The sequence below is a fragment of the Microbacterium sp. SY138 genome, from assembly GCF_039729145.1.
Taxonomy (GTDB): Bacteria; Actinomycetota; Actinomycetes; order Actinomycetales; family Microbacteriaceae; genus Microbacterium; species Microbacterium maritypicum_A.
Genome location: NZ_CP155793.1, coordinates 737,709 through 848,248, shown reverse-complemented (window position 1 = coordinate 848,248; position 110,540 = coordinate 737,709). Strand labels below are relative to the sequence as shown.

112 protein-coding genes (1 of these 112 only partly in view) are annotated in these 110,540 nt (G+C 68.7%); 49 read left to right on the top strand and 63 right to left on the bottom strand.

Features of this window, described 5'->3' with window-relative positions; genetic code table 11:
* From ABDC25_RS03940 to ABDC25_RS03930, 3 genes are all read left to right on the top strand, one after another.
* A protein-coding gene (locus tag ABDC25_RS03940; protein WP_347124942.1) for an MMPL family transporter crosses the window boundary here: on the top strand, positions 1–1,401 show its end. The gene continues 1,401 nt to the left of window position 1, outside the view; only the last 1,401 of its 2,802 coding nucleotides appear in the window; its start codon lies off the left edge, out of view; the stop codon is at positions 1,399–1,401.
* Complete coding sequence (locus ABDC25_RS03935) at positions 1,398–3,371, top strand: YhgE/Pip family protein (protein ID WP_136025345.1); 1,974 nt, start codon at positions 1,398–1,400, stop codon at positions 3,369–3,371. Before ABDC25_RS03940 ends, ABDC25_RS03935 begins: the two co-directional genes overlap by 4 nt.
* A 131-nt stretch (positions 3,372–3,502) precedes the next feature.
* On the top strand, positions 3,503–4,093 hold the full coding sequence (locus tag ABDC25_RS03930; RefSeq protein ID WP_021198981.1) for a 2'-5' RNA ligase family protein: 591 nt from the start codon (positions 3,503–3,505) through the stop codon (positions 4,091–4,093).
* A gap of 120 nt (positions 4,094–4,213) precedes the next feature.
* Here the strand turns inward: ABDC25_RS03930 and ccsB are convergent, their stop codons facing one another.
* From ccsB to ABDC25_RS03905, 5 genes are all read right to left on the bottom strand, one after another.
* Complete coding sequence (gene ccsB, locus ABDC25_RS03925; RefSeq protein ID WP_021198980.1) at positions 4,214–5,188, bottom strand: c-type cytochrome biogenesis protein CcsB; 975 nt, start codon at positions 5,186–5,188, stop codon at positions 4,214–4,216.
* Positions 5,189–5,192: 4 nt separating this feature from the next.
* A complete protein-coding gene (locus tag ABDC25_RS03920; protein WP_347124939.1) occupies positions 5,193–6,977 on the bottom strand; it encodes a cytochrome c biogenesis protein ResB in 1,785 nt (594 codons plus the stop codon).
* A 52-nt stretch (positions 6,978–7,029) separates the two neighbouring features.
* Entirely contained in the window at positions 7,030–7,815 is a 786-nt protein-coding gene (locus ABDC25_RS03915) for a cytochrome c biogenesis protein CcdA (protein WP_347124937.1), read from the bottom strand.
* A gap of 16 nt (positions 7,816–7,831) precedes the next feature.
* The gene (locus ABDC25_RS03910) at positions 7,832–8,482 is read right to left on the bottom strand and encodes a TlpA disulfide reductase family protein (RefSeq protein WP_347124935.1); all 651 of its coding nucleotides are present in this window, start codon (positions 8,480–8,482) and stop codon (positions 7,832–7,834) included.
* 63 nt (positions 8,483–8,545) lie between these two features.
* Positions 8,546–8,950 (bottom strand): MerR family transcriptional regulator, encoded by a 405-nt coding sequence (locus tag ABDC25_RS03905; protein WP_031206901.1) that lies wholly within the window; start codon positions 8,948–8,950, stop codon positions 8,546–8,548.
* A gap of 57 nt (positions 8,951–9,007) precedes the next feature.
* Here ABDC25_RS03905 and ABDC25_RS03900 point away from each other — a divergent pair, with 57 nt between their 5' ends.
* On the top strand, positions 9,008–9,913 hold the full coding sequence (locus tag ABDC25_RS03900) for an NAD(P)/FAD-dependent oxidoreductase (RefSeq protein ID WP_347124933.1): 906 nt from the start codon (positions 9,008–9,010) through the stop codon (positions 9,911–9,913).
* Between the two features lie 24 nt (positions 9,914–9,937).
* Here ABDC25_RS03900 and ABDC25_RS03895 read toward each other — a convergent pair whose 3' ends face one another.
* Positions 9,938–10,567 (bottom strand): histidine phosphatase family protein, encoded by a 630-nt coding sequence (locus ABDC25_RS03895; RefSeq protein WP_347124931.1) that lies wholly within the window; start codon positions 10,565–10,567, stop codon positions 9,938–9,940.
* Position 10,568: 1 nt separating this feature from the next.
* Complete coding sequence (locus tag ABDC25_RS03890) at positions 10,569–10,949, bottom strand: DUF5684 domain-containing protein (protein ID WP_021198042.1); 381 nt, start codon at positions 10,947–10,949, stop codon at positions 10,569–10,571.
* A gap of 136 nt (positions 10,950–11,085) precedes the next feature.
* Here ABDC25_RS03890 and aspS point away from each other — a divergent pair, with 136 nt between their 5' ends.
* A complete protein-coding gene (gene aspS / locus ABDC25_RS03885) occupies positions 11,086–12,867 on the top strand; it encodes an aspartate--tRNA ligase (RefSeq protein WP_297556876.1) in 1,782 nt (593 codons plus the stop codon).
* Positions 12,868–12,987: 120 nt separating this feature from the next.
* On the opposite strand, the gene ABDC25_RS03880 is transcribed toward aspS, so the two are convergent.
* Positions 12,988–13,818 carry a TSUP family transporter gene (locus ABDC25_RS03880; RefSeq protein ID WP_021198044.1) on the bottom strand — a complete coding sequence of 277 codons (831 nt, stop codon included), beginning with the start codon at positions 13,816–13,818 and terminating at the stop codon, positions 12,988–12,990.
* Positions 13,819–13,896: 78 nt separating this feature from the next.
* Here ABDC25_RS03880 and ABDC25_RS03875 point away from each other — a divergent pair, with 78 nt between their 5' ends.
* From ABDC25_RS03875 to ABDC25_RS03850, 6 genes are all read left to right on the top strand, one after another.
* Entirely contained in the window at positions 13,897–14,412 is a 516-nt protein-coding gene (locus tag ABDC25_RS03875; protein WP_167253094.1) for a GNAT family N-acetyltransferase, read from the top strand.
* Positions 14,413–14,546: 134 nt separating this feature from the next.
* On the top strand, positions 14,547–15,686 hold the full coding sequence (locus ABDC25_RS03870) for an ABC transporter substrate-binding protein (protein WP_021198046.1): 1,140 nt from the start codon (positions 14,547–14,549) through the stop codon (positions 15,684–15,686).
* Positions 15,683–16,621, top strand: a complete 939-nt coding sequence (locus ABDC25_RS03865; protein ID WP_231479855.1) for an ABC transporter permease — start codon at positions 15,683–15,685, stop codon at positions 16,619–16,621. Before ABDC25_RS03870 ends, ABDC25_RS03865 begins: the two co-directional genes overlap by 4 nt.
* Positions 16,618–17,412 carry an ABC transporter permease subunit gene (locus ABDC25_RS03860; RefSeq protein ID WP_136025370.1) on the top strand — a complete coding sequence of 265 codons (795 nt, stop codon included), beginning with the start codon at positions 16,618–16,620 and terminating at the stop codon, positions 17,410–17,412. Before ABDC25_RS03865 ends, ABDC25_RS03860 begins: the two co-directional genes overlap by 4 nt.
* Positions 17,409–18,500: an ABC transporter ATP-binding protein gene (locus ABDC25_RS03855; protein WP_347124927.1), complete on the top strand. Its 1,092-nt coding sequence runs from the start codon at positions 17,409–17,411 to the stop codon at positions 18,498–18,500. The genes ABDC25_RS03860 and ABDC25_RS03855 overlap by 4 nt, the downstream gene beginning before the upstream one ends.
* Before the next feature lie 90 nt (positions 18,501–18,590).
* Positions 18,591–18,770, top strand: a complete 180-nt coding sequence (locus ABDC25_RS03850) for a YegP family protein (protein WP_021198051.1) — start codon at positions 18,591–18,593, stop codon at positions 18,768–18,770.
* A 99-nt stretch (positions 18,771–18,869) separates the two neighbouring features.
* On the opposite strand, the gene ABDC25_RS03845 is transcribed toward ABDC25_RS03850, so the two are convergent.
* The 9 genes from ABDC25_RS03845 to ABDC25_RS03805 all read right to left on the bottom strand — a co-directional run bounded on the left by ABDC25_RS03845 (position 18,870) and on the right by ABDC25_RS03805 (position 23,906).
* Positions 18,870–19,625: an amino acid ABC transporter ATP-binding protein gene (locus tag ABDC25_RS03845; protein ID WP_021198052.1), complete on the bottom strand. Its 756-nt coding sequence runs from the start codon at positions 19,623–19,625 to the stop codon at positions 18,870–18,872.
* Positions 19,622–20,419, bottom strand: coding sequence for an amino acid ABC transporter permease (locus tag ABDC25_RS03840; RefSeq protein ID WP_136025337.1), 798 nt, complete (start codon positions 20,417–20,419; stop codon positions 19,622–19,624). The genes ABDC25_RS03845 and ABDC25_RS03840 overlap by 4 nt, the downstream gene beginning before the upstream one ends.
* Positions 20,420–20,453: 34 nt before the next feature.
* On the bottom strand, positions 20,454–21,272 hold the full coding sequence (locus ABDC25_RS03835; protein ID WP_021198054.1) for a basic amino acid ABC transporter substrate-binding protein: 819 nt from the start codon (positions 21,270–21,272) through the stop codon (positions 20,454–20,456).
* A 172-nt stretch (positions 21,273–21,444) separates the two neighbouring features.
* Complete coding sequence (locus tag ABDC25_RS03830; RefSeq protein ID WP_029259769.1) at positions 21,445–21,747, bottom strand: Dabb family protein; 303 nt, start codon at positions 21,745–21,747, stop codon at positions 21,445–21,447.
* A complete protein-coding gene (locus ABDC25_RS03825; RefSeq protein ID WP_021198056.1) occupies positions 21,744–22,040 on the bottom strand; it encodes a glutaredoxin family protein in 297 nt (98 codons plus the stop codon). The genes ABDC25_RS03830 and ABDC25_RS03825 overlap by 4 nt, the downstream gene beginning before the upstream one ends.
* Positions 22,037–22,339, bottom strand: coding sequence for a rhodanese-like domain-containing protein (locus ABDC25_RS03820; protein ID WP_029259767.1), 303 nt, complete (start codon positions 22,337–22,339; stop codon positions 22,037–22,039). Before ABDC25_RS03820 ends, ABDC25_RS03825 begins: the two co-directional genes overlap by 4 nt.
* Positions 22,340–22,417: 78 nt before the next feature.
* Positions 22,418–22,516, bottom strand: a complete 99-nt coding sequence (locus ABDC25_RS03815) for an AURKAIP1/COX24 domain-containing protein (RefSeq protein WP_003792170.1) — start codon at positions 22,514–22,516, stop codon at positions 22,418–22,420.
* A gap of 156 nt (positions 22,517–22,672) precedes the next feature.
* The gene (locus ABDC25_RS03810; RefSeq protein ID WP_017204627.1) at positions 22,673–22,864 is read right to left on the bottom strand and encodes a helix-turn-helix domain-containing protein; all 192 of its coding nucleotides are present in this window, start codon (positions 22,862–22,864) and stop codon (positions 22,673–22,675) included.
* Between the two features lie 109 nt (positions 22,865–22,973).
* Entirely contained in the window at positions 22,974–23,906 is a 933-nt protein-coding gene (locus tag ABDC25_RS03805; protein ID WP_347124922.1) for a TetR/AcrR family transcriptional regulator, read from the bottom strand.
* Between the two features lie 102 nt (positions 23,907–24,008).
* On the opposite strand from ABDC25_RS03805, the gene ABDC25_RS03800 reads away from it, so the two are divergent.
* Positions 24,009–24,902, top strand: coding sequence for a daunorubicin resistance protein DrrA family ABC transporter ATP-binding protein (locus tag ABDC25_RS03800; RefSeq protein ID WP_021198059.1), 894 nt, complete (start codon positions 24,009–24,011; stop codon positions 24,900–24,902).
* Positions 24,899–25,726 carry an ABC transporter permease gene (locus tag ABDC25_RS03795; protein ID WP_021198060.1) on the top strand — a complete coding sequence of 276 codons (828 nt, stop codon included), beginning with the start codon at positions 24,899–24,901 and terminating at the stop codon, positions 25,724–25,726. The genes ABDC25_RS03800 and ABDC25_RS03795 overlap by 4 nt, the downstream gene beginning before the upstream one ends.
* 195 nt (positions 25,727–25,921) lie before the next feature.
* Here ABDC25_RS03795 and ABDC25_RS03790 read toward each other — a convergent pair whose 3' ends face one another.
* A complete protein-coding gene (locus ABDC25_RS03790; protein WP_084487205.1) occupies positions 25,922–26,632 on the bottom strand; it encodes a DUF2071 domain-containing protein in 711 nt (236 codons plus the stop codon).
* 70 nt (positions 26,633–26,702) lie between these two features.
* Positions 26,703–27,113, bottom strand: a complete 411-nt coding sequence (locus ABDC25_RS03785; protein WP_029259762.1) for a metalloregulator ArsR/SmtB family transcription factor — start codon at positions 27,111–27,113, stop codon at positions 26,703–26,705.
* A gap of 106 nt (positions 27,114–27,219) precedes the next feature.
* Here ABDC25_RS03785 and ABDC25_RS03780 point away from each other — a divergent pair, with 106 nt between their 5' ends.
* From ABDC25_RS03780 to ABDC25_RS03765, 4 genes are all read left to right on the top strand, one after another.
* Positions 27,220–28,650 (top strand): potassium transporter TrkG, encoded by a 1,431-nt coding sequence (locus ABDC25_RS03780; protein ID WP_347124919.1) that lies wholly within the window; start codon positions 27,220–27,222, stop codon positions 28,648–28,650.
* A complete protein-coding gene (locus tag ABDC25_RS03775; protein ID WP_021198064.1) occupies positions 28,643–29,314 on the top strand; it encodes a TrkA family potassium uptake protein in 672 nt (223 codons plus the stop codon). Before ABDC25_RS03780 ends, ABDC25_RS03775 begins: the two co-directional genes overlap by 8 nt.
* Positions 29,315–29,390: 76 nt before the next feature.
* A complete protein-coding gene (locus ABDC25_RS03770) occupies positions 29,391–30,167 on the top strand; it encodes an ABC transporter ATP-binding protein (protein WP_029259761.1) in 777 nt (258 codons plus the stop codon).
* The gene (locus ABDC25_RS03765) at positions 30,149–31,741 is read left to right on the top strand and encodes a hypothetical protein (RefSeq protein WP_347124916.1); all 1,593 of its coding nucleotides are present in this window, start codon (positions 30,149–30,151) and stop codon (positions 31,739–31,741) included. The genes ABDC25_RS03770 and ABDC25_RS03765 overlap by 19 nt, the downstream gene beginning before the upstream one ends.
* A gap of 16 nt (positions 31,742–31,757) precedes the next feature.
* On the opposite strand, the gene ABDC25_RS03760 is transcribed toward ABDC25_RS03765, so the two are convergent.
* Together ABDC25_RS03760 and proC are read right to left on the bottom strand one after the other, a co-directional pair.
* Complete coding sequence (locus tag ABDC25_RS03760; protein ID WP_347124914.1) at positions 31,758–32,045, bottom strand: DUF1905 domain-containing protein; 288 nt, start codon at positions 32,043–32,045, stop codon at positions 31,758–31,760.
* A gap of 3 nt (positions 32,046–32,048) precedes the next feature.
* On the bottom strand, positions 32,049–32,888 hold the full coding sequence (proC, locus tag ABDC25_RS03755; RefSeq protein ID WP_021198068.1) for a pyrroline-5-carboxylate reductase: 840 nt from the start codon (positions 32,886–32,888) through the stop codon (positions 32,049–32,051).
* A 59-nt stretch (positions 32,889–32,947) separates the two neighbouring features.
* Here proC and ABDC25_RS03750 point away from each other — a divergent pair, with 59 nt between their 5' ends.
* Complete coding sequence (locus ABDC25_RS03750; RefSeq protein WP_021198069.1) at positions 32,948–33,919, top strand: cation diffusion facilitator family transporter; 972 nt, start codon at positions 32,948–32,950, stop codon at positions 33,917–33,919.
* A gap of 12 nt (positions 33,920–33,931) precedes the next feature.
* On the opposite strand, the gene tadA is transcribed toward ABDC25_RS03750, so the two are convergent.
* A complete protein-coding gene (gene tadA / locus ABDC25_RS03745) occupies positions 33,932–34,387 on the bottom strand; it encodes a tRNA adenosine(34) deaminase TadA (protein ID WP_021198070.1) in 456 nt (151 codons plus the stop codon).
* An 80-nt stretch (positions 34,388–34,467) separates the two neighbouring features.
* Here tadA and upp point away from each other — a divergent pair, with 80 nt between their 5' ends.
* Complete coding sequence (upp, locus tag ABDC25_RS03740) at positions 34,468–35,100, top strand: uracil phosphoribosyltransferase (protein ID WP_021198071.1); 633 nt, start codon at positions 34,468–34,470, stop codon at positions 35,098–35,100.
* A gap of 21 nt (positions 35,101–35,121) precedes the next feature.
* Here upp and ABDC25_RS03735 read toward each other — a convergent pair whose 3' ends face one another.
* From ABDC25_RS03735 to nadE, 3 genes are all read right to left on the bottom strand, one after another.
* A complete protein-coding gene (locus tag ABDC25_RS03735) occupies positions 35,122–35,916 on the bottom strand; it encodes a hypothetical protein (RefSeq protein ID WP_167253109.1) in 795 nt (264 codons plus the stop codon).
* Positions 35,913–39,383 carry a TM0106 family RecB-like putative nuclease gene (locus ABDC25_RS03730; protein WP_347124911.1) on the bottom strand — a complete coding sequence of 1,157 codons (3,471 nt, stop codon included), beginning with the start codon at positions 39,381–39,383 and terminating at the stop codon, positions 35,913–35,915. Before ABDC25_RS03730 ends, ABDC25_RS03735 begins: the two co-directional genes overlap by 4 nt.
* Positions 39,384–39,465: 82 nt before the next feature.
* The gene (gene nadE, locus ABDC25_RS03725; protein ID WP_029259755.1) at positions 39,466–40,284 is read right to left on the bottom strand and encodes an ammonia-dependent NAD(+) synthetase; all 819 of its coding nucleotides are present in this window, start codon (positions 40,282–40,284) and stop codon (positions 39,466–39,468) included.
* A 108-nt stretch (positions 40,285–40,392) separates the two neighbouring features.
* On the opposite strand from nadE, the gene ABDC25_RS03720 reads away from it, so the two are divergent.
* Positions 40,393–40,950 (top strand): hypothetical protein, encoded by a 558-nt coding sequence (locus tag ABDC25_RS03720; RefSeq protein ID WP_021198075.1) that lies wholly within the window; start codon positions 40,393–40,395, stop codon positions 40,948–40,950.
* Positions 40,951–41,006: 56 nt separating this feature from the next.
* On the opposite strand, the gene ABDC25_RS03715 is transcribed toward ABDC25_RS03720, so the two are convergent.
* The 4 genes from ABDC25_RS03715 to ABDC25_RS03700 form a co-directional block, all read right to left on the bottom strand.
* Complete coding sequence (locus tag ABDC25_RS03715; RefSeq protein ID WP_347124908.1) at positions 41,007–43,991, bottom strand: SMC family ATPase; 2,985 nt, start codon at positions 43,989–43,991, stop codon at positions 41,007–41,009.
* Positions 43,992–45,161: an exonuclease SbcCD subunit D gene (locus ABDC25_RS03710; protein ID WP_029259753.1), complete on the bottom strand. Its 1,170-nt coding sequence runs from the start codon at positions 45,159–45,161 to the stop codon at positions 43,992–43,994. It abuts the gene before it with no gap.
* A gap of 256 nt (positions 45,162–45,417) precedes the next feature.
* Positions 45,418–45,900 (bottom strand): DIP1984 family protein, encoded by a 483-nt coding sequence (locus tag ABDC25_RS03705; protein WP_021198078.1) that lies wholly within the window; start codon positions 45,898–45,900, stop codon positions 45,418–45,420.
* Positions 45,901–45,952: 52 nt separating this feature from the next.
* Positions 45,953–46,261, bottom strand: a complete 309-nt coding sequence (locus ABDC25_RS03700) for a GNAT family N-acetyltransferase (RefSeq protein ID WP_021198079.1) — start codon at positions 46,259–46,261, stop codon at positions 45,953–45,955.
* 332 nt (positions 46,262–46,593) lie between these two features.
* Between ABDC25_RS03700 and ABDC25_RS03695 the strand changes: the two genes are divergently transcribed.
* From ABDC25_RS03695 to ABDC25_RS03685, 3 genes are read left to right on the top strand one after another with little or no spacing between them, the layout of a single operon-like run.
* On the top strand, positions 46,594–47,301 hold the full coding sequence (locus ABDC25_RS03695; RefSeq protein WP_347124906.1) for a winged helix-turn-helix domain-containing protein: 708 nt from the start codon (positions 46,594–46,596) through the stop codon (positions 47,299–47,301).
* A gap of 43 nt (positions 47,302–47,344) precedes the next feature.
* Positions 47,345–48,304 (top strand): DNA-3-methyladenine glycosylase 2 family protein, encoded by a 960-nt coding sequence (locus tag ABDC25_RS03690; protein ID WP_347124904.1) that lies wholly within the window; start codon positions 47,345–47,347, stop codon positions 48,302–48,304.
* A 22-nt stretch (positions 48,305–48,326) separates the two neighbouring features.
* Complete coding sequence (locus ABDC25_RS03685) at positions 48,327–48,524, top strand: hypothetical protein (RefSeq protein WP_021198082.1); 198 nt, start codon at positions 48,327–48,329, stop codon at positions 48,522–48,524.
* 14 nt (positions 48,525–48,538) lie between these two features.
* On the opposite strand, the gene ABDC25_RS03680 is transcribed toward ABDC25_RS03685, so the two are convergent.
* From ABDC25_RS03680 to ABDC25_RS03665, 4 genes are read right to left on the bottom strand one after another with little or no spacing between them, the layout of a single operon-like run.
* On the bottom strand, positions 48,539–49,294 hold the full coding sequence (locus ABDC25_RS03680; protein ID WP_021198083.1) for an ATP-binding cassette domain-containing protein: 756 nt from the start codon (positions 49,292–49,294) through the stop codon (positions 48,539–48,541).
* On the bottom strand, positions 49,291–50,334 hold the full coding sequence (locus tag ABDC25_RS03675; protein ID WP_347124901.1) for an iron chelate uptake ABC transporter family permease subunit: 1,044 nt from the start codon (positions 50,332–50,334) through the stop codon (positions 49,291–49,293). The genes ABDC25_RS03680 and ABDC25_RS03675 overlap by 4 nt, the downstream gene beginning before the upstream one ends.
* Positions 50,327–51,313 (bottom strand): iron chelate uptake ABC transporter family permease subunit, encoded by a 987-nt coding sequence (locus ABDC25_RS03670; protein ID WP_029265990.1) that lies wholly within the window; start codon positions 51,311–51,313, stop codon positions 50,327–50,329. The genes ABDC25_RS03675 and ABDC25_RS03670 overlap by 8 nt, the downstream gene beginning before the upstream one ends.
* Before the next feature lie 48 nt (positions 51,314–51,361).
* Complete coding sequence (locus ABDC25_RS03665; RefSeq protein WP_347124898.1) at positions 51,362–52,357, bottom strand: ABC transporter substrate-binding protein; 996 nt, start codon at positions 52,355–52,357, stop codon at positions 51,362–51,364.
* Positions 52,358–52,458: 101 nt separating this feature from the next.
* On the opposite strand from ABDC25_RS03665, the gene ABDC25_RS03660 reads away from it, so the two are divergent.
* From ABDC25_RS03660 to ABDC25_RS03640, 5 genes are all read left to right on the top strand, one after another.
* A complete protein-coding gene (locus tag ABDC25_RS03660; protein ID WP_347124896.1) occupies positions 52,459–53,226 on the top strand; it encodes a siderophore-interacting protein in 768 nt (255 codons plus the stop codon).
* Between the two features lie 33 nt (positions 53,227–53,259).
* Complete coding sequence (locus ABDC25_RS03655) at positions 53,260–53,664, top strand: VOC family protein (RefSeq protein WP_347124894.1); 405 nt, start codon at positions 53,260–53,262, stop codon at positions 53,662–53,664.
* Between the two features lie 275 nt (positions 53,665–53,939).
* Positions 53,940–55,109: an RtcB family protein gene (locus tag ABDC25_RS03650; RefSeq protein WP_347124892.1), complete on the top strand. Its 1,170-nt coding sequence runs from the start codon at positions 53,940–53,942 to the stop codon at positions 55,107–55,109.
* A 206-nt stretch (positions 55,110–55,315) separates the two neighbouring features.
* Positions 55,316–55,609, top strand: coding sequence for a hypothetical protein (locus tag ABDC25_RS03645; protein ID WP_208323443.1), 294 nt, complete (start codon positions 55,316–55,318; stop codon positions 55,607–55,609).
* Positions 55,606–56,433 (top strand): acyl-CoA thioester hydrolase/BAAT C-terminal domain-containing protein, encoded by an 828-nt coding sequence (locus ABDC25_RS03640; protein ID WP_347124889.1) that lies wholly within the window; start codon positions 55,606–55,608, stop codon positions 56,431–56,433. Before ABDC25_RS03645 ends, ABDC25_RS03640 begins: the two co-directional genes overlap by 4 nt.
* Positions 56,434–56,436: 3 nt before the next feature.
* Here the strand turns inward: ABDC25_RS03640 and ABDC25_RS03635 are convergent, their stop codons facing one another.
* Together ABDC25_RS03635 and ABDC25_RS03630 are read right to left on the bottom strand one after the other, a co-directional pair.
* Complete coding sequence (locus ABDC25_RS03635; protein ID WP_167253121.1) at positions 56,437–57,897, bottom strand: MFS transporter; 1,461 nt, start codon at positions 57,895–57,897, stop codon at positions 56,437–56,439.
* Between the two features lie 55 nt (positions 57,898–57,952).
* Entirely contained in the window at positions 57,953–59,302 is a 1,350-nt protein-coding gene (locus ABDC25_RS03630) for a M20/M25/M40 family metallo-hydrolase (RefSeq protein ID WP_167253123.1), read from the bottom strand.
* A 106-nt stretch (positions 59,303–59,408) separates the two neighbouring features.
* On the opposite strand from ABDC25_RS03630, the gene ABDC25_RS03625 reads away from it, so the two are divergent.
* From ABDC25_RS03625 to ABDC25_RS03610, 4 genes are all read left to right on the top strand, one after another.
* Complete coding sequence (locus tag ABDC25_RS03625; protein ID WP_347124886.1) at positions 59,409–60,149, top strand: SDR family oxidoreductase; 741 nt, start codon at positions 59,409–59,411, stop codon at positions 60,147–60,149.
* 124 nt (positions 60,150–60,273) lie between these two features.
* A complete protein-coding gene (locus ABDC25_RS03620) occupies positions 60,274–60,582 on the top strand; it encodes a hypothetical protein (protein ID WP_031206640.1) in 309 nt (102 codons plus the stop codon).
* A gap of 129 nt (positions 60,583–60,711) precedes the next feature.
* A complete protein-coding gene (locus ABDC25_RS03615) occupies positions 60,712–60,978 on the top strand; it encodes a thioredoxin family protein (RefSeq protein WP_021198097.1) in 267 nt (88 codons plus the stop codon).
* Between the two features lie 105 nt (positions 60,979–61,083).
* On the top strand, positions 61,084–61,497 hold the full coding sequence (locus ABDC25_RS03610; RefSeq protein WP_347124884.1) for a VOC family protein: 414 nt from the start codon (positions 61,084–61,086) through the stop codon (positions 61,495–61,497).
* 12 nt (positions 61,498–61,509) lie between these two features.
* Here ABDC25_RS03610 and ABDC25_RS03605 read toward each other — a convergent pair whose 3' ends face one another.
* The 8 genes from ABDC25_RS03605 to ABDC25_RS03570 form a co-directional block, all read right to left on the bottom strand.
* Positions 61,510–63,024, bottom strand: coding sequence for a helix-turn-helix domain-containing protein (locus tag ABDC25_RS03605; protein WP_347124883.1), 1,515 nt, complete (start codon positions 63,022–63,024; stop codon positions 61,510–61,512).
* The gene (locus tag ABDC25_RS03600) at positions 63,021–64,049 is read right to left on the bottom strand and encodes a DUF917 family protein (RefSeq protein ID WP_021198100.1); all 1,029 of its coding nucleotides are present in this window, start codon (positions 64,047–64,049) and stop codon (positions 63,021–63,023) included. Before ABDC25_RS03600 ends, ABDC25_RS03605 begins: the two co-directional genes overlap by 4 nt.
* A 10-nt stretch (positions 64,050–64,059) precedes the next feature.
* Positions 64,060–65,178: a DUF917 domain-containing protein gene (locus tag ABDC25_RS03595; protein WP_029259728.1), complete on the bottom strand. Its 1,119-nt coding sequence runs from the start codon at positions 65,176–65,178 to the stop codon at positions 64,060–64,062.
* Positions 65,175–66,281: a DUF917 domain-containing protein gene (locus tag ABDC25_RS03590; RefSeq protein ID WP_347124880.1), complete on the bottom strand. Its 1,107-nt coding sequence runs from the start codon at positions 66,279–66,281 to the stop codon at positions 65,175–65,177. Before ABDC25_RS03590 ends, ABDC25_RS03595 begins: the two co-directional genes overlap by 4 nt.
* Position 66,282: 1 nt before the next feature.
* Positions 66,283–67,830, bottom strand: coding sequence for a hydantoinase/oxoprolinase family protein (locus ABDC25_RS03585; protein ID WP_021198103.1), 1,548 nt, complete (start codon positions 67,828–67,830; stop codon positions 66,283–66,285).
* A 40-nt stretch (positions 67,831–67,870) separates the two neighbouring features.
* The gene (locus tag ABDC25_RS03580) at positions 67,871–69,208 is read right to left on the bottom strand and encodes a cytosine permease (protein ID WP_021198104.1); all 1,338 of its coding nucleotides are present in this window, start codon (positions 69,206–69,208) and stop codon (positions 67,871–67,873) included.
* A gap of 238 nt (positions 69,209–69,446) precedes the next feature.
* Positions 69,447–70,850: a threonine synthase gene (gene thrC, locus ABDC25_RS03575; protein WP_347124877.1), complete on the bottom strand. Its 1,404-nt coding sequence runs from the start codon at positions 70,848–70,850 to the stop codon at positions 69,447–69,449.
* A 119-nt stretch (positions 70,851–70,969) separates the two neighbouring features.
* Positions 70,970–71,476 carry a methylated-DNA--[protein]-cysteine S-methyltransferase gene (locus ABDC25_RS03570; protein ID WP_347124875.1) on the bottom strand — a complete coding sequence of 169 codons (507 nt, stop codon included), beginning with the start codon at positions 71,474–71,476 and terminating at the stop codon, positions 70,970–70,972.
* A 150-nt stretch (positions 71,477–71,626) separates the two neighbouring features.
* Here ABDC25_RS03570 and ABDC25_RS03565 point away from each other — a divergent pair, with 150 nt between their 5' ends.
* Entirely contained in the window at positions 71,627–72,439 is an 813-nt protein-coding gene (locus ABDC25_RS03565) for an alpha/beta hydrolase (protein ID WP_347124873.1), read from the top strand.
* Between the two features lie 57 nt (positions 72,440–72,496).
* Here ABDC25_RS03565 and erm read toward each other — a convergent pair whose 3' ends face one another.
* The 3 genes from erm to ABDC25_RS03550 form a co-directional block, all read right to left on the bottom strand.
* Positions 72,497–73,261, bottom strand: coding sequence for a 23S ribosomal RNA methyltransferase Erm (erm, locus tag ABDC25_RS03560; protein ID WP_347124871.1), 765 nt, complete (start codon positions 73,259–73,261; stop codon positions 72,497–72,499).
* Positions 73,262–73,485: 224 nt separating this feature from the next.
* On the bottom strand, positions 73,486–74,088 hold the full coding sequence (locus tag ABDC25_RS03555) for a response regulator transcription factor (protein WP_029266019.1): 603 nt from the start codon (positions 74,086–74,088) through the stop codon (positions 73,486–73,488).
* Positions 74,085–75,287, bottom strand: coding sequence for a histidine kinase (locus ABDC25_RS03550; protein WP_021198110.1), 1,203 nt, complete (start codon positions 75,285–75,287; stop codon positions 74,085–74,087). Before ABDC25_RS03550 ends, ABDC25_RS03555 begins: the two co-directional genes overlap by 4 nt.
* Positions 75,288–75,442: 155 nt before the next feature.
* Here ABDC25_RS03550 and ABDC25_RS03545 point away from each other — a divergent pair, with 155 nt between their 5' ends.
* From ABDC25_RS03545 to ABDC25_RS03525, 5 genes are all read left to right on the top strand, one after another.
* Entirely contained in the window at positions 75,443–75,991 is a 549-nt protein-coding gene (locus tag ABDC25_RS03545) for a hypothetical protein (RefSeq protein WP_021198111.1), read from the top strand.
* Positions 75,992–76,055: 64 nt separating this feature from the next.
* Entirely contained in the window at positions 76,056–76,391 is a 336-nt protein-coding gene (locus tag ABDC25_RS03540) for a metalloregulator ArsR/SmtB family transcription factor (RefSeq protein WP_029259720.1), read from the top strand.
* Complete coding sequence (locus tag ABDC25_RS03535; RefSeq protein ID WP_347124868.1) at positions 76,391–77,068, top strand: cation transporter; 678 nt, start codon at positions 76,391–76,393, stop codon at positions 77,066–77,068. The genes ABDC25_RS03540 and ABDC25_RS03535 overlap by 1 nt, the downstream gene beginning before the upstream one ends.
* 32 nt (positions 77,069–77,100) lie before the next feature.
* Positions 77,101–78,021, top strand: coding sequence for an SDR family NAD(P)-dependent oxidoreductase (locus ABDC25_RS03530; RefSeq protein WP_347124866.1), 921 nt, complete (start codon positions 77,101–77,103; stop codon positions 78,019–78,021).
* A 40-nt stretch (positions 78,022–78,061) separates the two neighbouring features.
* Entirely contained in the window at positions 78,062–78,967 is a 906-nt protein-coding gene (locus ABDC25_RS03525; protein ID WP_347124864.1) for an arginase family protein, read from the top strand.
* A gap of 106 nt (positions 78,968–79,073) precedes the next feature.
* Here ABDC25_RS03525 and ABDC25_RS03520 read toward each other — a convergent pair whose 3' ends face one another.
* Positions 79,074–80,354 (bottom strand): hemolysin family protein, encoded by a 1,281-nt coding sequence (locus tag ABDC25_RS03520; RefSeq protein ID WP_021198116.1) that lies wholly within the window; start codon positions 80,352–80,354, stop codon positions 79,074–79,076.
* Between the two features lie 94 nt (positions 80,355–80,448).
* Complete coding sequence (locus ABDC25_RS03515) at positions 80,449–81,471, bottom strand: TerC family protein (protein WP_021198117.1); 1,023 nt, start codon at positions 81,469–81,471, stop codon at positions 80,449–80,451.
* 317 nt (positions 81,472–81,788) lie between these two features.
* Between ABDC25_RS03515 and ABDC25_RS03510 the strand changes: the two genes are divergently transcribed.
* Positions 81,789–83,345 carry an amino acid permease gene (locus tag ABDC25_RS03510; protein WP_347124859.1) on the top strand — a complete coding sequence of 519 codons (1,557 nt, stop codon included), beginning with the start codon at positions 81,789–81,791 and terminating at the stop codon, positions 83,343–83,345.
* A gap of 54 nt (positions 83,346–83,399) precedes the next feature.
* Here the strand turns inward: ABDC25_RS03510 and ABDC25_RS03505 are convergent, their stop codons facing one another.
* A complete protein-coding gene (locus tag ABDC25_RS03505; RefSeq protein ID WP_021198119.1) occupies positions 83,400–84,053 on the bottom strand; it encodes a GntR family transcriptional regulator in 654 nt (217 codons plus the stop codon).
* 145 nt (positions 84,054–84,198) lie between these two features.
* Here ABDC25_RS03505 and ABDC25_RS03500 point away from each other — a divergent pair, with 145 nt between their 5' ends.
* Together ABDC25_RS03500 and ABDC25_RS03495 are read left to right on the top strand one after the other, a co-directional pair.
* Positions 84,199–85,167 carry an arsenic resistance protein gene (locus ABDC25_RS03500; protein WP_347124856.1) on the top strand — a complete coding sequence of 323 codons (969 nt, stop codon included), beginning with the start codon at positions 84,199–84,201 and terminating at the stop codon, positions 85,165–85,167.
* A 255-nt stretch (positions 85,168–85,422) separates the two neighbouring features.
* Entirely contained in the window at positions 85,423–86,529 is a 1,107-nt protein-coding gene (locus ABDC25_RS03495; RefSeq protein ID WP_347124854.1) for an acyl-CoA desaturase, read from the top strand.
* 11 nt (positions 86,530–86,540) lie between these two features.
* On the opposite strand, the gene ABDC25_RS03490 is transcribed toward ABDC25_RS03495, so the two are convergent.
* Complete coding sequence (locus ABDC25_RS03490; protein ID WP_347124852.1) at positions 86,541–87,530, bottom strand: SDR family oxidoreductase; 990 nt, start codon at positions 87,528–87,530, stop codon at positions 86,541–86,543.
* Between the two features lie 139 nt (positions 87,531–87,669).
* On the opposite strand from ABDC25_RS03490, the gene ABDC25_RS03485 reads away from it, so the two are divergent.
* Both ABDC25_RS03485 and ABDC25_RS03480 read left to right on the top strand, forming a co-directional pair.
* Positions 87,670–88,191, top strand: a complete 522-nt coding sequence (locus ABDC25_RS03485; protein WP_021198123.1) for a hypothetical protein — start codon at positions 87,670–87,672, stop codon at positions 88,189–88,191.
* Positions 88,188–88,790, top strand: coding sequence for a hypothetical protein (locus ABDC25_RS03480; RefSeq protein ID WP_167253145.1), 603 nt, complete (start codon positions 88,188–88,190; stop codon positions 88,788–88,790). The genes ABDC25_RS03485 and ABDC25_RS03480 overlap by 4 nt, the downstream gene beginning before the upstream one ends.
* On the opposite strand, the gene ABDC25_RS03475 is transcribed toward ABDC25_RS03480, so the two are convergent.
* Together ABDC25_RS03475 and ABDC25_RS03470 are read right to left on the bottom strand one after the other, a co-directional pair.
* Entirely contained in the window at positions 88,787–89,311 is a 525-nt protein-coding gene (locus ABDC25_RS03475) for a VOC family protein (protein ID WP_347124849.1), read from the bottom strand. The genes ABDC25_RS03480 and ABDC25_RS03475 overlap by 4 nt on opposite strands.
* Positions 89,312–89,389: 78 nt before the next feature.
* Positions 89,390–89,935, bottom strand: coding sequence for a DUF6611 family protein (locus tag ABDC25_RS03470; protein ID WP_347124847.1), 546 nt, complete (start codon positions 89,933–89,935; stop codon positions 89,390–89,392).
* Between the two features lie 167 nt (positions 89,936–90,102).
* Between ABDC25_RS03470 and ABDC25_RS03465 the strand changes: the two genes are divergently transcribed.
* From ABDC25_RS03465 to hrpB, 4 genes are all read left to right on the top strand, one after another.
* On the top strand, positions 90,103–91,362 hold the full coding sequence (locus ABDC25_RS03465) for a DUF418 domain-containing protein (protein WP_347124845.1): 1,260 nt from the start codon (positions 90,103–90,105) through the stop codon (positions 91,360–91,362).
* Positions 91,363–91,545: 183 nt separating this feature from the next.
* Entirely contained in the window at positions 91,546–91,974 is a 429-nt protein-coding gene (locus ABDC25_RS03460; RefSeq protein ID WP_021198144.1) for a MarR family transcriptional regulator, read from the top strand.
* Between the two features lie 261 nt (positions 91,975–92,235).
* Positions 92,236–93,852: a flotillin family protein gene (locus ABDC25_RS03455; RefSeq protein ID WP_136025306.1), complete on the top strand. Its 1,617-nt coding sequence runs from the start codon at positions 92,236–92,238 to the stop codon at positions 93,850–93,852.
* A 207-nt stretch (positions 93,853–94,059) separates the two neighbouring features.
* Positions 94,060–96,615, top strand: a complete 2,556-nt coding sequence (hrpB, locus tag ABDC25_RS03450) for an ATP-dependent helicase HrpB (protein ID WP_347124842.1) — start codon at positions 94,060–94,062, stop codon at positions 96,613–96,615.
* Positions 96,616–96,634: 19 nt separating this feature from the next.
* Here the strand turns inward: hrpB and ABDC25_RS03445 are convergent, their stop codons facing one another.
* The 5 genes from ABDC25_RS03445 to ABDC25_RS03425 all read right to left on the bottom strand — a co-directional run bounded on the left by ABDC25_RS03445 (position 96,635) and on the right by ABDC25_RS03425 (position 101,179).
* Positions 96,635–97,369, bottom strand: coding sequence for an ABC transporter permease (locus ABDC25_RS03445; protein ID WP_347124840.1), 735 nt, complete (start codon positions 97,367–97,369; stop codon positions 96,635–96,637).
* Positions 97,366–98,151, bottom strand: a complete 786-nt coding sequence (locus tag ABDC25_RS03440) for an ABC transporter ATP-binding protein (protein WP_347124838.1) — start codon at positions 98,149–98,151, stop codon at positions 97,366–97,368. Before ABDC25_RS03440 ends, ABDC25_RS03445 begins: the two co-directional genes overlap by 4 nt.
* Before the next feature lie 71 nt (positions 98,152–98,222).
* Positions 98,223–98,819 (bottom strand): TetR family transcriptional regulator, encoded by a 597-nt coding sequence (locus tag ABDC25_RS03435; RefSeq protein ID WP_136025302.1) that lies wholly within the window; start codon positions 98,817–98,819, stop codon positions 98,223–98,225.
* Positions 98,820–98,861: 42 nt separating this feature from the next.
* Positions 98,862–99,614: an AAA family ATPase gene (locus ABDC25_RS03430; protein WP_021198150.1), complete on the bottom strand. Its 753-nt coding sequence runs from the start codon at positions 99,612–99,614 to the stop codon at positions 98,862–98,864.
* 68 nt (positions 99,615–99,682) lie between these two features.
* Positions 99,683–101,179, bottom strand: a complete 1,497-nt coding sequence (locus ABDC25_RS03425; protein WP_021198151.1) for an L-serine ammonia-lyase, iron-sulfur-dependent, subunit alpha — start codon at positions 101,177–101,179, stop codon at positions 99,683–99,685.
* 126 nt (positions 101,180–101,305) lie between these two features.
* Between ABDC25_RS03425 and ABDC25_RS03420 the strand changes: the two genes are divergently transcribed.
* Entirely contained in the window at positions 101,306–101,614 is a 309-nt protein-coding gene (locus ABDC25_RS03420) for a hypothetical protein (protein WP_347124835.1), read from the top strand.
* Positions 101,615–101,628: 14 nt separating this feature from the next.
* On the opposite strand, the gene ABDC25_RS03415 is transcribed toward ABDC25_RS03420, so the two are convergent.
* Positions 101,629–102,423, bottom strand: coding sequence for an APH(3'') family aminoglycoside O-phosphotransferase (locus ABDC25_RS03415; RefSeq protein WP_031206646.1), 795 nt, complete (start codon positions 102,421–102,423; stop codon positions 101,629–101,631).
* Positions 102,424–102,525: 102 nt separating this feature from the next.
* Entirely contained in the window at positions 102,526–104,256 is a 1,731-nt protein-coding gene (locus ABDC25_RS03410) for an FAD-binding protein (protein ID WP_347124833.1), read from the bottom strand.
* A 71-nt stretch (positions 104,257–104,327) separates the two neighbouring features.
* Here ABDC25_RS03410 and ABDC25_RS03405 point away from each other — a divergent pair, with 71 nt between their 5' ends.
* Positions 104,328–105,263, top strand: coding sequence for a LysR family transcriptional regulator (locus ABDC25_RS03405; RefSeq protein WP_021198155.1), 936 nt, complete (start codon positions 104,328–104,330; stop codon positions 105,261–105,263).
* 96 nt (positions 105,264–105,359) lie between these two features.
* On the opposite strand, the gene ABDC25_RS03400 is transcribed toward ABDC25_RS03405, so the two are convergent.
* Genes ABDC25_RS03400 through ABDC25_RS03385 form a run of 4 tightly spaced genes read right to left on the bottom strand, consistent with a single transcriptional unit; the run spans position 105,360 to position 110,504 of the window.
* Positions 105,360–107,147 (bottom strand): IucA/IucC family protein, encoded by a 1,788-nt coding sequence (locus ABDC25_RS03400; protein ID WP_347124831.1) that lies wholly within the window; start codon positions 107,145–107,147, stop codon positions 105,360–105,362.
* The gene (locus tag ABDC25_RS03395) at positions 107,144–107,725 is read right to left on the bottom strand and encodes a GNAT family N-acetyltransferase (protein WP_084487211.1); all 582 of its coding nucleotides are present in this window, start codon (positions 107,723–107,725) and stop codon (positions 107,144–107,146) included. The genes ABDC25_RS03400 and ABDC25_RS03395 overlap by 4 nt, the downstream gene beginning before the upstream one ends.
* Positions 107,722–109,047, bottom strand: coding sequence for a lysine N(6)-hydroxylase/L-ornithine N(5)-oxygenase family protein (locus ABDC25_RS03390; RefSeq protein ID WP_347124828.1), 1,326 nt, complete (start codon positions 109,045–109,047; stop codon positions 107,722–107,724). Before ABDC25_RS03390 ends, ABDC25_RS03395 begins: the two co-directional genes overlap by 4 nt.
* Positions 109,044–110,504, bottom strand: coding sequence for a pyridoxal-dependent decarboxylase (locus tag ABDC25_RS03385; RefSeq protein WP_021198157.1), 1,461 nt, complete (start codon positions 110,502–110,504; stop codon positions 109,044–109,046). The genes ABDC25_RS03390 and ABDC25_RS03385 overlap by 4 nt, the downstream gene beginning before the upstream one ends.
* Positions 110,505–110,540 lie beyond the last annotated feature (36 nt).

The following is a 110,540-nucleotide window of genomic DNA, read 5'->3' as shown; positions in this document are numbered from 1 at the left end:
GTCAAGGAGGTCGCCCTCGCGACGCCGAACGAGACGGCCGACACCGGTATCGTGCAGATCATCCCGGAGACCGCCCCCGACGACCCGGCGACCGCCGATCTCGTGCGCGAGCTGCGCAGCCATCACGACGAATGGCTCGACGAGTTCGGCATCGACCTCAAGGTCACCGGGTTCACGGCCGTCGGCATCGACATCTCCGACCAGCTCGGGAACGCGCTCCTGCCGTTCGGCATCTTCGTGATCGGCCTCTCGCTGATCCTGCTGACCATCGTGTTCCGCTCGCTCTGGGTGCCGATCACTGCCGCCGTCGGCTACCTGCTGTCGATCGTCGCCGCCTTCGGCGTGGTGGGCGCGGTGTTCGAGTGGGGCTGGTTCGCCGATCTGCTGCACGTCGCCAAGGTCGGGCCGATCATCAGCTTCATGCCGATCATCCTGATGGGCGTGCTGTTCGGTCTCGCGATGGACTACCAGGTGTTCCTGGTCTCCCGCATGCGCGAGGACTTCGTGCATGACAAGGACGCGACGAGCCCGAACCGTGCCACCCGGCGGGCCGCCGCGCTCCGGGCCGTGCGCAGCGGCTTCACCGGCTCGGCGAAGGTCGTCACCGCGGCCGGGCTCATCATGTTCGCGGTCTTCGTCGCGTTCGTCCCCGAGGGCGACTCGTCGCTCAAACCGATCGCACTCGGCCTCGCCGCCGGTATCGCATTCGACGCCTTCCTGGTGCGCATGACGCTGATCCCCGCCCTCATGGCGATCCTGGGCGAGCGTGCCTGGGAGCTCCCGCGCTGGCTGGAGAAGATCCTCCCCCGCGTCGACGTCGAAGGCGAGGCGGTCGAACGCGAACGCCACCTGGCCGCCTGGCCCGGCGACGGATCGGTCGTCGCGGCCGACGACCTCGAGATCAGCGCAGATGCGCCGCTCGTCGAGGGCCTGTCGATGCGCATCGCCGAGGGCGGTGCGGTCATCGCGACGGGCGGCGATCTGCGGACTCGTCGGGCCCTGGCCCTCACCGTCGCCGGACGCCTCGTGCCGACGGACGGGAAGCTCCGCGTCGCAGGACACCTGCTCCCCGGTCGTGCGGCCTGGGTGCGCGCGCACGTCGGCTGCGTGCTGGTCGACGACGCGGATGCCGCACTCGGCGTCCTCTCCGAAGCGCTCCGTGGGAAGTCGCAGGTCGTCGTGATCGACGGACTCGACCGCCTGAGAGGTGGCCAGCGTGACCAGGCGACGGCCATGCTGCGCGATGCCGCGGCCTCCCGCACGCTCGCGGTGTTCGCCACCGCCTCCGATGCCGACTCGGCACGGGCCGTCCTCGCCGAGGCCGGATGGCCCGACCCCCAGACTCTCGACACGCGTGCTCCTCGCCGGAGTACCGCAGACTCCACCGAGGTGACCGCATGACCCTCCCCATCGAGCGCGCGCGCTCCCGCAAGCCCATCACCTGGCTGACCATCCTCGGCGTGCTGCTGCTGCCGGCTGCGGTAGGCGGCATCCTCGTCGCGGCGCTGCAGAACCCGACCGAACGCCTGGACTCGATGACCGCGGCCATCGTCAACCTCGACGAGCCGGTGACCATCGACGGTCAGATGACTCCCCTCGGACGCCAGCTGGCTTCGGGTCTCGTGGAGGGGTCGGACGACCTCGATTCGAACCTCACGTGGGTGATCTCGAACAAGGACGACGCCGCCGACGGTCTCGCCGACGGCTCCTACCAGGCCGTCATCACCATCCCCGAGGACTTCTCGTCCGCCGCCACCTCCGCCGGCACCGCGATCTCCGACGGCGGAGGAAAGGCCGAGCAGGCCACCATCACCGTCACGACCCCGGAGGACGGACTCGTCGCCGACGACCTCATCACCGGGCAGATCGCGGACGTCGCCGCCTCGACCATGGGCACGATGCTCTCCGAGGCGACGACCGAGAACATCCTCGTCGGCTTCACCACGATCGGCGACCAGATCGGCGAGGCGGCAGACGGCGCCGTGAAGCTCGCGAACGGCGCGCGCGATGCCGCCACCGGAGCGGCAGCGATCCCCGAAGGCGCCACGAAGCTGGCCTCCGGTGCGGGTGAGCTCGGGACGGGGGCATCGTCGCTCGCCTCCGGGCTCGACACGATCGCGGGCAAGACGCGCGAGGCTGCGGCCGGCGCGGGTGCGATCGGGGCCGGACTGACGGATGGCGGCGCGCAACTGCAAGGAAGCGTCGCCGGGGTTCAGCAGCTCGTCGGCGGGATCCAGAGCGCCTCGGCATCCGCACGCTCCGCCGCAGACGACTCGGTCGCTCTCGCCCAGCAGCTGGGCGGAATGGCCCAGGCCGCCTGCACACCCCCCGTCGCAGACCAGGCCGAGTGCGCGCTCTACACCTCACTCGCAACGCAGGCCGGTTCCGTCGCGACGGATGCCGGCACGGCATCCGGCATCCTCAACGCGCCCGAGGTCGCGAATGGCGTCGCCGCCCTCCCCGGTACGTTCACGACGCTGGCCTCCAGCATGTCGCAGGCCGGAGCAGGCGCCACCCAGCTCGCAGGCGGCCTCACCCAGCTCGCCGACCAGGGCATCGGAGCGTCGGCCACCGGCGCCCGCGGCCTCGCCTCCGGCGCGACCCAGCTCTCCGGCGGAGCGACCGCCCTCGCCGACGGAGCCACCGAACTGACCACCGGGCTCGACACCCTGGCGACCGGCACAGGTGACCTCGCAGGCGGGCTGCGCACGGCATCCGATTCCCTGCCCTCGTTCAGCGACACCGAGTCGAAGTCGCTCGCCTCGGTGATCGCCGACCCGGTGTCATCGAACTCGTCGATGAACACCATCTTCGGCCCGACGGCGATCCCGCTGCTCGCGGCGGTCGTGCTCTGGTTCGGCGGTCTCGCGTCGTTCGTGGTGATGCGCGCACACACCGCTCGCACCCTCACCTCGCGCCGGTCATCCGCTACTCTCGCGCTGCGGGCCTTCGCCCCGGCCGCGCTGGTCGGTGCGGCTCAGGGCCTCCTGGTGTCGCTGATCGTGCAGATCGTGGCGAGCTATGACGCCGGCACCTGGTGGGCGTTCGCGGGCACGGCCGTGCTCGCCGGTGTGGTGTTCGCCGCCGTGAACCAGGCCCTCGTCGCCCTGTTCGGGGGCGTCGGACGCTGGATCTCCGCCCTCGTCGGAGTGCTCGCGGTCGCGACCGGCCTGATCTCGACCGTGCCGGACTGGCTGGCTGGCATCGGGGCCGCCCTCCCGACGGCTCCGGCCTTCGCGGGTCTGATCACGCCGAGCGGTTCCGCGGTCGCGGCACTCGTGGTCTGGGGCGTGCTGTCGCTCGTGGCCACGACGCTCGCGGTGACGTTGCGACGCACGACCTCGGCCAAGGCGGTCCTCGCCACGGCCTGACGTCGTCCGCACCTCCCTGCCAAAACGGAGACCACCAGTGCCCGGCCCGGCGCGTCGACGCATGACGCGCCGGGCCGCGCCTGTGACCGTCTCCGTTTCGGCATGCGTCGCCCGCGACCTAGGATCCTGACATGCGTCGACCGTTCATGGACACCCCCGACCAACTCGCGAGCCTCGAGGGGCAGCAGTACCTCGTGCTCCGGCCCACCGGTGCGGTCGCCGAGGTCTATCGGGAGATCCAGGAGACCGCGCTCGATCGCCTCGTCATCCCGGCGCGGCGTCCGCACACCGGACACGTCACGCTCCGGGGGTTCTTTGAGCCCGAGCGGCGCGAGGAACTCACCGCGCTGATCCGCACCTGGGCGGCACGGCAGGAACCGATCGAGGTGAGCGCCGAGGCCGTCGACGAGTTCCCCCTGCCCTGGCAGATCCTGATCGTGCGCCTCGCCCGGAGTGCCTCGCTCGTCTCGGCGTACTCGACCCTGACTGCCGCGCTGGACGCCACGGACTACCGCCGCCTCGGCGAACTCCCGCTGGCCGACTGGACGTTCCACCTGTCGGTGCTCTACGGCAAGACTCTCGACGCGGCCGACTGGTCGCGATTCGCGAAAGCCGAGGTCCGCCCGCTCTCATCCGCGCCCACCGAGGTCATCGCCGAAGCAGAGCTGGTCTGGTACGAAGACGGCATCGAGCACGCCGAGGTCCTCCCTCTCGGCGGCTGATCCTCGGCCCAGCTCGCCCCTCGGCCAAAACAGAGACCTCCCGCACCCCGCCCCGCGTGTCTTGTTCAGACGCGCCGGGACGGAGCCGGGAGGTCTCCGTTTTCGCAGCCGGAGGCAGGCTCAGCTCAGGCCGGAGTAGGCGTGCAGGCCCTTGAAGAAGACGTTCACGATCGTGAAGTTGAAGATCACAGCGGAGAACCCGACGATCGCCAGCCAGGCCGAGGGGTTGCCGCGCCAGCCGCGCGTCGCACGGGCGTGGATGTATCCGGCGTAGATGACCCAGATCACGAAGGTCCAGGTCTCCTTGACGTCGAAGCCCCAGAAGCGGCTCCAGGCGTAGTAGGCCCAGATGGACCCCGCGATGAGCGTGAAGGTCCAGAGGATGAAGCCGATGATGGTGAACATGTACGCCAGGCTCTCCAGGCGCACGGCGTTCGGGAAGGTACGGAGGAAGCCGGGCCCGGTCTTCTTCGCGCCTTCGCCGAGAAGTCGCTCACGTCGCGACTGCATCAGCTGGATCACCGACAGGGCGAATGCGAGGGCGAAGAACGCCGTCGCGACCGAGGCCACGAACACGTGGATGACGAGCCACACACTCTTCAGCGGGTCCATCAGCGGCGAGACATCGACGTAGAAGTTCGTCGCACCGAGGCCGAGCAGCACCACGACGAGGCCGGTGATGAAGGTACCGAGGAAGCGCAGGTCGATGCGAGTGAGCACGACGAGGTACACCGCGATGATGAGCAGCGTGCCCATCATCGCGAACTCGTACAGGTTGGCCCACGGCACCCGGCCTGCCGCGATGCCACGGGTGACCGCGGCGGCGAGGTGGAAGAGGAAACCGAGCACGGTCAGGGAGGTGCCGATCCGGGCCATCACGTATCGCTGCGGAGCGGCGTCTGCCACGGGAGCGCCGGTGGATGCGGTGATGCTGCCGCCACCGGCCCCGACGAGCACCGACTCGCGCACGTTCTGCGCATCGGCCGTCGCCTGCGAGCGCCGCGCGAGATCGAAGGCGTACGCCACGAAGGCCGCCGCGTAGATCGCGATCGCCGTCCAGAGCAGGACCGGCGAGATCACGTTGAGCTCGAGCATGGTGTCAGTCTACTTTCCGGGTGTCGGTTGCCGGGGCTTCCGGCTCGGCGGACTCGTCCGCGGGATCATCGATCGGTGGGCGCGCCGTGGTGCCCCCGGCCGCATCGAGCAGTCGGGCGTGACCGGCGACGAGGTCTTCCACGGCTGCCGCGAGCGTCGGGTCTTCCCCTCGCGCGAGGGCCGCGTACTCGAGGGCGATCTCGCCATCGTGCGCCGTGGCCTTGACCCACACGCGTCGGCGCGGAACGAACAGCGCGATCATGAGGCCGCCGAGGGCGAGCAGCGCGAAGCCGAGCACCCACACTCCGGACTCGTCGCGGTGGATCTGCAGCGAGGCGAAACGCTTCACCGACTCAGAGGCATCCGTCGCGCCGGCCGGCGACTCGTCCTCGAAGGTCACCGAGCCGAGGCCGTTGGGCAGCTGCGCGGTCTGTCCGGGGGCGAGCTCGATCGACTTCACGTCGGTGGTGCGGCCGGTGAGCTTTGTCATCCCGGTGGTGTCGAGCACGTAGACCGAGCGCGGCACGCCCTCGTTGATGCCGAGGTCGCCCGTGTACACGTCGAGCGTGAGCGTCGGGTTCGTGAGGTCGCCGTACGCGGAGAAGAACGCGCCGCTCTCGAGCACACCCGTCGTCGGGTAGAAGAACCCGACCAGGCCGACCTGCTCGGCCAGCCCGTCCGGCACCTTGAGCACGCCCAGCGAGGTCATGTTGTTGTCCTGAGGGAGGAACGGGGTGCTGTTCGTGAACACCACATTGCCTTCGGGGTCGCGCACGGTCACGGTCGGCGCGTAGCCGTTGCCGAGCAGGAAGACGTCGTCATCGGCCACCCCGAGCGGCTCGTTGACCTTGACGGACCCCGTGCGCTCCTCCCCGTTCTCCTGCACCGTGACGTTGGCGGAGAAGTCGCCGGCCTGTCCGGAGCCGGGCTCGCCGAACGGCTGATACGTCACATCAAACGAGTCGAGGCGCATCGAGTACGGGGCGAACGCATCGTCACCCACGAAGCGACCGCGGTTCATCGAGTCGTAGTCGAGGAGCGTGTTGGCGAACGTCTCCCCCTCCACCAGCACGCGCTGACCGGTGTACGAGAAGCCGCCGCCGATGCCGACCGTGACGAGCACGCCCACGAGCGCGAGGTGGAAGATCAGGTTGCCGGTCTCGCGCCAGTAGCCGCGCTCGGCGGAGACTGAGAACGTGCGTCCGCGGTCGTAGCGCTCCACCCGGTAACCGAGGGCCTTCAGCTGTTTCGTCGCGACGTCGATGGACGCGACCGCCTCCGCTTCGGCGTCACCGGTCCTGGTGCCCGAGTCCGCGGACGGATCGCGCGTGATCGCACGGTAGTCCTCGAGTCGCTGCAGTCGAGCGGGAGTGCGCGGCGGACGCGCGCGCAGTGCCTTGGCGTGGTGCTTGATGCGCGGGATCACACACCCGACGAGCGAGGCGAACAGCAGCAGGTAGATCGCCGAGAACCACGGCGACAGGTACACATCGAACAGCTTCAGCCCGTCGAGCACCGGGAAGAGGTCGGGGTTGTCGCGCTCCCACTGCGTGACGCCGTTCGGGTCGGCCATCCGCTGCGGGAAGATCGAGCCGGGGATCGCGGCGATCGCGAGCACGAGCAGCAGGACGAGCGCCGTGCGCATCGAGGTCAGCTGACGCCAACCCCAGCGCAGCCAGCCGACGAACCCCAGCCGCGGCTGGGTGATCGAGTCGTCGCCGTCGACGTGGTCGGACGGGCGGAGCGGATCGCTGGAGTCGCTGTTCGCGGCACCCTTGTTCTTGGTCATGGCCTTCTCAGTGCGGGGGTTCTTGTCGGAGCTGGTGGACGTCGTGGAGCGATCAGAGCGGGAGGATGACACTTCCGATCACCGCCGTCAGGCGCGACATGATGTCGGTCCAGAGGCCGGTCACCATCAGGATGCCCAGCAGGATCAGCATCACGCCGCCGACGATGTTGACGACCCGGACGTGGCGGCGGAGGAAGCCGACCGCTTTCGTCGCCCAGCCGAAGCCGAGGGCGACGAGCAGGAACGGGATCCCGAGGCCCAGCGAATAGGCCAGGCCGAGGAAACCTGCGCGCACCGGATCGCCGGCGTTGAAGGAGAGGGCGAGGATGGCCGCGAGCGTCGGCCCCATGCACGGTGCCCAGCCGATCCCGAGCGCCACCCCGAGGAGCGGCGCACCGACGATCCCCGCCTTGGAGTCGACGTGGAAGCGGAACTCCTTCTGCGCGAAGCCGAAGAGGCCGAGGAACACGAGGCCCATCCCGATGATGACCACGCCCAGGATGCGGGTGATGAGGTCGCCCCACTGCAGCAGGAAGACCCCGGCCGTTCCGCCGAGCACGGTGTAGAGGATGAAGACGATCGTGAACCCGAGGATGAACAGCAGCACGCCCCCGACGAGTCGCCCCCGCGTCGCGGTTTCGGTGGTCTGCGTCGTCGTCCCGCCTTCCGCGCCGGCAGCAGCGGTCGACCGAGGAGCGACGGCACCGCCGAGGAAGCCGAGGTAACCGGGGACGAGAGGCAGCACGCACGGGGAGAGGAACGAGACGAGTCCCGCGAGCATCGCCACCGGGATCGCGATCCAGAGGGCCCCGGATCCGATGATCGCCTCGGGATTCACGACGTTCCCCGGGTGGTCACGACGTCTCCGCGAGGGCGTCCTTGACGAGCGTGGAGAGGATCGACTTGCCGTCGATCGGGCCGATAATGCGCGCGGCGACCCGGCCCTGCTTGTCGAGCACGAGGGTTGTCGGCGTCGCGGCGATCGGCGTCTCCTTCGCGAAGGCGAGCTTGGCCTGGGCGGTGTCGACGTCGATAAGGCTCGGGTACGTGACGCCGTACTCGTCGGCGAACGCGACCGCCGTGTCCGCCTGGTCACGGGTGTTGATGCCGATGAACGCGACGTCCTGATCGCGGAAGTCCTGCCAGACACCTTCCAGATCGGCCGCTTCGAGGCGGCACGGCGCGCAGCCGGCGTACCAGAAGTTGACGACAGCGACCTGTCCGGCGATGTCGGCACTGTCGAACTCCTCGCCCTTCTCGGTCACTCCGCTGAAGACGACGGGTTCACCGCGCTCGGAGACCGGGATCTCGACGATCGCCCCGTCGGCGGCGACATAACCGGTGTTCTCGCCGTTCAGGAACGATTCACTGACCGGATCGGGAGCGCAGGCGCTCAGACCGATGGCGAGCACCGCAGCGAGCGCGGCACCGACCGCACGGCGCGAGCGCCGTGTGCGGGAGGAGCGGCCGCTGCGGATCGGACGGACCGTCGATTCGCTTGGCACGACTCCGAGTTTACGCAGAGCTTCCTATGCGCGAGCCGGAAACGAGCACCCTTCGGAGGCCCATCAGAAGCGCGCCAGGACGTCGTCCACACCCGCGCGGAAACGCGGGCAGGTGGCGATGTCGTGCGCGCGGCAGCCCATCGCGTGCTCGGTCATCTCGCGCGATCGACGCATCTCCTCCATACGGCGATCGATGTCGTCCAGGTGCTGCTGCAACACCTGGTGCCGCCCGGCGCTCCCGTCGTCGAGCAGCACCGCGATCTGTTCGAGGCTCATCCCCGCTGCCTTGCTGCGCTGGATCACGGCGATGCGCACGACCTCGTCCTCGCCGTAGCGCCGCCGCCCTGAGGAGTCGCGCGGAGGAGTGAGCAGCCCCACCGACTCCCAGTGCCGCAGCACGTTCGTCGGCAGCTCGAAGCGCTCGGCCACATCGCCGACAGACCAGGGGTGCGCATCGCTTGACTTCATGTTGACATGAAGTCACAGACTGACGGGGAAAGCAACCCCGCCACCGGAAGGACCCCCATGTACGACGCCATCGTGATCGGCGCAGGACCGGCAGGACTCCAGGCCGCCCTGACCCTCGGACGGATGCACCGCTCGACTCTGCTCCTGGATTCGGGCGAGTACCGCAACGGCACCGTCCTGCACATGCACAACATGATCGGCGCGGACGGGATGCCACCGTCGGAGCTGCGCGCGACCGCCCGCGCCGAGCTCGCGGAGTACGACGACGTGGAGATCCGCGACGCGGCGGCGACGAGCGTCTCGGGCGTCGAGGGCGCGTTCGTCGTGGGCGTGTCCGACGGCACCGTCGCGGAGGGCCGTCGGGTCGTCCTCGCCACGGGCGTCGCCGACGATCTTCCCGATGTCCCGGGGCTGCACGACCTGTGGGGCACATTCGCCTTCAGCTGCCCGTTCTGCGACGGACACGAGCATGCCGGCAGGGACATCGCCATCATCGGCGCCGCACCTCGGGCCGAGCACCTCATCGGCCTGTTGGGTCGGATCGCCGGGAACATCACCGTCGCACCCGTCGGGGAGGAGTTCGCGGACGACGAGATCCGAACTCTCGAGGCGAAAGGCGCGCAGGTGCGCCGCACGCCGGTCGCCTCCGTCGAGAAGGTCGACGGAGGTGTCCGCGTTCACACGGACACCGACGAGAGCGTCGTCGACGGCGTCTTCATCTCCGCCGGGGGGATGCGCCAGCGGTCGCCGTTCGCCGCCCAGCTCGGACTGGGAATGCTCGACTCCGGGTGCATCGAGATCGACGAGTTCGGACGCACCTCGCGCCCCGGCGTCTTCGCTGCAGGCGACCTCGCGCACCGCGCGACCCTTCCCGGGCCCGTGGCCTCAGTGCTGCTGGCCGCGGCTGCCGGTCAGCTCGCAGCGGTCGGCATCATCCAGTCGCTGCTGGCCGCTGAGCACTGACCGCGCGCGATTCGAGGACGGGGATCAGACGGCCCCGACGTCGACGGCGCCGCCGGTCGCCGCAGGCTCGGCATACGCGACCTCACGCCAGACATCGCCGACGCGCTCGAACGAGGTGACGCTCGAGAGGGCGCAGCGACGGGTGCGCGGGTCGTGCCGCAACGGCAGGCCGGCGACGCGGAGGTGGGTGATCCAGATCGGCGCCTGGTGCGACAGCATCACGACGTCGCCGTCGGGCGCCGCGTCCCAGGCTTCGTCCATGACACCGAGCATCCGCTCCGCGATGGACGAGTAGGGCTCGCCCCAACTGGGCAGCGAAGGCTGCCGCAGGTGCCACCAGTTCATGGGATTCATCAGCGAGCGACGCATCTGCGTCCCCTCGAACACGTTCGTCGGCTCGATCAGACGGATGTCGATCTCCGGCACGAGGTCGAAGCGCTCGGCGAACGGCTCTGCCGACTCCTGCGCGCGTTCGAGCGGCGACACGTAGAGCGCGGAGACGGGACGGTCGAGCGCCGCCACATGGTCGGCGGCCGCTGCGGCCATCCCCCGGCCCGCGTCGCTCAGGTGGTAGTCGGGAAGACGACCGTAGAGCACGCGGGCCGGATTGTGCACCTCGCCGTGTCGGACGAGGTGCAACCGGGACGCCGTCATCTCACGCCTTGCTGTAGCGCGAATCCCCGAAGCCGAGGATCAGGTACCCGATGTACGGGAAGAGGAACAGCAGGAAGAACGAGAAGACCCCGCCCTTGTTGAAGCGCTCGCCGAGCTTGAACGCGACGATGATCGCAAGGATCAGGTTCGCGATCGGGATGAGGTACAGCAGTGCGAACCAGCCGGACAGGCCGGCGATCTTCACCAGGAAGACGAGGTTCACGATCGGGATGATCGCGAGGATACCGGGGTATCCGGCCTTCGTGAAGACCTTCCACAGCCCGATGGCGACGAGGATGTAGAAGACGAGCGCGATCAGGCCCGTGGTACCGGAGAAGATCGATGCGTAGAGATCGGAGATGCCGTTGTTGTCCACGTGCACCCTTTCTGTGTAAGAGCTGTGTCGTGGCGATCCTACTGATATGCCGGCCCGGGGGCGGGCGACCGGGCCGAAGACCTCCCGACCGCCCCCGTAGAATGGGCGGGTTCCCCATTTCCCAGATCAGAAGGAATACTCCGTGCTTCGCACCCACTCGGCAGGCTCTCTGCGAGCCGAGCACATCGGTCAGACCGTCACCCTCTCGGGTTGGGTCGATCGCCGTCGTGACCACGGAGGAGTCGCTTTCATCGATCTGCGGGACGCCTCCGGCATCGCCCAGGTCGTCATCCGCGACGAGGAGATCGCCCACCCGCTGCGCAACGAGTTCGTGCTGAAGGTGACCGGCGAGGTCTCTCTGCGCCCCGAGGGCAACGCGAACCCGAACCTGCCCACGGGCGAGGTCGAACTCATCGCGACCGACGTCGAGGTGCTGAACGAGTCCGCGCCTCTGCCCTTCCAGGTCTCCACGGCCCTCGCCGAGACCGAGACCGTGGGCGAGGAAGCCCGCCTCAAGTACCGCTACCTCGACCTGCGCCGCCCGGCCCCGGCCGCTGCCCTGCGTCTGCGCTCGAACGTGTACAAGGCGATCCGCGACGTGCTGCACGCCGACGACTTCACCGAGGTCGAGACCCCGACCCTCACCCGCTCGACGCCTGAGGGCGCCCGTGACTTCCTGGTGCCCGCTCGTCTGAGCCCCGGCAGCTGGTACGCCCTGCCGCAGTCCCCCCAGCTGTTCAAGCAGCTGTTGATGGTCGGCGGCGTCGAGAAGTACTTCCAGATCGCGCGCTGCTACCGCGACGAAGACTTCCGCGCCGACCGGCAGCCGGAGTTCACGCAGCTCGACATCGAGATGAGCTTCGTCGACCAAGAAGACGTGATCACCCTCATGGAGTCGCTCATCGTGGCGATGTGGGCGACGATCGGCGTCGAGGTGGCCACGCCCCTGCCGCGCATGACCTACGCCGACGCCATGGCCAAGTACGGCTCCGACAAGCCCGACCTGCGCTTCGGCCTCGAGCTCGTCGACGCGACCGAGTACTTCCAGAACACCCCGTTCCGCGTCTTCCAGGCCGAGTACGTCGGTGCGGTGCGTATGCCCGGCGGCGCCTCGCAGCCGCGCAAGCAGCTCGACGCCTGGCAGGACTGGGCCAAGCAGCGCGGCGCACGCGGCCTCGCCTACGTCCTGTTCAACGAGGACGGCACGCTCGGTGGCCCCGCCGCGAAGAACCTGTCCGAGGCCGAGCAGGCCGGGCTCGCCGCGCTCGTCGGTGCCGAAGCCGGAGACTGCGTCTTCTTCGCCGCCGGTTCGACCAAGGAGAGCCGTGCGCTGCTCGGCGCCGCGCGCGTCGAGATCGGCCGTCGGCTCGGCTACCTGAACCCCGACGAGTTCGCGTTCACCTGGGTCGTCGACGCTCCGATGTTCGAGCCGGCAGCCGACGCCGTGGCCTCCGGCGATGTCGCCGTCGGCGCGGGGGCCTGGACGGCCGTGCACCACGCGTTCACCGGCCCGAAGCCCGAGTTCCAGGACACCTTCGACACCGACCCCGGCTCCGCTCTCGCCTACGCGTATGACATCGTCTGCAACGGCTCGGAGCTCGGTGGCGGCTCGATCCGCATCCACCGCGAAGACGTGCAGAAGCGTGTGTTCGAGGTCATGGGCATCAGCGACGAGCAGGCCGACGAGCAGTTCGGCTTCCTGCTCGACGCGTTCAAGTTCGGCGCACCGCCCCACGGCGGGATCGCACTCGGCATGGACCGCGTGCTGCAGCACCTGACCAAGACCGAGTCGATCCGCGAGGTCATCGCGTTCCCGAAGTCGGGCAACGGCTTCGACCCGCTGACCTCCGCTCCGGCACCGATCACCGACGCGCAGCGCGCCGAGGCCGGTGTCGACTACGAGCCCGAGGACGACGAGGCCTGACGCCCACTGCCTCGCGCGAGCTCAGGCACACACGCCGGATCAGGCGGTTCTGCGAAGAACCTGCCTGATCCGGCGTTTCTGCCTGATCCCCCAGGCCGCGCGCCGCAGAGCATCTCGAGCCTAGGACGAGAGCGCCGCGAACGCGGGAACGATGTTCTCGTTCCACACGTCGACGCCGAGCTTCGCGATCAGCGCGATGACGACGACGAGGAAGACCACGCGGATGAAGGTGGTCCCGCGCGAGATCGCCATCCGCGAGCCGAGGTAGCTGCCGGCGACGTTCGCGACTGCGAGGATGCCACCGAGCAGCCACAGCACGGCGCCGTGCGGGATGAACAGCATGAGCGCACCCGCGTTCGTCGCGAGGTTGACGATCTTGGCCTTGGCGCTCGCCTGCAGGAAGTCGTAGCCGAGCAGCGCGACCAGGGTGATCACGAGGAAGGTCCCGGTCCCCGGTCCGATCATGCCGTCGTAGAAGCCGATGCCGAGCCCCGCGGCACCCGCCATGATGTGGTGCTTGTGGCCGTGGAACCGCAACTGGGTCGCGGCGCCCATCTGCGGACGGAACGCGGTGAACAGTGCCACCGCGAGCAGCGCGATCACGATGATCGGCTTGAACGCGGCCGGCGGCAGCACCGTCGCGACGGCTGCTCCGCCGAAGGACCCGATCAACGCGATGATCGCCATCGGCACGGCAGTGCGCAGGTCGGGTCTGGCTCGTCGGTAGTAGGTCACACTGCTGGTCGCGGTGCCGAACACCGAGGCGAGTTTGTTGGTGGCGAGCGCCTGCACCGGGGAGATGCCGGGGATCAGCAGCAGGGCCGGCAGCTGCAGCAGCCCTCCCCCGCCGACGACCGCGTCGATCCAGCCGGCGCAGAACGCGGCGATCACCACGAGCAGCAGCACCCCCCACGTGAGCTGCTCGAGTCCGAGCACGGCGCCGATATCCACCTCGCCATGATTCCAGAGAGTCGGCACGACCCCCGCATCCGCGCTCGCACCGGACGCGGGCGCTGGCAGACTGGAGGCATGCTCGACGCCCTCCCGCTGCCCCAGCCGCTCGAATCGCGTATCGGAACCGCGCTCCTGCGCCGTGCGACGGTCGACGACACGGATGCCGTGATCACACTGCTCGCCGACGACCCGATCAGCGCGGCCCGCGGCGATGTGGCGTCCGACGAGGATCGTCCCGCGTACGCACGCGGGCTCGTCGAGATCCTGGCAGAGCCGTCGAACGATCTGCTCGTGGTCGAGCTCGACGGCACGATCGTCGGCACGCTGCAGCTCACCTCGATCCCCGGGATGGCGCGCCGCGGCGCGCGGCGGCTGCTCGTCGAGGCCGTGCGCGTGCAGAGCAGTCTGCGCTCGTCGGGCATCGGCTCCGCCGTGATGCGCTGGGTGGGCGAATCCGCGGCTCCCGCGGTCGGCGCGACGATGGTGCAGCTCACCTCCGATGCCGCCCGCACCGACGCGCACCGCTTCTACGAGCGGCTCGGCTACGTCGGCTCGCACCGCGGCTTCAAGTACAGCGTGCCGCAGGGCTGAGCTCCGCGGCCCTGTTCGGCCACCGGCTCGCCACCGTCCGTTCACCAGACCCGCGACGGGCGGCAACCTGCGCCTCATAGTGTCCTCTCGCAACCCGAAACCGGCTCACAGCGCCGGACACCGAGAGGACACTCATGGCTCGCTTCACCCGCCGCGCGCGCATCGGCGCCGGCATCGCCCTGGCCACCACGGCCGCACTCGCACTCACGGCCTGCTCCGGCGCAGCTGACGCGACCGGCGGAGGCAGCTCCGACGTCGACGCCTCCGCCGCGACCTCTGTCACCGACTTCGGCACCTTCGCCGACCTCGAGGCTGCAGCCAAGGCCGAAGGCTCGCTCAACGTCATCGCGCTCCCCCGCGACTGGGCGAACTACGGCGAGATCCTCGACCTGTTCGCCGAGAAGTACCCCGAGATCACCATCAACGAGGCCTCCCCCGACGTCTCGAGCGCCGAGGAGATCCAGGCCGCGAAGACGAACGAGGGACTCGACACCGCGCCCGACGTGTTCGACATCGGCCTCACGGTCGCCCTGCAGAACACCGACGTCTTCGCGCCGTACAAGGTGCAGACGTGGGATGACATCCCCGAGGAGCTGAAGGAGCCCACCGGCCTCTTCGTCGGCGACTACGGCGGGTACATGTCGATCGGCTACGACTCGTCGAAGTTCGACGCTCCGGCCGAACTCTCCGACCTGCTCTCGGCCGACTACAAGGGCGCCGTCGCGATCAACGGCGACCCGACCCAGGCCGGTGCGGCCTTCGCCGCCGTCGGCCTCGCCACCGTGCAGTCCGACGGCACGCTCGACGACTTCCAGCCGGGCATCGACTTCTTCTCCGAGCTGCAGAAGGCCGGAAACCTGCTCAAGGTCGACGTGACCACCGCGACGATCGCGAGCGGCGAGACCCCCGTCGTGTTCGACTGGGACTACCTGAACGCCTCGCACACGGCCGACAACAAGGACTGGAAGGTCGTCGTGTTCGACGGCACCGGTTACGCCGGGTACTACAACCAGGCCATCAACGCCGACGCCCCGCACCCGGCTGCTGCCCGCCTGTGGCAGGAGTTCCTCTACAGCGACGAGGTGCAGAACCTCTGGCTGAAGGGCGGCGCCCGTCCGGTGCGCATGGAGGCCATGACCGACGCCGGCACGATCGACGCCGACCTCGCTGCGGCACTCCCCGAGGCACCGGAGGAGACGGTCGTCCCGACCGAGGAGCAGTCGACGAACGCCGGCACGCTGCTCGGCGAGAAGTGGGCCTCGGCGGTCCAGTGACCACCCTCACCGCAACGGGGGCGGACGCCGCGGCATCCGCCCCCACCACCTCCGCCGGGTCCTCGCCGCACGCGAGGGCCCGGCGGTCCGCTCCGTCCTTCGCCTGGCTCGGGCTCGTTCCGTTCGCCGCATACGTCGTGCTCTTCCTGGCGGTGCCGACGATCCTGTCGATCGGCTCCGGCTTCTTCACGAAGGACGGCTCCTTCACCTGGTCGAACATGTCGGCCCTCGCCGATCCCGTCGTGCTGAACACCTTCGCGAACTCCGCCGGGCTCTCGCTGCTCACCGCCGTGGTGGGTGCGCTCGTCGGTGCGCTCGTCTGCTACGCCCTGCTCGGCATGGACCCCGAAGGCCGAACGCGCTCGGCTGTGGACGCGGCGGCCGGCGTGCTGGCCCAGTTCGGTGGCGTCATGCTGGCGTTCGCCTTCATCGCGACCATCGGCATCCAGGGTGTCGTCACGGTCTTCCTGAAGGACTCGTTCGGCGTCAACATCTTCGAGAACGGCACCTGGCTGTACGAGCTGCCCGGACTCGTCCTCCCCTACTTCTACTTCCAGATCCCGCTCATGGTCATCACCTTCATGCCCGCCCTCGCCGCGCTCAAGCCGCAGTGGGCCGAGGCCAACCTCACGCTCGGCGGCACCCGAGCGAGCTTCTGGCTGCGCATCGGCATCCCGGTGCTCGCGCCGTCGTTCCTCGCCAGCCTGCTGCTGCTGTTCGCGAACTCGTTCTCGTCGTACGCCACCGCCGCCGCCCTCGCCAGTCAGGGAGCGCAGATCGTGCCGCTGCAGATTCGCACTGCCCTCACGAGTGAGACGGTCCTCGGCCGCGAGAACCTCGCCGGCGCCCTCGCGCTCGGCATGATCGTGATCGTCGGGATCGTCATGGCCCTGTACTCCCTCGTGCAACGACGCGCGGCCAGGTGGCAGTCGTGAACCGGCTCGGTCCCTCCCTCGCGACCCGCGGGGTCATCGGCATCCTCGTCGGTGCGTTCTTCGCCGTTCCCCTGGTGTCGACGTTCCTCTTCACGCTGCGCGACCCCGAGGGCGGGCTGTCGTTCGCCCGCTGGATCGCGCTGTTCGACCCCGCGGCAGCCGCTACCCTGAGGCCGATCTGGGCGGGTCTGGGCAACTCCCTGATCCTGGCCGTCGTCACGGTGGCCATCGTGCTGCTCCTGCTCGCCCCCACCATGATCCTGGTGAACCTGCGCTTCCCCAAGCTCAAACCCGCCTTCGAGTTCGCGGTGCTGCTGCCCATCTCCATCCCCGCCATCGTGCTCGTGGTCGGCCTCGCTCCCATCTACCTGCAGATCGGTCGCGCCTTCGGCACCGGCACCTGGACGCTCGCCTTCGCCTACGGGATCACCGTGCTGCCGTTCGCGTTCCGCTCGATCCAGGCGTCGATCGATGCCGCCGACCTGCGCACCCTCTCCGAGGCCGCACGGTCGCTCGGCGCCAGCTGGCCGACGGTCGTCCTCCGGGTGCTCGCTCCGAACCTCCGCCAGGGGCTGCTCGCCGCGTCGCTCATCTCCATCGCGGTGGTGCTCGGCGAGTTCACGATCGCCTCGCTCCTGAACCGCCAGGTGTTCCAGACCGCCATGGTCGTCGTGAACAAACAGGATCCCTATGCGCCGGCGATCTTCACGCTGCTCGCGCTGGTGTTCGTCTTCCTCCTGCTCCTCGTCATCGGCCGCGTCGCCCGCGGTACCGGAAAGGCCCGCTCATGACCCTCGACCACGCGCTGCCGCGCACCAAGGACAACCTGCTGCTCTCGCAGGCGGGCGAGGGAACGCGCGTCGAGCTGCAGGGCATCGTCAAGAGCTACGGCGGCAACCGGGTGCTGCACGGTGTGGACCTGGACATCGCCCCCGGGGAGTTCGTCTCGCTCCTCGGCCCCTCCGGCTGCGGCAAGACCACGCTGCTGCGTGTGCTCGCCGGTCTCGAGGGTGGGGATGAGGGCGCCGTGCTCCTGGGCGGCGGAGACGTCTCTCGAGTGCCCACGAACAAGCGCGACATCGGGATGGTCTTCCAGTCGTACTCGCTCTTCCCGCACCTGCGGGTCGCCGAGAACACCGCCTTCGGCCTGCGCCGGCGCGGGATCGCGAAGGCGGAGGCCTCGCGCCGCGCCGTCGATGCCCTCGCGCTGGTCGGACTCGCCGACTTCGCCGATCGCTTTCCGCACCAGCTCTCCGGCGGACAGCAGCAGCGGGTGGCGCTCGCCCGTGCGCTGGTGACCGAGCCCAAGGTGCTGCTTCTCGACGAACCGCTCTCCGCGCTCGACGCGAAGGTGCGCGTGCAGCTGCGCGACGAGATCCGCCGCATCCAGCTGCGCCTCGGCATCACGACCGTGTTCGTCACCCACGACCAGGAGGAGGCGCTGGCCGTCTCCGACCGGATCGCCGTGATGAACGACGGTCGCATCGAGCAGATCGGTTCCCCCGAGCAGCTCTACACGATGCCCTCGACCGCCGGAGTCGCGGCTTTCGTCGGCCTGTCCAGCGTCGTATCCGGGGTCGCCGAGGGCGATCATGTGATGGTCTGGGGGCAGCGGCTTCCTCTGCAGTCACGGGCGGACGGGCCGGTCGATGTGTATCTGCGACCGGAAAACGTCTACTTCGCATCCGAGGCCGACGCCGCAGCCGATGCCCTGGTCGAGGAGAGCACCTTCCTCGGCAGCATGCGTCGTACGCTCGTCCGCACCGAATCTGGTGAGCTCGTCCGGGTGCAGCATGCGCCGGGCACCCACCCCGCGTTCGGGGATCGGGTGCGCATCGCGATCGCTCCCGAGCCTGTCGCCGTGCACCCGCGCGGCTGAACCCATCGCTCTTCCCCCGGGCCCGCCCCGAACGCTAGCGTGAGGCGCGAGGGGCGGGGCTCCCTCCATCCGAGAGAGAAAGGACGCCTCATGGCAGGCAAATTCGAGCTGTACACCGACAAGTCCGGCGAGTACCGGTTCCGCCTGAAGGCCGGCAACGGCGAGGTCATCGCCATAAGCGAGGGCTACTCGTCGAAGTCCGCCGCTCTGAACGGCATCGACTCCGTGCGCCGCAACGCCGCGGACGCCGAGGTCGTCGAAGCCGACTGAGCTCGATACCCACGCTTCACGCCGAGACCCCCTGTCGCAGATGTCTGCGACAGGGGGTCTCGGTGATTTCGATGGGTCTCGGCGACGCGGGATCTCGGATCAGAGCACGCGCGAGAGGAAGTCCTTCGTGCGCTGATGCTGCGGGTTGCCCAGCACCTCGCGCGGGTCGCCTTCCTCGACGATGTGCCCACCGTCCATGAAGATGAGGCGGGATCCGACTTCGCGCGCGAATCCCATCTCGTGCGTGACGACGAGCATCGTCATCCCCTCGTCGGCCAATGAGCGCATCACCTGCAGCACCTCGCCGACCAGCTCGGGGTCGAGCGCCGAAGTGGGCTCGTCGAACAGCATCATGTCGGGGTTCATGCACAGCGCGCGGGCGATCGCCACGCGCTGCTGCTGCCCTCCCGACAGGTGCCCGGGGTAGGCGTCGGCCTTCTCGGCCAGGCCGACCCGGGTGAGCATGGCGTGCGCGATCAGCTCGGCTTCCTTCTTCGACCGCTTCTTCACGCGCTGCTGGGCGATCGTGAGATTGCCCAGCACATCGAGGTGCGGGAAGAGGTTGAAGCTCTGGAACACCATGCCGATGCGGGTGCGAACGCGGTCGATGTCGACGTCGGGGTCGGTGATGTCGATCCCCTCGATCAGCACCTTGCCGCCGGTCGGCTCCTCGAGCAGGTTCACCGAACGCAGCAGCGTCGACTTGCCCGAGCCCGAGGGTCCGATCACGCACACGACCTCGCCCTTGGTGACGGTGAGGTCGATGCCCTTGAGCACCTCGTTGTCGCCGAACGACTTCACGAGCCCCTGCACGTCGATCGCGGGGGCGTGGACATCAATCAGGTCGGTGATCATCGCTGCCTCGACATCCGTCGCTCCAGCCACGCGCTGAAGCGCGTGAGCGGAATCGTCACGATCAGGTACAGGATCGCCGCCATGATCAGCGGCGTTCCGTTCGCGTTCTGCGTGCTCGCATCGCGGGCGAAGGTCGTGAGCTCCTTCGACCAGATGAACGAACCCGCCACGAAGAGCAGCGACGTGTCCTTCAGCAGCAGCACGAACTCGTTGGTCAGGGGCGGGATGATGATCCGGAACCCCTGCGGCACGATGATCCAGAACGTCGTCTTCATGGGCGACATGCCGAGGGAGCGCGCCGCCTCGGTCTGGCCCTTCGGAACGGCCTGGATGCCCGCACGGATCGTCTCGGCCATGTATGCCGAGGCGACGAGGACGAGACCGATGAGACCGAGCACGACCGGTCCGCCCAGCTTCGTGCCGGGCACGCCCAGCGCGATCGGCAGGATGAACGCGATGCCGAAGATCGTGAGGATCGCGGGGAGCCCCCGGAACAACTCGATCCAGCACGTCGCGATCCACCGGAACGGCGCGATGGTCGACAGCTTCATCAGTGCCAGCACGACTCCGAGCAGCAGCCCCCCGGCGAAGGCAACGGCCGTGAACCACAGCGTGTTGACCAACGCGGTCGTGATGATCCCGGGGAACATCTTCGCCGCGACTTCAGGATTGAAGAACAGCGGGCCGATCTTCGCCCAGTCGGTGCTCACGATCGCCCAGACGGCGATCGCGATCAGCACCACGTAGACCGTGTAGCGATACAGCTTGCTCTTGGTGGTACGCCTCAACGCCATCGTCGAGGACCTCCCGCTCTACCGACCCCGCCGGTCACTTGGCCGCGAGGTACTCGTCGTAGATCTTCTGGTATCCGCCGTCGTCCTGGAGCTCCTTGAGCGCCTTGTTGACCGCGTCGCGCAGCTCGTCCTTCTCGCCCTTGGCGAAGGCGAAGCCGTACGACTCGTCGGTCGGGTACGTCTCGACGATCTTGTAGTCGGGGTCGTCCTGCTCGTGCACGTAGTTGACGGGCTGGTCCTGCAGGATGGCGTCGATCTGACCCGCCTGCATGGCCGGCCACAGCTCACCGTCCGAGGGGTACTGCACCAGCTGCGCACCCGGAGCGTTCTCGCCCGCGTAGGTCTCGCCGGTGGTGCCCTGCTGCACGCCGACGTTCTTGCCGTCGAGGTCGTCGATCGACTTGATGTCCGAGTCGGCGCGCACGAGGAGCGACTGCAGCGAGTCGACGTACGGGTCGGAGAAGTCGATGTTCGCCTTGCGCTCGTCGGTGATGGTCATCGCAGAGGCACCGATGTCGCACGTGCCGGCGGCGAGCGTGGTGCCGGACTGGAGCGCGTCGAAGCCCACGTCCTGCACGGCGAGCTTCAGGTCGATCTTCTCGGCGATCGCACTGAGCAGGTCGATGTCGAAGCCGGAGTAGCCGGTTTCGCTGGAGGGGTCCTCGACCTCGAACGGCGGGTAGGGGACGTCGGAGCACACGGTGAGCGTTCCGGCCTCGACGAGACCGTACTTGTCGTCGGCGGCGGGAGCGTCACTGCTTCCCGCGTCGGATGATCCGGTGGCGCAGCCGGCGAGCGCGAGGGTGGCCGTCGCCACGAGGGCGAGGCCGGCGATGAGGTTGCGACGAGGCATGTCGGCTCCTGTGAGTCGAGGGCACGGAGGCCCGCTGACGGGTAGGAGTTCATCTAAACATGCGGCTCGTCGCGTGACCAATGACATCGGCATCCGCGCGCATTACGTTTGTGTTGCAAGTACGCCCCGATCACACGTGGAAACCGAGTTCCTGGGTCGGTGCGACGCGGTGTCAGACCTCGAAGTCGACGGCGACGCGCGAGGCGACGACCGATCGGATGTACGCGGCGACCTCGGCGTGCGCGGGGTGCACCTGGTACTCGTCGATCGCCGCGACTGAGGCGAAGTCCGCGACGAGCGTGACGTCCCAGTTCGCCTCCGGATAGGCGACGTTCGCGCCGGCGGAGATGGAGAGGAGCTGCGGGACGACACCGTCGAGAGCGTTCAGCCGGCGAGCGACCTCGGCAGCCTGGGCACCACGCTCGGCGGCGTCTTCGGCGGCGAGCTTCCAGGTCACGACATGGCGGATGGTCACAGGGCTTCCTTCAGTTCGGTCGGGGATTCACCACGGAGTGCGCCTTCGAGCGCCTCTCGCAGCCGGTCGGGCGAGACGCGCCAATGCGCGTGCAGCTCGCCGTCGATCAGCACGACCGGGATCTTCTCCCACCACAGCTCGTACAGCGCGGGATCGTCCTGGATCGACGCCTCGACGATCTCGATCTGCTCGGCGGCGGCGTCGGGCAGCTCGGCGACGACGGCATCGATGACGTCGGAGGCGACGTCGCACAGATGGCAGTCGGGCTTGCCGATCAGAGTCAGCGTGGTCACGCCGACGGCACCTCGACCGCGCGGCCCTGGGCGATCCACTCGCCGGTGCCGCCCTCGACGTTCGTGGCGTCGTAACCGCGCGACTCCAGAGCCTCGACCACACGAGCCGAGCGCCCGCCTGCCTGGCAGATGACGTCGAACGCCTCGGCAGGCAGCTCTTCCAGCCGGTTGCCGATCTCGGACATCGGGATGTTGACGGCCCCCGGCACATGGCCGGCAGCGAACTCGTCCACCTCCCGCACATCGATGAGCGGGATACCGGTGCGCTCGGCGAGCTCGGTGACGGTGATCGACTTCATGACATCCTCTCGGCGGGACGGAGATGCGGCCGGAGACACAAAGCGCCCGTCCGAAGACAGGCGCTCGTGTCTGGTCGCTTACTTCTTGTTGCGACGCTGGTGGCGAGTCTTACGAAGCAGCTTGCGGTGCTTCTTCTTCGCCATGCGCTTGCGGCGCTTCTTGATGACAGAACCCACGGAAACCTCACTAAGTCAGTGGCTGGGTGTCGCCGAAATCGGACACCCGGGTACGGGCACGGAAAATGCCTCGGGTCAGTCTAGCAAACCCGAAGGCGTCGCCTGTCACACGCATCGACCGCCCGCAGGCGGCGGAGCACGAGAAGGCGATCGACGTCAGCCGACGTCGGCGATCGGGCGCTGCAGCGCATCAGCCACAGCGGACTCGGGTACGCGATAGCTGCGCCCGAAACGGACGGCCGGCAACTCCCCCGCATGGACCAGCCGATACACGGTCATCTTGGACACGCGCATGAGCTCTGCGACCTCAGCAACCGTGAGGAATCGGACGTCAGGAACCTCGGGCATCCCACGTACCCCTTTCTCGATGTGCACACTCTATGTGGTAGCTGGGACGCGTGTAAACCTCTGTGACTCGTGTGATCAGTGAGGCGTGGCGGCCGCACCGGCGCGAGTGTCAGCCGGACTTCTTCGCCTTCGCCAACCGCTCCCTGGCCTCCCGCAACGTCTGGCGCTCGATATTATGCGCCGACCGCAGAGCCTTCTCCGCCTCCCGCACCGCCTTCCGAGCCTCTTTGAGTCGGCGGTCCGCCGACAACTCGGCCGGGTCGACGTCGATCCACTCCGTCGCCTCGGCGTGCATCTCTCCGCGGTCGAGACCCGCGAGGTACGCCGCGACCCCGTCGAGGGTCCGCTCGACGGCGAACCGGAACGGATCGGCCGTCGAGGTGAACACATCATCTTCGATCGCGCGACGGAGCGCGGGGAACTCCTCGGCCGTGATCACCCGATCGAAGAGAGCGGCTTCGTGCGCGGCCACCTCATCCGGGGTGAGTCCCGTGCCGCGGGACTGCTCGGTGTAGCCGGCCTGCACGATCCCGCACCAGCGGGCATGCCCGGTCACCGCGAGCGCGACGGCCATGCGCTCTTCCGTCGTCAGCGCGGTGCCGTCGAGAGCGGCGAGCCCGGCATCCAGCCAGGCCGAGCTGTTCGGGGTGATCGGCGATCCGGTGATCGGCAGGGACAGCATCCAGGGATGGCGCAGGTAGAGCTTGACCTGCTCTTCATACAGGGCGATCAGTCGTCCGCGCCAGCCGTCCGCCTCGAGGTGGCTCTGCGGCGGCAGCCCTGTCGCCTCTTCCTGCATCAGCAGCAGCAGATCGTCCTTCGCCGTCACGTATCGGTACAGCGACATCGGCGTGAATCCGAGCCGCGCCGCGACCGCGGCCATCGACACGGCGCCGATCCCCTCGGCGTCCGCCAGCTCGACGGCAGCGTCGACGATCTTCTCGACGCTCATCTCGCGCTTGGGACCACGCTGCGGGTTCGCGGCGACACCCCACGCCAGCGCGATCCCGCGTGGCAGCTCCGGCGGCTCCGTCTCAGTCATGCGCTCATCCTACTTCTGTTTATCAGCTAAACAGTGTGTTACGGTCATACACAGTTGCGTTGGTGATACACAGTTCTCTACATACACAGAAAGGAGCGCCTGATGGAGACAGCCATCGAGGTGCAGGGGCTGCGCAAGGCCTTCGGGAACAAGACCGTCGTCGACGGACTGGATTTCGCGGTCGCCCGCGGCGAGGTCTTCGCCCTGCTCGGGCCGAACGGCGCCGGCAAGACCACGACGATCAACATCCTCACCACCCTCACCGCGGCAGACGCCGGCTCGGCGCGGGTCGCCGGCTGGGACATCGGGACGCAGGCGATCGAGGTCCGGCGACGGATCAGCCTCACCGGCCAGGCGGCAGCCGTCGACGATGCACTGAGCGCGACCGAGAACGTCGTCATGTTCGCGCGGCTCGCCGGGCTCGGACGGGCAGCTGCACGACGACGTGCCGCCGACCTGATCGACCAGTTCGACCTCACGGATGCCGCCTCCCGCATGGTGCGCACGTTCTCCGGAGGAATGCGACGTCGCCTCGACCTCGCCCTGAGCTTCGTGGTGACGCCGGAGGTGCTGTTCCTCGACGAGCCCACCACAGGTCTGGACACCCGCAGCCGTCGGGCGTTGTGGGACATCATCCGCATGCTGGCGAAGGCGGGGACGACGGTCTTCCTCACCACCCAGTACCTGGAGGAGGCCGATCAGCTGGCAGACCGCATCGCGGTGCTGCATGACGGCAGGGTCGCCGCCCTCGGCACGCCTGCCGCATTGAAGGCGCGCGTCGGCGGAGACACCGTCGAACTCCACGACAGCCGCGGCGAGCTTCGCCGGCAGATCCCCACCGATGGCACGGTCGCCGATCTCCGGCGAGCGCTCGACGTGCTCGACGAAGACGGAGAGGACGGCACCGTGACCCTGCGCCGCCCCACCCTCGACGACGTGTTCCTCGCCGTCACCGCGCCTTCCCCCATCGACCACCCCGTGAAGGAGCTCGCATGAACATCACCCTCGCCGCCCCTCGCTCCGCGGCACCTGCCCTCCCCGCCCCTTCACCGCGCCCGCGCCTGCGAGGCCTCACCGCCGAGGCGGTGTTCGTCGGTCGCAGCCTGCGCCACTCGCTGAGGGACGGCGAATCGCTGCTCATGGCGATCATGCTGCCCGTCATGCTCATGCTCATGTTCACGTGGGTGTTCGGCGGAGCGATCGATCCGTCCGGCGCCTACGTCGACTACGTGGTGCCCGGCATCATCCTCACCTGCGCGGGGTTCGGAGCCTCCTCCACCGCCGTGTATGTCGCGAACGACATGCGCACCGGCATCATCGACCGGTTCCGCACGATGCCGCTGCGAGCGGGGGCGGTGCTGACCGGGCACGTCGTCGCGAGCGTGCTGCGCAACCTCATCGCCACGGCGATCGTGATCGGCGTAGGAGTGCTCGTGGGCTTCCGTCCGAGCGCGAACGCAGGGGAGTGGGTGGGGCTCGCCGCCCTGATCGCGCTGTACATCCTCGCGATCACGTATCTGTTCGCCGCCATCGGTCTTGCCGCAGGAAGCCCGGAAGGGGCGAACGGCTACGGCTTCGTGCTGCTCTTCCTCCCCTACCTGTCCAGTGCGTTCGTCCCGGTGGCGAGCATGCCGGAGTGGTTGCAGCCGGTTGCCGCGACTCAACCGATCACACCCATCGTGGAGACGATCCGCGGGCTGCTCACTGATGCCCCCGTGCAGGGCGAGGCATGGTGGGCGACCGGCTGGTGCGTCGTCATCCTCGCGATCGCGGTCGCCTGGGGCGCGTGGCTCTTCCGCCGCAAAGCCGGGCGACGCTGAGCGGACCGGCGGCAGCGGGCATCCCCCGCGAAGACATATCCCCGCGGAGCCCACATCCCAGCGGAGACATAGGCGTTCTGCGGCTTTCGCTCATCTGCCGCTGGGACTGTTGACGCAGGGCTCGTGCTGGCACCGCCGAGTCCGCCCCGGGTGTGGGGACCCGCACCTCGCCCCTGACGACAAGCCCCCCTGTCGTCAGGGGCGAGTCGTTGCGGGTCTCCGCCAGCTGACGGGGAGATCGCGCATCACCAGAGCGCTGTCGATCTGCGCGGCGCCCTGCGGAAGCCCGTCGAAGAACGACGACCTGACCTCGTTCACGCGGCCCGCCTCCACGGCCCAGCGCGCCGCGGACAGCTCTACGGCCTCCGCTCCCCTGCCGTCGCGTCGCGGCGACCAGCCGGTGGCGCCAGCCCGGTAGAACCGTGAAGCGTCGCCCACTGTCGGGAAGAGCGAGCTCTCCCATTCCTCCGACACCTCGATGTCTGCGGAGACGCTCGCGTCGGACGCCTGCATCCGGACCTGGATTCGCGAGTCGGTCTCGTCGATGTCGAACCGCGCGCGCCGCTGCACGCCGGGGAAGAACCGACCCCCGCCGATGACGGGCACGATGTCCGAGGAGTGCCGCTCGATCACGTAGACACCCGTGCGCGTGGTCCCGCCCTCGTCCCACTCGACCGCGAACCGGTGCGCGGCGTTCTCCGTGGAGATGCCCCACCGCGGTCGCAGCCAACCGGGACGCAGCTCCGTCAGCGCGATCAGGCACACCCCGCCGACCGCGCTCCCGTCGATGAGCTGCGGGCGGAAGGGGGCGGGGATCATCTCGCCGGCCACCGAAGGATCAACCCGATACGTCAGCAGCAGACGGCGCCGCATACGGCCGCGAAGTGTGCGCATGAGGAGGTTCATGCCTAGAATTTAACAGCTTTGCTAAATAGCTACAAGCCTTTGATGCGGTCGTTCGGCGTCGCTCGAACCGTCACGCTCCGAGCCGCTTGAGCGCGTTCGCGACGACGTGCTTCGCGGAGGCGGCCGCCCGTCCGACGACCTCGGCGGCATGCGCCGCGCTTTCGGGAACCGCGTGGTAATCGATGTCGGGTGCGCTGTCGCCGTAGGCGTCGACCAGGAACGGCACCAGCCAGTCGTCCACGACTTCGAGCGGCTCGACCGCGAGGCTGTAGAAACGGCGCTGACCGTCTTCGCGCACGGTGACCAGCTCGGCGTCGCGCAGCACCTTCAGGTGCTTCGACACGGTGGGCTGGCTGATGCCCAGATCGGCGACGATCTGGCTGACGCTGGTGCCGGCCTCCCCTTCGGTCGTGCGCCGCAGCAGGAGCTGGAGGATGTCTCGCCTCGTACCGTCTGCGATCACGTCGAAGATGTCCGTCATGAGTTCAGGGTAGTCGTCCCCGGCACGGAGTACCATGACGAAGGCTCGGCGACAGGCGCCGTGCGGTCGCTCGGCGCGACCGAAGGAGAAACCAGAGGGGGCAGCGATGTCGGGCATCGTTTCGGCGTCGTCCCCGCGGCAGAGCCTGAAGAGTGCGGCCGGATGGGTCAAGCACCTCGTCACCTCGTCGCCGTCGCGCTTCGCGATCGTCGTCTTCGCGCTGCTGATCCTCGTGTTCACGGTTCTCCTCTCCCTGCCGATCGCCTCCGCGAGCGGCACGATCACGCCGCTGAGCGACGCTCTCTTCACCGCTGTCTCCACCATCTGCGTCACCGGACTCGCAACGGTCGACATGGCCAACTACTGGTCCCCCTTCGGACACGTCGTGGTGTTCCTCGGCGTGAACATCGGCGCCCTGGGTGTCCTCACCCTCGCGTCTCTCATGGGCATGCTGATCTCGAAGCGCCTCGGCCTGCGTGCCAAGCTGATGGCCGCCGGCGACACCAATCCGATGCGCGCGCACGGCGGCGTGGTCAACGAGAGCCAGACCGTGCGGCTCGGCGAAGTCGGCCAGCTGCTGACCACCGTCGCCGTCTCGGCGCTCATCATCGAAGCGTCGCTCGCGATCCTCCTCTATCCCGCGCTCGTGATGGCCGGGGTCGACCCAATCGCGGCGCTCTGGGAGGCGCCCTACTTCGCGGCGATGGCGTTCACGAACACCGGCTTCGCTCCCAACGACGGCGGCGTCGCGGTGTTCGCCGACGACTACCTGGTGCTCTCACTCCTCATGGTGGGCGTCTTCCTCGGCAGCATCGGCTTCCCCGTCATCTACACGCTCGCCAAGCACGTCTGGCACGTGAAGCGCTGGTCCCTGCACACCAAGCTCACCCTCGTCACGACCATCCTCCTGTTCATCCTGGGCGCGGCCGTCTTCGTCATCCTCGAGTTCAACAACCCGAAGACCTTCGGCTCCATGGACGCCACCGACACCACCTTCCAGGCGTTCTTCCTCTCGGCGATGACCAGATCCGGCGGTTTCAACGTGATCGAGATGGACGACCTGAACGGGTCCTCCCTGCTCGCGGCCAGCATGCTGATGTTCGTCGGCGGCGGCTCGGCGTCGACGGCCGGCGGCATCAAGGTGACCACCCTCGCCGTGCTCGCCATCGCCGTGTGGTCCGAGGCCAAGGGCCGTCAGTCCGTCGAGGCGTTCGGCCGCCGCATCCCGAGCGACGTGCAGCGCGTGGCCCTCAGCGTCGTCGCGTGGGGTGCCACGATCGTCGCGCTGTCGACGATCGTCATCGCCCAGATCACCAAGGCCGATATCAGCCACGTGCTGTTCGACGTGATCTCGGCGTTCGGCACGGTCGGCCTGTCGACGGGGCTCACCGCGGAACTTCCCGATTCGGCCTCGTACGTGATGGCCGCGACCATCTTCATGGGCCGCGTTGGTACAGTGACACTCGCCGCGGCGGTCGCCGCGACATCGCGAACGCAGTACTACTCACTGCCCGTGGAAAGGCCGATCGTTGGTTGAAGTCCTGCGGGGCGACGCTCCCGTCCTCGTCATCGGTCTCGGCAGGTTCGGCGCTGCCTGCGCCGGAGAGCTCGATCGCCTCGACCGCGAGGTGCTCGCGATCGACGACAACCTCGAACTCGTGCAGAAGTGGTCCGACCGGGTCACGCACACCGTGCAGGCCGACGCGAAGAACATCGACGCGCTGCGTCAGATCGGCGCCCAGGACTTCCAGGTCGCGGTCGTCGCCGTCGGATCCTCGATCGAGGCGTCGGTGCTGATCACCGCGAACCTCGTCGACCTGAAGGTGCCGCAGATCTGGGCCAAGGCCGTCTCCCAGTCGCACGGCAAGATCCTCGCCCGTGTCGGCGCCAACCACGTCATCTACCCCGAGCGCGAAGCGGGTGAGCGCGTGGCGCACCTCGTGAGCGGACGGATGCTCGACTTCATCCGCTTCGACGACGACTTCGTCCTCGCCAAGATGTACCCGCCGAAGTTCATCCGCGGCGTCGGACTGAACGAGTCCGGCGTGCGATCCAAGTACAAGGTCACCGTCGTCGGGGTGAAGAGTCCGGGCAAGCCGTTCCGCTACGCCGAGGCGAACACGATCGTGACGAACCACGACCTCATCATCGTCTCGGGCACCAACAGCGACATCGAGCGCTTCGCCGGCCTCGACCGCTGACGACGCGTCGTCCGGTCTGCCGACTCCCCCTCGCGGCGGATGTGAGGGTCCCCGTCGTCGTGATGGGATGGGACCCATGACCGACCACACCGCGGCTCCTCCCGTCCTCGCCCTTCGCGGGCTTCGCAAGCAGTTCGGGCAGAAGGTCGCCGTCGACAGTCTCTCCCTCGACGTGCCGGCCGGATCCATGCTGGGGCTGCTCGGCCCGAACGGGGCGGGCAAGACCACCACCCTCGCGATGGCCACGGGCCTGCTGCGTCCCGATGCGGGAACCGCCTGGGTGCTCGGTGCGGACGTGTGGCAGAACCCCGCCGAGGCGAAGGCGCGTATGGGCGTGCTGCCCGACGGCATCCGCATGCTCGACCGACTGACCGGCGCCGAGTTGCTGCGATACACCGGGCTCCTGCGCGGCATGGCCGAGGCGGACGTCGTCTCCCGGACCGTCGACCTGCTCGAGGCCCTCGGGCTCGCCGACGCCCGCGACACGCTCGTCGTCGACTACTCCGCGGGCATGCGCAAGAAGATCGGACTCGCCTGCGCGCTGATCCACGCTCCGCGCCTGCTCATCCTCGACGAGCCGCTCGAGGCCGTGGACCCGGTGTCGGGCGAGACGATCCGGCAGATCCTGCGATCGTTCGTCGACGGCGGCGGCACTGTCGTGCTTTCCAGCCACGTGATGGAACTCGTCGAATCGATGTGCGACAGAGTCGCCATCGTCGCAGAGGGACGCCTGCTCGCGCACGGCCCGCTCGACGAGGTGCGAGCCGGCCTCTCCCTGCAGCAGCGCTTCCTCACGCTCGTGGGGGCGCACGACCTCGGAACGGAGACGCTCGCATGGTTGCGCTCCTCGTAAGTCTGCGCTGGCGGCAGCTCCGCCATCAGTTGTCCCGCAATCCCTGGATGATCGTCACCTTGATCATCACGGGCATGGTGGCGCTCGGGCTCCTCGCCGGACTCACCGCCGGACTCGTCGCGCTGCGCTTCGCCGCGCCGGACGGCGCCGTCACCGCCATCGTGCTCACCGGCTCGGTGATCGTGCTCGGGTGGTGGATCGGGTCGATCCTGGTCAGCGCCGACGACTCGCTCGCTCCCGAGCGCTTCGCTCTGCTGCCCGTGACCGCACCCGCACTGCTGCCGGGTTTCGTCGTCGCCGGAGCCACGACCATCGGTGGTATCGGCACCACGGTCGCCCTGCTGCTGACGCTGCTCGGCTGGTCGGTCAGCATGCCCGCTCTGTTGAGCGCCGTGATCATGATCCCGGTGGCCGTCGTCACCTGTGTGCTCGGTGCCCGCGTGGTGAGCGGCCTCCTCGCCGGCTGGCTGGCGCGCCGCAGCACACGCGACCTGGTGCTGACCCTCGGCGTGCTGCTCGCCGCCTCGTCCGGCCTCATCCTCAACCTGGGGATCGGGGCCTTGACCAGGGTCGGTGACGTCGGAGAGGCGTTCACCACCATCGCCGACATCGCCGCCTGGACACCGGTGGGTGCCGTATTCGGGGTGTCCGCCGCGGCCGCACAAGGTGACATCCTCACCGCCGCGCTCCGACTGCTGATCGCCCTCGCGACGGTGGTCGTGCTGTGGTTCGCGTCGCAGCGGCTGCTGGCCGCGCGACTCGTCTCGCCGATCCAGAGCAGCGGGGGCGGACGGGTGCGTTCCGGCGGTCTGCTCGACCGGGTGCTGCCGGCGAACTCGATGGGGGCGATCGCCGCACGGTCGCTGCGCTACTTCCGTCGTGATCCGCGCCAACTGGTCAACATCGTGATGCTCCTGCTGCTGCCGGCGATCTTCATCGGCATCGCGCTGATGAACGGCCTGCAGGAGGAGGCGATCGGCTTCGCCCCGGCCATCACCCTGATCCCCGCGATCAACGCCCTGCTCGCCGGAACGATCGTGCAGATGGCGATCGCCTACGACAACGATGCCGTCGCCATCCACATCCTCACCGGGGTCAGCGGTGCCGCCGACCGCGCGGGACGCCTGCTCGGCTTCGGGCTGATCGCGGTTCCGGTGACGATCGTGCTGTGCGTGGCGACCTGCCTCCTCGCCGGACGTCCCGACCTGCTGCCGGGCAGTCTCGGCGCCGCTCTCGGCCTGACGGCGATCGCCGGCGGCGCCGGTGCATGGGTGGGGAGCTTCCTCCCCGGACGCGCACCCGCCCCGGAGGCGAATCCCTTCGGACGCGGCTCGTCCGGAGGAGTGCAGTCGTTGCTCGCGATGATCGTCATCGGTCCGATCACGCTCGCCCTCGGTGCCCCCGCACTCGGATTCGCGATCGCGGCGATCTGGAGCCCTGCCCTCGGCTGGGTCAGCCTCGCATGCGGCATCGCGTTCGGCGGACTGGCGATCTGGGGTGGAACCGTGCTCGGCGGGAGGGTCCTGGATCGTCGCTGGCCCGAGGTGCTCGCCGACGTGTCCAGCGAGAGCTGAGCGAGACCGGCACGCGTCAGGCGTCGATGTCGAGGGTGATCTCGACCACGTCGTCCGCTCCGACGCCCTCGCGGTCCTGGAGCGCCTTCTTGATCGGCACGATGTACCCGCCGTCCTTCGGCCACAGGGCGGTGGTCACCGTGGTCTCACCGACAGTGACCGATGCGGGGATCATGCCCCACCCGTACGTGACGACGGAAGCGATCTCGTGGATCAGCTCGCTCTCGGCGGCCGGCACCGTGACGAAATGGAAGGGCGCAGGACCCCGCCAGTACCAGATCGCGCCCTCGATCCGCAGCTGCATGATTCACGCTCCGGCGGCGAGTTCCCTGGCACGCGCGAGAGCCGCAGCGGCGGCATCGGCGAAGGTGCGCTCGAGATGCGCGTCCTGCAGCACGGCGACCGCACGCTCGGTCGTCCCCTTCGGACTGGTGACCCGACGACGAAGTTCCGTCGGGTCCTCGCCCGAGGCGTCGAGCAGCGCCGTCGCGCCGATGAACGTCTGCTCGACCATCAGGCGGGCATCGGCGTCGTCGAACCCCATGCCGACGGCGGCCTTCGTGAACTCCTCGATCAGCAGGTAGACGTACGCCGGACCGGAACCCGAGATCGTCGACAGCGCATCGATCTGCGACTCGGGCACCTCGACCACGGCTCCGACGGTCTGGAAGAGGCGACGCACCAGAGCCAGGTCGTCGTCCGAGACCGCGGCGCCTGCCGCGATTCCCGTGACCCCCTTGCGGACGGTCGACGGGGTGTTGGGCATCGAGCGGATGACGCGGGCATCCGCACCGAGCACGTCGGCGAAGGTCTGCAGCGTGACGCCGGCGGCGACGCTCACCACGATCGTGTCGGCGGCGAGGTGCGGGGCGATCTCGCGGAGCAGGTCGGGCACCATGGCCGGCTTCACGCCGACCAGCACGATGCGGGCGCCCTCCACCGCCTCGGCATTGCCGTCCGGCCGCTCGGCGAGCGCGATGCTCGTGACGCCGTCGAGTCCGGCGAAGGCCTCCGCCTTCTCCGCGGTGCGGTTCGTCGCGGCGATGCCGCCGTCGATGGGGATACCCGAGGCGACCACCCCACGGAGGATCGCACCACCCATCGAGCCGGCACCGAGGAAAGCGAGCGAAGGAAGCGAGTCAGCCATGTCGTCATCCTACGGCGGGCACTCCGACATCCTCGGGCGGGCGGTTCTAGACTCGTCCCATGAGTGCATCCGGAGGCAACAAGGCCATCGTCGCGGCGTTCCTGGCGAACATGGGCATCGCCCTCGCGAAGTTCATCGCCTGGGCCCTCTCCGGGTCTGCCTCGATGCTCGCGGAGGCGATCCACTCCGTCGCCGACTCCGGAAACCAGCTGCTGCTGATGCTGGGAGGGCGCAAGGCCCGACGCGAGGCCGACCGTGCGCACCCGTTCGGGTACGGGCGAGAGCGCTACGTCTACGCCTTCGTCGTCTCGATCATCCTCTTCTCGGTCGGCGGCCTCTTCGCGATCTACGAAGGCGTCGAGAAGCTCACGAATCCGCACGAGCTCGACAAGACGTGGTGGTGGCTGCCGCTCGTCGTGCTCGTCGTCGCGATCGGGCTCGAATCCTTCTCGCTGCGCACCGCCGTGCGCGAGAGCAACCTCGTGCGGGAGAAGGGCCAGTCGTGGGTGTCGTTCGTGCGTCGTTCGAAGGCACCTGAGCTCCCGGTCGTGCTGCTCGAAGACGTGGGAGCGCTGACCGGCCTCACGTTCGCCCTTCTCGGCGTCGGCCTCACCCTCATCACGGGCAACCCGATGTTCGATGCACTCGGCACCGTGATGATCGGTGTGCTGCTGGTGCTGATCGCGATCGTACTGGGCGTCGAGACGAAGAGCCTCCTGGTCGGTGAAGGCGCGACGCAGGCGGACCACGACCGTATCGTGGACGCGATCAACGCGGGCGATGAGATCGAGAAGATCATCCACATGAAGACGCTCTACCTCGGCCCGGACGAGCTGATGGTCGCCGCGAAGATCGCGCTGAACGCCGACAAGCCGCTGCGCGAGGCCGCCGACGACATCAACGCGATCGAGGCCCGTATCCGCGAGGCCGTTCCGGTGGCGCGGATCGTCTACATCGAGCCCGACGTGTACCGCCCGGCGATCGACCCCGAGCCCTCGACCGACGTCTTCGTGCTGAAGTCGTCCGACTGAGCGGAGCTCGACTCAGCGACGCTGCTCGAAGAACGAACGCAGCACCGCTGTGGCCGCGTCGGCCTGGACACCGCCGATGACCTCGGCCCGGTAAGGCAGCCGGCGATCGCGCAGCACGTCGTACATGGACCCGGCCGCGCCGGCCTTGTCGTCCCAGGCTCCGAACACCACACGGCCGACGCGGGACTGCAGGATGGCACCGGCACACATGATGCACGGCTCGAGGGTGACCACGAGCGTGTGCCCATCGAGGTTCCAGGAACCGACGGACGCCGCCGCGCGCCGCAGCGCCTCGATCTCGGCGTGACCGGTCGGATCGTGGGTCTCCTCGCGGGTGTTGCGCCCTTCGGCGATGATCCGCCCTCCCCCGTCGATCACGACGGCACCGACGGGGATCTCGGATGCCGCGGCCGCCTCGGCGGCGAGCACGAGGGCGCGCTGCATCGCGAGGTCATCTGCAGCGGTCATGCGTCGAGCCTACGACAGCCGCCGAGCGCGGGCGGAGCTTCGATGTCGTGCCCGACCGCGCGGCGCATTACCCTGTATCCATGCGTGTTCACGTGGCCGACCACCCTCTCATCACTCACAAGCTCTCGGTACTGCGCGATGCGCGCACGCCGTCGCCGGTCTTCCGGCAGCTCACGGAGGAGCTCGTCACGCTGCTCGCGTACGAGGCGACACGCAACGTGAAGGTCAGCCCGATCGAGATCACGACCCCGGTGACCACCACGACGGGCGTGAAGATCTCGGAGCCGCGACCGATCGTCGTGCCGATCCTGCGTGCCGGTCTCGGCATGCTCGAAGGCCTCGTGAAGCTGCTCCCGACCGCCGAGGTCGGCTTTCTCGGCATGGTGCGCGACGAGACCACGTTCGAGCCGACGACCTACGCCGAGCGTCTGCCCGACGATCTGAGCGACCGTCAGTGCTTCGCGATCGACCCGATGCTCGCGACCGGGGGTTCGCTGGCCGCCGCGATCCAGTTCCTGTTCGACCGCGGTGCGAAGGACGTCACGGCGATCTGCCTGCTCGGCACCCCGGAGGGCGTCGCCGCGATCGAGGCGATGGCGGGCGACCGCGATGTGACCCTCGTGCTCGGCGCGCTCGACGAGCGCCTCGACGAGAAGGGGTACATCGTGCCCGGACTCGGCGACGCCGGCGATCGGCTCTACGGCACGGTCTGACGCGGACCTGCCCCGACGGAGTCAGGCTTCGAGAGTCAGGCGGTAGGCGCGCTCGTCGCCGAAGTGGGTGAAGCCGGCGCGCGCCAGGATCGGGGCCGACGTCGAGACGCGCCCCTTGACGAGCGCCGTCGTGGCTCCCCAGGCTGCGCTTTCTCGGAGGCGCTCGGCGAGGACCGCGCGGTACGCGCCGCGCCCCCGGTACTCCGGCAGTGTCGAAGCGCCCCAGAGCCGGACGAATCCACCGTCGATCGTGCACCCGCCGGTGCTGACCGCCCGGCCGCCGATCCGCGCGAGGATCCGGAAGCCTTCGCGAGTCTCGAGCGCCGTCGTCACCTCGGCGAGCTCCGCCCTCAGTCCCTGCGGGTCGAGGGGCTCCTGCTGCCACACGGGCACGTTGACCGCGTCGACGTCGCGCACCTGCTCCAGCGTGCGCACGACCTCGACGGTGATGTCGTCCGGCACATCGACTGCTGCGGCTCCATCGACCGGTCGAGCGAACACGGCCACCGTATCGATATGCTCCGCTCCCCGCCGACGAAGCTCCTCCTCGACGTCCGGACGGTCGGAGGGGTTCGTCCAGAAGGTGAATCTCGACGCGCCCCACGCTGTCGTCCGCTCCAGAGCATGGTCGACGATCTCCGTGGGCTCGAGGACGGAGCTCACCTGGGAACCGCGGACTCCGCCGCCGAATCTCGACGGATCCCGCACGAGGAGCAACTCACTGCGCTCGTGCTCGCTGTCGCGCGGGAACCACACCCAGGCCGCAGCCGCGCGCAGGATCTCGTCTGTCGAGTGCGCGTGCGTCGGCTCGCTCATTCCGCCGCACCGACCAAGCGGGCGAAGGCGCTGAGCCGAGCCACTCCCTCCGGCGTGTACGGCAGATCGTCGAGCAACGCGGGCGAGTGGATCAGATAGGCGACGACCTGCGCGCGGGAGATCGCCACGTTGAGCCGATTCTGGAGCAGCAGGAACTCGGGTCCGCGGGGAGCGTCCCGTCCGCTCGAGGCGGCGAGCGACGTGATGGAGACGACAGCCTCCTTGCCTTGGAAGTTATCGACAGTGCCCACCGGAACGTCGGGGAAGCCGGCGTCGGAAAGCGCGTCGAGCACCAGCTGACGCTGCGCGTTGTAAGGCGTGACGACGATGATGTCGGACGGCGTGAGCGGCCTCGTCGAGGCGTCGGGGTCGTTGTCGGTGAACGTTCTCCCGACCAGATCGCGCACGAGTCGTACGACCTCGGCGGCTTCCTCCGGTGACTGCGTCGCGTTGCCGCGGTCGCGCAGCGGCACGACGTGCAGCCCCGGATCGACTCCGTCGAGTGAGCGGCGCTCGGTTCCCGGCGCCGAGGCGAGTTGTCCGGCGTAGGCGAGCTTCGACACCGGCGCAGCCACGAACGGATGCATCCGCCACGACCGTGCGAGGAAGTACCCGTATTCGGGCCGCACCACGGGGTCGCCGTCCATCACCCAGCCGAGGGCCGAGGTGTCGACCGGCTCCGGATGCGCGCCCTGGCTCACCTGCGGGAGCTGTTGCGGATCACCGAGGAGCAGCAGCCGCTTCGCCCCAGCCGCGACGGCGATCGTCGAGGCGAGCGAGAACTGACCCGCCTCGTCGATCACGAGAAGATCGAGGCCGGCACGATCGACACGCTGGGTGTTGCTGAAATCCCAGGCCGTGCCACCGACGACGGCCCCCTCGCCCGCGTGCTCGGCGAGGAACGATGCCATGCCGTTCTTCGGGATCACGGTGTACGGCGGCTCTGCCTCGGGATCTTTCGGCGCCTTCGCGACCTGCGCCGGCGCGACGCCGTCGGCGACGATGCGCGCGAGAAGGGTCTCGATGATCGCATGCGACTGCGCCACGACGCCGACTTTGAAACCGTGTTCGTTCACCAGGCGCGCGATCACACGCGATCCCGTATAGGTCTTCCCTGTCCCCGGAGGGCCCTGCACCGCCAGGTAGCTGCGGTCGAGGTCGAGCACACCACGCACGATCGCATCGATCGTGTCGTCGCGGGCCGGGGGCAGTGCTTCGCCCGATGTCGTGCGCGGGGGAATTCGACGCAGGATGTCGGTCGCCGCGTCGTGCGGGAAGCCGGGGGCGGCCGCGTGCACGGCATCGGCCCACTCGTCGATCGCTCCCTGCAGTGAGACCACTCGCGGAGGCGCCGCCGGGGTGAGAGCGAGCGGCAGCTCGTCCCAGGTCTGACCCTGCACTGCCGACTCGGAGACGAGGTAGCCGTCGTCGAGCACCTCGACCACCGTGACGGTGTGCGGCACGTGGACGGCGCGTGAAGGCACCTCGGTGTCGAAGGGGGCCGGGACCTCGTAGAGCGCGAACGGCTGCGCACCCGGGCCGAGCGTCGTGCCGGGCGACACCTCGCCGCGGATCTCGATGTCACGCGACATCACACGTCGTCCCTCGCCGATGCTCCACTCGCGGCGCAAGACCGACGACGGGCGATCGATCTTCACCACATCACGCGTGCCGTCCCACATCGTCACCGGCTCTCGCAGCCGCTGGAAATGCGACACCCAGAAGCTCTTCGCCTCGCGGGGGAAGTAGTCGATGGCCGCGGCGGCGATACGGTGCACGAGCCCGTCGCCGCCGTCTTCCACGGCGCGTTCCGCATCGGCGAGCAGCGCGACGGAACGGGGGGACGGCTCGTAGATGACCTCGTCGGCATCGTCGGGCGGCGCGGGCGTCACGCCCTTCCGGCGTGCGATGTCGATGAGCCAGTTGCGCAGGCGTCGTGTCGACACGCAGTCATAGCGGTTGTAATCGGCGAGGTCGGCCAGCACTGCGTCGGCCTCGGCTTTCTCCCCCGCCGCCGCGAGCTCACGAGCGGCGACGTACTGCACGATCGAGTCGTCGCCCTTCTGCACGTCGCTGGTGCGCACGTCGTCGCCCATGTAGAGCGGTTCGAGTTTCTTGATCGAGTACGACCGGGAGCCGACCCGGACGGTCCGCAGCACGAGCGGGTAGAGGTCGACGAACACGCCTTCGCGCAGCAGCCGATCGACCTCGCCCTCGCGCACGCCGTGCCGCGCGGCCATCGCCACGAGGTGCGAGGTCTCGTACGGCGCGTAGTGGTAGATGTGCATGCCGGGATGCGCCAGCCTGCGCGCATTGACGAAGTCGAGGAACGTCTCGAGAGCCCGCTTCTCGTCGGCGAAGGTATGAGCCCACAACGCCGAGTACTGGTCAGCGTTGTCGACCCAGCCGAAGAGGTAGTCGATCCCCCACTGCGCCTCGCCGTCGGGAGCGGGTTCGGTGTAGAGCGGGTCGCCCTCGAAGTCGAAGAAGATATCGCCGTGACTGGGCAGCGGGAGTGTGTGGATCGCCTGCGCGTAGTGGACGTCGAATGTCGGTGCTCCCTCGGCGTCAGCACGCAGCTGCAGACGCGCCTGGGCTCGGAGAGTCTCGAACGTGTCGACGTTCATGCCCGCGGGAGCGTCGGGTGCCACGGCCAACTCGTCGATCGTCTCGATGCCGGATGCCCGCAGACGTGCTCGCTGCACCGGACGCATCCGCGCCACCATCAGGAGGTCGCGATGCGCGAGCACCTGCTCCTCGCAGGTGGCGCAGCGGCCACAGGCCACGATCTGGAGGTCGCCGCGATCATCGCCCCATGCGAGCGGCGCGCCCGCCACGCCGTCGGCGATGCGTCGATCGGCGATGAGGGCACGCAGTCGCGCCCGCCGCACCTGGAACAGCGGAAGGAGATCGTCGACGGTGTGCGTGCTGAGCGTGCCGTCGCCGAGGATGAGGTCGACCTCGTCGGAGCGCGGGATGCCGAGGCGATCGAGCTGGTCGACATATGCCGCCAGCTGCATGAGCGCCGTGACGCGGGCCTTGCGGGCGAGCTTGGAGTCCTGCACCCGCCAGCAGCCGTCGTGATCCTTGCGGAGGAAGTCGGCGAAACCGACGAACTCCTCGGTCGCGAAAGCCGCCTGGAAGACGACCTCCGCATCCGAGCGGAGGGCGGCAATGGTCTCGTCGACCGCAGCCGCCAATGCATCGGCATCGACGGAAGAGACCTTCTCGATGCGGTGGACGTTCTCGTCACCGAGGTCGTCGATGTAGCGGGCCAGCACGTTCTGCTCGTGCACATCGCCCAACTCGGCGGCCCGCTTCAGGGTCGCGTCTTCCGGCTCTTCGACCGCGGGCACTCTTCCGAGCTTCGCGTCGATCGCCCGACACCACGCGAATTCGCACTCCGCGGCCGCCTTGAGGTCGCTCGCGCTCCAGATGACGCGCTGCGCCTGAGTGTCGATCCGCACGATGCTCCCGTTCTGTCGGATGCTTCGACACTATCCGCGGCATCCGACACGGGCGAAAGCGTGGTCCTCCCGGGAAAGCGGGTCAGCGCCACCAGGTGTCGTCGGGCGTCACCGGAAGATGGCGCTTGTGCTGCGTCGCGAGGTACCTCGCCTCGATGCGGCCGGCGACCTCGGGCTCGACGTCGCGCCCTTCCAGGAAGTCGTCGATCTGCTCGTAGGTGAGACCCAGCTCGTCCTCGTCGGCACGGCCGGGCTGGCCGTCGAGCAGGTCGGCGGTCGGCACCTTGAACGCGAGGCGGTCCGGAGCACCGAGGAACTGCAGCAGCGAACGCCCCTGCCGTTTGCTCAGCCCCGACAACGGCAGGACGTCAGCCGCACCGTCGCCGAACTTCGTGTAGAAGCCGGTCACGGCCTCGGCGGCGTGATCGGTGCCGATGACGAGCATCCCGTCGTGGCCGGCGAGTGCGTACTGCGTGACCATGCGGACGCGGGCCTTGATGTTGCCGCGGTTGAAGTCGCTGATGTCGCTCGTGACCGCGAACTCGATGTCCTCCTCGACCCCGTCGACACCGTTCTGGATGTTGACCTCGACCGAGGAGTCGGGTGCGATGAACTCGAGGGCGGCCTCGGCGTCTGCCGCGTCGTGCTGCACGCGGTAGGGCAGACGCACGGCGAGGAACTTCGCCTCGCCTCCTTCGGACCGCACCCGTTCGACCGCGAGCTGTGCGAGGCGTCCGGCCAGCGTGGAGTCCTGCCCACCGGAGATGCCGAGCACGAAGCCCTTCGCGCCGGTCGAGCGAAGGTACTCGACGAGGAACCCGACCCGGCGCTCGACCTCGGCTTCCGGGTCGATCTCCGGCCGGACGCCGAGGTCTTCAGAGATCTGCTGCTGCAACGACATGTCATCCTCCGTCTTGTCCTCGAATCAGTATCGCCCCTCTGTGTTACGCACGGGTGACGCCGCGGCGTTCGCACGTTCCTGCCAGTGAAGTCCTGAGAGAATGGGGCGGTGAAGCTCCTCGTCGCTGCCCTTGATTCCGAACTGTCCGCCTTCCCGGAAGAGCTGGACGGCTTCGACCGACTCGTGACCGGCCCCGGCAAGCTGCCGGCGACGTATGCGCTCACCCGCGCGCTCGATGCCCGGGTCTACGACGAGATCGTGGTCGTGGGCACGGCGGGCGCGATCGACCCCGCTCTCGAGGCGACCGTGCATGAGGTCGGAACCGCATTCCAGCACGACGTGACCGACCTCGACGGCGTCCGTGGCCAGCACGTCTCCCTTCCGGCGCGCGTCAGCACCGGAAGGGAAGGTGTTCTGATCGCCACCGGTGACCACTTCGTGGAGGACGCCGAGGTCACCGCCGTGATCCGTCCGTCGGGGGCGGCCCTGGTCGACATGGAGACGTACGCCTTCATCTGGGTCGCCGCACAGTTCGATGTGCCGATCCGCGTGTTCCGCGCCGTCTCCGATCAGGCTGAGGACGGTGCGCTGACGGATTGGCGCGAGGCCGTCGCACGATGCAGCGTGCAGCTGCGCGACTTCATCCGCAGCGAGTACGGCGTCTGACGAAGGGGGCGCCCTCCCGCGCTCGCGTCAGCCTCGATCTCGGTCTCGGTCTCGGGTCAGCGCGCCTCGATGACGCTGGGTCCGTTCGGCAGTGCGCGCACCGTGAGCTGGGCGGGGATCTGCTCCTGCATGGCCTCGACGTGACTGATCACTCCGACGGTGCGGCCCCCCTGCCGTAGTTCGTCGAGAGTGCGCATGGCGACATCGAGCGTGTCGCCGTCGAGGGAACCGAATCCTTCGTCGATGAAGAGCGTGTCGAGGCGGATGCCGCCCGCGCGCGCGGTCACGACCTCGGCCAGTCCGAGGGCGAGAGCGAGCGATGTGAGGAACGTCTCGCCCCCTGACAGCGACTGCGGCGGCCTGGTCTGCCCGGTGAAGGCGTCGAAAACCACGATGCCGAGTCCGGATGCCGCCCCGCGGGCAGCGAGCGCATCGGAGTGCTGCAGCTGATACCGACCGGCGGACATGTCGTGCAGTCGACGGTTGGCCGCCTCGACGATCTCCTCGAGCTCCGCGGCCAGCACGAACGTCTCCAGCGTCATCTTGCGGGTGTTGGCACCTCGCCCCGCGATCGTGTCGGCGAGGTTCTGCAGCACCTCGAACTCCGCGGCATCGTCGGCGGTGCGAGCCTGCTCGTCCGAAGCCGAGTCGATCAGCCCTCCGAGCCGCTCTGCGGTTGCCGCGGCTCTGGCGGCTTCGTCGACCGCGCGCGTCCAGACGCTGCGTGCGTCCGCCGATGCCTGCTCGGCCGGCGCGAGGTCTATCGGCTCTTCCGGCAGCGTGCGCAACTCGAGGTCGAACAGGATGGCCCGTTCCTTCTCTCGTTGCACCGCATGCTGCGCGATCCGCGTGTCGAGCGCCTCCTGCTCTGTGGCCGAGCGTAGAGCGTCTTCCGCCGCCGCCTCGTCATCGAACACGGAGTCTGCGAGCGCCGCCTCGCGCTCCGCCTCGGCTTCGGCGAGAGCTTCGACCCTGCGTGCCCGCTCCGAGATCGCATGGATCACGGCGCGGGCCGCGGCGATCTTCGCCTCGGTGACGGACATCCGTGCGGCAACTGTGTCGAAACCGCCCCGCGCCTCGGCGATCAGCTCGTGTGCCTCCGCGCTGCGCTGGCGGAGGAGCGCATGCCGTTCGCGCAGTTCTGCGAGAGCCCTGGCATCGTCTTCCCGCTCGGCGTCGAGGAGTTCGACACGGGCGACGAGTTCGTCCATGCGACCGTCGAGCGTCTTCAGCGCCTCGGCGGCGGCACGGCTGCTCGAGAGTGCCGCAGCGGCCTCGGCGTACTCGCTCTCGGCCTGTTCGACATCCCGACCGTCGGCGCGGGCGGTGACGGCGGCGAGTTCGGCGCGCAACGTCGAGGAGCTCGACGCCAGATCACGCTCCTTCTGCGATGCGGCATCTCGCGCGCCCTCTGCGGCGGCGATGTCTTCGGGCGAGACCGGATCCGAATGCGTGGCCGGCGCCGGATGATCGAGCGAGCCGCAGACCGGACAGGGGTGCTCGTCGCGGAGCGTCGAGGCGAGCTCTCCGGCCATGCCGTCGGCTCGTCGCTGACGCAGTCGCGCCAGAGCTGACTGCGTATCCGCGTGCAGCGCGGTGGCCTGCGAGAGCTCCTGCTCGAGGGAGATCTCGGCGATTCGCAGCCGTTCCACCTCGTGCGCCGCCGTGAGGCGTAGCTCTGCCGCCTGCTGCGCGGCCTGCCGGTCTTCCCCCCGATCGGCGAGGCGACGGGTCTCGTCGCGCAGCGTGTGCAACGCGGCGATCTCGTCGGGAAGCGCGGCACGCCTCACGTTCGCAGCTTCGATGCGCGCGGTCGCTGCCACGACCGCCTCCTCCGCTGCGCGGACTTCGGCGTCGAGCGTCGGCGCGCTCTCCTCGAGTTCTCGCGCGCGTTGCCAGGCACCGCTCTCTCTGGTCGCCGCCGCCGTCCAGGCCTCGAGGTCGCCGTCCACGTCGAGACCGAGCGCCTCGCCCGCCGCGTGGGCGTCCTGTTCGTCTCGGGAGGCGACCGCGAGCGCGGAATGCGCGCGCGCCACTGCGGCGATCGTCGACCGCAGCGCCTCCGCGGCTCGGGCCGCAGCGAGCTCTGCGCGGGCATCGTCGATCAGGGGCGCTTCGGCCTCGAGTCGTTCGAGCGCCGACCTCGCGCGGTCGCGCTCGCGCTGCGCCCGCTGCTCGTCCCGCGCCACTGCGAGAGACTCGTCGGCTGCGGCCGACCGCTTCTCCGCGTCGACCTGCTCGGATGCTCGACGCTCTGCGCGGTAGTCGGCGCGGGCCTTCGCACGTCGGAGGGCGTCGAGCCGATCTTCGATCGAAGACGGGGCGCGAACCGTCTCGGGCGGGGTCTCATCGCCCTCTCCTGACAGGCCATCGGCGGACACCAGCCGCTCAGCCTCCTCGACGCGGGCCTCGACCGTCGCGAGCCGGGCGCCCAGAGCGTGCTCGGCCACACGACGACGCTCATCGAACCGCGCCTGCACATCTTCGAACCGCTGGGTGCCGAACAGGCGGCGCAGAAGCGCCTGGCGGTCTCGACTGCCCGCGAGGAGGAACTCCGAGAACCGGTTCTGCGCGAGCAGGATCACCTGCAGGAACTGCTCACGGCTGAGCTGCAGGATCTCGTCGAGCTCTCCGGCGACATCGACGGCCCGCGCCGCACGACCGATCCACCCGACATCCGTCCACTCGTCGAGGGCGACGGCCGAGGCCTGCTTGGTCATCCCTCCCCCGCGCTTGGCCGGGCGCAGGTACTCGGGCGACCGGGTCACCCGGAAGCGGCCGGTCGGCGTGCTGAATTCGACGACGACCTCGGAGGGATCGTCGGGCTCGCAGTGGTCGCTCCGCAGCCGCTTCTCGCCACCGTCGTAGCGCGGCACTCCGCCGTAGAGCCCGAAGCAGACGGCGTCGAGGATGCTGGATTTGCCCGCCCCCGTCCGTCCGGCGATCAGGAAGATGCCGTCGTCGGCGAACGCGTCGAAGTCGACGATCTGACGTGACCGGAAGGGGCCGAACCCCTCGACCTCCAGGCGATGAAGACGCATCTAGACGAGAGCCTCGGCACGAACTCGCTCGTCGAGCACCGCGCGGATCAGCTCGCCCTCCGCCTCCGTCGCTCCGTGCCCCGCCCTGACGTGCTCGAGGAAGGCCTCGATGCGGTCGGCATCGGTGACCGCGGTGCGCAGACGCTGCACATAGGAGCGCTCGTCCGCCTCGGCGGTGACCGAGGGCTGGTGCTGCACCATGGCGCAGTACGGGTAGCTCTCGCGAAGACGCCGCATCGGCTCTGTCTGCGGCACGGCGTCGGTGTAGACGGCACAGACCCAGTCGCCCGCGTGTTCTGCGACCAGTTCGGTCGACAGGAGATCGTCGAGCGCGCCCGTGAGTGTGACGAGGCGGCGCGGCACCGGCAGCTCCAACCATTCGACTCCGGAGAGACCCTCGGCATCGATGTCGACGAGCCAGGAACCGCGGGGCTTGTGCTGCTCGCCGAAGCTGTAGTGCAGAGGAGCGCCCGCGTAGCGCACCCGATCGCTGAGCTGCTGACGCCCGTGGATGTGGCCGAGCGCCACGTAGTCAGGACCGTCGAAGACGCTCAGCGGCACGACGTCGAGGCCGCCCTGACGCACCTCGCGTTCGAGCCCGGCGGTGGCGTCGACACCGGCGGCGAAGCAGTGCGCGATCGCGACCGAGCGCCCCGGGTGCTGTTCCATGCCGGCGCGGACCAGGTGCATCGCGTGAGCCATGGTCTGCGCTTGCGTGCGCAACGGGCGCCCGGAGCTGTCACCATCGGGCCAGTGCTGTCGCACGATGGCGGGTTCGAGGTAGGGAATGCCGAAGAAGTGCACGGGCCCGTGCGCATCGTTGACGGTCACAGGCGCTCCCACCGCGAGCGGGTCGGTCAGCACGTGGATGCCCTCGCGGAGCAGCCGCGCCTGGAAGCCGAGGCGCGCGGCCGAATCGTGGTTGCCGCTGGTCACGATCACCCGCGCCCCTGTCTCATGCAGCGCCACCAGCGCATCGCCGAGCAGGGTGTATGCGGTTCCGGAGGGCGTGGCGGAGTCGAAGACGTCTCCCGCGACGACGACGACGTCGACCGCGTTCTCGCGAACCTGCGCGGTGAGCGCCCCGAGCACCTCGGCGAGGGCGTCCATGGTCGAGTTGCCATGGAACGTCCGGCCGATGTGCCAGTCGGAGGTGTGCAGGATGCGCATACTCACACCGTACGAACCCCCTCCGACATTTCATCCGAGGCGTGCCGCAGCACCGCTCTCACGCCCTGCGGAGGAGGAAGCGGAAGGTCCCCTGACCCACCCTCGTCACGATGATCGGCACGCGGTGATGCGAGATGCCGTGTGCACCTTCACCTGTGCGGCGTGCGGGGCTGCGCGATGCGATATCTGGGCTGCCCTCCGCCCGACAGGTGCCGGCTTGCCCCGCCGGCTGAGGGTTGTGCCCGCCTCGTCGTGACTACCGACTTCCGCTCTCCTCCTCGAGGTCGTTCGACCAGTTCGCCTGCTGGATCCGATTGTCGAGCTCGCGCAGCTCCTGAGCCACGGCGTCGGCACGGGAGCGCAGCGGCGCGACGGGCAGCGCGGAGACCTGACGCAGCTCCGACCTCATCTGGCGGAGGAACTGGTCGTTGGCCCCCGAGGCGGCGGTCGCGGCATCGGTCAGCACCGAATGCCGCAGGCGCAGGACATCACGGGCGGCGAGCGCATCGGTCATGGTGCCGTCCGCCCCCAGGTCGAGGCGCGCGTTGGTGGCGTTGATGCGGCGGATGAGATCGCGCAGCTGCGTGAGCGCGGCATCGGCCTCGACGATCAGCGCGGCCGCGTCCTCCGCCGGTTCCTCGCCCTCCTGGTAGCGGGCGTTCGCGACGATACGCGCCCGCAGCTGCTCGATGCGGCGCTGCAGGTCGGCGCGTGCGGTGAGGGCCTCGGCGAGTTTCATGAGCTCATCCTCGCAGGGAGCGACCGTAACAGTTCGTCATATGACCGGGGAGTCAGCGGGAGCGCAGCAGACCCGAGTGCTCCGGGTGCGCGGTGAACCAGTCGGCCACGTACCAGCACACGGCATCGACCTTGCGATCACCGCGCTCCTCGATGTCGGCCACCGCACCCTCGACGACCTTTCCCGCGTAGCCGTTGCCCCGGAAAGTCGGGATCGTGAAGGCTCGGGTGAGCGCGATGGTGCGCCCGTCGTCCCGGTAGTCCAGAACACTCACGAGCGTCCCGTCGCGCATGAGCGTGTAGCGCGAAGCGTCCTTCTCGTCGGTCAGGATGAAGCCTCCGACGGTGTGCGAGATCGTCATTCGAACCACGTTACGCCCGCCCGGAGCCGCCGGGCGTTTTGACATGGGGCGTCACGATCGGACATAATCCCCCCATGACCACCAACGCACGCCCTTTGTCCGCCCAGGAGGCGAACAGGACTGCCGGGATGATGATGCCCGGTCGCGTTGGCATGTGTTGCCGAATGTGTCGCTGAACGAACAGCCACCCCGCCTGACCTGAACTCCTCGCGATCTGCGAGGTCAGCGTCTCCGAGCATCCACCCTTGCTCGCTTCCCGGCTCCGCCGGTCATTCATGCAACGCATCAGAGCCCCGCTCGATCCGGGCTCACGTCCTGAGGACTTCATCATCATGTCGAACACCGCACTTCTCGAGCGTCCCGCCACCACCGCCGCGATCCGCACGCAGCACGAAACCGCCGCGCCCCTGTCCGCCGCAGGAGCCGATCTTCCCGCCGTGCGCTCACCCCGTGGCTTCGCCCTCTACGTCGGGCTGGATGAGATCAAGGCCGCCGAAGCCGGCGTCAGCCTCCCCCTTCTCGTCGACGCGCTGCGCCGCACCCTCGCCGAGCTCGCCCCGGGAGCCGAGACGCACGCCACGGTGGCCCTCGCCCCGCACGGATCGGGCGGCCGCGACCTCGACGTGGTCCGTCTCGCTCTGCAGGAGCCCGGTGCCATCGCGCGCACCAAGGCCGCTGCGGAAGAGGACACCACGGACGAGGAGACGGGCGTCACCGTCGACATCTCCCGCAAGCGCGTGCTGATCGACGGCGAGTCCGCCGCCTTCACATACAAGGAGTTCGAACTGCTGCAGTACCTCGTGCTCCGCGAGGGGCGCACGATCGAACGCAGCGAGCTGGTCTCCGCGCTCTGGCAGGCCCAGGACGACGAGACGCCCGGTGAGCGCACGATCGACGTGCACGTGCGCCGCCTGCGCGCGAAGCTGGGTCGCTATGAGGACATCGTCCGCACCGTGCGCGGCATCGGCTACCGCTTCGACCGCCACGCCGACGTCGTCATCCGCTACGGCCACGGAACCCCCTCGCCCGACCGCTTCTGAGTCGCCGGGAGCCGGTGTCAGCAGCTGCGCGTAGGGTGGGCGCATGACCCTGACAGCGCGCTCCGCCTCGGCGGACGCCGCCCCCGCGGACACTGCTCAGGAGACCGTCTACCGCCCGCCGCACGAGCTCGATCTCCACCGAACGGTCGGCATGCTCCGCCGCGGTCGCAACGACCCGACGATGGTCATCGACGGAACCGTCATCTGGCGCGCGTTGCGCACACCCCTCGGACCGACGACCCTCGCTCTGCGCATGCTCGGCGGCGAGGTCCACGCGACCGCGTGGGGCCCCGGATCGGGCATCGCCCTCGATCTGGTGCCCGCGCTCTGCGGTGCCCACGACGACGCCACCGACTTCGATCCTTCCCTGCACCCGCTCATCGCCGACACCGCACGACGCCACCCGGGGCTGCGTCTGACGCGTACCGACGAGGTGTTCGATGCGCTCGCGTGTGCGATCATCGAGCAGAAGGTGACCGGCATGCAGGCTTTCGGCGCGTGGCGCTGGCTGATCTCGCGGTTCGGAGCACCCGCTCCCGGTCCCACCCCGCGGCCGATGTTCGCCGCGCCGTCCCCCGACCAGTGGCATCGCATCCCGTCCTGGGCCTGGCATCGTGCCGGCGTCGAGCCGCCCCAGTCGCGCACCATCGTGCGTGCGGCCGAGCGCGGAGATCGCATCTCCCGAGCCGTCCGAGCCGCCGCCTCGGGGGATGACCGAGACCGCGTGCTCACGAGCCTTCCCGGCGTGGGGGTCTGGACGTCGGCGGAGACGCGCATCCGCGCTCTCGGGGATCCGGACGCGGTCAGTATCGGCGACTACCACCTCGCCCATGAGGTCGGCCACGCGCTGACGGGTGCACGCACCGATGACACCGGGATGATCGAGCTCCTCGCGCCGTGGGCCGGACAGCGACAACGCGTCGTCCGCCTCATCTATGCGAGTGGTGTGCAGGAACCGCGCCGGGGGCCTCGTCTCGCACCCGAAGACCATCGCCGCCGCTGATGTCGGCACCTAAGCTGGTGCCATGTCCCGTTCCATGCTGCGCATCCTCGTCACCGTCGGCCTGCTGATCGTCGGCGTCGTGATCGGGCTGATCTTCCAGAACGTCTGGCTCGGCGTCCTGCTCGCGGCCATCGTGTGGCTCGGCTGGTTCCTCGGATACGAGTCGCGCCGCGGCAACAACGCCGGGGTCAACGACGAGGACCACGGCATCGAGCTCTGAGTGGTCGCCCCGACTCAGTAGTAGACGGCGAGCGGGCCCGACGGTCCGTCGACCACGCGCACCGGGGTGTCGAACACCCGCGTGAGCACGTCGTCCGTCATGATCGCCGCCGGCGAGCCGAACTCCACGACCGCACCGTCTTTCATCGCGCAGATGTGGTCGGCGTAGTGCCCGGCGAAGTTGATGTCGTGCAGCACGATCACGATGGTGCGCCCGAGTTCCTCCGCGGCCCGGCGCAGATGCTTCATCATCTGCACGGCGTGCCGCATGTCGAGGTTGTTCAGTGGCTCGTCCAGCAGCACGAACTCGGTGTCCTGGGCGAGGACCATGGCGACATAGGCGCGCTGACGCTGCCCGCCGGAGAGCTCGTCCAGGTAGCGCCCCTCCAGAGCGCCGAGGTCGAGGAAGTCGATCGCCTGACTGATGATCTCCTCGTCGGCCCGGTTCAGCCTGCCCTTCGAGTGCGGGAAGCGCCCGAAACCGACCAGCTGGCGAACGGTGAGGCGGGTGACGAAGTGATTCTCCTGACGGAGGATCGACACCACCTTCGCCAGATCCTTCGATCTCGTCGAGGCCACGTCGAGCCCCGCGATCTCGATGGCACCGGCATCCATCCCGGTCAGACGCCCGATCATCGTGAGCAGCGTCGACTTGCCCGCGCCGTTCGGACCGATCAGGGCGGTGATTCCGCCGGCGGGGATCTCGAGGTCGACGGGGCCGATCGCGACCTCGCTGCTGTATTCGCGGCGGACGCCGTCGAGAGCGATCACAGTCTGCCCTTTCTGAGGATGACGATGAGGAACACGGTGCCGCCGACGAGCTCGATCAGGATCGACACCATCCCCTGCGCGTAGAAGATGTTCTTCATCACGAAGTAGGCCCCGGCCAGGATCGTGAAGGCCGTGAGCACCGCGACGGGGAAGATCAGCCGATGGTCGTGCGTGTCGGCGAACTGGTAGGCGAGCGTCGCCACCAGGAAGCCGAGGAACGTCATCGGTCCCACCAGCGCCGTGGAGGTGGCCATCAACACGGCGACGAGGAACAGCACGATGAACAGCTCGCGGCGATGATCGACGCCGAGGGAGCGCGCAGCGTCCGGGCCGAGTGCCATGAGGTTGAGCCGGCGCGAACGGAGCCACAGCAACGCAGACGCCGCGACGACCAGCGGGATCGCCAGCGGGAGGTACGAGGGGTCGGCATTGGACACGTTGCCGAACAGACGCGCGGCGAGCACGTCGAACTCACTGGGTGTGAGCAGGCGCTGCATGAACGTGGCGATCGCCCCGAGGCCGCCTCCGATCACGATGCCCACCAGGAGCATGATCTGCAGATTGCCGTAGCGTCCGGACAACAGCCAACCGTAGAGGGCCACGGCGAGACCGACCATGATCGCGACCTGGATCGCGAACTGCCCGATTCCCTGGATCGCCACGATCCCTGCCACCCCGAACACGTACACGGTCGAGGTCTGCACGACTCGGTAGAGCGATTCGAACCCCATGATCGACGGCGTGATGATGCGGTTGTTGGTGACGGTCTGGAAGCTCACCGTGGCGACGGCCTGAGCGACCGCGACGAGGGCCATCACCGTGACGTCGGTGGCGCGATGCTGCGCGATCCGCCAGAACCCGGTGGAGCCGACCGGCATCGGATTCGCCCAGGCGAGCAGACCGAAGCCCGACCCAGCCGCGAGGACCAGAAGGATCCCGAGCACCACGGCGTAACGCCGGCGCGCACCTGGGGTCGTGAACGAGCCCGCCGACCGGAGCGCACCGGCGGTCGCCACGTCGCCCGTCCCCCCGCTAGCCACGTCGACGCTGCCTGAGCAGGAGAAGGACGAACACCACGGCGCCGACCACCCCGAGGATCAGCGACACCGGCACTTCGAACGGCATGATGATCGTGCGTCCGATGATGTCGCACACGGTCACGATCGCTATGCCGAGCAGGCACACCCACGGAAGATTGCTGCGCAGATCGTCGCCGCGCACCATCGAGACGATGTTCGGCACGATCAAGCCCAGGAAGGGCAGATTGCCGACGACGACGGTGACGACACCGGTGGTGACCGCGATCAGCACCGTCCCGAGCAGAATGATCCTGTTGTAGTTCACGCCGACGTTGGTGGCGACTTCCTCGCCGAGCCCCGCGATGGTCAGCCGATCGGCGACGATGAAGACGATCACCCCGATGACAGCCACGATCCAGAGCATCTCGTACTGACCTCGCATCACCGAGGTGAAGCTGCCCGCGAACCAGACGCCGATGATCTGCAGCGAGTTGGTGGCCAGCGCGAGGTACGTCGACAATGCGCCGACCACGGCCCCGAGCATGATGCCGACGATCGGGACGATCAGGGACGACTTGAGTGCCACCCGGCGCAGGAACGCGAAGAACACCATCGTGCCGATGAACGCTGCGAGCACCGCGCCGGCCATCCGGAGGGGAAGCGACGGCTGCGGCACGAGGATCATGACCATCAGGAGCCCGAGGCCGGCCCATTCGGTGGTGCCGGTGGTCGTCGGTTCGACGAAGCGGTTCTGGGTGAGCAGTTGCATGACGAGGCCCGCCATGGCCATCGAGGCGCCGGCGAGGACCAGGGCGATCGTGCGGGGCACTCGGGTGATCTGGAACATCTGCGCGCCGTCGTCCGCGCCGGTGACGTCGTACACACCCGTGAAGAGCGAGATCGCGAGCAGGACGACGACGATGAGCACGCCGATGAGCAGTTTCACGTCGAAGAGCCGCCCGGCGTAGCGGGGCGGCGGAGCGATGTCGGTGGAGACCATGATGATGGGGCGGCGGCACCCGGATCGTCCGGATGCCGCCGCCGTACCTCAGTTCTTCGCGCTCTTCTCGAGGGCGTCGGCGAGGTCGTCGAGGAACGTCGTGTACGTCTGGATGCTCTCGTTCAGGTACGTGTCGGTGGGCATGTACACGATCTGCTTCTGCTTCACAGCGGTGACGCTGGCGAGCGCCTCGGAGCTCTCCAGGATCTCCGCGGCCTGCACGTAGTCGGGGGTGTCGGCCGCGAAGACGGCGTCACGGTCGAGCACGAGGATCCAGTCGGGGTTCGAGGCGGCGATCGCCTCGACCGAGATGTCATCGCCCTGGTGGTCGTCGGTCGCGTCGTCGACCTCGAGCGCGGGGGTCAAGCCGAGCATGTCGTAGATCGGTCCGAGCGAGCGTCCGACGGTCGGGGCGAGGTAGCCGATCTGTCCGCCGGAGGTGTTCACGGCCATGACGGTGTCGGCATCGTCGTACGCCGCCTTGGCGCGCTCGACAGCGGCGTCGAAGTCGTCCACGAGCTTCTTGGCTTCGTCCTGCTTGCCGAAGATCTCGCCGAGGACGGTGACCTGGCGCTTGAGCTCGTCTCCGAAGGGCTCACCTTCGCGCGGCTCGAGGTCGACGATCGTGGCGTCGGGGACCAGATCGGCGATCGCGGCGTTGTGCTGCGTGAACCGCTGACCGCTGATGATCAGGTCAGGCTCGACGGCGACGACCGCCTCGAGGTCGGGCTCGCTGTGCAGTCCGATGTCGACGATCGCGTCGTCCTTCACGTACGACACGGTCTCCGGCATGAGCGCGACGGCCCCGGCTGAGAGCTCGACGTCCCAGTCGGACAGCGTCTGGAAGGTGCGGTTGTCGAGCGCGACGACGGATGTGGGAGGCGTCGCGATCTCGTGCGTGCCGGTGTTGTCCTCGATCGTGACGGTCGCTGCTGCGGGTTCGGTCTTCTCCGGTTCCGCCGAGCCGCCGGAGGTGCAGCCGGCGAGGGCGAGGAGGCCGACGAGAGCGGCGCTCGTGGCGGTGAGGGTTCTGGGCACGGACATGGAGAGACTCCTGTTCTGCGGGATCGATGCGCACGCTGCGGCGCCGGAAGCCGAGGGTGGAGGGCGACTCTCCCTCGGCACATTTAGGTTAGCCTTACTTTATGAGCGATACGAAATCCGGTTTCTCGATCGAGCGTCGCGGCCTCGAGCTGCGCTTCCGCAACGTCACCTTGAGCGCCCGCGAGTGGCTGGCCCCCGACTTCGTGCGTGTGCGCCTGACGGGCTCCGATCTCGCCGGCTTCGAGTCTCCCGGCTCCGACGACCACATGCGCCTGTTCTTCCCCGCGGGCCCCACCGAATCCGTCGAGGAGCTCCGAGCCTCACCCAGCCGCGAATACACACCGCTCGCCTGGGGCGAGGACTGGCTCGACGTCGAGTTCGCCGTGCACGGTGACCAAGGCGTCGCCGCGCCGTGGGCGGCGACGGCACCGCTCGGATCGACGATCGGTGTCGGCGGTCCCCGCGGGGCGGCCGTTCTGTCCGGTGAGCCCGGCTCGTGGCTGCTCGTGGGCGACGAAACCGCCATTCCGGCGATCCGTCGCTTCGCCGCACTGATCCCCGACGGCACGCCCGCACGCATCGTGATCGAAACCGTGAACCCCGGCCGAGAGGTCGACATCGACGCGCCCGTCGACATCGAGTGGCTGCATCGTGGCGAGGCGCCCTCCGGTTCCGCCCTCATCACCTTCCTCGAGGGACTGACCGCCGAGCACGCGATCGGTGCCGACCCGTTCGTCTTCATCGCCGCCGAGCAGTCGATCGTGAAGCCCGGCCGAGCGCTGCTCGAGCGCTGGAGCGTCGACACAGCGAAAGCCGTCGTGAAGGGTTACTGGAAGCGCGGCGAAGCCGAATACCACGCCCCGCACTAGTACGACGTCGGCGGTTGCTGGAAGACTCGACCCATGGCTCTTCTGGATCATCTGGGCATCACCGTCGACGACCTCGAGCGCGGACGGGCGCAGTTCCACCCCGTGCTCACCGCTCTCGGGTATCAGAGCGGGGGCGCGAACGATCATTCGATCTCATGGAACAACGGCGACGAGACCGAGATCATCCTCTACACCTGGGATGAGGACTCCGCTCCGCATCAGCATGGCCGCATCGGCTGGCAGCACATCGCCTTCGCGGTACCGACGCGCGAGCAGGTCGACCGCCTGCACGCGGTCGCGGTCGACGCCGGCTGGACAGCCGTCCGCGAGCCCAAGGAGTACCCGCGCTACTCGGAGCGCTACTACGCCTCGTTCGTCGAAGACGCCGACGGCATCCGGGTCGAGTTCATGTACAACCCGCCCCGCGAGACGGCTTGACTCCCGGGCGTGTCGCACCCTAGTGTGGCAAAGCTGTGCCGATCGGCGCAGCACACCAGCCGAGGAGCACGACGGATGACCGCGCAGCGGAACCTTCCCCAGGCAGCGGTGTTGCCGCTTCAGCAGAAGCGCAATGACCGCTACGAGTCGTACCCTCCGGCACGCGCCGTGTGACAGCATCCGCTCTCGCAACGCCCCGTACCGTCAGGTCCGGGGCGTTTTCCGTTGGAGACTCCTCTGACCTGTGGCTGGACATCACCACAAGGAAAGGAATCATGGAGAGGCTCTCCGCACGGCTGCTGTCGTGGGCGTCCCTGATCGACGAGAAGACACTCGCTCAGGCGCACACCACGGCCCGCATGCCGTTCATCCACCCGCACCTGGCACTGATGCCGGACGCGCACCTCGGCAAGGGGGCGACGGTCGGCTCGGTCATCCCGACGCTCGGCGCGATCATCCCCGCCGCCGTCGGCGTCGACATCGGCTGCGGGATGATCGCCGTTCGTACGCCGTTCACGAGGAGCGACGTCGACGGTCGTCGGCTCGCCGACCTCCGGGAGCAGATCGAGCGCGCCATCCCCCTGTCGGCCGGCCGGTACAACCGCAAGGTCGTGGCCACCGCGGAACCGCGCATCACCGAGCTGGAGCAGCTCGCCGAGAAGAACGGCTTCGACCCGGCGCAGTACGCCGGGAACTGGCGTCTGCAGTTGGGCACGCTCGGTTCAGGCAACCACTTCATCGAGGTGTCGGTCGATGAGCTCGATCGGGTCTGGCTGTTCCTGCACTCGGGCTCGCGAGGCGTCGGCAACAAGATCGCCGGGCACCACATCGCCGTCGCCCAGCGGCTGGCGAGGCAGTGGTGGATCGACCTTCCCGACCCCGACCTGGCATACCTGGTCGAGGGCACACCGGAGTTCACCCGCTACATCCGGGAGCTGCGGTGGGCCCAGCACTTCGCGCTGCTGAACCGGGAGGAGATGATGGATCGCGTCATCCGGCAGGTGTCGGAGTTACTCGGAACCCCGGTCGACGAACAGGAGCGCATCAACTGCCACCACAACTTCACCGAGTCGGAGAAGCACTACGGGAAGCAGGTGTGGGTGTCACGGAAGGGAGCCATCCAGGCGGACGCCGGTCGACCGGGCCTCATCCCCGGGTCGATGGGGACCGCCTCTTACGTGGTGGAAGGGCTCGGCGACCCGCAGTCGCTGAACTCCTCCCCGCACGGTGCCGGACGGGAGTACTCCCGCTCGGCGGCGCGGCGGACCTTCACGCACGACCAGCTGCGAGAGGCGATGACGGGCATCGAGTTCCGTGACACCGATGCCTTCATCGACGAGATCCCGCAGGCGTACAAGCCGATCGACCAGGTGATGGCGGATGCCGCCGGACTCGTATCGATCCGGCACACGCTGCGGCAGATCGTCAACGTGAAGGGCGACTGAGCAGGACCGGGCGGTGGGATCCCACCGCCCGGTCTCCTCTCCACCTCTTCCCCGCGAGTTCCCCGCGAGATCCGCGGGCGGATCGTCTTCTCCTGCTCCGACACGTCAGAGGCCGGGTTATCCCCCTCTCGTGCGCGACCGATATCTTCGGCTCCCGTGCTCTGGCAGGCTTGCCGAATCGATGCGACGATGAGGAAGTGGGATTCATGAATGACGCGCAGATCTGGACGATGATCGGATCGTTCACCGTGCTGATGTTCAGCACGCTCACGGTCGTCTCGACCCTGTTCGTCCGGATCATCCGCAGTGAGATCGGCGGTCTGCGCACCGAGATGAACGCGCAGATCGGCGGTCTGCGCACCGAGATGAACGGGCAGATCGGCGGTCTGCGCACCGAGATGAACGCACGATTCGATGCCGTGAACAACCGCATCGATGGGCTCGACCGCGACGTGCAGGCGATCGTGAAGCGCACGTTCGGTCTCGACCGCGACGGATGACGACGCTTCGAGACCACGCTTCGGTTGCCCCGCCCGACCGGTATGACGCCTATCCGGAAGTACCCAACGGCACCGCGATCCTGCTCCTCGCGGGGTCGAGTGGGCGCGTGGAGGCAGAACGGGCCGACCTGTTCGCACGGCACGGGGCCCGGGTCCGCGCCATCCGCTGGTTCGGGGGTGCGGGTCAGCGCCCCTCACCCCACGAAGTGCCGATCGAGCTGTTCACGGATCAGCTGGACCTCCTGCGGCACGATGCCGACCGCGTCGCGATCTTCGGAACGTCGTTCGGTGCGGAGGCTGCCCTGGTCACCGCGTCCCTTCACCCGGTCGACGCGACGGTCGCGGTCGCACCGTCATCCGTCGTCTGGGCGGGGTTCGCCGACGGGGACTGGTCGTTGCACTGGACCTGGCAGGGGGCTCCGCTCCCGGCTGTCCCGTTCGACTCGTCGTGGTCGCCGTCGACCGAACCGCCCGAGTACCGGTCCCTGTACCAGTCGAGCCTCGATCGCGCTCCTGACGCCACTGCAGCCGCCACGATCCGCTCAGAGAGCATCCGCGGCGTCGTCGTGCTCATCGCGGGAGGCGACGACCGTGTCTGGCCGAGCGACCGGTTCGCCGCCGAGGTCGTCGAGCGCCGCAGAGCGAACGGACGGGAGACGACGCTGATCACGCACTCCCCCGCCGGGCACCGGATGATCCTGCCCGGCGAGTCGATCGCCACCGGTGGAGTGACGATGGCACGAGGAGGCTCACCGTCGGCTGACGCGGAACTCGGTTCCCTCGCGTGGCCGCAGATCGTGCACGCACTCGGGCTGCGCGCCTGAGCGTCAGAGGGCCGAGGCCGCCTCGGTCTCGACAGATCGGTCGGTGAACGCGGTCTTCGGGACGAACACGAGGATCACCGCGGCCACGAGGGCGGTCACCCCGCAGACGATCCACACCGTGAAGTAGCCCGCGAGCGAGCCGGCCGTTCCCTCGGTCGCACCTGCCGTGCTCGCGACCCCATGCAGGAGCGCGATGCCGAACACGCACGAGGCGATCGCGCCGCCGACGGTCTTCACCGAGTTGGTGAGCCCCGTCGCGACACCGGTCTGCGTGGCCGGAGCGGCCGATGCGGCAGCGGCGGGGAGCGCGGCGACCAGCGCTCCCGAGCCGAGTCCGACAACGACCATGTTCGTGATGACCTGCGCGTAGGTGTCGTGGAACGGAAGGAAGAGGAGGAACCCGATGCCGACCAGCACGGACGCACCCATCAGCGTCAGGCGCGGCGTGGCCCGCCGGGCGACGGTCGGGAACAGGAGAGCCCCCGCGATCATGGCGATCAGATACACGCCGATGATCAGCGAGGTCGCGAAGCCGCTCGTGCCGAGACCGTAGCCGTAGACCGTCGGATCGGTACGCGCGAACGTCGACAGCGGGGCCTGCGCGCCGAGCACGCTGACGCCGAAGAGCCCGGCGGTCAGGAAGACGGGGCCGAGCGCCGGCGAACGGAACATGCGCACATCGATCAGCGGATCGTCGGCGCGGAGCTCCCACAGGACGAACGGGATCACCAGCAGGACGCCGAGCACCACCACCGCCCAGGACCAGGGGTTGGTCAGGCCGCCCTCCAGCCGAAGCAGACTGAGACCCCCGGTGAAGCAGACGAGGGCGAGGGAGATGAGCACGAGGCCGACCGTGTCGAAGAGACCGCCCGTCGGCTCCGGCGACTCCTTGACCCCGAACAGGATCACGAAGAAGCAGACCACGATCAGCACGGCAGGCACCAGCAGCACCACGGTGAGCGGCAGGACATCGATGAGCGCGCCACCCACGAGCGCGCCGATGATCGCCCCTCCTTCGAGCGCCGCGACGAGGAGGCCCGCTGCCTTCGCCGTGATCGAGGAACGGCCCTCCATGCGCCGCGAGCGCGACCAGATCAGAGCGATCTCCAGCGGAAGCCAGACCACGTAGAACCCCATCAGCGCCCACGCCGCGAGGAACACCGGGAAAGAGTCGGTGAAAGGCAGCACCAGAGCGGCGGCGGCGGTGACAGCGGTCGAGATCAGCAGCATCCGCTTGTGGCCGACCATGTCACCGAGCTTCGCGAACGCCGGGACCACGAGTGCCGACAGCATCAGCTGCGCCCCCTCGAGCCAGTTCACATCGGCGTCGTGGATCCCCAGATGGCGCGCGATGTCGGTGAGCATCGGGGTGTAGTACCCCTGCAGCACACCGCTCGTGAACTCCACGAAGGCGAGGAAGCCCACGACGATGGCGAGGGTGCCCAGGGTGCGGGTGCGCGTCATCGCGTCTCCTGCTTCTGCTTCGGGTTCCCCGGCACACTCCGGGGGAAGGGTGAGATCACCCTAGCCGTTCGAGCAGCGCCCGGTGGAATCGCTCCCCCCGCTCCAGGGCGGCGATCTCGACGCTCTCGTCGACGCCGTGGATCGAGGCACGCTGGGCGTTCGACATGTCCAGCGGTGCGAAGCGGTAGACCGCCGGCGAGAACCGGTGGAAGTGTCGCGAATCGGTGGCGGCCATCATCACATACGGCACCGCGGGCACCCCGGGGAAAGCGACGTCGAGGGCTTCGGCGAGGAGCGCGAACTGGGCGTTGTCCGTCGGTGACTCCGGCGACGGCTCGCTCGCTTCGACGACCTCGACCGTGACGAGCGGGTCACGGATGCGCCGACGTACCCGGAACACCGTCTGCTGCGTCGTCTCGCCGAGCGCGATGCGCAGGTTGACGGTGGCGGATGCCTGAGACGGCAGCACGTTCGCCGCAGTACCGCCCGACTGCATCGTCGGCGCGACCGTGGTGCGCACGAGAGCTGCGGGTTCACCGCCGAGGGCGGCGAAGACCTGCGCGGTGAGCAGCGGGGCAGAACTCAGCAACCGCAGCAGGTGCCGAGCCGGGCCCGGAGTCTGCCCGGCCAGCTGCGACAGCATCCGCAGGATCGCCTTCGACGCCCGCGGGCGGAAGGTGGTGGGTCCGAGTCGGTCCACGGCCGTGGCGATGCGCCGGACGGCGGTCGACGACGGCGGAGCGGAGGCGTGGCCGCCGTCGCCGCGGGCCGTCAGCCGGAGTGTCATCACGCCCTTCTCCCCGACACCGATCATCGCGGCACGGCCGGGAACGAAGGGCAGGGGCGCGTCGACCACGGCACCGCCCTCGTCGACCACGAGCCACGGGACCACCCCGCGTTCGCGCAGCACCCGTGCGATCTCCTCGGCGGCGCGCCCGTACGTCTCCTCGTTGCCCCCGAAGGAGAGGTACACGTCACGGGGCGGCACGAACCCGTCGGCGAGAAGATTCTCGACCGCCTCGAGGACCACGATCAGCGGGCCCTTGTCATCCAGCGCTCCGCGGCCGTACACCGATCCGTCGGCGATCACGCCGGCGAACGGCGGATGGGTCCAGTCGTCGCTCTCGTCGACCGGGACGACGTCGTAGTGGGCCATCAGCACGACGGGCTCGTCGGAGGTCGCACCGTTCCCCTCCCAGTGGAACAGGAGGCCGAAGTCGGTGTGCCGTTCCAGACCCAGCTTCTCGTGCGTCAACGGGTAGAGCTCCGCGATCAGCGCGACGAACTCCTCGAAGGGCGCAGGTCCGCGTTCCTCGAGCTCGGCCGAGACCGTCGGTATCCGGATCATCTGCGAAAGTCGCTCGGCGATGCCCGGGCGCACGGTCGGTGTGGTCACAGTCGCCATCGTACCCAGCAGCGGGGCCGCGTTCCGGCGCGATCCGACATCACGCGTTTCGGTCGCCTGCATCGTCGATTCCGGAGAAGATGTACCGAGACGAAGGAGAACACGGATGAGGATCGCCGTCGCAGGAGGAACCGGGACCGTCGGACGGCACACCGTCGAGGCGGTGCGCACAGCGGGACACGACGCGGTCGTCCTCAGCCGGTCGCAGGGAGTCGACCTGGTGACCGGGCGGGGGCTGGACGACGCCCTGGCAGGCGCTGACGCAGTGGTCGACGTCGCGAGCATCGAGACGCTCAAGGCGAGCGCGGCCATCGAGTTCTTCACCGCCGCGACCGGAAACCTGGTCTCAGCGGCGTCGAATGCGGGAGTCGGACAGGTCGTGCTGCTGTCGATCGTCGGGATCGACCGCATTCCCTACGACTATTACGCCGGCAAGATCGCCCAGGAGAAGATCGTCGAGGCGTCGCGCGTACCGTGGACGATCCTGCGGGCCACGCAGTTCCATGAGTTCGCGGAGCAGATGTTCGCGCGGGCGAAGTTGGGACCCGTGCACATCGCCCCGAACGCCCGCACACAGCCCGTGGCTGCGAGCGAAGTGGGCGCGCGTCTCGCAGCACTCGCCGCTGCCGATCCGCAGGGACGCGTGCGTGACCTCGCCGGCCCTCGGGAAGAGCAGTTGTCTGACATGGTGCGTGCGTTCGCGCGGCGGACGGGATTCCGCGGATGGATACCGAGACTCAACGTGCCGGGGCCGCAGATGGCCGGCATGAGAGCGGGGCATGCTCTCCCCGGTCCTGACGCAGATCTCGGACGTCAGAGCTTCGCCGAATGGCTCGCCGCCCGCTAGCGGTGCCCTTGATCCAGTCCCTCTCCACATATTGCTCCGGAACAGGCTTCTCCCCACTCGCCGCATCCAGGTTCGTGGTCTTGGCAGGATGAGATCATCCGACCAGAATGAGAGCGTGATCACGATGACCGAGCCGCAGATCTGGACCATGATCGGTGCCGTCATCGCGCTGATGTTCGGAATGGTCACGGTGGTCTCGACGCTGTTCATCCGAGTGTTGCGAGCCGAGATCGGCGGCGTGAGGTCAGAGATCGGCGGGCTCCGCACCGAGATGGTCGCGCGGTTCGAGGCCGTCGATGCGCGGTTCGAGGCCGTCGATGCGCGATTCGTCTCGGTGAACACTCGCATCGACGCCGTGGGGAGCCGTATCGAAGGCCTCGACCGTGACGTGCGCGCGCTCGTGAAGCACACCTTCGGCCTCGACCGCGGATGACCTCTCGAGGCTGATCCGACCGAGCGTGCGGCGTTCCGTCGCCTGAGCACCTCCGCTGTCTCACGGGAACACCACGAAACAGGTGACGGTTGCATCCATGGTGGCGCGCGGCGCCCCCTGGAGGTGCACATGGAACTGACCCTGGTGTCATCGTCGTTCTGCGGCGCCTGTGCGCGGACCCGGGCCGTTCTCGCCGAGGCCGCACGATTCCTCCCCGACGCGACCGTGACCGAGATCGACGTCGCACAGGATCCGGATACTGCCGAGAAGCTGGATATCGGGTTCACACCGACCGTGATCATCCACGATTCCACCGGCACCGAAGTCTTCCGGGCCACCGGTGTGCCGACGGTCCCGCAGGTGCTCACCGCCGCGGTCAAGGCGCTCCCGGCCTAGGGCGGCCGTCGCTCCGGATCCCTCTTGCGGACCCTCTCGATCCGAGCGCAGACTGAGTTCCAGCGGTGCCGGTCATGACACCGTTCACACACTCCTGGAGTCTTCATGCCCGCTCTCAACCCGTATCTCTCGTTCCGCACCGAGGCCCGCACGGCGATGGAGTTCTATCAGAGCGTCCTCGGCGGTGACCTGGTGATCAACACCTTCGGAGAGTTCCCCGACATGGTGCAGGATCCGAGCCAGAAGGACCTCGTCATGCACGCCCAACTCGATGCTCCGGGCGGTCTGGTGCTCATGGCCTCCGACTCCCCCGACGGCATGCCCTACGAGAAGCCGCAGGGGTTCTCGGTGTCACTGAGCGGCAACTCCCAGGACACCACCCGCGCCGTGTGGGAGAAGCTCTCCGACGGCGCGACGATCACGATGCCGCTGGACGTGCCCCCGTGGGGCGGCCTCTTCGGCATGCTCGTCGATCGCTTCGGCATCCCGTGGATGCTGCACGGCGACTCGGAGGAGTGAGACCGCTCCGCGTCAGCGCGGCTGCACCGCCCGACAGGCGAGATGCAGCGCCAAGCGCGCTTCCGGGTCGGTCAGGTCGATGCCGAGGAGTTCCTGCACACGCCGGATCCGCACGGTCACGGTGTTGCGGTGCAGACCGAGCGCCGTCGCGGTCGCAGCGATGCCCGATTCGTGGTCGAGGTACGACGAAAGGGTGGTGAGCAGCTCTCCCCCTCCCTCCCGCAACGGTGCGAGCAGGGATTCCGCAGCGGGGACGAACGTGTCGTTCCCGGTCCAGGCGAGCAGGAGCTGCTCGAGTCCGAGGCTGTCGACGCGCACGAACCACCCTGTCGCCGATCGCGACGCCGCGATGCGCGCCGCATCCCCCGCCTCGTCGAGGGTCGTGGCGAGTCCTTCCGGTCCTCCCTGGAGCGAGCCGATGCCGGTGGCGACGGCGAAATCGCGCAGGGCACTCAGATGGAGCTCCCGCAGGGACGCGACCGCCCGCTCCACCCGATCAGGATCCGGCGACTCCGGAAAGGTCAGCCACCCGCTCAGTCCTCGACCGGCCGTCGTCGCGTGCGCATCGCCGTCGATGGCGCTGAGCCCGGCACTGACCGTCCGCAGCAGCGAGAAGGAATCGAGTCGTCCCCTCGCCACCATCCGGAAGCCGAGGTGATGTCCACCGGTGCGCCAGCCGCGCTCGGCCATGCGCCGCTCGACATCGGCGTCGGCCGTCCCATGCAGATCGACGAAGTCGCGCAGCAGCCCGGAGGACACGGCGACGTCGTTCACCGCCGCCACCTCGTCGATCAAGATGCGTGCGGCGACCGCCGGCATCGCCACCTCGGCGGCGACGGAGAGCGACTGCACCTGTGCCTCCCCGAGTCCTCGACCGAAGAGCACGAGCCGCAACCCGCTGCGACCCGGGCTGTCCACACGCACCGACGCGGCCGCCGCATCGCCGACACCGGCCCGATCGAGCCAGGATTCGAAACCGATCGCGGCGTGCAGTCGCTCGTCGAGATGCGCACCTGCCTCCTGCAGCACTCCCGACGAGTCGATCAGCGCGGCACCGACACCGAGGTTCGCGGCGATATGCCCCAGCAGATCGGCCAGGTCATCGGCGGCATACTCGAACGACTGCGCGACCTTGCGCACCTGGCTGAGCGTCAGCGCATCCCGCGCCTCGATCAGCATCCAGCACGCTTTCGCGAGTTGGATGGGACGTTCGACATCGAGCAGGCACAGACCGATCCGATCCGCGAGGCGGAAAGCACCGGCATCGAACGAGGCCGCTCCCGCGAGCGCCAGGCCCGTGTATCCACGATCACGCAGCCGCCGCAGCAGCGCGTCCTGCTGCCAGGTCGACGTCGGGGCGGTCGCCGTCAGGACCGCGAGCCGATCGGGCCCGCTCGCGCTCAGCTCGGACTCCCCCGCCCCTACCGTCACCGCTTCCCACGCGGTGTCCTCGGGGCCTGCGACTCTCCGAAGCCCGCCGTTCTCGCCGTGGGCGAGCAGCGCGCTCAACCGCAGTCTCTCGTTCACGCCGCGTCCAGATCGTCGAGTCCGTATGCCGAGGGCAGCACTTTCGCCCGCCGATCCGGTCGGGCGTTCCACCATGCCGGCGCGGGGACGGCGAGCACCGCGACGTTCCGCGCGAGTCGGAGCTCGGTGACCTCCAGGATCTCCCGCGAGATCGCATCGATGACCACGATGATCGTCGGCGCGGATGCGACCAGACGTCCGTCGGTCAGCACGGCGAGGGTCTCGGAGCGACTGACCACCCGGTGCACGGCCCCGGCGAGCCCGCTGATCTCCACCGCGTTCACGTGGGGATCGTGCGCAGACGAGGAGACCGAGACGATGCGCCCCTCGGCGAGAAGCTCCGCCCCGAGCGCATCGGCGAGGATCGGGAGCGGAGCGGTCGCGGCGCCGAGATAGGCCCGACCGAGGTCGAGCGCATGGGCGAGGTGGCCGCCGATCGCGTGCTCCCGCAGATCGCCGACCGTGAACCCGCCCAGCACGGCGCAGCCGACCCCGCCGGCCTGGATGATCGCCGATCGGACGACACGCTCGGCATCGATCGCCCGGTGCGCCTCGACGAGCGCGACGCCGTCGAAACCCGTATCGCAGGCGAACACGAGGCCGGGGACGCGATCCACGAACAGCGACATCTGGTCGAGTCCCGGAACGGCCCGGCCGGTGCAGTCCGCATCGACCACGACATGCGACCCGGCCAGCAGCAACGGCGACAGCCCGTTCATGCCGCCGCCTTCGAGGGAACAGACCGCCGGGACCGGATGACCGATCCACCGCTCGACGGCGTCGAGCAGCCGGGTGAACGGCGCCGCACCCGGAAGACGCTCCTCCAGCAGCATGGTCGAGCCGACGAAGGCAACCCCGAGACAGGGCGTGGAGGGGTCGAGCGCCGAGATCGGCGAGACCTCGATCGGCCAGCCCTCGGCACCGGCGAGCATCAGCTCGAGCATGGTCGTCGAGCCGCCGCCGCCGGAGCCGAGCAGCGCATAGCCGCGGGCGAGCGCCGTGAGGTCGTCGCGCTGCAGCATCATGCGCTCCAGCCTAGGGAGAAACGTCCTCACCCGCGGCCAGCGTCTCGAGCGGAACGAACTCCGCCGTGAGGCCGAACGCGGACGGGCCGAAGGCGGCGAGCGCGTCGGGTGTGCGCATCATCTCCGGTGTGGAGATGCCGAGCACCCGCACGCGCTGCCCGTAGCGGAGGCCCTCCGTCGTGATGGGCTCCGCCGTCTCGTGATCGACCACGCAGATGAGGTCGGGCACGATCGCCACCAGCGTCCCGCTCCGGTGGGCGATGAGGTTCTCGTTCTGGAAGGAGATCTCGAAGGTGTCGCCTTCGTCGGCACCGAGGGGCGCGATGACGGCTCTCCCCTTGGCGAACCCCTCGGTCGTGCGCCGCTCGACGTCGACGACCTTGCCGACGCAGAGTTCGCGCAGGTGCGGGTAGAGCGTGCTCGCCAGGGTCTCGGCGATCGCGTCGAACGGCGAGCGATGCTCCTCACGGGCGATCCGGATGGCGCGGCCCAGCGCGAGGGCCATCGAGATCGTCCGGGGAACGGCCGTCCGGCGCACGTCGGCTCCGGTCATCGCGTACTCGGCGATGTGTCCCACACCGCCGAGTCGGATGGTGATGCCGCGGGCGAGCCACTCCATCTGGCGGTCGTCGTCTCCCGTGTCGATCACGACCTTCTCGCCCCGCTCTCCCGCGAGCGCGAGGGGCGACCCGTGCACGCCGTACACGGCGAAGGTCTCCATCGACAGCTCAGGGAAGGCACGGCCCATGCCGTCGGCGTCGACCACGGGCAGCCCGGTCTCCGCCGCGACGATGAGGGGGATCATCGAGTTGATGCCGCCGCACTCGATCGGCATCGTCGCGTCCGCCTTCCGCCCGAGGTGCTCTTCGAGCGTGCGCAGGGCGAGGGTGGGCTCGGTCCCGGCAGGGATCTTCTCGATCATCACGGTCGGCGCGCCCATCTGGGCCGTCGGGATCACGAACAGGTCGTCGGCGAGCTCGTCCGGGTCGAGGATCGTGATGCTCCCCTCCCCCAGCACGCGCTCGACCAGCATCTTGCCGATGTACGGGTCACCGCCGCCGCCGGTGCCGAGCAGCGTCGCACCGCGGGCGAGATCGGGAAGGTCTGCGGCGGTGAGCTGCCAGCTCATGCCGCGGCTCCCGTCGAGACGAATCCTGCCGAGATGCTGCCGTCGAAGCGGTGCGACGGCATGTCGTACCCGAAGTAGCCGGGGCCGACCATCGCGAGCGCCGCCTCCGAATGCCAGCGCTCGTCGGCGGGGGCCGCGATCACCCGCACCCGCTGCCCGTACCGCAGGGCCTCGGTCGTGATCGGCTCGCCGGATTCCCCGTCGAGCACCATGATCAGATCGGGAGTGGTCGCGAGCACGGTCCCGTCGGCCTCGGCCACGAGATGCTCGTTCTGGAACTGCAGCGTCAGCGTCGCGTCGCCGTCGCCGTCGCCGTCGATGCGTGCACGTCCGCGCGCGAAGCCGGTCGTGGTGGCGCGGTGCACATCGACGACTTTGCCGTCGAACAGCTCGCGCCCGCCGAGAAGCTCGACGACCGCCGCGACGGGATCGGTCTTCTCGTCGCGTGCGGCGGCGATACGCTGCCCGATCTCGATGCAGCGGGACAGCGACCCCGAGACGAGCGACTCCCGCGCAGCAGATCCCGACATCGAGAACCCGGAGATCATGACCGAGCACCCCATCTCGACACAGGCCACGCGGGCGATGCGCTCGGTCCACGAGTTGTCGACCGTCTGCAGCACGCCGGTGTTGCCCTTCTCATCGCTGAACGCGAGCGGCGATGCCGTTACGCCGTACAGCGTCGGGAGCACCATCTGCAGTTCCGGAAATGCTCGCCCCATGCCGTCGGCGTCGAGCAGCGGAAGGCCGAGCGCGGCAGCGGCGGCGATCGGGATGGTCGAGTTGACCCCTCCGACCTCGGCGCACGCGATATGGGTGATCGGACGGCCGAGGTGCACGCTGAGCGCCCTGACCGGTTCGATGACCTCGGCGAGGCTCGGGAGCTTCTCGACCATCACGGTCGGTGCTCCCATCATCGCGACGAACAGCACGAGAGCGTCGTCGGGGACCTCGTCGAGGCCGACGACCGTGACGTCGCCGGAGGTCAGCGCCTGACGAGCGAGCAGCGCTCCGATGTAGGGGTCTCCTCCCCCGCCGGTGCCGAGGACGGCAGCACCGCGGGCGAGACCGTCGATGTGCGCGGGAGTGATCGTCCAGCTCATGTCACGCTCCCATGTCGAGGTCGCCGACGGCCTTCACGCGGATGCGCGTCGCGTTGCCGGGGAGGTACGGGATCGGCACCTCGTCGAAGTCGATGATCGACACGGTCGACGGCTTCGCGCCCGCCGCGATCGCCTTGTCGACGGCTTCGGCGCGCACCTCGGCGATGGTCTCGTCGCGACGTCCCGGTTCGATCGCGTAGACCTTGTCGATCTCGCCGCCGACCTGCGCGATCGACGCGCCGATGGCGTTGGCGACCGCATAGTTCTCCGGGCGGTGCACGGTGCCGAACAGTGGCAGCTCGTCGGGAAGCAGGATGGATCCCCCGCCGACGGCGACCACCGCGATGGGCTCGGGCGAGGTGCGCATGCGGTCGACGGCTTCGGACACGCGTTCAGCGATGCGGGCGAGCACCCGCTCGACGAATGCCGGGTCGAGGTGAGCGACCTTGCTCGCATCGCCCACCTGTGCGCGACCCGCGGCGACCGCGATGTCGGTGGCGGTCAAAGTGGAACCGCCGAAGACCAGAGCCTCGGTGGTCAGCTTGTATCCGACCGAAGCCGGACCGACCTCGGCGGTCTCCTCGTCGACGATGCTCCCGCCCCCGATGCCGAGGGAGAGCACGTCGGGCATCCGGAAGTTGGTGCGGATGCCCGCGACCTTCACCTCGTTCGCGGTCTCACGCGGGAAGCCGTTGATCAGCAGACCGATGTCGGCCGTGGTGCCGCCCACGTCGATCACGGCGCAGTCGTCGAGTCCGCTCGTGGCAGCAGCCCCGCGCATCGAGTTGGTCGGGCCGGAGGCGAAGGTCGCGACCGGGTAGCGCCGCACATACTCCTCGTCCATGAGCGTGCCGTCGTTCTGGCTGAGGAAGATCGGCGCCTCGATGCCCTGGGCGCGCACGGCGGAGGTGAGCCCGTCGACGATCTCCGATGCGAGCTCGCGCAGCGCCGCATTGATGATGGTCGCGTTCTCGCGCTCCAGCAGCCCGATGCGACCGATCTCGTGGGACAGCGAGATGGCGGCGTCCGTGCCCAGCACCTCCGCGACGATCTCGGCCGCCCGCACCTCGAGGTCGTGGTTGACCGGACTGAACACCGACGAGATCGCGACCGAGCGGATGCCGTGCGCCTTCATGTCCTCCGCGTGCGCCCGGATCTCGTCCGGGTCGAGCGGCGAGATCGGCCGGCCGTCGAACTCGTAGCCGCCGTGGGCGAGATAGCTGCGGGCCTGCGTGGCTTCGACCAGAACCTCGGGCCAGTCGATCAGCGGCGGCAGCGCCCGCGTGGCGGGCAACCCGAGCCGGAGGGCGGCGACCGGTGCCAGGCGGCTGGCCTGCACGAGCGCGTTGATGAAGTGCGTCGTGCCGATCATGACGGCATCGACGTCGGCGCCCTCGAAGGCGTGCCCGGCCCGCAGGTCCTCGATCGCCTGGATGATGCCACCGGTGACATCGGGGGTGGTCGAGTGCTTCACGCCCGCGAGCGTGCGGGTGCCGTCCATGAGGACTGCGTCGGTGTTGGTACCGCCGACGTCGATGCCGATATGCATGATTCTCGCTTTCCTGTGAGGGGTGTCTGTCTCAGGCGGCTCAGGCCGCTGCTGCTGCTTCGACCGAGGTGGCCTGTCGTGTCGTCGCCACACCGACGCCACGGACCCAGCCGAGCTTGCCGGCCACGATGTAGAGCACCATCGAGAGGAACAGGCTCAGCAGCGACGGGATGCCCCAGGTCACGAAGTAGCCGACCAGCGCGGAGACCAACCACACGACGATCGTCGCGGGGACGATGCGCGGAGCGGTCGTCGGAAGGGTGCCGGCGTCTCGGGTGGCGTCGAGGTCGGGGCGCCAGCGGCGCACGATGTAGTACTCGGCCACCATGATCCCGGCGATGGGCGGGAACGCGACGCTCAGCACGATCAGGAATTCGGTGAACTGTCCGAGGATGCCGACCGCGGCGAGGATCGATCCCACGACACCCAGCACGATGGTCGTCGTGACACGGTGCAGGTTCTTGCCGAACGCGGTGGAGATGAAGTTCACCAGGCCCAACGTGGAGGAGTACAGGTTCCAGTCGTTGATCTTCAGGGTGCCGGTGAGCACGATGAACAGACCGATGAAACCGACCGACGAGGTGACGATCGCGACGATGTCGCCCGTGGCGGCCGCGTGGGCGAGCAGCACGCCGGCGAGACCGATCACGAACTCGCCGAGCGAGACGCCGAGGACGGTCTGCTTGATCACGTCGGCGCGCGAGCGGTTGAAGCGGGTCATGTCACCCGTGATGATCGCACCGACGATGAGACCACCGGCGACGATGCCGGTTCCGGCCCAGACGCTCATCGTGGGTCCGGGCGCCGGTCCCGTGAGCAGCTCGCCGATGTCGTGACGGCTCAGCTCGGTGATGACCGACCAGCCGACCAGGATGAGGAACAGCGGAACGGTGATGTTCGCGAGCCACTGCATCCCGACGAAGCCGAAGGCCACGATCGCGGTGACGGCGAGGCCGAAGATGAGGCTCCAGGCCCAGACCGGCAGGGCACCGGGCATGAGGGCGTCGAGTGACTGCGCGGAGATGGCCGACTGGATGCCGAACCAGCCGATGAGGCTGATGCCGATCGCGAGGCCGACCAGCGAGGCGCCGATCTCGCCGAAGCCGGTCCAGCGTGCGAGCAGGGCGGTGTTGAGGCCCTCGCGCTGGCCGATGAAGCCGACCACGCACATGATCACCTCGAGGATGAGCGAGCCGAAGAGGAAGGCGAGGACGGCCTCGCCGAAAGTCATGCTGTAACCGAGGGTCGCGCCGAGGAGGAACTGCGAGAGGGCCGAGACCTGCCCGAATCGCTGCACGGCGATTCCGAACCAGGGTCTGCGGGCCTCGGGAGTCACTCGGGAGAGCGCGAAGTCGTCTGCGTGCGCCGTGCGTGCCATGAGGATCCTTCGGGAGGAGGGAACGGGTTGTGCGCCACAGTAGCGACGCTTCCCACACGGCCGACATGTGCATATCGCACGAGAATCACCCATGGATGTGCAGATCGCACACCACTCGCTCCGTCCACGGCCGCCGGTACATCACGACCGACGACGAGACCCACCCCTGCGGACATCGCCAGGGGTGGGTCTCGGCTCGAGGCGTGGTCTCGACCACCTCGCGGGTCGAGGTCGAAGGTCAGTGCAGCGCGTTGGTCTCGATGAAGGCGCGGAGCGCGTGCTCGTCGTCACCCATCTCGGTCACGTGCTGAGGCGCGTCGAGCATCTCCTGCAGCTCCGGCGCGTAGCCGAGCTCCACACCGATGGCCTCATGGATCGTCTCGGCGAACTTCTCCGGCTTGGCCGTCTCGAGCACGAGCATCGGCACACCGGGCTCGATGTACTCGCGTGCGACCTTGACGCCGTCCGCCGTGTGCGGGTCGATGACCTCACCGGTCGCCTCGTACACCGCGCGGATGGTCGCCAGTCGATCCTCGTGCGTCGAGGTGCCGCTGACGATGCCGAACTCCTCCAGGAAGCGCTCCTGCTCGGCGGAGAAGTCGAAGTGGCCCTGCGCCTCGAGGTCGTCCCAGGCGCCGACGACGCGGGCCGGGTCGCGACCGACCAGCTCGAAGATGAACCGCTCGAGGTTCGACGCCTTGGAGATGTCCATCGAAGGGCTCGAGGTCGCGAGGGTCTGGGCCGCACTGCGCGGCCGGTAGACGCCGGTGCGGAAGAACTCGTCCAGCACGTTGTTCTCGTTCGCCGCCAGCACGAGGCGCCGGATCGGCAGTCCCATCTGCTTCGCGAAGAACCCAGAGAGGATGTTGCCGAAGTTCCCGGAGGGCACCGTGAACGACAGCTCGGTCCAGCCACCGGCGTCCGTCGCCCGCAGCCACGCCCAGAAGTAGTAGACGGTCTGCGCCGTGATGCGCGCCAGATTGATGGAGTTCACGGCCCCCAAGTGCTGCGAGCGCTTGAAGTCGAGGTCTCCTGCGAGCTTCTTCACGAGGTTCTGGCAGTCGTCGAAGACTCCCTCGACCGCGATGTTGTGCACATTCGCATCGTCGAGCGAGAACATCTGTGCCCGCTGGAACGCGCTCATGCGCCCCTGCGGCGACAGCATGAACACCGCGACGCGCTCCTTGCCGCGCAGCGCGTGCTCTGCCGCGGATCCGGTGTCTCCCGAAGTGGCGCCGAGGATGTTGAGCACGGAGTCGTTGCGCTCGAGCGTGTACTCGAGCACCTGGCCGAGGAACTGCATGGCCATGTCCTTGAACGCCAGGGTCGGCCCCTCGGAGAGCCCGACCAGGGTGAGCTCGTCATCGATCGCGCGCAGCGGCACCACGCCGTCGGGGAAGTCGGCGTAGGCCGCATCCGTCATGCGCGCCAGGTCGGCGCGCGGGATGTCGGTCGCGAACAGACCGAGCACCTCGGTCGCCAGTTGCGGGTAGGTCAGGGCGCGCCAGCGCTCGAGCGTCTCGCCGTCGACGGTCGGCATGGCCTCGGGTACCGCCAGTCCGCCGTCGGGCGCGAGGCCCTCCAACAGCGTCTCGCTGAACGACTGCGGCTGCATGCCGCCGCGGGTGGAGATGAACTGCACGTTGGCTCCTCGGCTCGGGACTCGGCCCGTCCATTCTCGCAGGGTGTTCCCGTCCGCGATGACGCGATGACACGAGAGGCGGCTTCCGCTCAGAAGAGAGCCGCTCAGAACAGAGCCGCTCAGAACAGAGAGGTCGGCAACGCACCCTCGTGTTCCAGCAGCCAGCGCTTGGTCTCGAGCCCGTGTCCCTCATCGCCGCCCGAGTACCCGCCGAGCCCATCGCCCGCGACGACCCGGTGGCAGGGCACGATCAGCGGGACGGGGTTCGCCCCCATGATCGACCCGATCCCCCGGGCCGGCACATCTGTGCCGCTGCGCGCGGCGAGTCCACCGTAGGTGATCGTCTCACCGTGGCCGACCGTCTCGTGCAGCACCGTGAGGACCGCCCGCGTCGCGACCGTCTGATCCCCGAGATCGACGGGGACGTCGAAGCGATGCAGGGTGCCCGCGAAGTACGCGGCGAGCTGGGCGAGCGCCTCGGCGAGCAGCGGATCGGAGGTGGGGTCTGACGGCGCCAGGCTCCCTTCGGGCGGAGTCGATCGCCACGTGACGCGGTTGATCGCCGCACCGTCGCTGACGACGCCGATGACGCCGACCGGGGTCGCGAGCGTTGCGAAGGCGGGCATGCGTCGAGGGTACCTCTCGACAGCGACAGCGACAGCGATCGTCCGCGGCACTCTGCGGACGGGTATGGCGCCAGGACGCATCGGGGGCGAACCTGGACCTACCGAAACCGCAGAACACGGGAACGCCACCTCGATGACAAGGAGCACCACATGAGCACCACCACGGCTGCGCTCGACCTGCCCGACGTCCGTCTCCACTACGAACTCCGCGGTGAAGGACCGCTCCTCGTCCTGATCGGCGCCCCCATGGACGCCGATGCCTTCGCGCCGTTCGCCGTCGAACTCGCGACCGATCACACGGTGCTCACATCCGACCCGCGCGGCGCCAAGCGGAGCATCCTCCACGACCGTTCCCGGGGTTCGAGCCCCCAGCAGCGCGCCGACGATCTCGCGGCACTCATCGCCCACGTCGATCGCGGGCCGGCGGTCGTCTTCGGATCGAGCGGCGGCGCGGTGACCAGCCTGGCGCTCGTGCAATCGCATGGAGACCTCGCGTCCACGGTCATCGCCCACGAACCCCCGCTGCTCGAGCTGCTCCCCGACCGCGTCGAGCAGCGTCGTCTCACCGACGAGCTCACCGCGGCAGCCCTCTCGGGCGACCGCGTCGGCGCCTGGCGGCTGTTCTTCGCGCAGGCGAACATCCCGATGCCGGAGGAGATGCTCGTCCAGTGGTTCGGCGGCGAGGTCGATCCGCAGCATCAGGAGGACGAGCAGTTCTGGTTCCAGCACGAGCTGCCGGCCAGCGTGCGCTGGGAGCCCGACGTCGAGACTCTGCGGGCACGGGCGGACGACCTCGTCCTGGGTATCGGCGAGGAGTCGGTCGACCAGCTCTGCGAGCGCACGACGACGGCACTCGGTGCACAGCTCGACATCGAGCCGACCCGTTTCCCCGGCGACCACACGGGATTCGTCGATCATCCTGCGGAGTTCGCGGCCCGCCTGCGCGAGGTCCTCGCGCACTGAGGACGACGTGACGGACGCGGCCGTCGAGCTCCTTCCGCGCTCGACGGCCTCAGCGCGTCATTCCCGCGAGACCTGGCGCCAGAGCGCGGCCCAGTGCTCCGGATGCAGATCACGAGGAAGACTCCGGCCGGTCACCCCCGCTGCCGCCACCACGCGTCGTGCTCGAGGCATCGGGATCCCCGCCGCACCCGCGAGGACGGCGGGCAGACTGCCTCCCCGCCCCGTGAACATCACCCGAACGAACTCCTCGTACGCTCGCCGATCGGAGACAGGGACGAGCGGAGAACCACGTCGGGTGATCGCGAGGAGGCCGCCGTCCACACTCGGCTGCGGTGCGAAGCCCCACGCCGGCACCCGCCCCGCGAGGGAGAACTCGAACCACGGCGCCGATTGCGCGGTCATCATGGTGCCACCGCCGACGCCTGCCCGCTTGCGCGCCACCTCCCACTGCGTGAGCAGCACCGCCTCGTTCCAGCGGCCTCGGGAGAGCAGCCGTCGCAGGATCGGCGTCGTCACGTGGAAGGGGATGTTGCCGACGACCACCTCGGCATCGAGCGGATGACGTGTGGCGTCGGCGATCTCGATACGGATGCCGGGCAGCGTCGCGCGCAGTCGGTGCACGCGGTGCTCGTCGATGTCGATCGCGGTGAGCGGCCTGCCCAGCTGTGCGAGAGCGCGGGTCAGGGCGCCGTCACCGCAGCCGAGCTCCAGGATCGAACCGGACGTCCGGCGGACGAGGCCGGAGATGCGGGTGAGGGTCGGACGATGGGTGAGGAAGTTCTGGCCGAGTTCGTGACGGCCACCATGGATCGAACGAGGCATGAGTGCGCTCCAGAAGAAGAATCGGAGCACCTCGGAGGAGGGAGGACGCGAAGAGGCGTCGCTGAGGACTGCCCGTCCCGAGGTGCGATGACATCTCGGTGGACGGCGCGCAGATGCGTGCGATGAGCGAGCGCGCCGTCAGGCGCGGCGGTCGCGGAACACGAGGTTGCGCCCCATCACGGGCGCTGCGCATATCGTTCCCATGCGCATCAGCATATCGGCCGTCAGATCCAGCCGCGCTCCTCGGCGATGAGAACAGCCTGCTGACGGGTGCCGACCGCGAGCTTTCCGAGGATGACGGAGATGTGGTTGCGCACCGTCCCCGGGGCGAGAGCGAGCGATCGTGCGATCTGCCCGGTCGTCTCCCCACGCCGACCGGCACGCAGCACGTCGAGTTCACGGTCCGTCAGCGGTGAGCGCTCGTCGCTCAGGGCATCGGCGGCGATCTCGGGATCGACGTAGCGAGCCCCCGCCGCGACCCGGCGGATGACGGCGGCGACCTCGTCGGCCCCACGGGACTTCGGCAGGAAGCCGGAGACACCGGAGGCCAGGGCACGGCGCAGCACGCCTGGACGCGCGTGACGGGTGACGACCACGCACCGCGTCGCGATCGCCCTGTGCAGCTTCTCGGCCACCTGCACGCCGTCGAGCCCGGGCATCTCGAGGTCGAGCAGGCATACATCGGGCTGAAGTCGCAGAGCCTCGACGACCGCCTGCTCGCCGTCCTCGCACTCGGCGATGACCTCGATATCGTCTTCCAGCCGGAGGAGGGCTGCGAGCGCGGAGCGGATCATCGCCTCATCGTCGGCGATCAGCACACGGATCATCGTGTCTCCTCCGACCGCGCCGGGACCGTCACGACCACCACGAACTCGTCCGCGTCCCGACGCACGTCGAGCGTGCCGTCGACCTCTTCGACGCGCCGACGGACGCCGTCCAATCCGGACCCGTCATGCTCGTCGACCGCGCCGGGCACGACGTCGTTGGCGATCTCGTATCGCCACGTGCCCGCGACGCGCGTGAGCACGAGGCGTGCGCGTTCCCCGCCGCCATGGCGCAGCACGTTGGTCGTCGTCTCACGGATGACCGGGCCGAGGGCCGATGCCGGTGCGGAGTCGGCATCCGCACCGATGGCGGCGTCCACCTCGAGCCCGGCCGCGGTCAGCAGGTCGCGGGCGTTGGCGAGTTCATCGCCGAGAGGCACCGAGCGGAAGCGCGTCGCGAGGTCCCTGGTCCCCTGACGCGCCTCGTCGACGCTGACCCGCGCGGCGCGCAGCTGCTCCATGCCGGCATCCGGATCGCTCGGCAGGAGACGCTCGGCGAGTTCGAGCTGCAGCGCGATGACCTGGAGATGGTGACCCTGCAGGTCGTGCACGTCGGTCGCGACCCGCAGCCGCTCCTGGGTCGCGGCGAGCTTCGCCTCCGAGGTGCGGGCGCGGTCGAGGGTGACGAGCACATCCCACCACCACAACGAGCTCACGGTCATCACGGGGAAGAGTGCGGTGTAGATCACGGCCACCCACCACGCGAGCACCGCACCGAAGGCGTGAGCGGAGGAGTCGACGGCGGCCAGCACCAGCAGGAGCAGCGTTCCCGCCACGACGACGCGGATGCGGATGCCTCGCGGCCAGTTCAGGAGCACCACCGACTGGACGATCGGCATCGCCGCGAGCTGCCAGCTCCCGGCAAGCGTCCCGGCGACGGTGCCGTACGCGACGGCGATGAGCAGGGGGACGGCGATGCGCCTCCAGCGGAATCCCGGCACCGCGTCGACACGGTGGCGGTAGTCGAACAGGAGCAACGCCGTCGATGCGCACCACACCAGGCCGCCGACGGCGACCACGAGGATCAGCGGACCGTTCTGACCCTGCGCGGCGAGGATGCCCGTCCACGCGAAGACCAGCATCACCTGGAGGAACATCACGGCGGTCACGGTGTACCACCACGTCGCCGTGATACCGCGAGACAGCTGTCTCGCCCCCGGACTCGGTTCGACGGGGGCGAGGGGCTCGACGCGGCTGCTCACGCTCCCACGATAGAGCCGTGACAGTTGTCACGGATGCGTCGTGCGATCCGCCCGGGAAGCGATGACGGGCCGACACTGCCGCCGAACGGAGCGCTCGGCTGGACTGGAGTCATCGCGGCGGAGACTCCGTTCGCACCGACAACCGGGAGCATCCCTTGAACCTCATCGAGACCTTCCAGAACCTGGTCGCCCAGGTCCCCGAGCTCGTGCAGCCGCTCATCGTCGCCCTCGCCGGCGCGATCCCCTTCATCGAGGGCGAAGGGGCGGTGAGCATCGGCATCATCGGCGGCATCTCTCCGGTGATCGCCGCGATCGCCGCGATCGTTGGCAACTTCCTCTGCGTCCTGGTGGTGGTGCTCGTCAGCTCCGGAGCCCGACAGGCCGTCGTGAACCGTTCGCGCGCCAAGACCGCGGCGCTCGCCGGTGCCGGCGGCGGCACGATCGACGAGCCGGCTGCGGATGCGGCCGAGACGGGCCGCGGCACCGCGCGTCGCGAGAAGTTCCAGCGTGCGTTCGAGCGTTACGGCGTTCCGGGGGTCAGCCTGCTCGGACCGCTCCTGCTGCCGACGCAGTTCACCGCGACCATGCTCGCGGCTTCCGGCATCGGCAGGGCGCGCATCCTCTTCTGGCAGGCTCTGGCCATCATCGGCTGGACCACCGTCGTGGCCGTCATCGTCGGAAGCGCGGTGTACGCGATCCGCTGAGACCCTCACAGAGAGGGCTGAATTCAAGTTTTCTTGAATTCAGCCTTTTCTGTACAGTAGTGGCGTGACCACTGCTCTGGCCTCCCTCACCCACACGGCCGCCGTCGCCCGCCTCGGGCATGCGCTGTCGGACCCCACCCGCGCCGGCGTCCTGCTCGCGCTGCGCGAAGCACCGCGCTACCCCGCCGACCTCGCGGACGCCCTCGGCGTCTCGCGGCAGGCGATGTCGAACCACCTCGCCTGTCTCCGCGGATGCGGGCTCGTCGAGAGCGTTCCGGAGGGACGCCGCAGCAGCTACCGACTCGCGGATCGCCACCTCGCTCCAGCCCTCGACATGCTCATGCGGGTCACCCTCATCGTCGAGCCGGACTGCTGCTCGGGCGAAGGCTGCACCTGCTGATGACCGCCACGGCAACCGCGGCGCGCCGCGACACCCTCCACCGCCGCATCCGCCTGATCGTCGGCATCACGATCGGCTACAACCTGATCGAGGCGGTCATCGCGATCGCCGCCGGCTCCGTCGCCTCATCCGCCGCGCTCATCGGGTTCGGGCTGGACTCCACGATCGAGGTGCTGTCCGCGGCCGCCGTCGCCTGGCAGTTCACCCGCCGCGATCCGGAGCGCTGGGAGAAGCCGACCCTGCGGGTGATCGCCGTCGCCTTCTTCGCGCTCGCGCTCTACGTGACAGCCACCTCCGTGGCCGCGCTCGTCACGACCGAGAGGCCCGAGCACAGCACGATCGGTATCGCCCTGACCGCGGTCAGCGTCGCCGTCATGCCCTTCCTGTCCCTCGCGGAACGACGTGCGGGCAAGGAACTCGGATCGGCCACCGCCGTCGCGGACTCGAAGCAGACGCTCATCTGCACCTATCTCTCCGCCGCCGTGCTGATCGGGCTGATCGCCAACTCGCTGCTCGGATGGTGGTGGGCGGATGCCGTCGCCGGTCTCGTGATCGCCGCCTTCGCGGTGCGCGAGGGCATCGAGGCCTGGAAGGGCGATGCCTGCGCGACCTCGGTGGGGATGCTCCTCGACGACGAGGACGCGCACGACCACGACCACCACCACCACGACGACTGACCACTGACGCGCACAACGCCTAGGTTGGGGAGATGGATGCCGCTCCCCTCCCGCCCGCAGACCTGCGCGGACGCACAGTGCTGGTCACCGGCGCGAACGCCGGCATCGGATACTGGTGCGCCGAACAGCTCGCCGACCGGGGCGCACGCGTGCTGTTGGGCTGCCGCTCCCCCGAACGTGCGCAGATCGCGGTCGCCGCGATCCGAAGCCGGGTTCCGGCTGCCGACCTGCGCGTGCGGGGGCTCGACCTCGGCTCCCTCGACAGCATCGCCCTGGCCGCAACGGGGGTGGGCGAGCGACTCGATGCGGTCATCTGCAACGCGGGGGTGAAGGCGGCCGACCGCTCGGCGCGCACGAGCGACGGCCTCGACCTCATGGTGGGCACGAACTTCCTCGGTCATTTCGCACTCGTGGCCCAGCTCGAGCCTTTCCTCGCCCCGGATGCCCGCGTGGTCGCCGTCGGATCGATCGCGCACCGATTCGCACATCTCGATGCCGCCGCCCTCGATGCCGCCAGCCTCGACGCACCGTGGAGCGGCTCCTCGCTCCGACAGTACGGAAGGTCGAAGGCATCGTTGATGGCCTTCGCCTTCGAGCTCGCGCGACGCTGGTCGGGTTCCTCTCGCGCGGCGGTCTGCGCACACCCGGGCTATGCGGTCGATCCCCTCACTCCCCCACGACCGGGCCTCGCCGAGGTCTCCGGCTTCGTCCGTGCCGTGGCCTCCCCGACCCGAGCACTCGTGCAGGGCAAGGACGGCGGGGCCCTCCCGATCGTGCATGCCGCGACCGCCTCGGAGGTCGTCGACGGCGACTACTGGGGTCCGGGCGGACTGCTCGAGTTCCGCGGAACTCCGACACGGGTGACCGCATCGGACGACGTGCGCTCCGCCGCGATCGGGGCGCAGCTGTGGACCGCGGCAGAGCGCCTCACCGGGGTGCGTTTCCCGACATGATCCGGGCCGCTATGTCCGACCCCCGCGGCAGGATGAGCCCATGATCACACTGCTCTCTGCCCCGTCGAACCTCGGCCTGCGCCCGCCGGAGCGCGGGAGCGTGCCGGGCGCGGCGAAGGCGCCGGAAGCGCTACGCGATGCCGGCCTCTTCGCGCGCTTCGTCGAACGCGGTGCCTCCGACTCCGGCGTCGTCCTCGCCGGCCGCTACGTCGATGACGACGACACCCGGCCGGCCGGCCGCGTGCGCAACGAGAGCGCGATGATCGACCACTCCCAGCGCCTCGCCACGCGCATCGGCGCGGCCATCGACCGCGGCGAGGCTCCCCTCGTGATCGGCGGCGACTGCGCGATCCTCCTCGGAGCGGGTCTCGCGACCGCACGCCGCGGCGGTGTCGGCCTCGTGCACATCGACGGCCATACCGACTTCCGCCACCCGGGCAACAGCGACGAATGCGCGAGCGTGGCCGGGGAGGCCCTCGCCGCCGCGGTCGGCGCACACTGGCCGTCGATCGCCGACATCGACGGGCTCGCGCCCTACTTCCGGTCCGCGCACACCGCGCACATCGGTCACCGCGCCGACGATGAGGATCAGGACGAGGTACGTGGCATCCTCGGCAGCGTCACGCCCGCCGCCGATGTCACCTCTCTCGGAGCCGCTCGCGTGGGTGCAGAGAGCGCCGCCGTCGCCGGTCCCGCGTACTGGCTCCAACTCGACGTCGACGTGCTCGACCCGACCATCATGCCCGCGGTCGACAGCCCCGATGCCGGCGGGATCAGCGCGGCGGAACTCACCGCACTGCTGCGGGAACTCGCGCCTCGCGCGATCGGCGCCTCCATCACGGTCTTCGATCCCGACCTCGACCCGGATGGGCGCTACGCACGCCTGCTCGTCGAGGTGCTCACAGCGGGCCTCGGCGAACTGGGCACTCGGGTGCGGCGCCCCTGACGTCGGCGCCTCTGACATCGGCGCCTCTGACGGCCGGGCTCCTGACGGCCGGACTCCTGACGGCCGGGCTCGTGACGCCCGGACTCGTCAGAGCCACCGCCTGGACTCACGCCTCCGGCTCGACGACGGGTTCGGTCATGACCCGCACGCGGGCGATGCGTCGGCGGTCCACCTCTGCGACCTGGATCGTGGCTCCGGGCACCTCCACGACGTCACCGACGACCGCGAGACGCCCGAGCTGCTCGGTCACGAAACCGGCGATGGTGTCGGAGGAGCCACGCGGCATCGCCAGCCCCGTCGCCTCCTCGAAGTCCTGCAGGTTGAGGCGTCCGTCGATGCCGTCGTCCGCAGAGATGAACACCTCGGCGTCGTACTCATCGAAGATCTCGCCGACGACTTCCTCCACGAGGTCTTCCAGGGTGACCAGACCGTCCGTGCCGCCGTACTCGTCGACGACCACCGCGATGTGGTGGCCCTCCGCCCGCATGCGGGTCAGAGTCGGCAGCACGCGCGCAGTCGAGGGGATGTAGGGAATGTCGCGCATCAGCGCGCTCAGCGGACGCTCCGGGTCGTCGGATGCGGCCTCGAACAGATCACGCACGTGCACGAATCCGGTGATGTCGTCGATCGAGGTCTCCGAGACCGGGTAACGCGAGAAGGGAAGGTCGCGCACCTGCGCCATCACCTCGCCGACGCTCGCGGCCTCATCGAGGGCGACGACCTCGGGGCGCGGTCGCATGACCTCGCTGACCTGGCGCCCACGGAGGGAGAGCACATCATCGAGGATGCGCCGTTCGTCATCGGGCAGCCCCTGATGGCTCGCCACGATGTCGCGCACCTCCTCGTCGGTCATCTCGTCGCTCGTCTTGTGCGGATCTCCCCCGAGCACTCGGACGAGGGCGTTCGTCGAGACCGAGAGCAGCCAGATCACCGGCCGCATGACCGTCGCGAACCCGTTGAGGGCAGGCGCGACCGCGTAGGCGAACTGGGCATTTCTCTGGATCGCCAGACGCTTGGGCACGAGCTCGCCGAGCACCAGCGACAGGTAGGCGATCACCAGCGTGAGCACGAGGGTCGCGACGGTGAGGGCGAGAGCGGGGGCGAGACCCCATGACTCGAGCACCGGCGCCAGCGACGGCGCGATCGATGTCGCTCCGTATGCCGCCGAGGCGAACCCGGCCACGGTCACACCGATCTGCACCGCCGAGAGGAACGTGTTGGGGTTGCGGGCGAGGGCGGCGACCTTCGCACCGCGCCGCCCTCGTTGGCCGATCGCATTGATCTGGCTTTCGCGCAGCGTGACCAGCGCCATCTCCGTCGCAGCGAAGACACCGCCGATCAGCACGAACGCGAAGACGAGGGCGATGTTCCAGAGCAGGTCGCCCATCAACGGGCCGCCTCGTCTGTGGTGGGGTGAGCGCCCGGGACGAACCGGGCGCTCGTACTGTCAGAATCCGAAGAGTCAGAACAGCGCTGCGCGCTCAAGAGTGCTCCTTCTTGGTGGTGGTGTCGGCGGATGAGATGTCGTGGGAGGTGTCGCCCGGTGCACGGCGCGTCTTGATGAGGCTCGCCACCGTGGCGACCGCGATGGTCGCGCCGATGAACAGCAGCGAGAACCAGATCGGGATCTCCGGCGCCCACTCGACGCCCTGGCCGCCGTTGATGAACGGCAGCTCGTTGACGTGCAGAGCGTGCAGGACCAGCTTGACGCCGATGAATCCGAGGATGACGGCGAGTCCCTGCGCCAGGTAGACGAGGCGCTCGAGCAGACCGCCGATGAGGAAGTACAGCTGTCGCAGTCCCATGAGCGCGAAGGCGTTCGCCGTGAAGACGATGTAGGCCTGGTCGGTCAGGCCGTAGATGGCGGGGATCGAGTCGACAGCGAACACCAGGTCGATGAAGCCGATCGCGATGATGGTGAGGAGCATCGGCGTGACGAAGCGCTTGCCGTTCTTCACGACCGTGAGCCGGTCGCCGTTGTACTCGTCGCTGACGGGCAGGTGCCGACGGACGAACGTCATGAAGCGCCCGTTCGCGGGGTTGCTCTCGTGGTTGCTGAACGCCTGACGATAGGCGAGCACCAGCAGCAGAGCGCCGAACAGGTAGAAGATCCACGAGAAGTTCTCGATGAGCGTCGCGCCGACGGCGATGAAGATGCCGCGCAGGATCAACGCGATCACGATGCCGATCATCAGCACCTTCTGCTGGTACTTCTTCGGCACGGCGAAACCCGTCATCACGATGAGGAAGACGAACAGGTTGTCGATCGACAGGGCCTTCTCGGTGAGGTATCCGGCGAAGTACTCGCCGCCGAACGTCCACCCGGAGAAGACGCCGATACCCACACCGAACAGCAGCGCGAGGCTGATGTAGAAGATCGACCAGCGCGCCGATTCCGCGATCGTCGGCTCGTGCGGTGTGCGCACGTGAGCGAAGAACTCGTAGACGAAGAAGGCGATCGTGACCGCGATCGTGATGATCCAGATCAGAGGGGTGATATCCAAATGCGGACTCCAGACTCGGGGTACGACAGTACCGCCAAAGTCTTCTCCATTCCATGGAACATGGAACCGGTGGCCCGGGATGCGACGTGCATCCGTAATGACGACCCCACCGTGTCGGAGTACTCCCCTTGGGTGTCTTCAGATTAGGAGAAGACCCTTTGCTCTTCCTGTGGATCTGCCGATAACGTCACGCCCCGAGAGAGAACGGCATATCGGGTTTCGACGCGTGAATCAGTAACATTTCACGTATTACCCGTCTATCCCTTTTCGGTCGCGTCCGATGCTGCGGAGCGTCACCCGACCAGACAGGAGCCGCGATGCCGCACGCCAGCGATGATGCCGCCGAGAAGCCGGGCGCCCGAGACCGGGCCCCTGATCTCGAGAACGACCGCGAGAGGCTCGGCGACGTGTCGACGTCGGTCCAGGACTTCGCACACGAGCAGACCGGGTATCACACCTCTCTCAAGGCGCGGCATCTGCAGATGATCGCCATCGGCGGAGCGATCGGCACCGGCCTCTTCATGGGAGCGGGGGGACGACTGCACACGGCCGGCCCCCTGCTCGCTGTCTCCTACCTGATCTGCGGTGTCTTCGCGTTCTTCATCCTCCGAGCGCTCGGCGAGCTGGTGCTCCACCGGCCGTCATCCGGATCGTTCATCTCCTACGCTCGCGAGTTCTACGGCGAGAAGCTGGCCTTCGCCGCAGGGTGGCTCTACCTGCTGAATTGGGGCATGGTCGCGATCGTCGACTCGACGGCCGTCGCACTGTACGTGCATTACTGGTCGGCGTTCGACGTCGTGCCCCAGTGGCTGCTCGCCCTGGTCGCGCTGGTGGTGGTGGTCGGACTCAACCTCGTCTCGGTCCGCCTGTTCGGCGAGATGGAGTTCTGGTTCTCGATCATCAAGGTCGCCGCTCTCGTCGCCTTCCTCCTCATCGGCATCGTGGTCCTCGCCGCGGGCTGGGAGACAGATCAGGGACCGACGGGATTGCAGATGCTCAGCGAGAACGGAGGCTTCAGTCCCGAAGGCGTGCTTCCCGCGGTCATCGTCATGCAGGGCGTCGTGTTCGCCTACGCCTCGATCGAACTGATCGGTACAGCTGCCGGCGAGACCGAGAATCCGGCCAAGCTCGTACCTCGAGCCGTCAACTCCGTGATCCTGCGGATCGGCGTCTTCTACGTGGGGTCGGTGCTCCTGCTCGCACTCCTGCTCCCGTATACGGTCTACCGAGCCGGGGAGAGTCCTTTCGTGACCTTCTTCACCCACATCAGCGGCCCGGAGATCGGGGCGATCGCCGGGAGCGCCATGAACTTCGTCGTGATCACCGCCGCGATCTCCGGGCTCAACGCAGGCCTGTACTCGACCGGCCGCGTCTTCCATTCCCTCGCCGCCTCCGGTGCGGCCCCGAAGGTCGCCGGAATGATGAGCAGGCGTGGCGTCCCGGTCGCCGGAATCCTCTTCACCGCAGGGTTCGCCCTGATCGGGGTCCTGCTCAATCTCGCGGTTCCCGACGACGCCTTCGAGATCGTGCTGAACATGTCGGCGCTGGGCATCATCGCCGCGTGGGCGACGATCATCCTGTGCCAACTGCGCCTCCGCTCCTGGGCGTTGCAGGGACGCATCGTGCGGCCGTCGTTCCGACTGTTCGGGGCGCCGTTCACGTCCTACCTCACCCTCGCCTTCCTGGCGTCGGTGATCGTCCTCATGGCGTTCGACTACCCCACCGGAACCTGGACCGTTGGCACGCTGATCGTCATCGTCCCCGCACTGATCGGCGGCTGGTTCCTCGCCCGGCGAAGGATCAGCGAGGTTCAGGCGCTGCGACGGGGTGCGAACTTCACGCCTGAACCGACGGAGACGTCCGACTCGGCCTGAGCGAGCTGCAGTCCGTTAGAAACTGGATGAGTCCGCTGGTCCTGGATGAGCCCGCTAGTCCTGGATGTCGGAGCGGATGAGCTCCTGTTCCTGGGCGCGATCGATGATGGCGGGGAGCACCTCGTCGAAGAAGGTGACGAGGACGGCGCGGGTCTTCACCGCATCACGCTCGAGGATCGCCTCCCGAAGGGAGACGACGAAAGCACCGACGACCTCCCAGTCGAATGCATCCCGCGAGTGCTGGCTGAACCTCCGGATCTGCGGCCCGAGACGTTCGATGATCACGGCTCGCGACGCGTTCCCCTCGATGCGCGCGAATCCGGTGGCGGCCGCACGGAGCGCGATACCGAACCCCGCCACATCGCGTGCCTTCACCGCCGCGGACATCTCGTCGGCAAGCTCGGTGAGATAGACGATGTCGTCGTCCTGGATCAGGGGCATCACGTGGCGCACCGAGCCGATCCAGATGTCTCCGAAGAGATCGACCGCGTTGCGGACCTGATCGAGATCGATCGGGGCGACGCGGGTGTAGCGGTTGCGCTGCATCTCGACGAGACCGTGGTCGGCGAGGCGGTCCAGGGCATGCCGGATCGGGGTCTTCGACGTGCCGAGGCGCTCTGCGAGCTCGTAGTCTCGCAGACGTTCACCCGGGCGCAGCTCGCCGCTGATGATCGCATCCTGCAACCGGTTGTACGCCTCGTCGCTCATCGACCTGCGCTCGAGGGGTCCGCCTGAGAGTGCCACCGCTTTTGTCCTCCACTCGAGCACGGAATCGCTGTAGAGCCTGAAGTTCTACCTACACTGCAATGTATCGCATCCGACGTAACGGACAAGCGAATACCGGGTCGTGGAGGTGACCGTGCGCGCGTTCACGGCATGGGGAGAACGGCATCAGGTGACGCTGTACCTGGCGTCGATCGCGGTCGGCGCCGTCGTCGGCCTCCTCTCCCCCTCGACGGCACCGGTGTGGGAGTCGGCGGTCACCCCGCTCCTCGGCGTTCTGCTGTTCGCGACGTTCCTGGGCGTGCCGTTCGCGCACATCGGACGGGCATTCGTCGACGGGCGCTTCCTCGGCACGCTTCTGCTCCTGAACTTCGTGGTGGTGCCGGCGCTGGCTTTCGGCGTGAGCAGAGTGGTGGCGGCCGATGAGGCGATCCTGCTGGGGGTGCTTCTCGTGCTGCTCACCCCGTGCGTCGACTACGTGATCGTGTTCACGGGCCTGGCGGGCGGCGACCGCTCCCGGCTTCTGGCCGCGACGCCGCTGCTCATGCTGCTGCAGATGCTGCTGCTCCCCGTCTACCTCTCCCTCTTCCTCGGCCCCGATGCGATGAAGGCCGTCGACCCGCGCCCGTTCATCGACGCGTTCCTGCTGCTGATCGCACTGCCGCTCGCACTCGCCGCACTGACCCAAGTGCTGACCAGGAGGTTCACCTCGGCCCGCGTGATCGAACGCGGTTCCGCCACGGCGATGGTGCCGCTGATGATGCTCACCCTCGCGGCCGTCGTCGCTTCGCAGGTGTTCGCCGTTGGCGGCGCGTGGGGGCGCCTGTTCCTCACGGTGCCGGTCTTCGCGATCTTCGCCGTGATCGCCGCGCCCCTCGGCGCAGTCCTCGCGCGGGTCGCCGGCCTGGACACGCCGGGCCGCCGCGCGGTCGTCTTCAGCGGTGTCACGCGCAACTCTCTCGTCGTGCTCCCGCTCGCTCTGGCCCTGCCCGACGCGTTCACGCTCACGCCGCTCGTCGTCGTCACCCAGACGATGGTGGAGCTGATCGTCATGGTGGCGATGGTCGCTGTGATCCCACGCCTGATCAGGCAGCGTTGAGCGCCGCGACGATCATCGCCCCGGCGGACCGTCGAGCATTGTCGGGACGTACTCCAACAGCTGCGTACGCTGATCGGGCTTCCGATCATGAGTCGCCGGGCGCCGTCCCGACCCTGAACGCGCACCCAGCTTGGGCGCGTACCGTCAGCACCAGCGAGCACAACTGAAGATCCGAACGCGACGCTCTGAAGGGCCGTTCGCGAAAGAACAACACCTCCGCCGCCCGCTCTGGGCGACGCCGGAGACGAGGTCATCATGGACGTCATCCGTCCGACCGTCCACACCCGTCCGCGCGACAACGCGTCCCGAAGATCGAGCGCCTTCACCGAGTTGGCGCAGCAGGTACGCGAGCGCGGGCTCCTGCACCGGCGCTACGGCTACTACTGGACGAAGCTCATCGCCGCCCCGATCGCTGTGGGCGTGTGCCTGCTCGCGTTCCTCTGGATCGGCGACACCTGGTGGCAGCTGTTCACCGCCGCCGTCCTGGCGATCGTGTTCACCCAGATCGCGTTCCTCGGTCACGATGCGGCGCACCGGCAGATCTTCGTGTCCGGCCGGTGGAACGACTGGATCAGCATCATCCTCGGCGACCTGCTCGTCGGCATGAGCTACGGATGGTGGCAGCACAAGCACACCCGCCACCACGCCAACCCGAACAAGCTGGGCTCCGACCCCGACATCGAGCTCCCCGTGATCGCTGTCTCCACCGAGGCTGCGACGAGGCACCAGGGACCGGTCATCACGTGGTTGCGCGGACATCAGGGCGTGCTGTTCTTCCCGATCCTGCTCCTCGAAGGACTCTCGCTGCACGCTTCGAGCGTGCGGCGGATGTTCGCGCGGGGCCGGCTCGAACGCCGGTGGGCCGAGATCACGTTCCTCAGCGTCCGCATGATCGGATACCTGGTACTGGTGTTCATCGTGCTGTCCCCCGGAATCGCCTTCGTCTTCCTGGCGGTGCAACTGGGACTGTTCGGGTTCTACATGGGGATCGCCTTCGCCCCCAACCACAAGGGGATGCCGGTCGTACCTCGGGACATGACCCTGGACTTCCTGCGGCGGCAGGTGCTGATGAGTCGGAACGTGCGCGGCGGCCGCTTCCTCGACGTCGCCATGGGTGGGCTGAACTACCAGGTCGAGCATCATCTGTTCCCCTCGATGCCCCGCCCGCATCTGCGTCGCGCCGCCCCGATCATCGCCGCATACTGCCGGGAGCATGACGTGCAGTACACGCAGGTCGGCCTGTTCACGTCGTACGCGATCGTGGTGCGCTACATCAACCGGGTCGGACTCGGCGAGCGTGACGTCTTCAGCTGTCCTCTCGCAGATCAGCGGCTCGCGATCGGGGCGCCCATCCGGTCCTGAACCCCGGCTGCCTATGCACGCACGGTCGCGATCATCCGATCCAGGTCGGCGTCGAGTTCGGCATCGACCACCTGCCGGGCCGGGGTGGCGTCGTGGTACGCGATGATCTCCTGCGCCCCGATCCAGAACGGCACACGGGAGCGAAACTCGGGGAGGATGTGCCGGATCTTGGCGGTGTCGAACACCATCGGGTGAGCCCTGTCGCCGTGCAGGTCTGCGGCGAACGACGGCCGGATTGCGGCGATCGTGTCGGAGGACACGTGCACCAGTTCGGGACGGACCCCTGCAGCCTCGCCCAGCCAGGTGTAGATCTGATCCCACGTCGGCGCGTGGTCCCCCATGATGTGGAAGGTGTCGCCGAGCACGTCGCGACGGCCGAAGAGACCGACGAATCCCACGGCGAAGTCGGTCGAGTGCGTGATGGTCCACGGCGTGGTGCCGTCGCCGTGCACGACCACAGGCCGCCCCGCGCGCATCCGAGCGACGTCGTTCCACCCGGCCAGCGTGGGCATGCTGGTGCAGTCGTAGGTGTGCGAAGGGCGGACGATCGTGACCGGGAATCCCTGATCGCGGTACGCGCTCGTCAGGGCATCCTCGCAGGCGATCTTGTCTCGCGCATACCCGGAGAACGGATTGCGGAGCGGGGTCGACTCGGTGATCGGAAACCGCTGCGGCGGCTTCTGGTACGCCGACGCGGAGCTGATGAACACGTACTGCCCGGTCCGGCCGGCGAAACGCGCGATGTCGGCCTGCACGTGGGCGGGGGTGAAGGCGGTGAACTGGGCAACGACGTCGAACTCACGGTCCCCGAGTGCTGCCCGCACCGCGTCCGCGTCACGGATGTCGCCCTGCAGGAGCTCGGCCTCTTCCGGCAGCGCCCTCTCCTCGGAGCGACCGCGATTGAGAACGGTGACTCGATGTCCGAGCTCGACCGCCCGTCGCACCGAAGCCGCGCTGATCACACCGCTGCCGCCGATGAAGAGGATGTCCTGTGTGCCCATGTCCCGATCCTGTCACGCCGGCGTCGCCGGGTCGGCGTCGTTTCGACGAGGTCGGGACGTCGTGAGTGATCGGGATGGACGCGCATGGGTTCCGTGAGACTCCTTCATCGCCACGATCACCCAGGCGTAGGACGGAGTCATGACTCTCACCGACATCCTTCCCACGCTTCGACAGAGCATTCCCACTCCCCTCGACGGATGGAGGTGGCCGGTGCACACGCACCCGACGACCACCGATGTCGTGGCGGGAGGCATCTCGCTCCTGCGGCTGTTCGAGATCAGCGGATCACCCGCGGTCCTCACGGGCGACCTGCCGCTGCCGACCGCGGGAACCGACGTGACCGTGCTGCTGTTCCGGATCACGCTGCGCGTCGACACCCAGGAGGACAAGCGCATCGCGCTCACGGACTGCTCGTTCGACGGTGTGGATGCCGCGTGGGAGGAGTGCCGCCTCATCGGCCGGGCTTCTTCGGCGCGGACGACGAAGATCGAGCTGATCCCCGGCGAGGTGGGCGGCGTGGCCTGGCCGCACCCCATCGCGCCTCTTCCTGCCGACCTCCGGGAAGGCGATCTCGTCGTCGTCCCCTGCGTCGGTGCTGTCACGCTCCGAGACGTGCGTCCGCGCGTCACCGCCGCGCTCTCTGTGGAGGCGTCACGATGACCGTCCTGCACACGGTGCTGCACTCGACCGCATTCGTATGGAACGACCCGCGACGCGATGCACGGCAGCTGTGGCCGAAAGACACCGTGATCGGTGCGCACGACATCGTCGTCGCCGGGCGAGCGCTGTCCGATCTCGCGCGCGAACGACGCACCCCCTGCATACTGATCGCGCCCGTCGCGCCCTCTGCGGCGCACCCCGAAGCGGACCCGCACGTGACGTTGGTGGTGGCACGGATCACCGCCCGCGAAGAGCCTCAGGGGTGGCATCGCGAGGCGTCGGCGACCGTCGACTGCGATCTCCGCGCGATCGTCCCGCTGGTCACCCACGTCGAGCGGCTGCGCACGCCCCGGGCTCGAGACCTGGTGCAGACCGTCCTCCGCACCGACGAAGACGACACGCGGCTGCACGCCCGGCTGCCGAAGGCGCTCTCCCCCGGCGACCTGATCGTGTTCGCGTGCACCGGTGCCCTCGCACTGAGCCAGGTCGCACCGCGCACGCGCACCGCCGCGGCCGCGGTCGTCGACGCCGTCGCGGAAGATGTCGAAGAGACAGGAGGCGTGTGCCGCAAGTATCGGGGTGAGCCGTTCGCCGACTAGCGCGTCGGCGCGCTGCTGCGCCCGTGCGCACGACCGCTCAGCTCGGCGTCGAGCGTCTCCTGCGCGACGCGCATCTGGTCGGCATACTCGGTCTGCTGCAGCCGCTGCCACATCACTTCTTCATCGACGTCTTCCACGTGGCTCACGACCCACCAGATGTTGCCGAACGGATCCTTGATGCGCCCACCGCGCTGGCCGAAGGCGTTGTCGCTGAGGGCGGTCACCACGCTCGCCCCTGCAGCCTCGGCTCTGGTGAAGGCCTCTGCGGCGTCGGGCACCCACACCCGAAGCAGGCTCGGCATCACGGGCCACTCCGGCCGACGATCGAAGGCGAGGACGACGGTGTCGCCGATGCGTATCTCACCGTGTCCGATCAGACCGTCTTCCGTGGCGACCCGCGCCAGTTCCTCCCCGTCGAAGACCTGGGAGATGAAGTCGAGCAGCGCGCCCGTGTCGTCGGTGACGACCCAGGGGGCGACGCTCGTGTAGCCGTTCGGGGCTGCGCTCGTGGCTGCGGTCATGGCTCTTCCCTCTTCCCGGTCTGCGGAGTGAGACACACAGTAGAAGGGGCCTCGGACAGTCGCCGAGAAGCCGGGGATTCACCGGGCGGAACCGGTCGCGATGACAGCGGCCTGCGCGTAGGCAGCCGTCCACACCCGGTCGAACCGATCACGACCGATTACTCCCTGACGGCAGGCGAGAGCGGCGTCGCCGAGCGCGTGGGCCAGGGTCTCCAGACGGAGCTGCTGGGCGCGCTCGGCCGCGGTGTCTTCGCTGAGCCCGGACCGACATGCCGATACCGTGACCACGCGCCGACGGATGCTGCGCGAGCGCCGCGACAGGATGATGCCGATCGGAAGCAGAGCAGCGACGAGCAGCATCGCAGCGAGCAACGGAGGAAAACCCGCGGCGCACAGCACCACCCACGCGACGACGCCACCGCCGAGCGACAGCGGAGTGAACCAGCGGTGCGCCTCGGCAATGCGCCGCTCCGCGTCCGTGGAGTCGGGCGGATAGACCGCGAGCACGCACGCGACGGTGCCGTAGTGGCTCACGGTCCTCGACAGATGGCCCCAGCATGGAGGGCACGAAGCGCTCGGCAGTGTCTGCGCGGGGACGTGATGGGGAGGACGGGACACGGACATGCCTCCCACGTTGCTCCGGACGCGTGCCTCTGAGCGCCTGACAGACGGAACACATACGGCGGCCGGCGTTTTCCATGCGGAATGGCGACGCCTCCGTGGTCGGCATATCGTCCTCATATCGAAAACGGCATACGGCCACGCAACGGCGCGCGCCCTGGACTGGAGGTATGACAGAGACTTCTGCCCGAGCTGCCCTTCCCCGCTATCGCCGTACGGCGAAGCCGCCCCACGGCGACGGCCTCCTCCCGGAGCAGGCAGGGGCCGGGAGGGCCGAGCACGAGGCACCCGAGACGACCGCGATGGCATCGCCTGGCCGCATTGCCTCGCTCGACGTGATCCGCGGCGTCGCCATCATCGGCACTCTCGCCAGCAACGTCTGGCTGTTCCAGGCGTTCTTCGGCGAACGGGTGGTCGACATCTGGTGGCAGGACCTCGTCTCCGCACTTTCGGAAGGGAAGTTCCTGGGCCTGTTGACCATCATGTTCGGCATCGGACTCGAGATCCAGCGCCAGGCAGCGCTCCGGCGCGGCAGCCGGTGGCCCGGCACCTATCTCGTTCGTGCCGGTCTGCTCTTCATCGACGGAATGCTCAACTACATCTTCGTGGTGCAGTTCGACGTACTCCGCGCCTACGCCGTCCTCGGCTTCGTCGTGGCATTCGTCCTGCTGCTCCCGGAGAAACGCCAGTGGGTGTTCATCGGCGTGGCGCTCGTGACGCACGTCACGCTCATCCTTCTCCCCCTCTTCACCGGCAGCGTCATGATGTTCCCAGGCCTCGTGATCCCCGGGGAGTCCCCGACGGTCGGCGGCAGGCCGACATATTGGGAAGAGGTGCAGATGAACACCCTGACCGTGTTCTCCGACCTGACGGTCGGCACCGACACCGGCTCGATCCTCACCCTCGGTCTCGTCGTCTTCACCCTCGGCGCCATGCTCTACCGCCACGGACTGTTCGAGGCCCGCGGCGCGCGACTGCGCAGATGGGTCATGATCGTCGGCCTCGGTGCGGGCGTTCCGGGGGAGGTCGTGTTCTTCCTCATGCAAGAGACGTTCGGACTCAACAGGTTCCTCTCCGCGCCGCTGGTCGCATTCGGCATCCTCGCTCTCATGGCCTCCTTCTATCGAGGACACCGCATCGGATTCGTCGGACGCGCGCTCTCCCTTGTCGGCCAGATGGCCCTGAGCTGCTACGTGCTCCAGAACATCCTCGGTCGGGTGGCGCAGTCGATCATCGGTCACTCGCCGCTTGCGGAGACGCTCGACCCGCTGGTCGGAACCCTGGCGATGTTCTTCGTGATCGCCGCTCTGGTGATCCTGTTCGCGAACCTCTGGATGCGCCGCTTCCGCAAGGGACCGCTCGAGTACGTCTGGGACGTCAGCTTCCGATTCCTCACCCGGAGCCGCGTGAAGGCGCCGACCGTCGCCTGAGATCGAGAACTTTCCGTGATCAAACCGTTGCATTCGTTATCTCGCCGTTATACAGTGATCGCACGGTGAATGTTTGCTGTGGCATCCACCGCATGTGATTGCAGGACACTCTTGGTGCAAGGGACAAGGGCCGGTCGGGAGCCTCTCCGACCGGCCCTTTACTGTTCGCACTATTCTGTGAGGATGACCGATCGCAAGCTCGCCCTGGAGGCCTGGGAGAGCCTGTTCCGCGCGCAGCACGAGCTGTTCACCGAGATGATGAGCGACTTCGAGCACAGCGATATCGCGCAGGCAGAGTACGACGTGCTGCTCACCGTCACCCGCTCCCCCGACATGACCGCGCGGCTGCGCGACATCACCTCGAACATGCTGATCAGCCAGCCCAGCGTCTCGCGCCTGGTCGACCGCATGGTCACACGAGGACTCGTGGCGAAGTGCGCCGACCCCGACGACGGTCGCGGTGCGCTGATCCGGGCGACGGACGAGGGGGCCCGGGCCTTCCGCTCGCTCGCCACCGTGCACGGACGCTCGATCGCCGACCGCATGTCCCGTCTCGACGACGACGAGCTGCGCGCCCTGCGCGACCTCGCGGAGAAGCTCCGCGCCCGCTGACGCCCCTCGCCCTCGCCTCGGCCTCGGCCTCGGCACCTCCCCTGCCCGCACCCCCTGACCAGCCCCTGCCCGCACCCCCGCAGGAGGAGATCTCCTCGTCGGGCGGACGTATGGCCGAAGACCTTCCTCCCGACGTCGAGTTTTCCGCCCATCACGATGCCCCCGGAACGGCCTCTCTGCATTTCTGGCAGGGTGGGGGGCGAAGGCGCGCACCACGGCGCGCTCGAGACCGCCCCCTCGGGGGGACCAGGGAGGTCATTCATGGAGATCGCCGGAATCGTCGGCATCCTCGTCATCGTCGGAATCGCGGTCGTCGTCGCCGTCGTTCTGCTGCTCATCCTGCTGCTGTTCGCACGCAGCTGGATCAAGGTCGCTCGAGCCGACGAAGCACTCGTCATCTCGGGCCGCAAGCAGAAGATCCAGCGCGCGGTCATCGCCGCCGACGGCACGACCAGCTCCGAGCTGGCGGAGTCGCCCGTCACGGTCATCGTGAACGGCAAGTCGCTCGTCAACCCGATCACGCAACGCCACGAGATCATCTCGCTGCGGTCGCGCCAGGTCTCCCTCAACGCCGAGGCCCAGTCGCTCGACAGCGTCACGCTGAACGTCGACGGCGTCGCGATCGTGAAGATCGGCTCCGACCCGCTCTACGTCCGCCGCGCGGCCGAGCGCTTCGCATCGCAGGACAAGGCCATCGAGCAGTTCACCACCGAGCAGCTCGAGGGTGCGCTCCGAGGCATCGTCGCGACGCTCTCGGTCGTGGAGCTGATGCGCGAGCGCAAGAAGTTCTCCGACCAGATCGCCGCCGACGTCTCGCAGGAGCTCGCCGAACAGGGCCTGATCCTCGACTCGTTCCAGATCAAGGGCATCACCGACAAGGTCGGCTACATCCAGTCGCTCGGCGCCCCCGAGATCCAGGCGAAACGTCAGGCCGCCGAGATCTCCCAGACCAACGCCGACCGTGCGATCAACCAGAAGAACATCGCCAACAAGGAAGCCAACCTGATCGAGCAGACAGCGCTCGACACCAACACGGCCAACTCCGACTCCGGGATCGGCCGCGCCCGCGCCGAAGCCGAGCAGGCCGAGGCGCTGGCTCGTGCTCAGGCCGAGCAGGCCGTTCTGCAGCAGCAGGCCGAGAACAAGCAGGCCCAGCTCGACGCCGACGTCAAGCGCGTCGCCGATGCACAGCGGTATGAGGCCGAGACCCGCGCACAGGCCGAGCTCTACACGCGCGAGCGCGCCGCCGAGGCTGCCGCGATCGAGCAGGTCAAGCAGGCCGAGGCCCGTACCCGCATCGCCGAGCAGCAGGCGCAGGCCGACAAGGCTCGTGCCGACGGTGAGGCCGCGGCCGCGATCGCCAAGGCCAGCGGTGAGGCGAACGCCCTGCGTGCTCAGGCAGAAGCCGAGGCCGAAGCCCGCCGTCTGCGCGCCAGCGCCGAGGCCGACGCCATCCGCGCCGAGGGTGATGCCCGTGCCGCCGCTCTCGAGGCGGAGGCGAAGGCCATCGCCTCGAACCAGGACGCGTTCCTCTCGCAGCGCGTGCTCGAGGTGCTGCCGTCGATCATGGCCGAGTTCTCCAAGGGTTACGCGGCGATCGGCAACGTGTCGATCATCGGCAGCTCCGGCGAAGACGGCGCGTCGAACGTCGTCGGCGCCGACAGCGCGAAGGCCCTGCGCTCGGTGTTCGACAGCGTCCACTCGGCAACGGGGCTCGACCTCGCCGGGATCATCCAGGGTCAGGCCGTCGGCCGCGGCTTCGGTGCAGGAGTCGCCGAGGCTACGCCGCCCGCACCCGCACCCGCGCCCCGGGTGTCGACGCCGACCACTCCACCGCCGCCCGCTTCCGCAACCCCCGCAGCTCCCGCAGCAGAGTAGGCGGAGCAGGCAGAGCACTTCGGCGGATGCCGCGACCGACCCGGTCGCGGCATCCGCTGTTTCCGGAGCGGGCACCGCCGTCCCCCGTTCACGGCTCAGGACATCTGCCCCCGTGGACGCGCCGTACTGCCCGCTCCGCCGAATCCCCCGCAGATCTCCTGAGTTCCGAACGGCTCCGGACGTCGCCCGACCGGGCAGACTGGAGGGATGACCCCCGCCGTCTTCGACCTCGCCACCATCGGCGCGGGCCTCTCGTTCGCGGCCGCCGTCGACGAGGTCTCGGCAGCGCTCGACACGAGCGGGTCGGTCGTCGTGACCGCCCCCCCGGGCACCGGCAAGACCACACTCGTACCGCCGCTCGTCGCCTCACGGCGCAGCGGTCGGGTGATCGTCACCCAGCCTCGCCGCGTCGCCGCCCGCGCCGCCGCCCGCCGACTCGCTCACCTCGACGGCTCACCCCTCGGCGCACGCGTCGGCTTCAGCGTCCGCGGCGAGCGCACAGCCGGTCCGGAGACGCAGGTCGAGTTCGTCACCGCCGGCGTACTGCTTCGACGTATGCTCGATGATCCCGGTCTCGACGGCGTGGGTGCCGTGATCATCGACGAGGTGCACGAGCGCGCGCTCGAGACCGATCTGCTGATCGGTCTGCTCTCCGAGGTGCGGGAGCTGCGCGATGACCTCATGGTCATCGCGATGTCCGCCACCCTCGACGCGACACGCCTCGCCTCCGTCATCGCCACGGATGCGACACCGGCGCCAATCGTCGACCACGACGTCCCGGCCTTCCCTCTCGCCGAACGCTGGGCTCCGAGCCCCGTGCCCCGGCTCGACGAGCGCGGTGTAACGTGGGGATTCCTCGACCACGTCGCGGCGGTCACGGTATCGGCGGCACGGGATCTGGTCCGCGAGAAGCCCGATGCCGACGTACTGGTCTTCGCCCCTGGTGCCCGCGAGGTGGCGGAGATCGCCCGCCGCGTCCGCGATGCCGGCGACAGGTTCGACGTGCGGGAACTGCACGGCCGCATTCCCCCGGCCGAACAGGACGCCGTGATCCGGGGCCGTACACCGCAAGACCGTCCGCGCATCATCATCACGACGTCGCTCGCCGAATCCTCGCTCACCGTGCCGGGCGTCCGTCTGGTCGTGGACACGTGCCTGTCGCGGTATCCGCAGCGCGACGCCGCCCGCGGCATGACGGGCCTGGTCACCAGCGCTGCGCCTCGCTCGTCGTGCGTGCAGCGGGCCGGACGCGCCACGCGCCAGGGCCCCGGCGCGGTGATCCGCTGCGTCGACGAGCGTTCGTACGCGGCGGCACCCGCCCGTCCGGTGCCGGAGTTGGCCGTGGTCGACCTCGCCGATGCCGCGCTCCTGCTCGCGTGCTGGGGTGCCCCGGGTGGAAACGGCCTGCGGATGATCGACCCGTTGCCCGCCGCCCACCTGGCCGACGCCATCGCTGTTCTGCACGGCCTCGGCGCGATCGACGACGAGGGCCGCGCCACCGCCGAGGGACGTGCACTGGCGCGCATCCCGACCGATCCCCGGCTGGCCCGTGCTCTGCGCGACGGCAGCCCGACGGTCGGCAGCCGTCTCGCGGCTGAGGTCGTCGCGCTCGTGGGTGGCGATCTGCGAAGCCCCGAGGCCGACATCGCGCGGGCCCTCATCGGCCTCAGAAACGGGCGGACCCCGGACGCCCGCCGATGGCGAGACGACGCGAACCGCCTCGAACGCATGATCGGCCCGGCGCCGGGCGTGCGCGCGGACCTCGACGGGGTCGGCCTCGTGATCGCGCTGGCTTTTCCCGAGCGCATCGCCCACCGCGTCGAGCGCACCGCCACCGGAGCGACGTACCTGCTCGCCTCCGGGACACGCGCAGGGGTGACGGGCCCGCTCGCGGCCGTCGAATGGCTCGCCGTCGCCGACGTGACCCGTGCCTCCGGCCGTGCGGCGGCCGGGTCCGGTGCGATCATCCGCTCCGCTGCGGCGCTCACCGAGCTGCAGATGGAGCAGGCCGCCAGCCACCTGATGACCGACCGCGTCGAGGCAGACTTCGTCGGAGGTCGTGTCCAGGCCCGACGCGAACGCCGGATCGGTGCGATCCTGCGCACATCGGTGCCGGTGCGGGCATCGGCCCAGGAGGGGCGGGATGCCGTGCGTCGTGTGCTCCGGCGCGACGGACTCACGCTGTTCAGCTGGCCCGACGCCGCCGACGGACTGCGCCGCCGTCTGGCGATGCTACGACGCGAGCTCGGCGATCCGTGGCCCGATGTCTCGGACGCCGGACTGATAGAGACCCTCGACACCTGGCTGGCGTCCGAGCTCGACGCCCTGGCATCCGGCACCCCCGTGGATCGGCTGGACCTGACGTCGGCTCTTCGTCGGCTGCTGCCGTGGCCCGAAGCGGTGCGACTCGACGACCTCGTGCCGGAGCGCCTCGAGGTGCCCAGCGGATCCCGCGTCCGCATCACCTACCCCGAACCCGACGGCGACCCGACGTCACGTCCTGTCGTCGCCGTGAAGCTCCAGGAGTGCTTCGGCTGGGCGGAGACCCCCCGCCTCGTCGACGGACGGGTACCGGTGCTGTTCCACCTGCTGTCCCCCGCAGGGCGTCCGCTCGCGGTCACCGACGACCTCGCCTCGTTCTGGTCCGGCCCCTACACACAGGTCCGCGCCGAGATGCGGGGGCGCTACCCGAGGCATCCCTGGCCCGAGGATCCGTGGGCCGCCACACCGACCAAGCACACCAAGAACCGCGCCGCGCGCTGAGCACCGACCGGGACGGGAGTCAGCGGGTGCGCCGCCGCAGTGTCAGCGAGGCGAGCACGAGAGCGCCGACCGCGAAGGTCACGACGATCAGCAGCGGACCGAAGACATCCCACCCCTCGTCGCCCGCGGCGACCGCGTTGATCGTGTCGATCGCGTAGCTCAGCGGAAGCCAGTCGGAGATGGCGTGCAGCACATCGGGCATCTGATCACGGGGCATGAAGAGCCCGCCGAGGATGATCTGCGGGAACACCAGCAGCGGCATGAACTGCACCGCCTGGAACTCGGTCTGGGCGAACGCGCTCGCGAGCAGACCGAGCGCGGTACCGAGCAGCGCGTCGACCACCGCGACCAGGCCGAGCTGCCAGAGCGGACCTTCGACGTCGAGCCCGCACACCCCGACGGCGAACGACACTGTGATCACCGCCTGCAGCAGAGCCATCAGACCGAACGCGAGCGCGTACCCGAGGATGAAGTCGGCCTTCTCGAGCGGTGTCGTCATCAGGCGTTCGAGGGTGCCCGAACGGCGCTCGCGCAGGGTCGTTATCGAGGTGATGAGGAACATCACGATGAACGGGAACAGCGCCAGGATCGCGCCGCCGAACTGATCGAAGACGCCGTCCTGATCGCTGAACAGCCAGGCGAAGAGGCCCACGAGCAGACTCGGCGCGATGAGCATCAGCGCGATCGACCGCGGGTCGTGCCGCAATTGGGCGAGCACGCGCCCGGCGGTGGCGAACGTCCGGCGGCCGTTCATTCTCCGGCCTCCTCCTGCTGGTCGCGCGCTCCTCGGCGCGATCGCCTCGTGTCGCCGACACCAGCCGCGCGGTCGCGCTCGATCAGCACGAGGAACGCGGCCTCGGCGTCGGTCGTGCCGGTGTCGGCGAGGAGCGAGGTCGGAGTCGTGTCAGCGATGATCCGCCCCTCGCGCATCAGCAGCAGCCGGTCGCAGCGCACGGCCTCGTCCATCACGTGACTCGACACGATGAGCGTCACCCCTCGATCCGCGAGGGCGCGGAAGAGGGCCCACAGCTCGGCGCGCAGCACGGGGTCGAGTCCCACCGTCGGCTCGTCCAACACGACGAGCTCGGGCGCACCGATGAGGGCCACCGCGAGCGACACCCGCGTTGCCTGCCCTCCGCTCAGAGAGTCCACGAGTTGCCCCGCCTGCGGGCCGAGACCCACCTCGTCGATGACCCGATCGACGTCGCCCTTGGGTGCCTTGAGCAGCGAAGCGAAGTACGAGAGGTTCTGGCGCACGCTGAGGTCGCCGTACACCGATGCTCCTTGCGTGCCGTACGCGACGCGGTGTCTCAGCTGTCGCGACCCTCCCGGCTCACCCAGTACCTTCACGTCACCCGAAGCGATCTTCTGCACCCCGACGATCGAGCGCATGAGCGTGGTCTTGCCGCATCCGGAAGGGCCCAGCAGGCCCGTGATCTGGCCGCGGGGGATCGCGAGGTCGATCCCGTCGAACACGTGCACCGCCCCGCGACGCACACGCAGCTGCGCGATCTCGACGGCGGAGTTATTCATCATGTGATGAATTATGCGCCCGCCCGTCGTCCGCGTCAACGGGGTCCGCAGACACCCGATGCCGACGTTCGGCGTCAGTCGAAGAGGTAGCGCTGCAAGGTCGGGCCGAGACGGGAGACGAGTTCATCGATCGGTGCCGCCGCAAGCGCCGGCAGCCGCAGCACATAGCGTGCGATCAGCAGCCCGGCGATCTGCGAGGCGACGAGCGAGGCGCGCAGATCGGCGTCGTCGACGTCGAGGCGCCGAGCCACCCGGGAGAGAAGTTCGCGCGACAGGAAGCCCGCCAGCAACGGGGTCGTGAGCCGACTGCCGATCGCGGTGCGCAGCAGCATGACTCCCCGACGGCGCACCTCGGGCTGCTCGAACGCCTCGAGGACGTACCGGATCAGCCGGTCGCCGATCTCGTCACGCGGACCCGCGAGGATCCCCGGCACATCGACATCCGGTCGCAGCGGAATGCCCACGGCTTCTGCGAAGAGATCGGCCTTGGTGCCGAAGTAGTGATGCACGAGGGCAGAATCCACACCGGCCCTGGCGGCGATGGAGCGGATCGTCGCGCCGTCGTATCCTTTTTCACCGAAGTCGTCGACCGCAGCCGCGATGATGCGCGCTCGCGAGTCGGAGACGCCCCGGGGGCGGCCACGCCGCCGCGCGGGCTTCTGCTCGGTCATGTCCGTCAGCCTATGACGCGCGACGAGGGCACGGCGCGCAAGTCAGTCGAGCAGATGGCGGAGGTAGCGGGTCGGATGCTCGAGGAACGAGCGCCAGTGGTTCACGATCTCGAGGTCGTCCCACTCCGCCGGCCGCACACCCCACTCCCCCACTTCGAGGATCTTCGCGCCGGGAAGAGCAGCGAGCACCGGCGAATGCGTCGCGCACAGCACCTGGCCGCCCTCATCGGCGATGCGACGGAGCACGGCGATGAGCGCGAGCGTCGAGTTGAAGGACAGCGCCGCCTCCGGCTCGTCGAGGCAGTAGAAGCCCGGCTCGTCGAATCGGCTCTCCAGCAGGGCGAGGAACGATTCGCCGTGACTCATCTCGTGGAACGGGACGTCGCCGCGGGCCGAGGGGTTCTCCTCCAGGTAGGTGTAGAACGAGTGCATCGTCTCGGCGCGGAGGAAGAAACCCCACCGATTCGCCCCCACGCCCCGCTGCAGCCGCAGCCAGTCCGACAACGGCGACTCGGTCGCGCGCGTGGTGTGCCTGGCCTGGCGGGAACCGCCCTCGGGAGAGAGCCCATAGGCGATCGCGATCCCCTCGACCAGTGTCGACTTGCCGCTGCCGTTCTCGCCGACCAGGAACGTGACGCCGGGGTCGAGGTCGATCCCCTCGCGCAGCACCTGGGCGACGGCGGGGATGCTCGTCGGCCATCCTGCGCCGGGTGCGGGGGCGTCGTCGTTCGGGCGCACCGCCACGACGGGCTGCTGACGTCGACGGCGGGAGGCCGGCTCCCAGAACTCATCCATCGTGATCCTCCGCGTGTCGTCTCGTGGAGGCTACCGGCATCCGGGGACACCCGCGCGACCGAGGACCGTCAGCACTCGATGACGTTGACCGCGAGGCCGCCTTCGCTGGTCTCCTTGTACTTCGTCGACATGTCGGCCCCGGTCTGGCGCATGGTCTCGACGACCGCATCCAGGGAGACGTAATGGCTGCCGTCGCCGCGCAGGGCGAGGCGGGCGGCGGTCACGGCCGTGGACGCGGCGATCGCGTTGCGCTCGATGCACGGAATCTGCACGAGTCCGCCGATGGGGTCGCAGGTGAGACCGAGGTGGTGCTCCATCGCGATCTCGGCGGCGTTCTCGATCTGGCGGTTCGTGCCGCCCATCACCGCCGTCAGGCCGCCGGCTGCCATGGCGCAGGCGGAGCCGACCTCGGCCTGGCATCCGCCCTCCGCCCCGGAGATCGACGCGTTGGCCTTGAACAACGACCCGAGGGCCGTCGCGGTCAGCAGGAAGCGGCGGATGCCACGGCGACGGTTCGCCTCGGCGGTCTGCTCTTCGTCGAGGTCGCTCCCGTCGCTCACCGCGCGCACGTCCGACTCGAACCCGAGGAGTGCGCTGCCGACCAGCTCGCCGTAGGGCGTGACCGCGTTGCCCGCCCCGAGTCCGGAGTCGGCGAGGAACCGCCACCAGTACATCGCGACGGCCGGGAGGATTCCGGCGGCACCGTTCGTCGGCGCCGTGACCACGCGGCCACCCGCGGCGTTCTCCTCGTTGACCGCGAGCGCGAAGGCGCCGAGCCACTCACCCGGAAGCTCACGATGGCCGTCGGCCTCGACCTCTTCGAGCTGGCCGCGGATCACTCCGGCCCGCCGCTTGACCTTGAGGATGCCGGGAAGCGTGCCGTCGGCGTGGAGACCCGCATCCACGCACCCCGACATCGCGTCCCAGATCGCGTCGAGGCCGGCCGCGACCTCTTCCTCGCTGCGCAGCGAGGTCTCATTGAGTCGGGCCACCTCGGCGATCGAGAGCCCGTTCTCGTCACAGAGCGCGAGCAGCGACGCGGCATCCGCGTACGAGTACGGGAATCCCGAGGTCGTGAGCTTCGCCTCCTCGCCATCGCGCCGGATGAACCCGCCGCCCACCGAGTAGTAGGTCTCCTCGGCGACGACCTGCTCCGCGGAGTCCCAGGCGGTGATGGTCATGGCGTTCGGGTGACCGGGAAGCCGGGTGCGCGGCGCGAAGACGATGTCGTCCTTCGCGAAGGGCACGTCGTGCGCGCCGTCGATGCGAATCACGGCTTGTGCCGGCAGGTCGGTCCAGGCCGAGCGCACCTCGGCGGGGTCGCAGGTCTCCGGCGCGAGTCCGCGGAGGCCGGCGACGACGGCATCCGGCGTCCCGTGCCCGATTCCCGTCGCGCCGAGCGAGCCGTACAGTGTGCTTCCGATGCGGGTGACCTGCGGCAGGACGCCCGTCGCAGTGAGTCGTCGTGCGAAGTCGAGAGCCGCTCGCATCGGTCCGACCGTATGGGAGCTCGAAGGCCCCACTCCGATGGAGAAGAGGTCGAAGGCCGAGACGTACGCAGTCACCCCTCCAGGCTACGCCGGATCGGCGACTTCGGTTCACCGAGGTTAACTCGCCGTCCCGTCAACCCCCTACAGCCCCATCCGCCGCCGAGGCATCCTGAGCGGACGACATCATCGAAAGGGGTCCCCATGACCGACAGCACTCCCGAGCCCGAGCCCACCGACGAGCTCTCCGCCGAGCTCTCCGCCGAGGCGCAGACTCCGACTCCCACCTCGACCTCCGACACGAGCGACGGCGAGGTCACGACACCGGCACAAGCCGAGTCCCCCGAAGACGCCGACCCGAACGAGGTGCCCCGCACCGAAGACCTCGAAGAGCCGAGCACCGAGAAGGCCCCGGGCGAGGAGCCCAAAGCCCCGAAGCGCGACGAGCCCGAGCCCGATCACGAGGCGGTCGGCATCGGCGTGGTCGACACGGAAGAGCCGCAGGCCGGCTGAGACCCGCGACCGCGCTACCAGGTCAGCGGGTCGAGCCGCAGGTAGAAGTCCTGACGGGCAGAGTCGAGATCGATGCCGTACCGCGCAGCGAAGTCCTCGTCCGCCCGACGGGCGGTGCTCTCGTCGGGCCACGTCTCGCGGGCGTTCGCCAGGAGCAGGGCGATGTCGGCGTAGGGGTCGGCACGCCCGAGCCGGCCGACATCGATGAGTCCGGCGACGTGCGAGCCGTCGGGCGCGATCAGGATGTTCGGCAGGCAGAAGTCGCCGTGGCAGACCACCGCTTCTGCCTGCTCCTGGACGATCCGTCGCGGGAGCTCGCTCTCGAGGTCGGCGAGGATCCGCGACGGCGGCACATCCTGCAGCGCGACGGGCAGGAACTCGGTCTGCACCCGGTCCTCGGCGACCGTCGCTCTGGCTGCCGTCATCATCCCGTCCACTCCCCGGCCGTAGGGGCAGTCGGACACCGGGACGGCGTGGAGACGCCGCAGGATGTCGGCGATCGCCGGCCACGCCGCACGCAGACCGGCCGCATCGAGCCGGTCGGCGGGGACTCCCTCCACCGCCGAGGTCACGAGGGCACCGCCGTGCGCGGTGAGACGCCACTCGATCACCGACGGACCGGGGATGCCGACGCTCGCGAGCCATGCGATCCGGTCGCGCTCGGCCGCCAGTTCGTCCACCTGCGACGAGGGGACCACCTTGACGTATCGCCCACCGGCCTCATCGCGAAGCACGGCCGCGCCCGACTCGCCACTCTCCACGGGCAGCCAGTCCGCACCATCGGGGAGCAGTTCTGCGGGAATGTGCATCTGCTCATCTTCCCGCACCGGACCCGCTCCGGTCGCACCTGATGCTGCCCGATCGTCGGCGGGACGACAGCAGGTGCGACCGGAAGCAGCCGCAGTGTGCTCTTACTCGACGAGCTTGCCCGCGGTGTCGACCTCGCGCATGAGCTCCGCGATCTCCGGCGAGATCTCTGGGATCGCCTCACGGGTCACGCCGTCCTTCGGCGACCACACCAGGTTCACCTGCAACGTGGGATCGGTGTCGGGGAAGTCGCTGCGGTTGTGGCATCCGCGGGTCTCCCGCCGCTCCAGCGCGGCCTCGAGGGTGGCCCGGGCGGCGAGTGCCGATGCCTTGAGGTCGAACGCATGCGCGAGGTCCTGGAACCCGGCGATGTCGGGGTGGATGCCGATGTCCTCCATGCGCCCCTCGATCATGTCGAGGTCGGCGAGACCGGCGCGCAGCCCCTCCTCCGAGCGCACCACACCGGCGTACTCGGTCATGAGGTTGCGGATCGCGCGCTGCAGGGCACGGACGTTCTCGCGCCCCTCGGCCGCCAGCAGATCGTCGATCTCGGCCCGCGCTTCCGCCACCGCGGTCGCCGACCGGCGCTGCGCGTCGAGCCCCGCCGCATGCTCCATTGCCGCCTGACCGACGATGCGTCCGTAGACGAGGAGTTCGATGAGCGAGTTGCCGCCGAGACGATTCGCGCCGTGCAGACCGCTCGACGCCTCGCCGATCGCATAGAGGCCGTCGACGTCGGTCTGGTGGTCTTCCGGACGCACCCAGACGCCGCCCATCGAGTAGTGCGCGGTCGGCGCGATCTCGATCGGATCGGTCGTGATGTCGAGCATCTGCAGCTCCATCATCGTCTGATAGACGCGCGGCAGACGGGTCATGATCGTCTCGCGCGGCAGGTGCGAGACGTCGAGCCAGACGCCGCCGTTCTCGGTGCCGCGCCCTTCCTGGATCTCGGTGTACGCGGCGAGCGCGACGCGGTCACGGGTCGAGAGCTCCATGCGCTCGGGGTCGTACTTCGCCATGAATCGCTCGCCGAGGGCGTTGCGGAGGATTCCGCCTTCACCGCGTGCGGCCTCGGAGATCAGGGTTCCCGCTGCGCTCTCCGGCTCGATGATGCCCGACGGATGGAACTGCACGAGTTCGGGGTCGCGGAGCCGCGCGCCGGCGTCCACCGCGAGACGGAAGGAGTCGCCGGTGTTCTCGTCGCGGCGGGACGAGGTGCGGCGCCAGATGCGGTTGTGTCCGCCCGCGGCGAGGATCACGGCGTCCGCGTGGATGAGGTAGCGGGTGCCGTCGGCCTGGTCGAAGCCGTAGGCGCCGAACACGACGTTGTCGCGCACGAGCAGGCGCGTGATGTAGACGTGGTCGAGGATCGGGACCTCGAGCTGCTCGGCCTTGCGCACGAGGGTGCGCTGGATCTCGAGGCCCGTGTAGTCGCCGGCGAACGCGGTGCGGCGGAAGGTGTGGGCGCCGAAGAAGCGCTGCGAGATGCGGCCGTCGTCTTCGCGGGCGAAGTCCATGCCCCAGCGCTCGAGGTCGCGGATGCCACGCTCGGCACCCTGCGTCACGATCTCGACGGTGTGCGGGTTGGCGAGCAGGTAGCTCTCCTTGATGGTGTCGGCTGCGTGCTGCTGCCAGCTGTCGTCGGCATCCATCGTGCCGAGCGCCGCGTTGATGCCGCCGGCGGCGAGCGACGTGTGCGCATCCTGCCGCGGTCGTTTCCCCGCGGCGAGCACGTCCACGCCGTGTTCGGCGATCTCGATCGCCGCCCGCAGACCCGACCCTCCAGTGCCGATGACGAGGACCGTGGTGGATATCTGTCGTTCGCGCGTAGCCATGCGATCCACGCTAGTTAGGGGATCCTAATAACTCCAATGCATAGTTCGAGTTGAAACGATGCGGGTAGGCTATGGTCATGAACCTCGAGCAACTCCGCGGGTTCGTCGAGGTCGCGCGTCTCGGACACTTCACCCGCGCCTCCGAGCACCTGCATCTGGCGCAGCCGTCGTTGAGCCGGCAGATCTCCACGCTCGAGCGCGAACTGGGCGCGGAACTGTTCCACCGCGCACGCGGCCACATCGCGCTGACAGCCGCCGGCGAGACCCTCCTCCCCCGCGCGCAGCGCATGCTCGCCGAGGCCGACGCCATCCGCGACGAGATGGGCGAGCTGGCCGGACTCCGCCGTGGACGCGTGCGCCTGGGCGCCCCTCCGACGCTCTGCATCAGCCTGGTCGCCGAGGCCATCCGCGCTTTCCATTCCGCGCATCCCGGCATCGATCTGCACCTGACGGAGAGCGGCTCTCGCCGACTCGTCGAGGAGCTCGCGGTCGGCGCCGTCGACATCGCCCTCATCACCGAGTCCGAAGGACCTCCTCCCTCGGGATTCAGCCTGACGCGGACCCCGCTCCTCACCGAGGAGCTGGTCGTCGTCTCGGCCGCGAGCGAGCCACCGGTGTCGAGTTCGGCGTCGATGACGCTTCACCACCTCGCCACCCTCCCCCTGATCGCCCTCGACGAGACCTACGAGCTTCGAGCCACCACCGATGCGGCTTTCCGCGCCGAGGGACTCCGACCCACCCATGTGCTCGAGGGCGCCGAGATGGATGCGGTGCTGCGTTTCGTCGAGCGCGGCGTCGGCGTCGCGGTGGTGCCGGCCATGGTTCTGCTCGATCGCCCCGCTCTTCGTTCGGTGCGGCTGACGCACCCCATGATGACCCGCACGGTGAGCCTCGCCCACCGTGCAGACGTCACTCCGGCCGTTGCCGTCGCCGCGATCCGCCAGGTGATCGTCGCCACCGCCGCGGATGTCGCCGACCGCGACCCGGCGATCACCAGCCTGCTCTGATCGCGCTCCACGAGACCGCACATCCACGGTCCCGCACATCCATCGCCCGGATGCGCGGGATGCCGAGGACGTCGCGAACCACCGCTGGTCATCCGCTCACCCTCCCTGGGTCGACAGCGGAATGGGCGACGAGCTGCGCGCCCGACCGATGGGATTGTCGAGCGTTCCGGCGTACATGAGGGAAGCGGACTGGTCCGCGAGGTCCACCATGCGCAGCGTGTTGCGCAGTTGCAGACGATTCAGGCACGAATGGGCGAATGCATCGGCCCGCAGATCGACGAGTGACTCGAGGTCGGGATGCCCATCGGCATGCTCATCGACCGTCTCTCCGACCAGGCGCCAGAAGCCCCCCTCAGTCAGGGTGCCGTCGATGTGGAGGATGCCCGCCAGGTGCCGGAGCACCCCATCGAAGACGTCGGTGAAGACGGCGAGCGCCTTCTCCTCGTCGCCGACGGGGGCGACGATGCGTCGCACCTCCTCCGGCAGCGTGCGCTCGGACAGTAGTGCTACTTCCTCACCGATGTCCTTCATGAACACACCGGTCGGCACGTTCCCCTCGAGGATGAGGATGAGGTTCTCGCCGTGCGGCATGAACGCGAGATCGTGGGCCAGCAGGCTGTGCACGATCGGCCGGAGATACGCGCGAAGGAACCGGTGGACCCACGCGGTCGCGGGGATACCGGAAGCACGGATGAGCGTGGTGACCACCGAGACGCCCTCGCCGTCGCGATGCAGGAGCGACGCCAGAGTCGCCAGTCGCTCAGCCCCGGCTGCCAACGGCACAGGGCTCTCGCGCCAGAGGGCGGCCAGCATCTTGCGGTGGGCGGACGGCTGTGCGGTGCGGTGGTACACGTCGCCCGTGTAGCCGATCGACGCGCGCTCCCGGAGCACTCGGAAGCCGGCATCCGCGAATGTCGGGTCGGCGGCCACGAGCTCGGCCACCCAGTCGTTGATCGCGGGTGTGACGCGCATGTACGCCGGAGAGAGCCCCCGAAGGAACCCCATGTTCTGCACAGCGAGCGCCGTCTTCACGTAGTGCCGATGCGGATGGGAGACGTTGAACATGGTGCGCACCGATTGCTGGGCGCGATAGTCGTCTTCGCTCTCGCCGATGTAGACGAGGTCGCGTCGGGCGAGGTCGGGGGCGAAGGTGATGGTCACGCGGTTCTCCCACTGCCACGGGTGCACCGGCAGCAGGTGGAAGTCGGCCGGCTCCTCGCCGAGGTCGCGAAGACGGGTGGCGAAGCGATCGCGTTCGGTCGGGCTCAACTCGCCCGAAAGCAGGGTCTCCTCGGTGAGATCCGCGCCGAGGGCCAGATGCGATGCTGACCGTCGCGCGGCGACCCACACCAGGCGGAACGACCGGGCGGCCTCGGGAGCGAAGGTGGCATGATCCGAGACACCGAAGCCGATGCGCCCGTTGTTCGCGACGAAACCAGGGTGCCCCTCGGTCATCGCCGCCTCGATCGTCTGGAAGTCGGCGCCGGCCAGCTCCCGCGCCGACGGCCCACCCCGCGCGATCTTGAACATCGAGCCAGCGAGCGTGGACGCGATCTCTTCCAGGTACAACGGGAGAAGCTCATCCGACAGGCCGAGGGTCGGCTGCAGCTCGAGGATCAGCTGCTGCGCGTCCAGCACGGCATCTGTACCGTCGATGAGGCGACGGATGCTGCTCTCCTCGATGATCCAGTGCTCCAGCTCGGTACGCATGGCGCGGAACCGGTACTCGACGGCGGTGGAGGGCACACCGACGCGCCAACCATCGCCGGAGGGCTCCGGGGCGATCAGCCGTTCGTGGCTGAACTCCGCGAGAGCCTTGGCCACCAGGTGACGCTGTGCGCGCTCCAGCGAATCGATCGTCAGGTGGGCGGCGGGGGCGATCATGCGCGTCCCTCTCGGTCGAGGCGGATCAGGTCGGACGCCGCGAAGCCGGCGCGGGTGCACACCGAGAGCATCGCGGTCTTGAGGTGCCCGCCCTCGTCGATGACGACGTGGCGCACCTCGTCGAAGCCGGCGCGCACGTTCTTCGCGCGGATGCGCGCGTTGCGCACATCCGGTTCGACGACCACGCGCTCCGCGCCGAGCTCATCGAAGCACCACGACATCACGGCGGCGAACACCGCATCGGTCAGCCCGTGTCGGGGGTCCTCGCCCGGAGGTGACACCAGGACGTGCATGCCGATGTCGCCCGGCACCGCGTCGTGGACCTCTGTCAGCAGCACCTGCGCCGGGTCATAGGTCTCGGCGTAGAACAGCGGGACCTCGTCGACCAGCCCGAGCCACGCCTGCTGGGCGGGATCAGCATCGACAGCGGCGAGATAGGCCGCGACGGCGGGGACATCCAGGTCGGTCATGCCCCAGTACGCCGAATGGGGATCGGCCAGCCAGCGGTGCAGGATAGCCGCGTCCCGAAGGGGGCTGGCGACGGTGAGCGATACTCCGATCCCGGTCGTCGTCGTCATCGCACGACCGCCCCGGGCACGGTGGACTCCCGGAGGGCATCGGCGGGGACACCGAAGTCCTGGAACGCGATGCGGCGCTCGATCGGGTAGACCTCTCGACCGAGGATCGACGAGAGGATCGACGAGTTGCGCCAGGCGCCGAAGCCGAGGTCCGGGGCGGTCAACCCATGGGTGTGCTCTTCACCGTTCTGCACGAAGACCCGCCCGCGTCCGCCGTCGACGCTGTAGTCGCGCGCGACGTCCATCCTGCCCAGAGCATCCCAGTCCAGACGGTCGGCGATGCCCTGCAGGAAAGGCGGCGTCTGGGCAGAGTACCCCGTGGCGAGGATGAGCGAGGCCGTCTCCCTGTCGTGCTGCTCTCCGAGCTGGCCGTGCCGCAACGAGAGCCGGAAGCGCACGCCGTCCCACTCGGCGGCGGTGACCTCGGTATCGGCGAGGAGCGTCGTGGGCACTGGACCTTCGGCGCTGAGCCGATAGAGGGTGTCGTAGATGTCGTCGATGAGGTCGCAGGAGACACCCTTGTAGAGGCTCCGCTGCTCCCGACTCAGGTGCTGCCGCAGTGCGAGGGGAAGGCCATGGAAGTGATCGGTGTACTCCGGTGAGGTCATCTCCAGGGTGAGCTTCGTGTACTCCATGGGGAAGAACCGCGGCGACCGGGTGATCCAGTCGAGACGATAGCCGCCCTCGCGCGCACCCTCGAGGAGATCGCGGTAGATCTCGGCCGCCGACTGGCCGCTGCCAACCACCGTGATCGAATCCGTCGCGCGAAGCGCATCACGATTCTCCAGGTATGCCGAGCTGTGCACGGCACGGCCGGAGATGTCGCGGAGAGCCGTCGGGATCGTGGGGCTCGTGCCGACCCCGACGACGACGTGACGGGTGCGCAGTGTGCGCTCCTCGCCGGTGTCGGTGCGCATCGCCTGCACGATGTAGACGTCGTCGACAGGGTCATGCTCGACCCGCACGACCTCGTGATTCCAGTGCAGCTGGTGCAGCTGCTCGGCCGCCCAGCGGCAGTACGCGTCATATTCGGTACGCAGCGCATAGAAGCTCTCACGGATGTAGAACGGGTAGAGCCGCCCCGATTGCTTCAACCAGTTGAGGAAGGAGAAGCGCGAGGTGGGATCGGCCATAGTGACCAGGTCGGCCAGGAACGGCACCTGGATGGTCGAGCCCTCGATCATCATCCCGGGGTGCCATCGGAAGCTTTCCGCACGGTCGAGGAACACCGCGTCCACCCCGAGCGGATCCGCGAGACAGGCGAGCCCCAGGTTGAACGGGCCGATGCCGATGCCGACGACGTCGTGCACGTGCGCGGTCATGCCGTCGCCTCCGCGGCGACGAGATCCGGCGATATGCCCGCGAGAGCAGTCGCCGCGTCCTTCACGATGTCCAGGATCGTTCGGACGTCGTCGAGGGTGGCTTCCGGGTTGAGGAGAGTCAGTTTCAGGCAGGGCCGTCCGTCGATCACCGTCTTCGCGACGAGTGCACGGCCGGATTCGAAGAGCACGCGCCGGACCCCCGCGACGAGCTCATCCTGCACTGCGGGCGGCACATCCCCGGGACGCGCGCGGAAGAGCACGGTGCTGAGCTGGGTGCGACCCACCAGCTCGAGTTCGGGATCGGCGTCGACCAGATCGCCGGCGGCCGTGGCGAGATCGATGACCGCGTCGAACAGCTCGCCGACCTGCGCCGTCCCCATCGATCGGAGCGTCGCCCACAGCTTCAGCGCGTCGAAACGGCGCGTGGTCTGCAGCGACTTGTCCACCTGATTGGGTTCGTCGTTCTCCCGCGGGTTGAGGTAATCGGCGTGCCAGGCGCCCGCAACCAGATCCCGGGGGTCGCGCACGAGCAGGGCGCTGGAGGAGACGGGCTGGAAGAAGCTCTTGTGGAAATCGACGGTGACGGACCGTGCCCGTTCGATGCCTGCAAGAAGGTGCCGGCGCCGGGACGAGACCAGGAGTCCTCCTCCGTAGGCAGCGTCGACGTGCAGCCACAGACCGCGGGCGTCGCACACCGCGGCGATGCTCGCGAGCGGGTCGATCACGCCGCGGTCCGTAGTGCCTGCGGTGGCGACGACGGCGATGGGCACCCGCCCCTCCGCCACAGCCGCAGAGACCGCCGCATCGAGGTCAGCCGGAAGCATCCGCCCTGCGCTGTCGTCGGCCACCTCGATGACCGCATCGTCGGCGAGGCCGAGCAGCAGCGACGACTTGCCGACGCTGAAATGACTGGATGCCGTGGCGAAGACGACCAAGCGAGACATCGACGTCGTACGCGAGCCGCCGACCGCCGCCAGTGCCGCCTCTCTGGCGAGGAACAGCGCATGGAGGTTCGACTGCGTGCCCCCGGAGGTGAAGATGCCGTCGCCCGAGGCGAACCCCACCCATCCCGTCACGGCCTCGATCAGCCGACGCTCCATCAGCGTGCCCACCGTCGACTGGTCGTAGGTGTCGACCGAGGTGTTGACCGCGGCGAGGATCGTCTCGGCCGCGACGGCGGGGAGCGCCACCGGGCAGTTCAGGTGCGCCGCATACAGGGGGTGGTGAAACCACACGGCGTGGGCGAGGAAGAGATCATCGATCTCACGGATGGCCGACGCGGTGCCGATGCCGGAGCCGGCGAGGTCGACCCGATCGACGAGTTTCTGCAGTTCTGCGAGCGAGGCGCCGGACGTGGGTTGTGTGGTTTCGGTGAACCTTGCGGCCACCCGAGACGCCGTGCGTGCGATCTGGGAGCGGTAGACGTCGACGGTCGAGGAAGTGAGCAGCTCAGTCACGATGGACAACTCCTAAGTTAGGTTTGCCTATCCTAC

Coding starts and splice junctions, on each gene's coding strand:
- nadE (WP_029259755.1), bottom strand. CDS start 40,284: ATGTCGTTGCAGCAGCAGATCTCTGAAGACCTCGGCGTCCGGCCGGAG.
- ABDC25_RS03690 (WP_347124904.1), top strand. CDS start 47,345: ATGACCCTGACAGCGCGCTCCGCCTCGGCGGACGCCGCCCCCGCGGAC.
- ABDC25_RS03640 (WP_347124889.1), top strand. CDS start 55,606: ATGACGACGCTTCGAGACCACGCTTCGGTTGCCCCGCCCGACCGGTAT.
- ABDC25_RS03780 (WP_347124919.1), top strand. CDS start 27,220: ATGTCGGGCATCGTTTCGGCGTCGTCCCCGCGGCAGAGCCTGAAGAGT.
- ABDC25_RS03610 (WP_347124884.1), top strand. CDS start 61,084: ATGCCCGCTCTCAACCCGTATCTCTCGTTCCGCACCGAGGCCCGCACG.
- ABDC25_RS03530 (WP_347124866.1), top strand. CDS start 77,101: ATGGATGCCGCTCCCCTCCCGCCCGCAGACCTGCGCGGACGCACAGTG.
- ABDC25_RS03630 (WP_167253123.1), bottom strand. CDS start 59,302: ATGGCGACTGTGACCACACCGACCGTGCGCCCGGGCATCGCCGAGCGA.
- ABDC25_RS03930 (WP_021198981.1), top strand. CDS start 3,503: ATGCGTCGACCGTTCATGGACACCCCCGACCAACTCGCGAGCCTCGAG.
- ABDC25_RS03710 (WP_029259753.1), bottom strand. CDS start 45,161: ATGCGCATCCTGCACACCTCCGACTGGCACATCGGCCGGACGTTCCAT.
- ABDC25_RS03765 (WP_347124916.1), top strand. CDS start 30,149: ATGGTTGCGCTCCTCGTAAGTCTGCGCTGGCGGCAGCTCCGCCATCAG.
- ABDC25_RS03490 (WP_347124852.1), bottom strand. CDS start 87,530: ATGGGCACACAGGACATCCTCTTCATCGGCGGCAGCGGTGTGATCAGC.
- ABDC25_RS03390 (WP_347124828.1), bottom strand. CDS start 109,047: ATGACCGCGCACGTGCACGACGTCGTCGGCATCGGCATCGGCCCGTTC.
- ABDC25_RS03400 (WP_347124831.1), bottom strand. CDS start 107,147: ATGATCGCCCCCGCCGCCCACCTGACGATCGATTCGCTGGAGCGCGCA.
- ABDC25_RS03595 (WP_029259728.1), bottom strand. CDS start 65,178: ATGAGCTGGCAGCTCACCGCCGCAGACCTTCCCGATCTCGCCCGCGGT.
- ABDC25_RS03905 (WP_031206901.1), bottom strand. CDS start 8,950: ATGAAGTCAAGCGATGCGCACCCCTGGTCTGTCGGCGATGTGGCCGAG.
- ABDC25_RS03430 (WP_021198150.1), bottom strand. CDS start 99,614: ATGGATGAGTTCTGGGAGCCGGCCTCCCGCCGTCGACGTCAGCAGCCC.
- ABDC25_RS03535 (WP_347124868.1), top strand. CDS start 76,391: ATGACCGCCACGGCAACCGCGGCGCGCCGCGACACCCTCCACCGCCGC.
- ABDC25_RS03700 (WP_021198079.1), bottom strand. CDS start 46,261: ATGACGATCTCGCACACCGTCGGAGGCTTCATCCTGACCGACGAGAAG.
- ABDC25_RS03555 (WP_029266019.1), bottom strand. CDS start 74,088: ATGATCCGTGTGCTGATCGCCGACGATGAGGCGATGATCCGCTCCGCG.
- ABDC25_RS03670 (WP_029265990.1), bottom strand. CDS start 51,313: ATGGTCTCCACCGACATCGCTCCGCCGCCCCGCTACGCCGGGCGGCTC.
- ABDC25_RS03600 (WP_021198100.1), bottom strand. CDS start 64,049: ATGATGCTGCAGCGCGACGACCTCACGGCGCTCGCCCGCGGCTATGCG.
- hrpB (WP_347124842.1), top strand. CDS start 94,060: ATGACCCCCGCCGTCTTCGACCTCGCCACCATCGGCGCGGGCCTCTCG.
- proC (WP_021198068.1), bottom strand. CDS start 32,888: ATGGCTGACTCGCTTCCTTCGCTCGCTTTCCTCGGTGCCGGCTCGATG.
- ABDC25_RS03460 (WP_021198144.1), top strand. CDS start 91,546: ATGACCGATCGCAAGCTCGCCCTGGAGGCCTGGGAGAGCCTGTTCCGC.
- ABDC25_RS03895 (WP_347124931.1), bottom strand. CDS start 10,567: ATGACGGCGTCCCGGTTGCACCTCGTCCGACACGGCGAGGTGCACAAT.
- ABDC25_RS03715 (WP_347124908.1), bottom strand. CDS start 43,991: ATGCGTCTTCATCGCCTGGAGGTCGAGGGGTTCGGCCCCTTCCGGTCA.
- erm (WP_347124871.1), bottom strand. CDS start 73,261: ATGCCTCGTTCGATCCATGGTGGCCGTCACGAACTCGGCCAGAACTTC.
- ABDC25_RS03565 (WP_347124873.1), top strand. CDS start 71,627: ATGAGCACCACCACGGCTGCGCTCGACCTGCCCGACGTCCGTCTCCAC.
- ABDC25_RS03590 (WP_347124880.1), bottom strand. CDS start 66,281: ATGAGCTGGACGATCACTCCCGCGCACATCGACGGTCTCGCCCGCGGT.
- ABDC25_RS03510 (WP_347124859.1), top strand. CDS start 81,789: ATGCCGCACGCCAGCGATGATGCCGCCGAGAAGCCGGGCGCCCGAGAC.
- ABDC25_RS03615 (WP_021198097.1), top strand. CDS start 60,712: ATGGAACTGACCCTGGTGTCATCGTCGTTCTGCGGCGCCTGTGCGCGG.
- ABDC25_RS03475 (WP_347124849.1), bottom strand. CDS start 89,311: ATGACCGCAGCCACGAGCGCAGCCCCGAACGGCTACACGAGCGTCGCC.
- ABDC25_RS03870 (WP_021198046.1), top strand. CDS start 14,547: ATGGCTCGCTTCACCCGCCGCGCGCGCATCGGCGCCGGCATCGCCCTG.
- ABDC25_RS03795 (WP_021198060.1), top strand. CDS start 24,899: ATGAACATCACCCTCGCCGCCCCTCGCTCCGCGGCACCTGCCCTCCCC.
- ABDC25_RS03805 (WP_347124922.1), bottom strand. CDS start 23,906: ATGACTGAGACGGAGCCGCCGGAGCTGCCACGCGGGATCGCGCTGGCG.
- ABDC25_RS03645 (WP_208323443.1), top strand. CDS start 55,316: ATGAATGACGCGCAGATCTGGACGATGATCGGATCGTTCACCGTGCTG.
- ABDC25_RS03660 (WP_347124896.1), top strand. CDS start 52,459: ATGAGCGATACGAAATCCGGTTTCTCGATCGAGCGTCGCGGCCTCGAG.
- upp (WP_021198071.1), top strand. CDS start 34,468: ATGCGTGTTCACGTGGCCGACCACCCTCTCATCACTCACAAGCTCTCG.
- ABDC25_RS03810 (WP_017204627.1), bottom strand. CDS start 22,864: ATGCCCGAGGTTCCTGACGTCCGATTCCTCACGGTTGCTGAGGTCGCA.
- ABDC25_RS03695 (WP_347124906.1), top strand. CDS start 46,594: ATGTCGAACACCGCACTTCTCGAGCGTCCCGCCACCACCGCCGCGATC.
- ABDC25_RS03655 (WP_347124894.1), top strand. CDS start 53,260: ATGGCTCTTCTGGATCATCTGGGCATCACCGTCGACGACCTCGAGCGC.
- ABDC25_RS03465 (WP_347124845.1), top strand. CDS start 90,103: ATGACAGAGACTTCTGCCCGAGCTGCCCTTCCCCGCTATCGCCGTACG.
- ccsB (WP_021198980.1), bottom strand. CDS start 5,188: ATGCTCGAGCTCAACGTGATCTCGCCGGTCCTGCTCTGGACGGCGATC.
- ABDC25_RS03685 (WP_021198082.1), top strand. CDS start 48,327: ATGTCCCGTTCCATGCTGCGCATCCTCGTCACCGTCGGCCTGCTGATC.
- ABDC25_RS03820 (WP_029259767.1), bottom strand. CDS start 22,339: ATGAAGTCGATCACCGTCACCGAGCTCGCCGAGCGCACCGGTATCCCG.
- ABDC25_RS03585 (WP_021198103.1), bottom strand. CDS start 67,830: ATGCATATCGGCATCGACGTCGGCGGTACCAACACCGACGCAGTCCTC.
- ABDC25_RS03445 (WP_347124840.1), bottom strand. CDS start 97,369: ATGAACGGCCGCCGGACGTTCGCCACCGCCGGGCGCGTGCTCGCCCAA.
- ABDC25_RS03455 (WP_136025306.1), top strand. CDS start 92,236: ATGGAGATCGCCGGAATCGTCGGCATCCTCGTCATCGTCGGAATCGCG.
- ABDC25_RS03900 (WP_347124933.1), top strand. CDS start 9,008: ATGTACGACGCCATCGTGATCGGCGCAGGACCGGCAGGACTCCAGGCC.
- ABDC25_RS03790 (WP_084487205.1), bottom strand. CDS start 26,632: ATGAACCTCCTCATGCGCACACTTCGCGGCCGTATGCGGCGCCGTCTG.
- ABDC25_RS03440 (WP_347124838.1), bottom strand. CDS start 98,151: ATGATGAATAACTCCGCCGTCGAGATCGCGCAGCTGCGTGTGCGTCGC.
- ABDC25_RS03505 (WP_021198119.1), bottom strand. CDS start 84,053: ATGAGCGACGAGGCGTACAACCGGTTGCAGGATGCGATCATCAGCGGC.
- ABDC25_RS03620 (WP_031206640.1), top strand. CDS start 60,274: ATGACCGAGCCGCAGATCTGGACCATGATCGGTGCCGTCATCGCGCTG.
- ABDC25_RS03835 (WP_021198054.1), bottom strand. CDS start 21,272: ATGCCTCGTCGCAACCTCATCGCCGGCCTCGCCCTCGTGGCGACGGCC.
- ABDC25_RS03435 (WP_136025302.1), bottom strand. CDS start 98,819: ATGACCGAGCAGAAGCCCGCGCGGCGGCGTGGCCGCCCCCGGGGCGTC.
- ABDC25_RS03480 (WP_167253145.1), top strand. CDS start 88,188: ATGACCGTCCTGCACACGGTGCTGCACTCGACCGCATTCGTATGGAAC.
- ABDC25_RS03470 (WP_347124847.1), bottom strand. CDS start 89,935: ATGTCCGTGTCCCGTCCTCCCCATCACGTCCCCGCGCAGACACTGCCG.
- ABDC25_RS03665 (WP_347124898.1), bottom strand. CDS start 52,357: ATGTCCGTGCCCAGAACCCTCACCGCCACGAGCGCCGCTCTCGTCGGC.
- ABDC25_RS03705 (WP_021198078.1), bottom strand. CDS start 45,900: ATGAAACTCGCCGAGGCCCTCACCGCACGCGCCGACCTGCAGCGCCGC.
- ABDC25_RS03485 (WP_021198123.1), top strand. CDS start 87,670: ATGACTCTCACCGACATCCTTCCCACGCTTCGACAGAGCATTCCCACT.
- ABDC25_RS03750 (WP_021198069.1), top strand. CDS start 32,948: ATGAGTGCATCCGGAGGCAACAAGGCCATCGTCGCGGCGTTCCTGGCG.
- ABDC25_RS03800 (WP_021198059.1), top strand. CDS start 24,009: ATGGAGACAGCCATCGAGGTGCAGGGGCTGCGCAAGGCCTTCGGGAAC.
- ABDC25_RS03855 (WP_347124927.1), top strand. CDS start 17,409: ATGACCCTCGACCACGCGCTGCCGCGCACCAAGGACAACCTGCTGCTC.
- ABDC25_RS03760 (WP_347124914.1), bottom strand. CDS start 32,045: ATGCAGCTGCGGATCGAGGGCGCGATCTGGTACTGGCGGGGTCCTGCG.
- ABDC25_RS03850 (WP_021198051.1), top strand. CDS start 18,591: ATGGCAGGCAAATTCGAGCTGTACACCGACAAGTCCGGCGAGTACCGG.
- tadA (WP_021198070.1), bottom strand. CDS start 34,387: ATGACCGCTGCAGATGACCTCGCGATGCAGCGCGCCCTCGTGCTCGCC.
- ABDC25_RS03415 (WP_031206646.1), bottom strand. CDS start 102,423: ATGCACATTCCCGCAGAACTGCTCCCCGATGGTGCGGACTGGCTGCCC.
- ABDC25_RS03395 (WP_084487211.1), bottom strand. CDS start 107,725: ATGACGACGACGACCGGGATCGGAGTATCGCTCACCGTCGCCAGCCCC.
- ABDC25_RS03570 (WP_347124875.1), bottom strand. CDS start 71,476: ATGCCCGCCTTCGCAACGCTCGCGACCCCGGTCGGCGTCATCGGCGTC.
- ABDC25_RS03845 (WP_021198052.1), bottom strand. CDS start 19,625: ATGATCACCGACCTGATTGATGTCCACGCCCCCGCGATCGACGTGCAG.
- ABDC25_RS03840 (WP_136025337.1), bottom strand. CDS start 20,419: ATGGCGTTGAGGCGTACCACCAAGAGCAAGCTGTATCGCTACACGGTC.
- ABDC25_RS03420 (WP_347124835.1), top strand. CDS start 101,306: ATGACCGACAGCACTCCCGAGCCCGAGCCCACCGACGAGCTCTCCGCC.
- ABDC25_RS03405 (WP_021198155.1), top strand. CDS start 104,328: ATGGTCATGAACCTCGAGCAACTCCGCGGGTTCGTCGAGGTCGCGCGT.
- ABDC25_RS03935 (WP_136025345.1), top strand. CDS start 1,398: ATGACCCTCCCCATCGAGCGCGCGCGCTCCCGCAAGCCCATCACCTGG.
- ABDC25_RS03410 (WP_347124833.1), bottom strand. CDS start 104,256: ATGGCTACGCGCGAACGACAGATATCCACCACGGTCCTCGTCATCGGC.
- ABDC25_RS03920 (WP_347124939.1), bottom strand. CDS start 6,977: ATGACCAAGAACAAGGGTGCCGCGAACAGCGACTCCAGCGATCCGCTC.
- ABDC25_RS03635 (WP_167253121.1), bottom strand. CDS start 57,897: ATGACGCGCACCCGCACCCTGGGCACCCTCGCCATCGTCGTGGGCTTC.
- ABDC25_RS03520 (WP_021198116.1), bottom strand. CDS start 80,354: ATGGGCGACCTGCTCTGGAACATCGCCCTCGTCTTCGCGTTCGTGCTG.
- ABDC25_RS03625 (WP_347124886.1), top strand. CDS start 59,409: ATGAGGATCGCCGTCGCAGGAGGAACCGGGACCGTCGGACGGCACACC.
- ABDC25_RS03525 (WP_347124864.1), top strand. CDS start 78,062: ATGATCACACTGCTCTCTGCCCCGTCGAACCTCGGCCTGCGCCCGCCG.
- ABDC25_RS03770 (WP_029259761.1), top strand. CDS start 29,391: ATGACCGACCACACCGCGGCTCCTCCCGTCCTCGCCCTTCGCGGGCTT.
- ABDC25_RS03875 (WP_167253094.1), top strand. CDS start 13,897: ATGCTCGACGCCCTCCCGCTGCCCCAGCCGCTCGAATCGCGTATCGGA.
- ABDC25_RS03495 (WP_347124854.1), top strand. CDS start 85,423: ATGGACGTCATCCGTCCGACCGTCCACACCCGTCCGCGCGACAACGCG.
- ABDC25_RS03785 (WP_029259762.1), bottom strand. CDS start 27,113: ATGACGGACATCTTCGACGTGATCGCAGACGGTACGAGGCGAGACATC.
- ABDC25_RS03580 (WP_021198104.1), bottom strand. CDS start 69,208: ATGGCACGCACGGCGCACGCAGACGACTTCGCGCTCTCCCGAGTGACT.
- ABDC25_RS03650 (WP_347124892.1), top strand. CDS start 53,940: ATGGAGAGGCTCTCCGCACGGCTGCTGTCGTGGGCGTCCCTGATCGAC.
- ABDC25_RS03735 (WP_167253109.1), bottom strand. CDS start 35,916: ATGAGCGAGCCGACGCACGCGCACTCGACAGACGAGATCCTGCGCGCG.